At 45.0% G+C, this 109,183-nt stretch carries 87 protein-coding genes and 1 pseudogene (1 of these 88 running past the window's edge); 26 read left to right on the plus strand and 62 right to left on the minus strand.

The window, feature by feature from the left end; translation table 11 throughout:
* The 9 genes from BK120_RS16320 to BK120_RS16360 form a co-directional block, all read right to left on the minus strand.
* Positions 1–566 carry the 5' portion of a bifunctional cystathionine gamma-lyase/homocysteine desulfhydrase gene (locus tag BK120_RS16320; protein ID WP_076268643.1) on the minus strand. The gene continues 571 nt to the left of window position 1, outside the view, so 566 of the gene's 1,137 nt are visible here — the first part of the coding sequence; its start codon is at positions 564–566; the stop codon falls past the left edge of the window.
* A gap of 1 nt (position 567) precedes the next feature.
* Positions 568–1,491: a PLP-dependent cysteine synthase family protein gene (locus BK120_RS16325; RefSeq protein WP_076268543.1), complete on the minus strand. Its 924-nt coding sequence runs from the start codon at positions 1,489–1,491 to the stop codon at positions 568–570.
* Between the two features lie 287 nt (positions 1,492–1,778).
* The gene (locus BK120_RS16330; protein WP_076268544.1) at positions 1,779–3,833 is read right to left on the minus strand and encodes a hypothetical protein; all 2,055 of its coding nucleotides are present in this window, start codon (positions 3,831–3,833) and stop codon (positions 1,779–1,781) included.
* Positions 3,820–6,045, minus strand: a complete 2,226-nt coding sequence (locus BK120_RS16335; RefSeq protein ID WP_076268545.1) for a GH92 family glycosyl hydrolase — start codon at positions 6,043–6,045, stop codon at positions 3,820–3,822. The genes BK120_RS16330 and BK120_RS16335 overlap by 14 nt, the downstream gene beginning before the upstream one ends.
* A gap of 244 nt (positions 6,046–6,289) precedes the next feature.
* A complete protein-coding gene (locus tag BK120_RS16340; protein ID WP_076268546.1) occupies positions 6,290–10,918 on the minus strand; it encodes an S-layer homology domain-containing protein in 4,629 nt (1,542 codons plus the stop codon).
* 52 nt (positions 10,919–10,970) lie between these two features.
* Entirely contained in the window at positions 10,971–12,080 is a 1,110-nt protein-coding gene (locus tag BK120_RS16345; RefSeq protein ID WP_144376779.1) for a SurA N-terminal domain-containing protein, read from the minus strand.
* Between the two features lie 132 nt (positions 12,081–12,212).
* Entirely contained in the window at positions 12,213–13,676 is a 1,464-nt protein-coding gene (locus tag BK120_RS16350) for an ABC transporter substrate-binding protein (protein ID WP_076268548.1), read from the minus strand.
* 150 nt (positions 13,677–13,826) lie between these two features.
* Complete coding sequence (locus BK120_RS16355) at positions 13,827–14,711, minus strand: carbohydrate ABC transporter permease (RefSeq protein ID WP_076268549.1); 885 nt, start codon at positions 14,709–14,711, stop codon at positions 13,827–13,829.
* An 11-nt stretch (positions 14,712–14,722) separates the two neighbouring features.
* Positions 14,723–15,652 (minus strand): carbohydrate ABC transporter permease, encoded by a 930-nt coding sequence (locus BK120_RS16360; RefSeq protein WP_218639591.1) that lies wholly within the window; start codon positions 15,650–15,652, stop codon positions 14,723–14,725.
* A gap of 316 nt (positions 15,653–15,968) precedes the next feature.
* Here BK120_RS16360 and BK120_RS16365 point away from each other — a divergent pair, with 316 nt between their 5' ends.
* Complete coding sequence (locus tag BK120_RS16365) at positions 15,969–17,225, plus strand: response regulator transcription factor (RefSeq protein WP_076268550.1); 1,257 nt, start codon at positions 15,969–15,971, stop codon at positions 17,223–17,225.
* On the plus strand, positions 17,206–18,993 hold the full coding sequence (locus BK120_RS16370; RefSeq protein WP_076268551.1) for a sensor histidine kinase: 1,788 nt from the start codon (positions 17,206–17,208) through the stop codon (positions 18,991–18,993). Before BK120_RS16365 ends, BK120_RS16370 begins: the two co-directional genes overlap by 20 nt.
* Here BK120_RS16370 and BK120_RS16375 read toward each other — a convergent pair.
* The 5 genes from BK120_RS16375 to thrS all read right to left on the minus strand — a co-directional run bounded on the left by BK120_RS16375 (position 18,981) and on the right by thrS (position 24,993).
* The gene (locus BK120_RS16375) at positions 18,981–19,970 is read right to left on the minus strand and encodes a cache domain-containing protein (protein WP_076268552.1); all 990 of its coding nucleotides are present in this window, start codon (positions 19,968–19,970) and stop codon (positions 18,981–18,983) included. The genes BK120_RS16370 and BK120_RS16375 overlap by 13 nt on opposite strands.
* A 225-nt stretch (positions 19,971–20,195) precedes the next feature.
* Positions 20,196–20,870 carry a methionine ABC transporter permease gene (locus tag BK120_RS16380; RefSeq protein WP_076268553.1) on the minus strand — a complete coding sequence of 225 codons (675 nt, stop codon included), beginning with the start codon at positions 20,868–20,870 and terminating at the stop codon, positions 20,196–20,198.
* Positions 20,860–21,888 (minus strand): methionine ABC transporter ATP-binding protein, encoded by a 1,029-nt coding sequence (locus tag BK120_RS16385; RefSeq protein WP_076268554.1) that lies wholly within the window; start codon positions 21,886–21,888, stop codon positions 20,860–20,862. The genes BK120_RS16380 and BK120_RS16385 overlap by 11 nt, the downstream gene beginning before the upstream one ends.
* Positions 21,889–21,961: 73 nt before the next feature.
* Positions 21,962–22,786, minus strand: coding sequence for a MetQ/NlpA family ABC transporter substrate-binding protein (locus tag BK120_RS16390; RefSeq protein WP_076268555.1), 825 nt, complete (start codon positions 22,784–22,786; stop codon positions 21,962–21,964).
* Positions 22,787–23,079: 293 nt separating this feature from the next.
* Entirely contained in the window at positions 23,080–24,993 is a 1,914-nt protein-coding gene (gene thrS / locus BK120_RS16395; protein ID WP_076268556.1) for a threonine--tRNA ligase, read from the minus strand.
* Positions 24,994–25,497: 504 nt separating this feature from the next.
* Between thrS and BK120_RS16400 the strand changes: the two genes are divergently transcribed.
* On the plus strand, positions 25,498–25,902 hold the full coding sequence (locus tag BK120_RS16400) for a CBS domain-containing protein (RefSeq protein ID WP_076268557.1): 405 nt from the start codon (positions 25,498–25,500) through the stop codon (positions 25,900–25,902).
* A gap of 80 nt (positions 25,903–25,982) precedes the next feature.
* Here the strand turns inward: BK120_RS16400 and BK120_RS16405 are convergent, their stop codons facing one another.
* A complete protein-coding gene (locus tag BK120_RS16405) occupies positions 25,983–26,870 on the minus strand; it encodes a LysR family transcriptional regulator (protein WP_076268558.1) in 888 nt (295 codons plus the stop codon).
* A gap of 113 nt (positions 26,871–26,983) precedes the next feature.
* Here BK120_RS16405 and BK120_RS16410 point away from each other — a divergent pair, with 113 nt between their 5' ends.
* Positions 26,984–28,369: an MFS transporter gene (locus BK120_RS16410; RefSeq protein WP_076268559.1), complete on the plus strand. Its 1,386-nt coding sequence runs from the start codon at positions 26,984–26,986 to the stop codon at positions 28,367–28,369.
* Here BK120_RS16410 and BK120_RS16415 read toward each other — a convergent pair.
* Both BK120_RS16415 and BK120_RS16420 read right to left on the minus strand, forming a co-directional pair.
* Complete coding sequence (locus BK120_RS16415; RefSeq protein ID WP_076268560.1) at positions 28,349–28,978, minus strand: type 1 glutamine amidotransferase family protein; 630 nt, start codon at positions 28,976–28,978, stop codon at positions 28,349–28,351. The two genes, BK120_RS16410 and BK120_RS16415, sit on opposite strands and share 21 nt — an antisense overlap.
* 119 nt (positions 28,979–29,097) lie before the next feature.
* On the minus strand, positions 29,098–29,880 hold the full coding sequence (locus BK120_RS16420; protein ID WP_076268561.1) for an AraC family transcriptional regulator: 783 nt from the start codon (positions 29,878–29,880) through the stop codon (positions 29,098–29,100).
* Between the two features lie 105 nt (positions 29,881–29,985).
* Between BK120_RS16420 and pyk the strand changes: the two genes are divergently transcribed.
* The 3 genes from pyk to BK120_RS16435 all read left to right on the plus strand — a co-directional run bounded on the left by pyk (position 29,986) and on the right by BK120_RS16435 (position 32,521).
* A complete protein-coding gene (gene pyk / locus BK120_RS16425) occupies positions 29,986–31,401 on the plus strand; it encodes a pyruvate kinase (protein ID WP_076268562.1) in 1,416 nt (471 codons plus the stop codon).
* Between the two features lie 206 nt (positions 31,402–31,607).
* Positions 31,608–31,904 (plus strand): hypothetical protein, encoded by a 297-nt coding sequence (locus BK120_RS16430; protein WP_076268563.1) that lies wholly within the window; start codon positions 31,608–31,610, stop codon positions 31,902–31,904.
* Positions 31,905–32,146: 242 nt separating this feature from the next.
* The gene (locus tag BK120_RS16435; RefSeq protein WP_076268564.1) at positions 32,147–32,521 is read left to right on the plus strand and encodes a hypothetical protein; all 375 of its coding nucleotides are present in this window, start codon (positions 32,147–32,149) and stop codon (positions 32,519–32,521) included.
* Between the two features lie 42 nt (positions 32,522–32,563).
* Here the strand turns inward: BK120_RS16435 and BK120_RS16440 are convergent, their stop codons facing one another.
* The 3 genes from BK120_RS16440 to BK120_RS16450 form a co-directional block, all read right to left on the minus strand.
* Positions 32,564–33,976, minus strand: coding sequence for an MDR family MFS transporter (locus tag BK120_RS16440; RefSeq protein ID WP_256710917.1), 1,413 nt, complete (start codon positions 33,974–33,976; stop codon positions 32,564–32,566).
* Positions 33,977–33,986: 10 nt separating this feature from the next.
* Entirely contained in the window at positions 33,987–34,412 is a 426-nt protein-coding gene (locus tag BK120_RS16445) for a MerR family transcriptional regulator (RefSeq protein ID WP_076268565.1), read from the minus strand.
* A gap of 176 nt (positions 34,413–34,588) precedes the next feature.
* Positions 34,589–35,533 (minus strand): acetamidase/formamidase family protein, encoded by a 945-nt coding sequence (locus BK120_RS16450; RefSeq protein ID WP_076268566.1) that lies wholly within the window; start codon positions 35,531–35,533, stop codon positions 34,589–34,591.
* Positions 35,534–35,898: 365 nt separating this feature from the next.
* On the opposite strand from BK120_RS16450, the pseudogene BK120_RS35965 reads away from it, so the two are divergent.
* From BK120_RS35965 to BK120_RS16480, 7 genes and pseudogenes are all read left to right on the plus strand, one after another.
* A pseudogene (locus tag BK120_RS35965) lies at positions 35,899–36,078 on the plus strand (family 4 glycosyl hydrolase); the annotation flags it as partial.
* 42 nt (positions 36,079–36,120) lie between these two features.
* A complete protein-coding gene (locus BK120_RS16455) occupies positions 36,121–37,014 on the plus strand; it encodes a hypothetical protein (protein ID WP_076268567.1) in 894 nt (297 codons plus the stop codon).
* 85 nt (positions 37,015–37,099) lie between these two features.
* Positions 37,100–38,326 carry an ROK family protein gene (locus tag BK120_RS16460; RefSeq protein ID WP_076268568.1) on the plus strand — a complete coding sequence of 409 codons (1,227 nt, stop codon included), beginning with the start codon at positions 37,100–37,102 and terminating at the stop codon, positions 38,324–38,326.
* Between the two features lie 129 nt (positions 38,327–38,455).
* Complete coding sequence (locus BK120_RS16465; RefSeq protein ID WP_076268569.1) at positions 38,456–39,730, plus strand: ABC transporter substrate-binding protein; 1,275 nt, start codon at positions 38,456–38,458, stop codon at positions 39,728–39,730.
* A gap of 96 nt (positions 39,731–39,826) precedes the next feature.
* Positions 39,827–40,696 (plus strand): carbohydrate ABC transporter permease, encoded by an 870-nt coding sequence (locus tag BK120_RS16470; RefSeq protein ID WP_256710918.1) that lies wholly within the window; start codon positions 39,827–39,829, stop codon positions 40,694–40,696.
* Between the two features lie 42 nt (positions 40,697–40,738).
* Entirely contained in the window at positions 40,739–41,584 is an 846-nt protein-coding gene (locus BK120_RS16475) for a carbohydrate ABC transporter permease (protein ID WP_076268571.1), read from the plus strand.
* A gap of 36 nt (positions 41,585–41,620) precedes the next feature.
* Positions 41,621–42,454 carry a PIG-L deacetylase family protein gene (locus tag BK120_RS16480; RefSeq protein WP_076268572.1) on the plus strand — a complete coding sequence of 278 codons (834 nt, stop codon included), beginning with the start codon at positions 41,621–41,623 and terminating at the stop codon, positions 42,452–42,454.
* A 136-nt stretch (positions 42,455–42,590) separates the two neighbouring features.
* Here the strand turns inward: BK120_RS16480 and BK120_RS16485 are convergent, their stop codons facing one another.
* The 10 genes from BK120_RS16485 to BK120_RS16530 all read right to left on the minus strand — a co-directional run bounded on the left by BK120_RS16485 (position 42,591) and on the right by BK120_RS16530 (position 49,650).
* Positions 42,591–43,577, minus strand: coding sequence for a cation diffusion facilitator family transporter (locus BK120_RS16485; RefSeq protein WP_076268573.1), 987 nt, complete (start codon positions 43,575–43,577; stop codon positions 42,591–42,593).
* A 165-nt stretch (positions 43,578–43,742) separates the two neighbouring features.
* A complete protein-coding gene (locus BK120_RS16490; protein ID WP_076268574.1) occupies positions 43,743–44,510 on the minus strand; it encodes a hypothetical protein in 768 nt (255 codons plus the stop codon).
* 75 nt (positions 44,511–44,585) lie between these two features.
* Positions 44,586–45,146: a nucleotidyltransferase family protein gene (locus tag BK120_RS16495; RefSeq protein WP_076268575.1), complete on the minus strand. Its 561-nt coding sequence runs from the start codon at positions 45,144–45,146 to the stop codon at positions 44,586–44,588.
* Positions 45,130–45,858 (minus strand): metal-dependent hydrolase, encoded by a 729-nt coding sequence (locus tag BK120_RS16500; protein ID WP_076268576.1) that lies wholly within the window; start codon positions 45,856–45,858, stop codon positions 45,130–45,132. The genes BK120_RS16495 and BK120_RS16500 overlap by 17 nt, the downstream gene beginning before the upstream one ends.
* A gap of 54 nt (positions 45,859–45,912) precedes the next feature.
* Positions 45,913–46,953 (minus strand): serine hydrolase domain-containing protein, encoded by a 1,041-nt coding sequence (locus tag BK120_RS16505; protein ID WP_179089815.1) that lies wholly within the window; start codon positions 46,951–46,953, stop codon positions 45,913–45,915.
* Positions 46,954–47,089: 136 nt separating this feature from the next.
* Positions 47,090–47,479, minus strand: a complete 390-nt coding sequence (locus BK120_RS16510; protein ID WP_076268577.1) for a hypothetical protein — start codon at positions 47,477–47,479, stop codon at positions 47,090–47,092.
* Between the two features lie 193 nt (positions 47,480–47,672).
* Positions 47,673–48,326 carry a polysaccharide deacetylase family protein gene (locus BK120_RS16515; protein ID WP_076268578.1) on the minus strand — a complete coding sequence of 218 codons (654 nt, stop codon included), beginning with the start codon at positions 48,324–48,326 and terminating at the stop codon, positions 47,673–47,675.
* Between the two features lie 200 nt (positions 48,327–48,526).
* The gene (locus BK120_RS16520) at positions 48,527–48,706 is read right to left on the minus strand and encodes a hypothetical protein (protein ID WP_076268579.1); all 180 of its coding nucleotides are present in this window, start codon (positions 48,704–48,706) and stop codon (positions 48,527–48,529) included.
* A 250-nt stretch (positions 48,707–48,956) separates the two neighbouring features.
* On the minus strand, positions 48,957–49,187 hold the full coding sequence (locus BK120_RS16525; RefSeq protein WP_053373130.1) for a hypothetical protein: 231 nt from the start codon (positions 49,185–49,187) through the stop codon (positions 48,957–48,959).
* 145 nt (positions 49,188–49,332) lie between these two features.
* Positions 49,333–49,650: a thioredoxin family protein gene (locus BK120_RS16530; RefSeq protein ID WP_083682069.1), complete on the minus strand. Its 318-nt coding sequence runs from the start codon at positions 49,648–49,650 to the stop codon at positions 49,333–49,335.
* Between the two features lie 194 nt (positions 49,651–49,844).
* Here BK120_RS16530 and BK120_RS16535 point away from each other — a divergent pair, with 194 nt between their 5' ends.
* From BK120_RS16535 to hflX, 3 genes are all read left to right on the plus strand, one after another.
* Positions 49,845–51,056 carry a hypothetical protein gene (locus BK120_RS16535; protein WP_076268580.1) on the plus strand — a complete coding sequence of 404 codons (1,212 nt, stop codon included), beginning with the start codon at positions 49,845–49,847 and terminating at the stop codon, positions 51,054–51,056.
* Positions 51,053–54,010, plus strand: coding sequence for a DEAD/DEAH box helicase (locus BK120_RS16540; protein WP_076268581.1), 2,958 nt, complete (start codon positions 51,053–51,055; stop codon positions 54,008–54,010). Before BK120_RS16535 ends, BK120_RS16540 begins: the two co-directional genes overlap by 4 nt.
* A 431-nt stretch (positions 54,011–54,441) precedes the next feature.
* Entirely contained in the window at positions 54,442–55,707 is a 1,266-nt protein-coding gene (gene hflX / locus BK120_RS16545) for a GTPase HflX (protein ID WP_076268582.1), read from the plus strand.
* A 66-nt stretch (positions 55,708–55,773) separates the two neighbouring features.
* Here hflX and BK120_RS16550 read toward each other — a convergent pair whose 3' ends face one another.
* Positions 55,774–56,694, minus strand: coding sequence for an aldo/keto reductase (locus BK120_RS16550; protein ID WP_076268583.1), 921 nt, complete (start codon positions 56,692–56,694; stop codon positions 55,774–55,776).
* A gap of 145 nt (positions 56,695–56,839) precedes the next feature.
* Between BK120_RS16550 and udk the strand changes: the two genes are divergently transcribed.
* Positions 56,840–57,475, plus strand: a complete 636-nt coding sequence (udk, locus tag BK120_RS16555) for a uridine kinase (RefSeq protein ID WP_076268584.1) — start codon at positions 56,840–56,842, stop codon at positions 57,473–57,475.
* Positions 57,476–57,751: 276 nt separating this feature from the next.
* Here udk and BK120_RS16560 read toward each other — a convergent pair whose 3' ends face one another.
* From BK120_RS16560 to BK120_RS16645, 18 genes are all read right to left on the minus strand, one after another.
* Entirely contained in the window at positions 57,752–58,903 is a 1,152-nt protein-coding gene (locus BK120_RS16560; RefSeq protein WP_076268585.1) for an MFS transporter, read from the minus strand.
* Positions 58,904–58,921: 18 nt separating this feature from the next.
* Positions 58,922–60,019: a polysaccharide deacetylase family protein gene (locus tag BK120_RS16565; protein WP_076268586.1), complete on the minus strand. Its 1,098-nt coding sequence runs from the start codon at positions 60,017–60,019 to the stop codon at positions 58,922–58,924.
* Between the two features lie 155 nt (positions 60,020–60,174).
* On the minus strand, positions 60,175–61,251 hold the full coding sequence (locus tag BK120_RS16570) for a copper resistance D family protein (protein WP_076268587.1): 1,077 nt from the start codon (positions 61,249–61,251) through the stop codon (positions 60,175–60,177).
* A 195-nt stretch (positions 61,252–61,446) separates the two neighbouring features.
* Positions 61,447–62,292 (minus strand): carbohydrate ABC transporter permease, encoded by an 846-nt coding sequence (locus BK120_RS16575; protein ID WP_076268588.1) that lies wholly within the window; start codon positions 62,290–62,292, stop codon positions 61,447–61,449.
* A gap of 13 nt (positions 62,293–62,305) precedes the next feature.
* The gene (locus tag BK120_RS16580; RefSeq protein ID WP_054026051.1) at positions 62,306–63,208 is read right to left on the minus strand and encodes a carbohydrate ABC transporter permease; all 903 of its coding nucleotides are present in this window, start codon (positions 63,206–63,208) and stop codon (positions 62,306–62,308) included.
* An 87-nt stretch (positions 63,209–63,295) separates the two neighbouring features.
* Positions 63,296–64,663, minus strand: coding sequence for an ABC transporter substrate-binding protein (locus tag BK120_RS16585; RefSeq protein ID WP_083682071.1), 1,368 nt, complete (start codon positions 64,661–64,663; stop codon positions 63,296–63,298).
* A 189-nt stretch (positions 64,664–64,852) separates the two neighbouring features.
* The gene (locus BK120_RS16590) at positions 64,853–66,136 is read right to left on the minus strand and encodes an extracellular solute-binding protein (RefSeq protein WP_083682073.1); all 1,284 of its coding nucleotides are present in this window, start codon (positions 66,134–66,136) and stop codon (positions 64,853–64,855) included.
* A gap of 29 nt (positions 66,137–66,165) precedes the next feature.
* Positions 66,166–67,152 carry a substrate-binding domain-containing protein gene (locus tag BK120_RS16595; RefSeq protein WP_076268590.1) on the minus strand — a complete coding sequence of 329 codons (987 nt, stop codon included), beginning with the start codon at positions 67,150–67,152 and terminating at the stop codon, positions 66,166–66,168.
* A gap of 15 nt (positions 67,153–67,167) precedes the next feature.
* A complete protein-coding gene (locus BK120_RS16600; RefSeq protein WP_076268591.1) occupies positions 67,168–68,952 on the minus strand; it encodes a cache domain-containing sensor histidine kinase in 1,785 nt (594 codons plus the stop codon).
* A 1-nt stretch (position 68,953) separates the two neighbouring features.
* The gene (locus BK120_RS16605) at positions 68,954–70,579 is read right to left on the minus strand and encodes a response regulator transcription factor (protein WP_076268649.1); all 1,626 of its coding nucleotides are present in this window, start codon (positions 70,577–70,579) and stop codon (positions 68,954–68,956) included.
* 197 nt (positions 70,580–70,776) lie between these two features.
* Positions 70,777–71,358 (minus strand): ABC transporter permease, encoded by a 582-nt coding sequence (locus tag BK120_RS16610; protein WP_256710919.1) that lies wholly within the window; start codon positions 71,356–71,358, stop codon positions 70,777–70,779.
* Between the two features lie 124 nt (positions 71,359–71,482).
* The gene (locus BK120_RS16615) at positions 71,483–72,331 is read right to left on the minus strand and encodes an ABC transporter ATP-binding protein (RefSeq protein WP_076268592.1); all 849 of its coding nucleotides are present in this window, start codon (positions 72,329–72,331) and stop codon (positions 71,483–71,485) included.
* Between the two features lie 173 nt (positions 72,332–72,504).
* Positions 72,505–73,602, minus strand: coding sequence for a LytTR family transcriptional regulator DNA-binding domain-containing protein (locus tag BK120_RS16620; RefSeq protein WP_076268593.1), 1,098 nt, complete (start codon positions 73,600–73,602; stop codon positions 72,505–72,507).
* A 123-nt stretch (positions 73,603–73,725) separates the two neighbouring features.
* Positions 73,726–74,838 carry a Ger(x)C family spore germination protein gene (locus tag BK120_RS16625; RefSeq protein ID WP_076268594.1) on the minus strand — a complete coding sequence of 371 codons (1,113 nt, stop codon included), beginning with the start codon at positions 74,836–74,838 and terminating at the stop codon, positions 73,726–73,728.
* Positions 74,835–75,935 (minus strand): GerAB/ArcD/ProY family transporter, encoded by a 1,101-nt coding sequence (locus BK120_RS16630; protein WP_076268595.1) that lies wholly within the window; start codon positions 75,933–75,935, stop codon positions 74,835–74,837. The genes BK120_RS16625 and BK120_RS16630 overlap by 4 nt, the downstream gene beginning before the upstream one ends.
* Complete coding sequence (locus tag BK120_RS16635; protein ID WP_076268650.1) at positions 75,932–77,464, minus strand: spore germination protein; 1,533 nt, start codon at positions 77,462–77,464, stop codon at positions 75,932–75,934. The genes BK120_RS16630 and BK120_RS16635 overlap by 4 nt, the downstream gene beginning before the upstream one ends.
* Before the next feature lie 180 nt (positions 77,465–77,644).
* Positions 77,645–78,997: a sensor histidine kinase gene (locus BK120_RS16640; protein ID WP_076268596.1), complete on the minus strand. Its 1,353-nt coding sequence runs from the start codon at positions 78,995–78,997 to the stop codon at positions 77,645–77,647.
* Between the two features lies 1 nt (position 78,998).
* Positions 78,999–79,715: a response regulator transcription factor gene (locus BK120_RS16645; RefSeq protein ID WP_083682075.1), complete on the minus strand. Its 717-nt coding sequence runs from the start codon at positions 79,713–79,715 to the stop codon at positions 78,999–79,001.
* 155 nt (positions 79,716–79,870) lie between these two features.
* On the opposite strand from BK120_RS16645, the gene BK120_RS16650 reads away from it, so the two are divergent.
* Together BK120_RS16650 and BK120_RS16655 are read left to right on the plus strand one after the other, a co-directional pair.
* The gene (locus BK120_RS16650; RefSeq protein WP_076268598.1) at positions 79,871–80,533 is read left to right on the plus strand and encodes a hypothetical protein; all 663 of its coding nucleotides are present in this window, start codon (positions 79,871–79,873) and stop codon (positions 80,531–80,533) included.
* Positions 80,534–80,686: 153 nt separating this feature from the next.
* Positions 80,687–82,453, plus strand: a complete 1,767-nt coding sequence (locus tag BK120_RS16655) for a sulfatase family protein (protein WP_076268599.1) — start codon at positions 80,687–80,689, stop codon at positions 82,451–82,453.
* 9 nt (positions 82,454–82,462) lie between these two features.
* Here the strand turns inward: BK120_RS16655 and BK120_RS16660 are convergent, their stop codons facing one another.
* The 3 genes from BK120_RS16660 to BK120_RS16670 form a co-directional block, all read right to left on the minus strand.
* Positions 82,463–83,116 carry a response regulator transcription factor gene (locus tag BK120_RS16660; protein WP_076268600.1) on the minus strand — a complete coding sequence of 218 codons (654 nt, stop codon included), beginning with the start codon at positions 83,114–83,116 and terminating at the stop codon, positions 82,463–82,465.
* On the minus strand, positions 83,113–88,191 hold the full coding sequence (locus tag BK120_RS16665; protein WP_076268601.1) for an AAA family ATPase: 5,079 nt from the start codon (positions 88,189–88,191) through the stop codon (positions 83,113–83,115). Before BK120_RS16665 ends, BK120_RS16660 begins: the two co-directional genes overlap by 4 nt.
* 569 nt (positions 88,192–88,760) lie before the next feature.
* Positions 88,761–89,549 (minus strand): arylamine N-acetyltransferase family protein, encoded by a 789-nt coding sequence (locus tag BK120_RS16670; RefSeq protein WP_076268602.1) that lies wholly within the window; start codon positions 89,547–89,549, stop codon positions 88,761–88,763.
* 146 nt (positions 89,550–89,695) lie between these two features.
* Here BK120_RS16670 and BK120_RS16675 point away from each other — a divergent pair, with 146 nt between their 5' ends.
* The 4 genes from BK120_RS16675 (at position 89,696) to BK120_RS16690 (ending at position 93,255) form a co-directional block, all read left to right on the plus strand.
* The gene (locus BK120_RS16675; RefSeq protein ID WP_076268603.1) at positions 89,696–90,451 is read left to right on the plus strand and encodes a class I SAM-dependent methyltransferase; all 756 of its coding nucleotides are present in this window, start codon (positions 89,696–89,698) and stop codon (positions 90,449–90,451) included.
* Between the two features lie 464 nt (positions 90,452–90,915).
* Complete coding sequence (locus BK120_RS16680; protein WP_076268651.1) at positions 90,916–91,968, plus strand: LLM class flavin-dependent oxidoreductase; 1,053 nt, start codon at positions 90,916–90,918, stop codon at positions 91,966–91,968.
* Between the two features lie 144 nt (positions 91,969–92,112).
* The gene (locus tag BK120_RS16685) at positions 92,113–92,790 is read left to right on the plus strand and encodes a Crp/Fnr family transcriptional regulator (protein ID WP_076268604.1); all 678 of its coding nucleotides are present in this window, start codon (positions 92,113–92,115) and stop codon (positions 92,788–92,790) included.
* Positions 92,791–92,862: 72 nt separating this feature from the next.
* Complete coding sequence (locus BK120_RS16690; protein WP_256710921.1) at positions 92,863–93,255, plus strand: carboxymuconolactone decarboxylase family protein; 393 nt, start codon at positions 92,863–92,865, stop codon at positions 93,253–93,255.
* A 66-nt stretch (positions 93,256–93,321) separates the two neighbouring features.
* On the opposite strand, the gene BK120_RS16695 is transcribed toward BK120_RS16690, so the two are convergent.
* From BK120_RS16695 to BK120_RS16720, 6 genes are all read right to left on the minus strand, one after another.
* Entirely contained in the window at positions 93,322–94,647 is a 1,326-nt protein-coding gene (locus BK120_RS16695) for a family 43 glycosylhydrolase (RefSeq protein ID WP_076268606.1), read from the minus strand.
* Positions 94,648–94,860: 213 nt separating this feature from the next.
* The gene (locus tag BK120_RS16700; protein ID WP_076268607.1) at positions 94,861–95,832 is read right to left on the minus strand and encodes an N-acetylglucosamine kinase; all 972 of its coding nucleotides are present in this window, start codon (positions 95,830–95,832) and stop codon (positions 94,861–94,863) included.
* A gap of 28 nt (positions 95,833–95,860) precedes the next feature.
* Positions 95,861–96,853 (minus strand): LacI family DNA-binding transcriptional regulator, encoded by a 993-nt coding sequence (locus tag BK120_RS16705; RefSeq protein ID WP_076268608.1) that lies wholly within the window; start codon positions 96,851–96,853, stop codon positions 95,861–95,863.
* 84 nt (positions 96,854–96,937) lie between these two features.
* Positions 96,938–98,278: an ABC transporter substrate-binding protein gene (locus BK120_RS16710; RefSeq protein WP_179089816.1), complete on the minus strand. Its 1,341-nt coding sequence runs from the start codon at positions 98,276–98,278 to the stop codon at positions 96,938–96,940.
* A 59-nt stretch (positions 98,279–98,337) separates the two neighbouring features.
* Positions 98,338–99,219, minus strand: a complete 882-nt coding sequence (locus BK120_RS16715; protein WP_076268609.1) for a carbohydrate ABC transporter permease — start codon at positions 99,217–99,219, stop codon at positions 98,338–98,340.
* Positions 99,216–100,112 (minus strand): carbohydrate ABC transporter permease, encoded by an 897-nt coding sequence (locus BK120_RS16720; RefSeq protein WP_076268610.1) that lies wholly within the window; start codon positions 100,110–100,112, stop codon positions 99,216–99,218. The genes BK120_RS16715 and BK120_RS16720 overlap by 4 nt, the downstream gene beginning before the upstream one ends.
* A 551-nt stretch (positions 100,113–100,663) precedes the next feature.
* Here BK120_RS16720 and BK120_RS16725 point away from each other — a divergent pair.
* Complete coding sequence (locus tag BK120_RS16725) at positions 100,664–101,206, plus strand: NADPH-dependent FMN reductase (RefSeq protein WP_076268611.1); 543 nt, start codon at positions 100,664–100,666, stop codon at positions 101,204–101,206.
* 96 nt (positions 101,207–101,302) lie between these two features.
* On the opposite strand, the gene BK120_RS16730 is transcribed toward BK120_RS16725, so the two are convergent.
* The 4 genes from BK120_RS16730 to BK120_RS16745 form a co-directional block, all read right to left on the minus strand.
* Positions 101,303–102,301: a LacI family DNA-binding transcriptional regulator gene (locus tag BK120_RS16730; RefSeq protein ID WP_076268612.1), complete on the minus strand. Its 999-nt coding sequence runs from the start codon at positions 102,299–102,301 to the stop codon at positions 101,303–101,305.
* 258 nt (positions 102,302–102,559) lie between these two features.
* The gene (locus tag BK120_RS16735; protein WP_076268613.1) at positions 102,560–104,833 is read right to left on the minus strand and encodes a glycoside hydrolase family 3 C-terminal domain-containing protein; all 2,274 of its coding nucleotides are present in this window, start codon (positions 104,831–104,833) and stop codon (positions 102,560–102,562) included.
* 49 nt (positions 104,834–104,882) lie between these two features.
* Positions 104,883–105,785, minus strand: a complete 903-nt coding sequence (locus BK120_RS16740; RefSeq protein ID WP_076268614.1) for a phosphatase PAP2 family protein — start codon at positions 105,783–105,785, stop codon at positions 104,883–104,885.
* A 276-nt stretch (positions 105,786–106,061) separates the two neighbouring features.
* The gene (locus BK120_RS16745) at positions 106,062–106,538 is read right to left on the minus strand and encodes a CcdC family protein (protein ID WP_076268615.1); all 477 of its coding nucleotides are present in this window, start codon (positions 106,536–106,538) and stop codon (positions 106,062–106,064) included.
* A 420-nt stretch (positions 106,539–106,958) separates the two neighbouring features.
* Between BK120_RS16745 and BK120_RS16750 the strand changes: the two genes are divergently transcribed.
* Entirely contained in the window at positions 106,959–109,052 is a 2,094-nt protein-coding gene (locus tag BK120_RS16750; RefSeq protein WP_076268616.1) for a GxGYxYP domain-containing protein, read from the plus strand.
* Positions 109,053–109,183 lie beyond the last annotated feature (131 nt).

A 109,183-nucleotide genomic window follows, 5' to 3' on the forward strand; every position in this document is an offset into this window, starting at 1 on the left:
ACGATATCAGCGCCTAGTGTTATCGGGGTTTGCCAATATGGCGTGCTGAACGTATTGTCCACAATGAATAGCAGCTGCCTCGCTTTGGCCCAAGCGGCTACACCTGCAATGTCCGTGACTTTAAGCAGCGGATTTGTCGGTGTTTCCACAAACAATGCTTTTGTATTCGGCTGAAGCGCCTTCTCCATATCTTCTAGGCTCGTCGTATCCGCAAAGGTCGCTTCAATCCCCAGTCGGCTCAGCACCTTCGTCACAATGCGATACGTTCCCCCATACACATCATCCGTCAAAATAATATGATCGCCAGCGCTCAGTAGCGAAAATACAGCGTTAATCGCTGCCATGCCTGAGCTAAAAGCAAAACCTCTTGCACCTTCCTCTAAATCAGCAATATACTGCTCCAGTGCATGGCGCGTTGGATTGCCCGTACGTGAATATTCATACCCTTTATGAACGCCGATGTCGTCCTGTTTATAGGTGCTCACTTGGTAAATGGGAACGCTGACCGCACCTGTAAAAGGGTCAAAAGGGCTGCCTCCATGAATGAGCTTTGTTTTTCGCCTCAGCTTAAGCACCTCCGTTGTAAATCTGTTTGCTTAAGTACCGCTCACTGCTATCTGGAAAAATAGTAACGATTCGGCTGCCGGGCGCAGCTGCTTCCGCTTCAAGCAACGCCGCATGCAGTGCGGCGCCCGATGAGCTGCCGACAAGCATTCCTTCGAGCTGCGCCAGCTCCTTCACCCTTGTAAAAGCATCCTCATCCTTTATCGTATGAATGGCATCGAAATAGCTGCTATCCATAAATGGAGCCAGCATCTCCACGCCAATTCCCTCTATCCTGTGCGGCCCTTGTGCTCCGCCGCCAAGTATGGAGCCTTCCGGCTCAACAATAACCGTCTTCACCTTTGGGCTCTGCTCCTTCAAATACTGCGCTGTTCCCATGAAGGTGCCCCCCGTTCCCGCTCCGGCAACAAAAACGTCAACCGCACCATTCAAGTCTTGCCATATCTCGGGTCCTAACGTTTTGTAATAGGTTAACGGATTTGCTGCATTAGAAAATTGCCTTGGCGAATAGGAACCGGGGATTTCCTTCATCAGCTCTTCCGCCTTCTGCACCGCGCCTGCTATGCCAAGCTCTGTTGGCGTATTTACAATTTGTGCGCCAAGCGCCCTCATCAATTGCTGCTTCTCTATGCTGAATTTATGGGGGACAACAAAGATCGTCGATACTCCCCGTCCGATCGCCGCCAATGCCAGACCTATTCCCGTATTGCCTGCTGTCGCTTCGATAACGGTTCCTCCGGGCTTCAGCTGTCCGTTTGCGAACGCAGCATTCAGCAGCTCGACGCCAAGCCGATCCTTGACGCTTCCTCCCGGATTTTTATACTCAAGCTTCGCATAAAGCGTTACACCTTCTGGCAGCGCAAAACCTGTAAGCTCAACTAGCGGCGTATTGCCAATTAGTGCGTGGATATTGTGATACAACGCCATTTGCATTCCCTCCCACGACTCCTATTTCCTCCTACGCGCATCCTTTACTCAGGCTATACTCTTCATCATATGAAGCTGCATCTCTTTGTGTTTATGTCCCGTATGCCTACTTTTAGGCGTTATTCAAGCCTACAAGCAAAAACGCCTTCAGCGTCCTCTGGATGCTGAAGCAGCTTTGACGGAGAAATATAAACCCTATATTAGCTAAAAAACTTATAAATTCTTATATTTTAAAAAAGGGATGCTCCTCAAGTAGAAAAGTCTACTTAAGGAGCATCCCCTTATTATTAAGCCTCGCTTAGTCCCCAACCAATTGCATGTTTTGTCGTCTGTTCAAGCCACTCATTGCTTGCGAAGTTCGGAATGTCCTTTGTTACCGTAAGCGTCGCCTGTCCTTCAAAGCCGGGATGTGGGCAATATACAGCCGTGTTCTCCCACTTCTCCGAACCATTTCTTCTAAAAAGCAAACGGTAATCATACAACCCCGGCTTAATCTGCTCTGACACGATCTGAACGGTTTTTTCAAAGGAAAATGTCGTGCGATAGCCTTCCAACTGGCTCATCGTACCTGCCATGAGAACAACAGGTTTCGCCCGTTCCACCTCGCTCGAAGGATGCAAAATCAACTCGTATTCCATGCCCGGCTCGCCATAGACGATAAGAAGAATAGGCAGTCCCACAACAGCAATTTTAGGCGCTTCCACAAATACCGGCTGATGTGTCGGCTCGAATTGCTCCGATCGCTCCCACTCTTCCTGCACTTCGCTAGCCCTGCGATAATGCCATGTCCCCTCTACTGGCAAATCCACTTGATTCAGAAGAGCTGTTAAGCAGGTTTTTGCGCTTTGGAATGGATCTGTACAATTGTTATGTCCGTAACGGTAGCCGATTTCATGCCTAACGTCCACGCCATGCCTGCGGGCGCGATCTGCCCACTCAAAGGACAGCCAGCTCGAGGTATACGCGTCATGCGTTCCGTGCGTCAGCCAAACCTTAGTCCCTTTGGACTTCAAGGCATGTATGATTTGATTCGACGCTGGGCTTCGCTCGCTCGCAATAAGCTCCATATTATCAGTACCAAGCAGCGTTGTGAAAAATAGATCAACTGCGCGGCGGCCGTCCCCATCCTGCCAGCCAGGCTGCCACGCGTATTTATAACCCGTATCCTCGCAAACCGCGCGCCAGCATACCGGACAGGTAGGATTAAGCATTTCCTTAAAAGGTTCTCCAAAAGCGAGCGGCACATTATAGCAGATGGCATAACGAACGGAGTACACACTGCTATTCGGATTACCCGCCGCAATTAAGCTTGTTATGCCTCCGCGTGAGCCGCCAACCGTCACAATGGCATTCCCATCCACGGCGAACTGTTCTATAGCGGTTAGGAACAGATCGTCCAAGTTCTCATACAAAGAGCCGTGCATCGTTCTCGTACCGAACGAACCCCCGCCGTTCCATATGATGCCGACTGCACCTTTCCCTGTGTCCAATAACGTCTGGCCAAGCACGTTTAGAAGAGCTGGCCCAACGTTTGCAAACACATTTTCATTCTGATCATAAAACCCGCTGAATAAAGCAGGATACCGTGCTTCAGGTGTACGAGACCACTCCGGAGGAAGGATGTAGCTAACCATACTGCGATGCTCGCCTTGACCCGCAATACGTCCATGTACAAGCTGAAAGGCAGGTACTCCTTCTAGCTCGTCAAGTGCCGTCCCCGGATTGCGGAAAATGACAGGATAACCCGTAAGTTTCATCACTTCATCCGATAGCTTCAAAGCTGCTTCATCTGTCACGCGAACCACGCTATACGTCTCGCCAATATACCGTTCATAGGCTGGCGTCCTTTGATGCTCGCCGTCCTTTTCCGCTGCGAACAAAGCATAAGCATCCGTCCGGTAATAATAAGGACTGGCGATATCATTGTCCTGCAGCGGCAGTTCGACTTTACATTCGCCCGTTTCCTCATGCAGTCGAAGAACGCCGATTCCATCGGTGCCGCCTGCCTGTGAACCGCCTCTGCCGCCATTTAATGCGGCATTCCAATTTGTCACAATCGGAAAATCATTATGCAGCTTCTCTGTGACAATGGTATAAATACCCGCTGTCACTGATGGTATGCGAACAATTCCACGATTCATATCCACATGCTCTACTTCCAAATAATCAACCTTTTTATTCGTATAACGAGCCGCTTTAATCGTTGCTTCGCTTTCCGTAAGAGCTGCTAAAAGCTTCGGGTGCACCTTTATATCTGCGAACGACGAGGTACCGTCAAGACTAGCAAATGGGCTAATAGGGACATAACGGCCAGGAGTAAAAATCAAATTATTCGGGCGCATAAGCAGCCTCATTTTTCATCGAGTATGGCAAAGCATTACTCAGTGTTACTCTTCCAGAAGGCGCGTTCACCATATGGAATTGAAGCTCCGCTCCAGCCGCCAGCTGATCATGACTGATCGACAGCTTATGCCACGGTTCGCCGTTTACACTTAGTTTATCCCAATATACATTTTCAGCACCGTTGTTCTCCGCCTCAATGACAAGCTCCTTGCCGTTCTCCAATTGAATGGTCACTTTGCGGAACAAGGGGCTGCCCATGACATATTCCGGAGTTCCGGGACAGAATGGATACATGCCAAGCGCACTCCATATATACCAAGAGCTCAGGCTCCCATTGTCCTCATCGCCAGGCAGTCCATCAAGCCTGCTGCTGAACAGTTCCTTCATCGCTTTTCTCACCCAATATTGCGTTCGGGACGGCTTGCCGATTACGGTATAAATATAGGGAATATGGAAGCTAGGCTGATTGCTAATGGCAAATTGGCCAAAATTTATCGCAGCCATTTCCGACATTTCATGAATTTCCGTGCCGTACGTGCCTGTTTTGAACAGAGGTGGCATCGTCATCAGTTCATCGAGCTTTTTCGCAAAAGCATCATTTCCGCCCATCAGCTCTGCTAACCCAGCTATATCATGCGGTACGGACCAGCTGCACTGCCAAGCTCCGCCTTCGCAAAACGGATTGCCCCACTGCAATGGATCGAAGTGCTCCTGCCACTGCCCTTGCTCATTGCGGCCTTTCATGAAACCTTCGCCAGCGTCAAACAGCTTGTTATAGTTCGCCGCTCTCTCCATAAAGAAACGATAATCCTCTTCTTTGCCGAGGCCTTTCGCCATCTGAGCAATGCAGAAGTCACCGTAATAATAATCCAAGGCGTTGCTTACGCTTTCGTGGAAAAGATTATCCGGCAAATAGCCATATTCGATGTAGGCTGCCAATCCTTTTCGTCCATGCTTCCCATCACTTGAAGCGAGTGTGGCATGCTTGCGCAGCCCTTCGTATGCCGCTTGCACATCAAACCCTTGAATGCCTTTCACATAAGCATCCGCTATTGCAGCATCGATTAATGTACCCGGCATGGCACTTCGTTCCGCAGGCGAAATCCACTTGGGCATCCAGCCGCTTTCCTTATAAATATGAACCCATGCTTCTGTCATTTCACCCAGCAGCGTGGGAAATAAAAGGCTGTACAGCGGAAGGCTCGTACGATAGATATCCCAAAAACCAATATCCATATACATAGGGCCTTTATGAACGTTACCGTCATAAGCACTAAAATGTACTTGTTCCCCATTAGGGCTGTATTCATGCCATGTACGAGGAAAAAGACAGGTGCGATATAAGCATGTATAGAAGGTGCTCATCTCATCCTCATCTTCACTTTCCACCTTTATTGTGCTCAGCCGTTGTTCCCAATCCTGTGCAGCTTGTTCCTGCAATTGCGCAAAGCTTAAATCGCCCAGCTCCTGCTGCATATTCCAAACCGCCTGCTCATGGCTGATGAAGGAAGTGCCCAAGCGAACATTGACGATCCCAGACGCAGGGACAGCAAGTCCAGCGAAAGCACCTACTCGTTCTCCCGCTCCTGCCAGCTGCTCGCGCACAGTAAAATCCCCATTAAATGTACCGCTTTGCTCATCCTGCAAATCACAATCAAAGTCCATAACAAAGTACATTGCAAAATTCTCATGTACTTCCCCGTGATGAGCACGAGTAAAGCCCGTCACGCGGCGATTGGCGCTATCAATTAAAATTGAGGACTCCCCTTCAAAAGGAGATACGATAACTCTGCAGTCCTCTCTCCTGTCGAAAGTAAATGTAAGGCGCGCACTCCTCATTCCCGGAACCAGCTCCAGCGATGCTTCGTAACGAGGAAGCCGAATTCGAAAATAATGCGGCTGCACGACCATTTCATCTGATCTATAGGAGGAAGCACGGGAATCCGCATCTAAATAAATAGGTCCGCTCTGCGGCATGACAACAAGATGCCCGTAATCCCTTATCCACGGGCTAGGCTGATGCGTTAGCCGCAGGCCTTGAAATCTGCGGTGGGAGGGATGGTAAAACCATCCCGCTCCGTCCTCATGGGATTGCGGACTCCATGAAGCAGTACCCCAAGGTCTTGAAACGAGCGGGAGCGTATTTCCGTTCGAGAACGTATACACAGAATCCGTTCCTTGCAGCGGATTAACATAAGACAAACAGTTCATGAAAACGACCTCCGAGTAGTTGGCTAATGTTGATTTGGCCTGCCATTTTCATTTTATGATAGCGCTTTATATCGTAGGATAATATCCGACAACCCTGCGAAATGGTTAAGTAGGCTTCCTTTTTTGCTTAATTTCCTTCAAAATCCTTGTTCTCCTTGCAAATTTCCAGCAATCAGCCGATTTTACTATAGAAAAAAAGACCGCCCTCCTGTTTTTCAACAAGAGTGCAGTCCTTTCAACAAACCTATAACCCCATCAACCGGTAAATAACTGCTGCTGCTTCCGCGCGGGTAGAAAAGCCTTTTGGTTTGTATGATCCATCCTCGTACCCTTTGATGAATCCCGCCTGCTGCAAAGCAATAATTCCCTCCAAAGCGTAACCGCTTATTTGGCTCTGGTCCTTAAAAATATCCGATTCGCCAGCTGCTTTTGGCAGCTTCACAACCGCCTCTATTGCGCGGAAAGCAATGACAGCCATTTCCTCACGTGTAATGACATCCGATACGCCGAACGAGCCGTCTCCTTTTCCGTTTACAATACCCAGCGCCTGGACCGTGGAAACCGCAGCATAATACCATGCTTCCTTACGGACATCCGGAAAGCTGCTAGACCCAGCAGCAGCAGCAGGTGCCAAATCGAGGGCATTGACGAGAAGCTGAACAAACTCGCCGCGGGTAATGGAACGGTTAGGCTCAAACCTGTTCACCCCCACACCTTTCACAATTTCACGAGCTGCTAAAGCTTCAATAATCGTCCGCGATGCAGCTTTGACGTCTGTAAAATGTACATTTGCATAGGCAGCTGCGTAACGGCTAGAAAGATTAGTCTGGAAAGTTACTGTCCCCGTAACGGAATCGTATTTTACTTGTTTCACCGCTTCTACACGGCCATCTTCTAGAATCGTATATACAACAACCTGATGAGCCTGCTCTTCTGGCTTCAGCTCGTATTTCATTGCCGCCTTTATCGGCGACTTCGAATCAAACTTGCCAACCGCCGCTCCATCAGCCTTAACGAAGAAATCGTAAATCGGATTGCCTTTCCATTTTTGCTGTAAGCTTTGCGGAAGCGAAGCGTCTCCTTGCTGGACAATCGTGATCTCCACCTGCTTCGATCCAGCTGGCAGGCGGCTTAAGAGAGCTTCTACTGGAATGGAAAGCGATGCGCCATTTGCGGTGACGATCAATTCTTTTGCCCCGGCTTTCCCATCCTTTAACGCTGCTGCGGAAATGTGAATGGAAGCACCCTTAGCATCTGCTCCAGACGGTACCACATTAATGACCAATTGCCCGTCTTTCGCCCCTTCGAGTGCTTTGTTAAGCTCCTCGTTGGAAATATTGATTTGAGCAATCCCCTTGTCGATACTAGCTCCTTTTGCTGTAATGATGCCCTTGTTAATCGTGTTCAAGCTGCCATTGTTGCCGTTGCCGCCTGTGCTTCCATCTGGTGTCGGTGGAGTGACCGTTGCTTTAGCCAGCAGCTGGAAGGTACGGAATAGCGCCGGGTCCTTCACTCCGCCAATACCCGAGCCCCACTCGATATATCCTTTGCGGCCTGCGCCATCATTATCGTTGACCAGCATCGAGAAGCTTAATGCTTGATTCGCAGCGGCTTGGATCGGATAAAGCTCGCTCCAAGGAAGCTTCAGCTCATAGGAAGTTATCTTCGTCTCTTCATTTCGCGTTACGTTAAGCGTTCCATTCGTTACTGAACCTGTTGCTTTGCCTTGCATCGTAAGCCAGCGATAAATTTGCGGCCCGTCCGGCGTCTGCGAAATGCCGTATTCATACCAGGACTGGCTCTCGCCGGGAACACCAGGCGCTACGCTGAACTGAATACCATCGTTTTGCCAAATCGAGCTGCTTGAGGCTGCATGGTTAAACACATCATCTTTTATGCTTGCTGAGAGATAGAAAAAGCCTTCATCCCAGCGCAGCTTGGCTGTACCGCTTAAGTCATCGTCGCCTTGAAAACCTGTGATCACATTGCTGCCTTTTGCCAAATCAATCGTTATAGGATGGCGGCTGTCCGTTTCATGCAATATGCGGTTAAAATCAATCTCTCTTGTCATATGAATGTTCTCATATCCGGCAATTTCAACCTTCAAATCAAGCGGATATTTAACCCCTTCAGCCAAGCCCGGCAAAGGAATGACATACGTCGATTGCCCGCTTGGCGCGACGACAGGGACTTTCGTATCCGTGCCGCTGATTGTGCCAAAGCCCGAACCTTTACCAACCTCCCAAGCAATTTTTCCAACCCTTAAGCTGTCTTTTTCAGAGCTATTTACGAACTGAAGACGGAGCGACTTGCTGCCGCCATCGTCGTCGGTAATACTCGGTATGACCTTCAAGCCTTGGAAATACAATCTCAAATCATCGACAGGCGGCTCCGGCAGCGTCGCCGGATCTAAGCCTGCTCCATTATAAGCGCCAATATTCGGAGATTCCGTGCTGGATACCGGATTACCCCAATAATCAAGACCGCCATTGTCAGCAATGAGCGTACCAGCACCCAAAGCAGGAGAGCCGGCTCTTAGCTTGTAACCATCAACTGTGTTCCAGCCTTTGCTGCCGCCGCCTTGATAAACGAGCATCGGGTTACCCGTAACTTTGTTCAGGTCAGCAGGCTCATTGATCGGATGGTTGCCATAAAACAAGTTATGGTCAAAAACGCCATTCATGCCCGGCACATGATAATCACCTGTTCCAAGATTATAAATGAGATTGTTTTTGAATGAAAAAGCAGCCTGCAGGTCCCCTGCTTCATTCCACTCATGATCCATAATTTTTGTATTTTGACCTGTTCCGATATAAATGCTGTTGTTGTAAATTTGCGTATTAGGCGAAACTCCGCCCGCAAAGTTAAACGTATGAGTCAGGTCGTTTTGGCTGATGTTGTACCTAACCACATTGTTTGAAGAGCCGACCAGCACGCCCGGAGTTAAGCGCGCATCTACAAAGAGAATAAAGCCGCCTTTATTGTCATGGCTGTAGTTGTATTGAACGACGCTGTTGTTCGTATCAATATCTAAATTGAAGCCTTGGCCGTCGCCTTCCGGCTTATTCGTATTAAAGGATTCATTAAACTGCACCACATTGTTTTTGCCACGAGTCGGCCAAATCGCAGCTGAACCGTTAAACTCACCGACCTCAGAGTAATTGCCGCCGCCTTCCGCCACATTATGTTCAATTAACGCGCCATCGACGCCGAAAGTAAGAATGCCGTCGCTGTCGGCTTGCTTCACATAGTTTTGACGGATTTTCACGCCAGTTGAAGCGAAATCCTGTCCATTCCAGCGCTGATCCCATACGACAATGCCCGTTCGTCCAATACGCTCCACCGTATTTCCTTGAATGAGTACTTGATCGAACTTATCCGTTGCGGTAGTGCCGCCTACATATACGGAAATTCCCCCAAAGGCATGGGGTCCGCCCTCTGCTCCTGATTCGGTCGGATATCTGAAGCTGCTTGATACGTCATGCACGTAGTTATCCAAAATCTGAATGTTTGTCAGCGTACCCGCGTTTGCATTTTCAACAAGAATGCCCTCTCGGTATGTCGTTCCGCGTTCAGCGGCGTAGTTGGTTACTTCCAAACTTTGAATAACAACGTTCGAAGAATTGCGAAGATATACAGCGCCCCCGGCCATGCCGCCGCCGTTAATGATTGGCTTACTGCCGCTGCCGTAAGACGTAATCGTTATCGGCGCTTCCGCTGTCCCGCTGCCCTTGGGATACAACCGCTCGTTCCATACGCTGCCTTTTTTGAGCAAAATGCGGTCACCCGCTGCAAAAGTCGTATTATTGACGTTCGCAAACGATTTCCATGCCGTGTTTTGCGATTTGCCGTCATTGCTGTCGCTGCCAGCCGCGGCATCTACGAAATAATCGCCATCGCCTCCTGTACCACCGCCGTTTCCAGGCACCACATTCGCAAGCGTTACAGAGCCCAGCTGCATGAGCCAATTCGCCAGATCGCCAGATAATTCTACTTTTAAATAATTAATGTCTGCGGGCAGCGGATCAGCCGGCGTATATGTAGCTCCTGACCAAGCCCCGTCCCCGGTCGATTCAGGCGTATCATGTACAGCAGCAAGCTCTGTCCACACCGCGCCATCCGGCGAGCCATAAAACGTAATAACGCCCGTTGAACCTGTGAAGGAGTGAAGCCTTGCTGCAAAATGCTTAATGCCATGCAGATGATAAACGACTGACTCATCCGACACGGCCGTTCTCACAATTCTAGAAGCATCCCCGCCAAAAAAAGCCGGATTCGTGTTGTCTATTGACCAATTAGCCGTAAACGAAGCAAGCTTGGAAATGTCATCAAGCTTATCGTCAATCGTCTGAGGTGCCGTTGACAGATTGGAAACCGTAATCGATCCAAGCTGCATAAGCCAAGTATCGATGTCTCCGCTCACTTCAATTTTCAAATAATCGATTCCGCTTGGCAGGGCTCCCGAAGAGCTGTATTCCGTTCCATACCAGCCGGAGCCTGTTCCTACAGGATCTGAATATTGAGAAGGAATTTCTGTCCAAGCAGAACCGTCCGCTGAGCCATAAAACGTAATGACCGCAGTTGATCCGGAGAAATAATAAGCTTGCAACGCAAAGGACTGAATGCCATTCAGCTCATATACAGCATGCTCCGTCGTCGTTGACGTTCTAACCGCCCTAGATTCATCGCCTCCAAAAAAATGCGGATTCGTATTGTCAAATGTCCAGTTTGGCGAACTCGCAAACATCTTGGAGTTATCCGTTAACGCATCTTCAATCGATACTGCATCATGCGCAGATACGCTCGCAGCTGGCAATGCCAGCATGCTGAGCAGCGTGAGGACCAGCATCGCATTCATCCACTTCTTCAACATTTTTCATGGCTCCTTCTTAAAAAAGAATAAAAATTCATTTATTAATGAAAAGCTATAATTTCGTTACGCCTAACCAGCTTCGTGCAAGGCGTTCTGCACGCTCGCTATCCCATTCAACCGTCGCTAGTCTTGGTTCCTGCTGAGCGATTTCGCGAAATTGTTCAGACAACAACTGGCTTGCGATCGCGTCTTTCACTTTCTCATAGGATTGGAGAATGGGCTCTCCTTTAGAAATGCAATACAGTAGATGCAGCTCCCCGTTCTCTTCGAAAATATCGCTCAATTGATCCTCCTGGATACGCTCTGCTTGCTGCACCGCTATTGGACTCTCTAGAGCCGCGGTACGACGAGTTGCACTCGTTAAGCTTGCATCCATCACCTCTATCGCAAGCTGCTTGGCAGAATCGATGAAGCTTGCTTGGTCTACAGCTGCTTTTTTCAACTGTTCCATAACGCGGAGAGCCTCGTTCTTATTAATCAAAGCGGCTCCTTTTCCATAGGGCAGCACCGCCCATTTAAGCTTTACATGCCCCGAGAGCGAATACTTCGTCTGCTTATCCGTTTCATATGCCTGTTTTACTTTGTCATCTGGAACAGAGAGCTTGCCGCTTTTTTGCATTGCTTCAAGTGTCGCGCTTTCCAAATTGCTCATGTAATAGCTGTAATAAGCTTCAATTTCGAAGGAAGTGGGTCCATATACGATTTCACCGTCTGCTGCAGCCTTGCTGCGCCTGCTATTCTCAGCTTCCATCCCGCTAAGAAACGATACGTAGCTGCCATCCACAGCAATTCCACTCTTTTTCGCCAGCTGCTGCAAAGCTATCGTTTTCGTCAGCTCCGCTTTAGCTTCATCAATTAACCTCTGCAAAGGCATTTCGCCAGAGTAGGAAGTCGTCCAGAACTGATCTGTATATTCAGCTCCGTAGGTTTGCTTGAAATAATCAGCTACGAGCGCTTTTTTCAACCCTAAATACATTCCGAATTGTTCTGCTGAAGCTGCATGGCCGTTAACGATTAAGGGTTCAGAAGCAATGCTCGATCGTTTTTGCGAAGCGCCGACCAAGAAGAAAACTGCTGTAAGCGTTATCAATAAAAACAAAATGAAAAACTGCTTTTGTTTCGCACGCAGCCCCTTTATAGTTTGATCCTTCTGCTTCCTCACGACATCCATTCTCCTTCCACACCACCTGTTGTCCTTTGCCATTCGCAGAGGCTCCGCCGCTGCCCTATTGATTGTAAATCCCCAAGGCTGACTGCCCTTGGGGATTTAGAGTTCACCGAAAACTTCCGATGCTTATTGCACTTTATCGAGATAGTCCTTTTGGAAATCGGCAGCTGCTTTCTCAAGCAGTGCTTTCGGATCTGCATTCTTGTTCGTTAATACAGCTTGGATGGCCACATCAAGCGTTTTGTAAAGCTCTTGCGCATTGACTGGCACCTCGGGGCGAAGACCAACCGAACCATTCGTCATGTAATCATTGAACATATCCATATTTACATTGGTGTATTTATCAAGAATTGCTTGCTCTGCTTTAATACGATCCTCGTTCACCCATACGCGAAGTCCGTGCGGGCCCACGATTAAACCTTGCTCGTTAGCTGTTTTGGATTGCGTTTCAAGTCCAAGCAGCGACTCTTCACTCGTTTGCGGCGAGAAGCCCTTCACATCCAGCCATTTGAAGGCTGAATCCAATTGTTCTGGCGTCGCATCCGGCGCAAACATGTATAGTCCTCCGCCTAGAAGCGTCGCATTTCCTTTTGGTCCTGTCGGCAGTGCAGACATAGCCAGGTTATCCTTTGGCATTTTCATATTTTGAACGATCGCATTACCCCAATCGGATATGCCAAAGCTCATCGCCACTTGCTCTGTTCCGAACATTTGGAATAAATCAGTACCGACATCAACTAGATTGTTTGCAGGGAGCACGTCATATTTCCATTTCAAATCCTTTACGTATTGAAGCGCTTCAGCAGCCTCTGGGGAATTAAATACAGCTTTCCATTTGCCATCTACCTGCTGTTCAAAATCAGCGCCATATGCCCATGCGATATTCATGAACATCCAGCCGCCTTGATTGTTTTTGGTTGGGAAGAAAAAGCCGGACTTTCCTGTTTTCTCTTTGATCGTTTTAGCGGTTTGCGCAAGCTCCTCATAGGTTTTCGGGAAATTCGGCACCCCTTTGTCATCTACAAGGCCTGCTTGCTTGAACAGGTTTACGTTGTACATAAGGCCCATCACGTATCCGTCTTTTGGAATGCCGTAATATTTGCCATCTTTTTGCACCAGCTTCAGCAAATCTGGGTTAAGCGCTTTGTCGAACTCATTTTTAGTCATAATATCCGTAATATCAGCGGCATAATTAGCCTTGATAATTTTGTCTGCTTCAGTAAAAAAGGTTTCATACACGGTAGGAAGCTCACCGCTTGCCGCCTTTGGAAGGAACGAGCTTACATCATAGCCCCATTCATCCTTATCCACTGTAATAAGAGGATATTTCTCTTTCATTTTGGCAACATAATCGGTGTAAATTTTGACCTGAGCTTCCTCATTCGGCTTCGGCCAGTTGCTGACTTTGATCGTTGTAGGCTTCGCTTCGGAAGGCGCTTCCGTCGCTGGATTATTTTCACCGCTATTGCTGCTTGCCGTCGGCTCCACAGCATTATTGCCGCTATTTTTGCCGCAGCCTGCGATAACGAGAACAAACACGCACAACATTATAAACGTAAGCTGCCAAGTATTTCTTTTTTTCAAATTCATTTGTAATCCCCCAGCCTTCTATTTGGAATGATGACATTACGAGCTTTTAAAGCGCTTTCTTATTTTGCCGGCAACTAAATGCTATCACACTCATTATCGCATTCAGTAGGGCACAAATCTGCGAAACCGTTTAATATTCTGCGCGCTTCCTTAACCTTTGATGCTTCCGGCAATCGAATAGCCCTGCATAATATAGCGCTGGAAGACTAGAAATAGTAGAACCGGCGGAACGATGGCAAACGTTAAGCCAAGGAACTGGATATCTGCAGGCAGCGTAGCTTTTAAGTTAAAAATAGCAACGATGACTGTCCACTGCGACTGGTCTTTCAGAATCATATACGGCCAGAAAAAGTCATTCCATACGCCGTTGATCGTTAAGATCGAGATCGTGATGAGCACGGGTCCACTCAAAGGCAAAATAATTCGCAGAAAAATACTTAGCTTGGAAGCTCCGTCAATATGGGCAGATTCGACCAAGGAAGCTGGAATCGTGTCGAAAAAGTTTTTGAAAATAAGAATGACTACGGGATTGACCGCCGCCAGAAACCATAATGGCCAATACGTATTCGTAAAGTTAATATGGAACAGTGGAAAATCGACAATATTGCCGAACAAAGGAACAATTCCGACTGTACTCGGCAGCAGCACTGTCCAAAGAATGAGCAAAAAGAAAAAGGCGCTTCCTTTTGGCTTCAGCTTAGAGAAAAAGTAACCTGCCAATCCATTAAACAACACCGTAAATACAAGCGTTCCGATTGTCACATAGGACGTATTCACATAATAACGCATAAACTTGAACTCATTCCATGTGTCCCAAAGCTTCTCGATGTGAAACGACCGTGGAATAATGGTAGGCGGAATTTCGTAAAACTCCTTCACATCCTTGAAGCTGGACAAAATAACCCAGACAGGAGGCAGAAGACATACGAGTGAAATGATCGTCATGATAGCAAAAAATAGCCAATACATAATTTTAACCTTAGGTGTTTTATATTCCAGATCCCCAATAATTCCTGATGACTTAGCCGTTTTCATTTACTCACTCCTTACTCCTTGTCCCATTTTTTCTGCAATTTGAAATAGTAGACGGTCATAACCATCAAAATCATAAAGGTAATGACGCCAAGTGCCACCGAATGGCCCGCCTCGAAATATCGGAAGGCATAGAAGTAGCTTTGCAGCTGCAGAGTCATAGACGAATTATTAGGGCCGCCCTCTGTCAAAACGAGAGGCTCATTGAAAATTTGGAAAACGCCGCTAATTTGCAAAATCAGCGTTAAGCCGATTAAAGGTGAAATTTGCGGTAGCGTAATGTTCCAAAATTTTCGCCAAATGCCTGCGCCATCAATTGAAGCCGCCTCATACAGCTCATTATTCACACCCTGTAAACTGGCTAGAAATAGCAGCGTTGTTGCCCCGAAGCTTCTCCATGTGATCGTGAGCACGATTGTAATAATCGTCAAGCTTGGGTCCTGCAGCCACCCCTGCGGATGAATGCCGACCATGCCTATTATTTTATTGACCAAACCGTTCTCGCTCGGCTCAAAGAGGAACATCCACAGCATCGATGCTGCAATTCCCGGAATCATGCTTGGGAAGAAAGCCGAAAACCGGAAAAAAGAGCTCCAATGCCGCATTTCATTAATCATGACAGCAACGACGATCGGAATGACAAATCCAATAACAAGAGACCAAAAAACGTACATAAACGTATTGATTAAGGTTTGCTGGAATACCGAATTGGTAATGACATCGATATAATTTTGCAGCCCGATAAATGACTCCGCTTTAAATCCCTTTGTCTTAAAAAAAGATAACCAAATGCCTGACAATAACGGCTGCCATGAAAAGAAAAAGAAAAAAAGCAGCGTGGGAATAATTAAAAGCCACGAGGACCATTCCTTCATCCAATACATAAAAAAAGTCGATTTTTTCTGCTTAGGAGTATACGTGGGTGTACCGGCGTTTACGCTCATGTTGGCTTCCTTTCCTAAATGATGTATTTAATTAAAATGATAACGCTTCCTTGCGAAGAGCGACATCCTTCAACCCTGCGAAATGGTTTGACATGGTATGAAATATAAGCGCCGATTGCTGCTAACGTTGTTCCCCTTCTTCATGACAATCGCTGCTTTAGCTCATGGTAGCATAGTAAAAAGATTTGCCAGTAGGTTGTTATCCTGCGAAAGGGTGGATTATTCTGTCGGAACCTTCCATGGCACTGACGAAATAAGGACGATAGATTATAATAAAATGGATCGACAACAATGGGTTATGGGGGAGTCGGACACCATGTTGAAAGCGCTTATCGTCGACGACGAATATTTAGTTCGCACAGGAATCCGCGAGACCATCGATTGGGCCGAATATGGGGTAGAGATTATTGGAGATGCAAGCAATGGCGTGGAAGGTCTGGAGCTCGCACTGCTTCATCAGCCCGATGTCATTGTGACTGATGTGCGTATGCCTTATATGAACGGGCTGGAGTTTTTGGAGAAAATAAAAGAGCATAATCTGCATTGCGGCGTTATTGTGCTCAGTGGATACGATGAATTTCAATACGCCCAGGAGGCGCTTCGCCATGGCGCAGCCAGTTATCTGCTTAAGCCGGTAAATATTGATGAGCTGGCAGAAACGGTCCAGCAAATTGGGCGGCAAACGATTGAAAAACGAGCAAATCGCATGCAATTTCAAAAATATAAAAAAGAAGAGAGCGCCATCTCCTCGCAATTTTGGCTTGATTTATTTTACGGGCGACTCTCTGACACCACATTGATTCAGGAGAAATATGATTGGCTGAGTATCGCAATTGCGCCTGAGGATAAGCTGATTACTGCTGTCATCTCTATCATTCCAGACACCGTTACAGCGATAGATTTTGTTGATCAATCCAAATGGTCGGCAATTGAACAGCAAATTCGCCAGATCTTAAACAGCCATTCAGTGAGTACTATAGCGCTCTTGCAAAGTGCACCGACAGAATGGACAGTCATCGCGGCTTCGAGCCTGCCAATTACCGATTTTGCATCCACCATGTACACTTTTGGTTACGCTATCATTAAAGAAATAAAAGATTCTGCCGGCTTCCAATTGACGGTAGGCTTCACTGAAGCTGCTGACCATTATGCGGGTATAAACACTGCGTTTGTGAAAGCGCGCGAGGCGGCACGAAAATCCATCTCTGGATTAGGCGGCGTTTTATTCGAATCAGAAAATGAACGTTCAGGCTCAAGACGCGAGGTTCGGGACGCGCTCGCCTATATTAGACTTCATTATGCAGATAACATTACAGCCGACATGGTTGCCGAGAAGGTTCATGTCAGCCCAACTCATCTGATGCATTTGTTTAGGAAGGATCTGAACAAAACGTTTTATGAGTGCCTGACGGAATATCGCATCGATGAGGCTAAGCGTTTGCTGCGCTACTCCTCCTACCGCGTTTATGAGGTCGGTCTGCATGTTGGCTTCGGCGATTCCAAATATTTCAGCCAAATTTTCCGCAAAATGACCGGGATGTCTCCTAGCGAATATGCCAAATATCAACAATAAGCAGGATCGCAGCGACAAGTCGTCCTCTATTTTGCGTAAAATGAACATTAGAACCCGAATCGTCTTTGTCATCATCGCCGGATTGACGCTGCATCTCACTTTGATGCTGGGTGTGTTCAACATTTACGCGCACACGTATCTCAAAAACAATTTGTACAATCACATTGGCAATATTCAAAAAGAGATCGGACTCAGCTTAGAGCTGATCGTCGATGATATCCAAATGCTTTCGCTCCGTTTCCTCGTCAATACAGACATTTACCGCCTGATCGGCGACTTGTCCATTGCAGAGGATGAGAAAAAAACGCGTATTCGTTCGCTGATGGAAGGCATCGTCGCCAAGAACGAGCTGATCGGCGACGTGGTGATCATTACAAATGAAGGCACCCGTTACCGATATGTCGCCGATACAGAAATTTTTGAAGATCCGGATGACCTGCTGCTATCCAAAATCGAGGAGTCTATTTTACCTGTTATCGGTAAGGTGAAGCATAACGCTAAAGGTGACGCCTATATCGTTTTCGGACAAAAATATCGCAATTTCAATACAGGCCAAAACATTGGAACAATACTCGTCTATGTGAAGGAATCTTCGCTGTTTAATCTTTATAAGCCAGCGTTTGAGGGGTTAGGCTATTCCTATATCGCCTCGGTCACTAATGAAGTGATTTCACATCCCGATAAACGGGTGGTCGGCAATACTCTTCTAGAATCGGATTCGTTCCATCCCGGCGAAACGGCAGGTTATCGAAACGTATCATCGGGGCATGAAAACTATGTTTTGAGCACGTATCCGCTGAGCGACCGCCTGAACCGATTCGGCGTCAGCTGGAAGCTTGTTTCCGTTGTATCGCGGCCACAATTGTTTGCAGCGATTACGGAAGGAAACCGCAATGCGCTGTATTTCGCTTTGCTCGTTTTTGTTGGTCTCTTAGCTCTATCTTTTTATTTGGCGTCCAAAATTACGGAGCCTGTCTTCAATTTGACAAAGAAGCTGGGTGCGATAGGAAAGTCCGGGCTGCAGCTCATGAATGATCGAAACAAACCGAGCGATGAAATCAGTGAGCTCGAAAACAGCTATTACACGATGATTGATCGAATCAACAACCTCATTCACGAAAACAATGAGGAAAAGGAAAAGCAGCGAGTGATGGAGCTAACCGCGTTACAATCGCAAATCAATCCGCATTTTTTGTACAATACGCTCGATGCGATCACTTGGACGGCCAGGCTGAAAAAACAACCTGAAATCGAGAGAATGATTTCTGCGTTAGCAACCTTCTTCCGAATCAGCCTGCATAAAGGGGACAAGCATATTCCCGTTGAGGAAGAGATTCGCTTAGTAAAAAGCTTTGTAACCGTTGAGCTGATGCGTTTTCCAGACAAATATGATGTCACCTATGATATCCCGGAGCCGCTTCGGAAAATTCGCATCTTGAAGCTTATTCTTCAGCCATTAGTGGAAAACGCCATTAAACATGGCATGAGTGAGAAACAAGGAAAAGGATTAGTCGAGGTTAAAAGCTGGCGAGACGAGACCTATCTTTATTTTGAAATTAAGGACGACGGGGTAGGGTTTAAAAGCAAATCCAACATTCAAAGCACCGACAAAAATGTGTTGTTTCAAAGCGGTTACGGCCTGAGAAACGTTGACGAGAGAATTAAGCTCGAATACGGCAAGGAATCGGGACTCACGATAACGAGCGAACCCGGAAAAGGAACGACTGCCCTTATTCGGATTCGCCTCAGCCTAGATCAAATCTCATGATGTCTGCGCATTTTTTTGTACAAATCCTTTAATGGATCTAGAATGCTGCGAGACAGCCGCTTAATCAGTATAAAAAATAGTGCCAAAATAAAAGCGCCAACTCCGATCAGCGTATTTCTTAGCAGTCGGAGTTCGCTTTTGATCGGCTCGCCTGAGATTAGAATCGCGATTCGATCATCGGAATGATACAAGCGATATAACAAAACAATGCCCTCTTCCGTCTGATTGATCGTCATTTCCTCATTCGCTTCTTCTTGTGTATCCTCCTGCAGCGTTTCCCAAATCACATCGTTAGGCTCTTCCTGCAAGCCATTTGCATTCAAAATCGCATGATCATGCGTAATAATATAGGTAGGATGACGGCCATACAATTCAGGATCGTCGGCATGATAGAAGCTGCTCATCTTTTTCAAATCCACATTCATGAGAAGCAGGCCCGTTATCTTCTCATTTGTATCGATGATTTTGGCCACATAAACCAGCTTTCTGCGTGGATCTGTGTTCTTGTACACGAGCGAGCTCGAAGCTTGAACAATCCATTCGGACGTTAAATCCGAGCTTAAAAACTTCGTATATTCGGGAAGCTTCTGGGTCTCCTGGAACGAGCGTATCGCTGATACGTTGCTTGATGCGTACACGCTGCCGCTATTCCCGTACATCACCATATCTAAAATATAGAGGTTGGATGAAATCATGCCGTCCAATATCGGCGGAATGGTATTGTCATATTCGCTGCTTGTGAGGGAAGCATGAACGGCTGTATTGTTTGTCACCAAACTAGCCATCTCCTCCATCCATTTCATAAAAAGCTGGGCGTTTTTGTGCTGCTGGCCTGTATATTGAAGGGAAAGCTGACGCTGCATTTCCGAGCTTTTGTTCTCCATGGTCCGAAATACGAGCATGCTGGACAAGATTACATATAAAACAATGACCGATAGCAAAATAATTTTCATTTTCTTATCAAGCGATCTGAACACCGTATCCCCTCGTTCCCAGTTGTCCTTATTTCTATTTTAACGCAAGCTATAATGAAGCGCTTTCTTTTGTTGCCCATCGATAGTACCATACAAGCTGCTTATAAAAAAGCCATTAAAGCTGCGAAATGGTTTGCAACCGCAGGATCGAAGGATAAACGAAAAAAAACTCCCGATTATATCAGGAGTTCATTCGCAGAAGGTGGGCAGGCCGATATAACGTTTCAACTAGTGCTTGCGCAGCTTCTTCGATATGCGGTTGCCCGCCGACTGCATCAGCTGTACGAGTAAAATAAGAATAATGACACAAACGTACATCACGTCGGGCTCCCAGCGCTGGTAGCCGTACCTAATCGCCACATCGCCTAAACCGCCTGCGCCAAGTACACCTGCCATCGCTGTTGCGCCGATTAATCCAATCGTTGCGATGGTTAAACCAAGCACGATCCCAGGTCTTGCTTCCTTCAAAATAACCCGCCAAATAATTTGCCGGCGCGAAGCTCCCATCGCTTGAAATGCTTCAATAACACCGGGATTCACCTCCAGCAAAGCCGATTCAATAAGCCTCGCAATATAAGGCGCAGTATAAAAGACAAGCGGAACGATTGCTCCTTTCACCCCGATTGTCGTATGCACAATCCATTTCGTAATGGGAATGATCGCTATTAAAATAATGATGAACGGGACAGACCGCAGCACATTGATGACTGCGTTTAACAGATGGTAAAGCACCTTGTTCTCATAAATATGATTTGGGCGCAATACGACTAGGCAAATGCCCAGAAACAAGCCAATAATAGTGGAGAAAAACAAGGAATAGACAACCATCGCCGCCGTTTCCCCTAGCGCTTCTGTGTATAGATCATGGTTCTCGGCGAGGCTTCTGAAGAAGCTATCCAGCATGCTTAAGCACCTCCACCTGCATTCCGTTTTGTACCATGTATGCAATTCCTTCTTCTATGGCAGTCGATTCGCCCGGCAAACTAATTAAGAGAAAACCAAAAACGGTATCTTTAATTTTCGTTATATTCCCGTACAAAATGCTTGGCCGAAGCTGATAGCGCAGCGTCAAGTCTGCGAGTATAGGCTCGCTTACCGTTTCGCCAATGAAGGAAATGCGAAGTAGATGTTTTGGCTCTGCAGGGTGGTTGGCTTTGTAAAGCAGCTCCTGCGGCAAATCCGCATCAAACACGCTTTTCGTAAATTTTTTGGTCGTATCCGTTTGCGGTTTCGTAAACAGCTCCAAAATAGAGCCCTGCTCTACAATGATACCGTTCTCCATTACGGCTGCTCGATCACATATCTTTTTCAACACATACATCTCATGGGTGATCAACACAATCGTAATTCCATAGGAACGATGAATGTCGAGCAGCAAATGCAAGATCGAATCGGTCGTCTGCGGATCAAGTGCCGATGTCGCTTCATCGCATAACAAGATTTCCGGCTCGTTGGCAAGCGCCCTTGCAATCGCCACACGCTGCTTCTGTCCTCCAGACAATTGAGCGGGGTAGCTGTCACGTTTATCCGCAAGATCCACAAGCTTCAGCAGCTCGTTTACCCTTACTTCAATTTGTTTCTTTGGAGCACCTGCAAGCACGAGCGGAGAAGCTATATTCTCATAGACGGTACTCGACATAAGCAAGTTGAAGTTTTGAAAAATCATCCCGATTTTCCGCCGCATAATGCGCAGCTCCTGCTCGCTAAGCGATGACAGATCCGTGTTGTTTATGCGTATACTGCCAGCAGTCGGCCGCTCCAAATAGTTGATGCAGCGCAGAAGCGTGCTTTTGCCTGCTCCGCTGTAGCCGATAATGCCGAAAATTTCCCCTTTACGAATATGCAGATTCGCGTCCTTAATTGCATGGATGTTCTGTTTGCCCTGTTGATACGTTTTGCTGACATTTTCGATCCAGATCACTGTACAACCCCGCCTCTGCTAAAATGTTAAAAAGGTCTCTTCATCTAAGAAGAGACCAAGGTCTATTTTCGAGTTACCAAGATGCGACAATGTACGTGCCGTATTTTTCTTCTACGAATTTCTTGACTTGGTCGGAATGATAAGCCTTAATCAATCTTTGGAATACCGGCTTATCCTTGTCCTCGGTTCTTACTGCAATAATATTTACCCAAGGAGAATCCTTTGGCTCAATAAAAATGGCATCCTTCGTTGGCACAAAACCCGCTTCTACCGCATAGTTGGTGTTGATTACTGCCGCCGTCAGATCGCCAAGCGCTTTCGGAATGAATGCTGCATCCAGCTCCTCAAATTTCAATTTGAGCTTGTTTTCTGCGATGTCGCGAACAGTCGCTTTAATGCCAACGCCTTCTTTAAGCTTAATCAGTCCAGCGTTTTCAAATAGAATCAACGCGCGTGCACCATTCGTCGGATCATTAGGCAGGCCGATAACATCGCCTTCCTTTATTTCAGAAACGTCTTTGATTTTTTTGGAGTAGAAGCCGATTGGAAAATTAAGCGTGTTCGCGATCTTCACCAAATCAAGGTTGTTATCCTTCTTGAATTGATCGAGATACGGCTCATGCTGGAATGCATTGGCATCAAGCTCCCCTTCCGCCAGCACTTTATTCGGCTGTACATAGTCATTGAATACAACAAGCTCAATATCGAGGTTATCCTTAGCCGCAACTTCCTGCACCTGCTTCCAAATCTCTTCCTCAACGCCTGCCGAAATGCCTACCTTAAGCTTTGCTTTCTCTCCTTCTCCCTCTGCACCACTCAATTCTGATTTGTTGCCGCACGCGGCAAGCACAGCGGTTAATACCAGTGTCAGCATAATCAATACGAGCTTTTGTTTCATATGATCTCCCCTGCTTCCTATTTGTTTTTCAAGCTGATTACATGTCTAGAAAAACAGAAAAGCTCTTATTCCACGATGCCGGCTGCTTGCGCCGTTCCGTGAAATAAGAGCTTTTAGTCGTCTAATCAGCTCAATATCTTATAATTCCGATGAGCTTACTATAGATTATATTCATTGCTTCTGTCAACGATTTTATTTGTCATTCAAGCGCTAGCTCTTCCATGGATGACCAATTCCAACGTGGAACGGCTGCCGCTCGGTTATTGCACCACGCTGCAGCCGCGCTAGCCATCTTACGATTTTGCCAGCACCTCATCCTTAATCCGCTGCACAGCCTCAGCAATCGCTAGTGATCCGAGATCACCTTCGCCTCTTTTCCTGATGGCAACGCTGCCTGCGTTTTTCTCGCTCTCACCGAGTACCAATGTGTAAGGCACCTTTTCAAGGCCAGCCTCGCGAATTTTATAACCCAGCTTCTCATTCCGTGTATCCACTTTAGTACGAATGCCCGCTTCAGCGAGTGCTTCCTTCACCTGCAAGGCATAATCGATATATTTCTCCGAGACAGGCAGCAGCTTAACCTGAACAGGTGCGAGCCATAATGGGAATGCTCCTGAATAATGCTCTGTCAATATACCGATAAAACGATCAATCGATCCATATACCGCACGATGAATAACGACAGGGCGATGCTTCTGGTTGTCTTCGCCAATATAGGACAAATCAAATTTCTCAGGCATTTGGAAATCAAGCTGAATCGTGCCGCATTGCCAGCTCCGCTTCAAAGCATCGAGGATATGAAAGTCGATTTTTGGCCCATAAAATGCACCGTCGCCCTCATTTACACGGTATTGAATATTGCGGCTGTCCAGTACGCTGCGCAGCGATTGCTCCGCTTGATCCCAGAGCTCTTCAGAACCCATTGAGTCCTCAGGTCTAGTCGACAGCTCAATTTTGAAATCAAAACCGAATACCCCGTAGATATGGTCGATCAATGCGATCGCATGGCTGATCTCTGCTTCAATCTGATCAGGCCGCACGAATATATGAGCATCATCCTGGCAAAACGTACGTACCCGCATCATGCCGTTCAGAGCACCCGAGTACTCATGGCGATGAACCTGACCAAATTCCGACATCCGAATCGGCAGCTCTCTGTACGAGTGCAGACTGTTTTTGAAAATCAGCATATGCCCCGGGCAGTTCATCGGTTTAAGCGCATAAGCCGTATCATCCACATTTGTAAAATACATATTGTCCTTATAATGATCCCAGTGACCCGATTGCTCCCACATCCGCTGGTTCATCATAAATGGCGTGCGAACTTCCTCATAATCCCGCTGCCGCTGCTTCTCGCGAATCAGGCTCTCCAGCTCCGTACGAATCGTCATGCCATTCGGCAGGTAGAACGGCATGCCCGGCGCCTCTTCTGAGAACATGAACAGCTCCAATTCCTTGCCAAGCTTGCGGTGATCACGCTTCTTCGCTTCCTCCAGCAGGTGCAAATGCTCATCAAGCTGCGCTTTTTTCGGGAAGGACGTGCCATATATGCGCTGCAGCATTTTGTTGTCCGAATTGCCACGCCAGTAAGCGCCTGCTACACTTAGCAGCTTGAACGCCTTGATGCGTCCTGTGGAAGGTAAATGAGGACCGCGGCAAAGGTCAACAAACTCGCCTTGCTCATACAGCGAAATAATGGAATCGTCCGGCAAATCACGAATTAACTCCAGCTTGAGCGGCTCTTCCTCCTGTGCGAATAAAGCTGTCGCTTCCTCGCGACTCACTTCACGGCGCGTAATCGGCAGGTTTTCTTGAATAACCTTGCTCATCTCTGCTTCTATCGCAGCAAGATCATCTGTAGACAACGGCTTCTCGATATCAATGTCATAGTAGAAGCCATCCTCAATAACAGGACCAATCCCGAGCTTCACGGCCTTTTCCCCATAGATACGCTTTATGGCTTGAGCCATCACATGCGCTGTACTGTGACGGTAAATCGCTAAACCATCAGCACCATCAAGCGTTATAATTTCAACGCTGCTGCTTGCTTGAATGGGCTCGTTCAGATCGACAAGCCTGCCATCGACTTTTCCCGCGACTGCATTTTTGCCAAGTCCAGTACTGATTGATTCCGCCAATTGCGCGGCGGTTGTCCCCCGTGGATACTCCTTAACTGTTCCATCCGGTAATGTAATTGCAATACTCATCATGCAGCCTCCGATCGAATGTAGTTGAACGCAAAAAAAACACATCTCTCCCACCAAGGGACGAGTGCGTTCAGCTCGTGGTTCCACCCTCATTCGATCTGCTGCTTTATATGACTGGCTATTCGCCAGACTTAAAGTTACAGCAAGATCCTTATTGAGCACCCGGTAACGAGGATGAATCGGTGTTATTTACAATCGCTTTATGGAAACAGCGGGTTCAATAACACGGCTGCAAAGGGGTAATTACACATTCGGTTGCTGGAGAAGCTCTCAGCCTTAGCTTCTCTCTCTGGACAGCTCGTATAAGGTAATCATGTCTTTGGTCAAAGCCTATTTATGGGTAAATTGTAATTCGAATATTCCAATAAGTCAACTGCAGCCAAGTATTCATGGAAATAAGCATAATTTTTAGCATTTTTATTCGATCATTTTAGACGTGCCCAGTCACTTCCACATGCACCATCGGACAAAATATGCTTTAATATACCAAAGGAGCGTGATTCAATGGACATCAAATCGTTTCTATTTCCAAAAAACGAGGTCTCATACCTCATGACATCCTCTAATATGAAAGAAGCCATAGATAAATTAGAGGCTAGCCACTATACCGCCATTCCGATCTTGGACGACAATGGCTTATATTTCGGAACACTTTCCGAAGGGGATTTATTATGGAAGTTGAAAGCCACACCCGGTCTCACCTTCGATACGATGCACGAAATTCCTGTCGTCTCCATCAAAAAACGGATGAAAGTCGAATGTGTCGCGATCAACGCCGATTTGGACGATATGCTGGCGCTGGCGGCCGATCAGAACTTCGTTCCCGTTGTAGACACCGATCGCGTCTTTCTTGGTATTATTCGCCGCAAAGATATCATCGAATACTATACCCGAAATATTTCTGATTAGCTTGGAAAAGCCAGATCATGCATTTCAAGAAGGCTGCCGTCGCCGGCAGCCTTTTATGATGAATTAGTGGTAGAGCGTGCTTAAATGCTTTGTTTGGATAACGCTTCAAAATACGCTGCAACGACCTCACGAAATTCCAGAGCAGCTCGCGAAATATACCGATTCCTATGCCATAATAGCGCTATCTCCCTTACTAATTCGTGATTCTCTATCTGAAGATAATGGATTTGTTCCCGCGAATTCCTTGCCGTGCTGGGTATGAAGGCTATACCTATTTCGGCCTCCACAAGCATGCTAAGCCTTGCAGGTTCATCCCCCTCATATACATATTTTGGTACAAATCCAATCGATTCGCATAAAGAGTCAACTAAATCGCGCGTGCCGTAGCCTCTTTTCACTCCAACAAACCATTCATCCCTTAGCTCTGCCAAAGATACGCTGCTTCGATCTGCCAGACGATGCCCCTTTGGAACAGCTACAAGGATCGGGTCGATAAACACGATTTGACATTCGATATCATCCCCTTCTATAGGAGGTGAGGACAAGCAAAAATCCACTTCTCCTCTATCCAGAAGCGTAACCATTTCCTGTGTGGCGAGCATTTGCACATGAAATTGAATGTCAGGACGTTTTTTCCGAAACTCACGAAGGATATTGGGCAATTTGCTTGCAGTGGTCACTGCTAATTTGAGCGTGCTATGTTCCAGGCTGGATAAATCGCTAAGCTCCTGCTTCCCCTGCTCCAATTCAAACAATGCCCTTTCTGCACGGCGGAGGAATAGGCTGCCATACTCATTCAATCGCAAATTTCTCCCTATTCGATCGAATAAGGGAACCCCTAAATCCTCCTCCAAGCGCCCAATCGTCTTGCTTAGTGAAGACTGAGTAACGTGCAGATTGCGTGCAGCTTCGGTCATATGCTCCAAACGAGCTACCGTGAGAAAATATTGCAGTTGAAGAAGTTCCATTTTGCGCCCCCATTCATTCCCTCAAGTCAATGAGATTATAGCATCAAATGCGTTGGAATGAATAAATGATTTCAAGTACGATGACCTTAATACGTTTTGGGGGCGATTCAAAAATGAGTGTTCGCAGCAGGTGGTTAATGATCTCCGTTGGTCTAGGGATACTATTGAACCCATTAAATTCTTCGATGGTTTCAGTTGCTATTCCTCGTCTGCAGCATGTATTCCAACTTGATTTTACTAGTGTTTCTTGGATTATTTTTTCCTTTTACATTGCAAGCAGCATCGCTCAGCCTATTATGGGAAAGGCCAGCGATTTATTCGGGCGCAGGAAGATCTTTCTTGCCGGTCTTATTGTAGCCTTCGTTGCGTCATTACTAGCTCCGTTGTCACCAAACTTCGGATGGCTCATAGTGTTCCGCATTGTGCAAGCCATTGGAACAAGCATGATGGTTGCCGTTGGAATGGCCATTGTACGCATTCATATTACGGAGAAACAAGCGACTGCGCTGTCTGTTTTGTCCATCTTTCTATCCGGAGCGGCAGCCATTGGCCCCTTTATTGGCGGGGTCTTGATTCATTCGTGGGATTGGACGGCTATCTTTTTTGTCAATATTCCATTTGCAGTGGCTAGCTTTCTATTAGCTTGGAGAACTATTCCTAAGGATGAACCTCGAATGCACACTCCAAAGGGCATGTCTTTTCGTATGTGGTTTGACTTGATAGATGCGCCAGGAATCCTGCTCTTTACAGTAGGTCTGGTTACCCTGCTCGCTTCATTGCTCTCAGTCAAATCATCTGGACATCTCTCATTCGGAAATGTTATTTTTTTGCTGATCGGCCTTGCTGCGCTGGGGGCATTTGTACGACATGAGTTAAAAGCGGCGTCACCCTTTATTCCACTACGCACATTCGCCAAATATCCTGCGATGACTTGGGTTAATGTAGAATTCATGCTCGTTAACATACTATATTACTCGCTCTTTTTTGGGCTACCATCCTACTTGCAAATGGTACGCCATGTCAGTGAGTTCCAAACTGGGATTCTCATGCTAAGCTTAGGCTTATGCTCGCTAGTTACTTCTCCAATCGCAGGACGATGGATCGATAAATCAGGACCAAGACCAGCATTGCTGGTATCTGCCATTCTGATGACACTTGGGTCAGTGTGGCTCGTCACATTGAATCAAAGTTCACCAGTTATCAGCGTATGTTTGGCCTTGGCTGCATTCGGTATTAGCAACGGACTGAACAATGTAGGGATGCAAGCATCCTTGTTCCAAAGCTCTCCAAAAGAAATAATCGGTGTAGCATCCGGATTATTTAATACATCCAGATACTTTGGAACCATCCTCTCCTCATTGTTGATAGGTATCGTTATGGGCGATACGTTCAGCTTCGAGGGATTTCACGTGCTTGGAATTATCCTCACGGTTATTGCGTTGTCTTTGGTATTCCTAAACCGGCGGCGCCGGGATTCATTACGATACAGAATCCATTAATTCGAAGAAATATTTTGATTCATGAGTCTGATAAAGCTTAAACCAAGCCTGTAATGTATTTGGCGCAAAAACATCCAGCAGCTGCAGTACATGCATCGTGAACTCCAGCGGGGCTATACCAGATGCAGTAACTAAGTTTCCATCTGTTACTGCAGGCTCCGTTTCATAATATTTTTCTCCCGTATAATTAGGACAAATCATTTTCAAATATTCAAGATCGTTGCTTGTATGTCTTCTTAAGTCGAGCGCTCCCATCTTTGCAAGTCCCATTGTAGCGCCACAAATCGCTGCAACTACTTTTCCTTCTTCTAATGCTTTTGATGCTTTTTTCAATATAGACTCGTGAATGGGTTCCATCCAAGTATCTCCGCCTGGAAGAACGAGAACATCCGAACTTTCCAAACTACACTCTTCAACAGAAATAGCAGGCAATATTTTCAATCCGCCCATTGTAGTAGCAGGATTTTTATCCACGCCGACTGTAATAACTTCTAAAGGTGCTGCCTCTTTTTTAAAATACCTCCCCGAGTTAAGCTCAGCAGTTAAATAACCTACTTCCCAATCTGCCATCGTATCAAAAACATAAAGATATACTTTTTTTGTCTGCATAATAAACACTCCTTTTGTAATATCTGAATACCCCTATTATAAAAAAACTTCACTGACATCCTCCGTCAGTGAAGTTTTTTAAACTTGATAAAAATCAATTAAACCATGCAGAACTTCAATTAAACGGTTGAAGAGCGCTCATGCAAGAAATCAGATGGAGAGCTGCCAACAATGCGCTTGAATATGCGGTAAAAATACGAAACATCGTTATAACCTAAATAGTCGGCGATTTCACTAATCATCAGCTGCGATTCGGTCAGCATGTAGATCGCCGTTTTCATCCGCTGATTGTGTACATATTCGCTGATCGTCTGGTTCGTAACCGCCTTAAACAAAGTAGCCGCATAATTCGGTGTCGTATTAATGACATCCCCCAGCTCCTCCTTCGTCACCCTCTCGCGATAATGCGTCGAAATATATTGCTTCATGCTGTCCACACGCCGATGCTTCTCCGAGGAAATCATTCCGCGATCCTTCTCTTGATTGAGATAGACCAGCGCTTCCGTAAGCAGCGCCTCTGCCATAAGTTCATAGTAAGGCGGTTTCTCCTTGTATTGTGTCCAAACTCCCCGCAGCCTCTCCTGTATCACTTCAAAGCGCCCGAGCCGTTGCTTTAACGGCTCTTCCAGCTGAAGCAGAGGAAGGCTGCACTCGGTAGCGATTTTGCAAAAATTGACCACATACTTCGTGTGGACGACCGTTGGAATGCTTTTCCCATAGTATGGAATATGCCCCGGTATAAGGAGCAAATCTCCTTTTTCCAAAATCACCTTCTCCTCGTTCACCCAATATACACATTTCCCATAAGTCACTAACGAGAGATGAAAGGATAACATGCGCCCCTCACCTTCCTCGTACCAATCCGCTCCGTTGTCCTGATGCACATCCATAATTGCCAGCATAATGAACGCTCCTTAGAACCGTACTATTGTACATTCATTGTACTATAGTTCTTATCTCCTTTCGACTTTTCACGTTACAATGAAAAAAATAAGGAGGCCTACAACATGCTAAAAACAAAAATTATTTGTACAATGGGGCCCGCTTGCGACTCCGTTTCGACGATTAAAGAAATGATCCAAGCAGGGATGACCGTTGGTAGACTGAATATGGCTCACGGCGAATTAGAAGATCACGTTATGCGAATGAACAATATACGGCAGGCTGCACGCGAGCTGAACACTTTTGTTCCCATTATGATGGATATTAAAGGTCCTGAGGTGCGGATCGGCAAGCTGAAGGAAGCGTCTTGCGAGCTGGTTATCGGTGAAGAATTGATTCTCACGACGGAGGATGTACTCGGCGATGCAACTCGACTTCCTGTAAACTATTCCGAGCTTCCGCTTGTCGTAAAAACAGGTGACCGGATTCTCATTGATGATGGACTTGTTGATCTGACGGTAATGTCGGTTGAAGGTAACGATATTCGTTGCAAAATCGTGAGCGGCGGCATATTGAAACCTCGCAAAGGCGTTAACCTGCCAGGCATCAAAACGACGCTGCCAGGCGTAACGGAGCGCGATGTGGTGCATATTCATTTTGGCATCAAACATAATGTTGAGATCATTGCTGCTTCCTTCGTAAGAAAAGCAGAGGACATCTTGGAAATCCGCAACATTCTTGAAGAAGCAAATGCAAGCCATGTACAAATCATTTCCAAAATCGAAAACGCTGAGGGCATGCAAAACCTTGATGCAATTATCGAAGCATCCGATGGCATTATGGTTGCGCGTGGCGATCTAGGCGTTGAGGTGCCGATCGAAGACGTGCCGATGATGCAGCGTGAGATGATCAACAAATGCAATCTTGTAGGCAAGCCGGTTATCGTTGCTACACATATGCTCGAATCGATGCAGGTTAACCCGCGTCCAACTCGGGCTGAAGTGAGCGACGTAGCCAATGCAGTTATTCAAGGCGCTGACGTCGTGATGCTCTCCGGCGAGACAGCTGCTGGAAAATACCCTATCCCATCCGTACGGACAATGGCTTCCATCGCTAGAAAAGCCGAATCCATGATCGATTATAAAGAGCAATTCGATAAAAAGAGATCACAGCAAAGCACGAACATTACGGAGGTAATTAGCCAAGGTGTCGTTAGCTCCTCGCTTGAGCTGAGCGCCAAAGCAATCCTTACTTCAACGGAAAGCGGCTTTACAGCTCGCATGGTATCCAAGTACCGTCCGATGTCACCAATTATCGCAATTACGCAGCATGATCATGTGCTTCCAAAAATTTGCTTGCTCTCCGGCGTTATTCCGGTTAAAGGCGATGCAGTAACAACAACAGACGAAATGTTCGAGTCCGCTATCCGCAATGCCAAGCTGACTGGGCTTATTGATACAGGCGATATTATCGTGCTTTCCGCTGGCGTGCCAATCGGCCAAGCCGGGGCAACCAATCTTATCAAAGTAGCACAAGTATAAGTAAGTATTTCGCCAAAAATGGCATGATATCAAAAAGCTGCGCCGTCCAAGGACGATGCAGCTTTTTACACATCTAAATGCAGCCCGAACGACTCAACATAACGATACTTTCATGAAGCTTTCACAAATGACATGCTTTCCTATGCCTTTTGGAGCATATTATAATAATAACAACACATCGTTTCTACACTTAGGAGGGAATGGGTATGAAAAAAGAACATACCGTTCATTTCAAAATTATGCATGGCTCGGCAACCAAGACGCTAACCGGACTCATGTACCTAGAAGAAAACACAAAACCAACTGTTCAAGATTATCAAGAAGTCCTGAAACAATGCGGACATGATGTACATATCGAGAATGAAGAGCAGTTTATTTTCCGCTCCAACAACCCAGCAGACGACTATTTGATCGACGTTCTTGAAAACTATAAGAAAAACGACAAAGATCTACATGCTGACCATCTCGCACAAAGCTTTGTAAAAAAGACGCCATTCCTATAGCAATATTACTAGAATAGGAGCAGAAAGGCTGTTTCGGGTCAAATGACCTCATGAAACAGCCTTTTTTTATCGTACAAAATAAACTGTTTACCACTTTGACAGCTGCTAAAGTACCTATTCCTTAATAAGGCTTTGGAAATATTTTCATGTTGAATTGGTTGTGTTATGCTTCTTCTAGGATTATAAAAGCTTAGAGTCAGCATGAAGCTATACCGTTCATGATCCATGAAAGTTGGTGATTCGTGAGTACAAATGAAAGTATCACCTTAGTTGTCATTACCCTCATTTCCGTGCCGCTTTTCCTGCTTGCCTTCATCGTCATTCGGCAATCGTTTAAGGATACTCGGGAAACTAAATTTATTTTGAAACATGGCGAATCCTTTGACGCGACTGTGAGCTCCATACAAAAAACCAATACGGAGATTAACGGTCATCCTGAGGTTTTTATCGGATTAACGATTCCAAGAGAGCATGCAGATCCCTATCGCGCCATCATTAAAACCGCCATTTATATGGTTAATATTCCTCAGTATCAGCCTGGCCGCAAAGTAAAGGTGAAGGTGCTGGAGACTAACGGCAAAATTAAGGTCGCCTTGGAAGGCGCACATGTATTTTAACTTCCATGAAATAAGAAAGAGCGCCGCAATCGGCGCTCTTTCTTATTGTACTGCAGCTGCCTTTCGTTTCCGCAGCAATAGTGTAAGTGGGATAGAACAGATAATAATAATCGTCCCCAGATGGAAAACATCCTGAACGCTAAGCGACAGCGCAATGGTTTTGGACGATACACCGTCCTCCAAGTGAGCAATCGTCTGTGCTGAGAGGATCGTGCTGAACAAACTAATCGATAGCGCGGATGTCCCCTGCCTGATCCAGTTCATCACCGCAGAGGCATGACCTGAATTCACGCTTGGTACAGCAGACATCGCAGCGTTCGTCACGGGCATGTTGCTGAAGCCAATCCCCATATAACGAATGGCCACCCATACCGTAATAAATGCCGCGCTTGTCGCCACATTTGCATGGCTAAGCTCCCATGTAGCTAATCCCATTAGCAGCAAACCAATGAAGATTAGCCTCGATGGTCCTATTTTGCCATAAAGCCTGCCTACTGCAAGCGAGATTAATACCATCGCAAGCGTACCTGGAAGCATGACCATACCGGTAGTAAAGCTCGACTCCCCTTTAATATTTTGCATGAAGATTGGAACGAGTAACGTGCCTGCATATAAGGAAATCGTTATACAGCAGTTTAGGATGACTCCGTAAGTAAACCTCGGTATCTTCAGTACTCGCAAATTTAATAAAGGATTGCTGACTCGCAGTGTCCGCACCACAAAATAAGCAAGCACGACTATACCAGCCGCGATCATTCCGAGTGTTTGCCATCCTGCCCAGCCCCAATTATGCGCCTCGCTAAATGCGACCAGCAGCGCGCTTGTTCCGATGAGAACCGCGCCAAACCCGATCCAATCCAGCTTAATCCCGGTGCTTAATCGGTAATTAGGAATGTACTTGGCGGCAATAAGCACAGCAATAATGCCAATCGGAATGTTCATTAGAAATAATGATTTCCAGCCGTAAATTTCAGCAAGCCATCCGCCTATCGTCGGCCCAAGCGCAGGAGCAAGCATCGCTGATACGCTCCAGAAGCTGACGGCAACAGCCTGTTTTGATTTCTCGATGGTCTGGTAAATGATTGTCATCGTAGTGGGCATAATAATTCCGCTGAAGAATCCTTGCAAAATCCGAAACGCGATGAGAGATTCAATGCTCCATGCGAAGGTACAAAGCGCAGACGTTAAAGTAAAACCTGCTAACGCGATCACATATAATTTTTTATAGCTCCATTTATCACCCATAAAACCAATAATCGGAGCAATAATACCTGTTGCCATCATAAAACCGGATAACATCCATTGCACCGTGTTTAAACTGGCATGGAAATCATCCATAAAGATAGGCAACGCCACATTTATCGTAGTTGTACTCAAAGAGGCCATGAAGTTACCGAAAAAAACGGCAATCATAATGGTCCAAAATGACGAAGCTGCTTTTTGCGAGGTATCCACATTTATGCTCCTATTCCTGTAATTGATCTAAAGCTTTCTGTACACGCTTCTCTGTTTCGGTAAGTTCTTCTTTAAACTGCTCCATACGTTTAATTTTCATGTCGATCATCATTTTTTCCTTATGGAGCACCTGTGATATTTCGAAAAGCTTCAATTTTCGCGCTTCGCGATCCTCACTCGTACGATACTCACTTTTCTGCTGCTCAATGAGCGATTGAAACTCCATATACTGCTGAAGCTCTGCAAGCGAGAAGCCGAGCACCTCTTTTACGAGCAGTATTTTGTTGATTTTCTCTATATTTTCCTCTGAATATAACCGAATACCGCCTTGCGTCCGCTCCGGTGCAGAGATTAAGCCAAAATCCTCATAATACCGAATGGCGCGTTTCGTTAATCCAGTTCGCTTGGCTACTTCTTCAATTTTTAGCAAATCCAATGTCGAGCACCTCCGAATTTTCTACAATAAGCATACTCTTAGTGACAGTTAACGTCAACGTTAACTTTTGGAGTGCAATAGTGATGGAGCAGCAGCTGTGCAAATAACTTGCCATTCATAAGCAAAAAAACAATCTGAAACATAGCTACATGTTCCAAACTGTTTTTTGATCTCAGTTATATCAATGACTTGAAAACGCCATGAGGCAAGCAAGCGTGAACGCCTTTAATGCCATTCACAATTTGAGTAATCTTTAAGTCAACAACCGAGCTTCCTAGTGCGATCGCTTCCACTCGGTTTAAACCATATAATTCACCCATAAGATCAAGCATCCCATCCAGAGCCTCTACGGTGGCTTCATTTAAGTCTTCATGAAAGCCAAACGTAATCCAGCCTGAAGGTGTATTCGCTCTAGGATTCGTCAAAACGATGTCTTCCTTCACCGTTATCGTTACGTCAACCAAATCCATTGGAGACTCAATCGCCTGACAACTAATCTCCCCATCGCCTTGACGAGCGTGGCCATCTCCTATGGATAAATAACCTCCGTCTACAGAGATCGGCAAATATAATGTGCTTCCTTTGACAAGCTCCTTGCAATCGATATTGCCGCCGCAGGCGCGAGGAGGAAAAGTGGAATGAATACCTAGACTATCAGGGGGCATCCCAATCACGCCCATAAAGGGTTGTAGCTCTACCGTAAACGATTTGTCATTAATGAGACAGGTTCCCCTCATACATTCCTTGTCTAATTTCCAATCGAGCGAAATCTCTTTATATTCGGTTAGCTTTAGCTTTTGATTTTGCCAATTTGGATATTGGCCTGCTGCTGTAAAGCCGTATGATCCTGGAATGATATCATTAAATCTAATCTCAAGGGTCATTCCTTTTTTTGCTTCTTTGATAAATAAGGGGCCAATTAAAGCATGACCACTATCGATATCCTGTCTTCTTGAAAAAGGTTTATAGCGATCTTGATTGCTTGTACCCGTACCCCATCCAGCATCCAGCGTTTGAAAACGAATGGAATCACCTGATTCGATCGTGAGCAGCGGAGTCACTTCTGTTGTAAACGAGCCAATTAGGGAGCCTTGCGCCAATTCAATTTCGTGAACGGTCATGAATGATCCCTCCAAAAAAGCTAAATTATCTTTCAAATGTATATTACCATAATTGGAAAATTAATAGTTATATTAAGAGAGTCCATCTCAATTTAGTGCATTGTTTGTCCAAACGGTTGGAACCTCCCCCCTGCACTACATACAGTAAGATAGTATTATAAAATCGTTCTTTATCATAAGAAGAACGATTTTTTTTATTTTACAATAGAAGTAAGGCTAAGCGGGATGAAGATCACGCGCTTGCCAATATCTTTTTGATTTGAATAGGAGTGTGAACCAAAAAACAGATATAGATTAGTGATGTGTATGTTTTAGTGTTACAACCATTTAGGAAGTCCAAACCATGACGGAGCAGAAAAAAAGGGTTGAAAATAGCGGTTATTGGAGGCGGTTCCTCATACATTCTTGAGATTATTGAGGTTTTTATAAATAAATATGATGAAATGCTCATACGTGGGCTGTGACTGTTTAATAGTGAAGAAGGCAGCCATAAGCTGGAGATTGTTGGTGAACTAGCCAAAAGAATGGCCAAAAAATCAGGTTTAGGTTACCGCTGCATGGTAGATGAATAAAAAGGATGGAATCTATTGAATATATTGTTGGCCTTTTGCGCTGTTCTGATGTTCATTATTCAGACGCTAGCTTTGAAACAAATGAGAAGCACGAATAACAATGAGGGATTATCGTCCTTTTTCAAACGAAGTTCGGCTTATACGGCGATAATTGCTATTGGCTTTTTTGTATCATGGCTCATGTCAGATTTGAATGGCATCCATACCGCTACGCTTGTGCTTGGAGTGTTTTATGGGCTTGTTTTTGTACTTACTGTTTTGTTTTATTCCTGCGCTATGAATACGGGACCGTTATCTTACTCTGCTTTTTATTTCTCAGCAAGCCTGCTTCTGCCTGTTGTTGCAAGTGTAGTACTTTGGAATGAACCGATGACCGGCATGAAATTTATGGGTATTGCTCTTTTTATCCTATCCTTCTATTTCATCAATGTGTTTGGAAGCAAAGGGCAAGAAGCAGCAGGAATGAAATGGTTAGTTTATTGTCTTCTTGCCTTTATTTTAAATGGTACCTTGCCAATCATCATGAAATGGCAGCAGACGTTACTTGAGGGGCATGAGCTGATTCCCTTTATGTGTGTAGGATTTGGATCGGCGTTCTTATTTTCACTTATCGGTATTCTTTTCACTGGGGGATTCCAAAGACAAAGCAAGGCAATTCCTACTGCACGAGAGCTTCGTATTTTGACACTGTACATTGTAGCCATAGCAGGATCAACCGGTACTGGAAATGCGATAATAACGTATTTGTCAGGACGAATGTCAGGCCTTCATTTGTTTCCGCTCGTCAATGGAAGTATGATTGTGCTTCTAACGATCCTCTCCGCTGTTTTATTTAAAGAAAAAATGTCTCGTGGCGGCATCATCGGAATAGGCATTGGCTTGCTCGCCATTGTGTTTGTGAATATGTAAATAAAAGTTATTGACAATCATAATGGCAAATCTTATTATTTAATTAAGTTTATTTATTAATAAATTTTAGAAGAGAGGTTGTCGTTTGTCCAAAGTATCAGCAAAGCAGAAACATGTAAGAATCATGAATCAAAATTTAATCATAGATGCGATTAGAAGAGATGAAAGCGCTACAAGAAGTGAGCTGTCAAAGCTGTTGAAGCTGAGTGTACCTAGCGTTTGTACGAACGCAGATCAATTGGTTAGGTTAGGCATTCTAAGGGAAACAGAGGACGGCTTCACAGGTGTGGGAAGAAAAGCAAGCCGTTTGCGGTTGAATGATAACTTTGGCTATATCATCTCCGTTGATCTAAGCAATCCTTGTATTACGGTGGGCATTTCAAATCTAAATCCAATCATTATTCAAGAAGTGAAATTCGATATTGAACAATATGATATCAACCAGTTAATGGAGCTAATCATAAGCAAGATTGATGAACTTCTTGTTAAGAGCAGTGTATTAGTAAATCAATTGCTTGCTATATCTATCTCTATACCGGGTCAAGTGGATAATGATTTAGGTATCGTAAAGTGTGGATCGTATCTGGAGCGACTCGGCACTGTGAATTTCAGAGAACCGCTTCTAAATAAATTTGGTGTTCGAGTACTGGTACAAAAGGATATTAATTCTGCTGTTCTAGGTGAGATAAAATTTGGAGCTGCACAGGGACACGCAAATGCTGTGTTTGTAAGCGTTGACGTGGGTGTGGGTCTTGGTATTGTGCTTGGAGGATCGTTGTATCCGGGGAAATTTCATCTTGCAGGTGAAATAGAAAATTACATCGTGAACGTAGAGGCAGAGAATACGGAACGACAAGATGGGATATTTGAGAGCTCTCGGTTGCGCGATTTGGTTACAATAGAAGCTTTGGTCAGATCGGTTAGAGCAGAGCTGGAGGCTGGGGGCGAAAGCAGACTGCTTAAAGCTGTGAATGGTGACATTGCTAAGGTCGATTTTAATGACATTATAAAGGCGACATTAGAAGGAGATGCCCTAAGCGTTAAGCATGTGAAGCGTTGTGCAAAGATTATGGCTGCCTTCATAGCAAACATGCTATTTTTACTTGATTTGGATACCGTTATATTGGGTGGTGGGTTCGTCACCCTCGGTTCGGCTTACACCGATACAATACGGGATGAAGTTAGGCGATTAGGGCTAGGAAATACGGCTATCGCGGATACGGCGCTCAAGACGAAAGCTGTTTTGATTGGCGGGATTGCCATTGGATTGGAGACTATGTTCAGTGAACTGCTGGAGGAGCAGGAGGCATAAAGCCTCCTATCCCTTCAATTAGTTAATTAAGTTTATTAATCAATGATAAATTAGATTGTTCCTTGGACGTTTAAAATGAACGCGTTCAAGTTTCAATATATGAATTCATTTTAAAAGGAGAGTTGAGTAATGAAGAAAAAGGTGGCAAGCAAGGCAACAGCACTAGTACTTATCTTCGTAGTATTTGCAGCACTGATGGCAGCATGCGGGGGATCCAAACAAGAAGAGAATGGAGCATCCGAGAGTAAAACAAAAGAGATAACGCTTCGGGTAGCGACATCATTCGCTGGATCTGATCCATGGGTTCCAGCTTGGACGGAAGCTATTAAACAGTTCCAAGAGGAAAACAAGGGCATCAAAATTACGGATGAGTCAACGCCGGTCAATCAAGAAGCATTGCGTACGAAAGTGAAAGCGGATGCAGCAACTGGCAATCTAGCCGATGTGATGTTTTATTTCAATGGCAGCGAGACAGCTATTCTAACCGAATCGAAAGAAATTGTTTCCTGGGAAGATGAATTTGCTAAAGATCCAGATTGGGCGAAGCAATTCAATAGCGGGATCATCGAGAAGGTCAAGTATGAAGGCAAACTCTATTCTCTCCCCTATATCGGCTTCTATGAAGGCTTGTTCTGGAATAAAGAGTTATTCGACCAGTATCAACTCGAAGCTCCAACAACCTATGATGCTTTTATAAAAGCGATAGATACGTTTGCAGCTAATAATATTGTACCATTCGCTACATCGCTCACAACTCCATATCTGCAAGAAGCTTTGGTTCTTTCACAGGTTGGGCCAGAGGGACAACAAAAGGCTTACGATCCATCATGGGCGCCAGCTCTAACGATCTTCAAAGAGTTGAATGATAAGAAAGCGTTTCCTAAAGACGCACTCACGCTGGATGATGAAAAAGCGCAATCTTTATTTGCAGGCGGGAAAGCGGGAATGATGTTCAACGGTTCATGGACAGCTGCTGGTCTGAGTACCAATCCTGCTTTTCAAATTACACCATTTCCACTCGTACCGGGTGGTAAGGGTGAGAATATGATTGTATCTGGATTTGGTTCTGGTTGGTATATGAAGAAAAATACCGATCAAGCCAAATATGATGCGGCTCTAGCTTTTGTGAAATTCATGACATCTCCTGAAACGGCTGGAAAATTTGCAGCAATAGGCGGAACTTATGCAGTCGATACACAACAATCCAGCAGCACCGCACAGCTTCTGATTGACGGCAACAAGATGGTGAGTGAGGCAAAGGATTTCGTTATGCCCATCGATTCTTACGTTTCTAGGGAATCGTATACCGAGTTCTTAAAAGGTATTGCTTATGTGTCAGCAGGAAGAAAAACAGCCGTGGAAATTCTAGATGAAGCCACAAAATTAAACAACAGAAACAAGTAGTTCTTTCAACATGCCCCGGGATATCGGATCACCGGCTCCCGGGCAAATGGCAGTATGTAATCCAAGCTATTGCTTATGAAGAGGAGGCGTTCAGTTGTGATATTCAGGGACAAGAGATACATTGTGCTTTTCCTGGCGCCAACGATGCTATTATTATTCACCTTTCTTTTATATCCACTCGTACAATCCGTTTATTATAGCTTCACCGAATGGTATAACTTCTCAAATACGAAGAAGTTCATAGGATTTGGCAATTACAACCAGCTCATTCACGACCCCGTTGTTTGGATAGCGCTAAAAAACACGTTTATATTGGTAATCGGTGCCGTATTCCTGCAGGCTGGAGGAGGTTTGGTCCTCGCGTTGCTAACCGACAGCATCAAACGAGGATTTAAGTTTTTTAGAACGGTCTTTTTCTTTCCAATTGTTATCTCAGGTACGGCGATTGGCCTCATGTTCTCGCTCATTTACAACTACGACTATGGACTCTTAAATGCCATTATGAGAGGGCTCGGTCTGTCTGAGCAAATATGGCTGACGGAGAAAAGCGCTATCTATTTGGTACTCATACCGATTCTATGGCAGTATGTTGGATTTTATTTTGTTATATTCCTGACCGGGATGTCAAAGATTCCAGAGGATATTTATGAATCAGCTATGCTGGACGGTATTACAGGAATAAGAAAATCCATCTATATTACACTTCCATTATTACGTGATGTCATTGCTTCTTGCCTTACGCTCGCCACGGCAGGAGCATTGAAAGTATTTGATGTCGTATATATCGTGACCAAGGGTGGTCCATTGAATTCCAGTGAGCTGCTCAGTACTTACATGTACACGAAGGCATTTAATGGGCAAAACGCAGGCTATGCCAGCACAATCGTCATTGCGATGATGATACTCGGTATTGTCATAACCGTTGTGTTAAATAAATTAGTTAAAAAAGAGGCTGTCAGCTACTGATGATAAACTACAAACAGCCCAATTGAGAAGGTGATATTTTAGATGGTTAACAGACTAGTAAAGCCTGGTGCGGTCAAGTTCGGCGTATATGCACTCCTGCTTTTATGGGCATGCACAACGATCATCCCGCTATTATGGGTGCTGCTCAATAGCTTCAAAACGTCCGAAGAAATTTTAACGCAATCATTCGCTCTCCCACAAAGCTACTCTTTATTTAACTTTTTGAAGTTGAACGAGTATGGCAATATTAACGTCGTTAAAGGCTTTATGAACAGTATGATCATTTCGGGATCCGTTGTATTAGGTGTTTCCCTTTTTGGCGGGTTGGCTTCTTTTGTACTAGCGAGATTTCAATTTGCATTTAAAGGGTATTTCACGTCTATATTTGTTATTTGCATGCTGCTGCCGCAGTTCGCTGTTATTATTCCGAATTTCGTTATCATCGAGAAGCTGGGTTTGAATGGAACCTATTTATCCGTTATTCTCCCACAAGTAGCTGGCAATTTGAGCTTTGCTATTCTAATGATAACAGGCTTCATGGCTTCTTTGCCTGGAGAACTAGAGGAAGCGGCGGTCATGGATGGGGCAACCATTTGGAAAATATATTATAAAATAACGCTGCCGCTTTGCTTCCCTATTTTTGCAACGGTGTCTATTATGGTCTTTCTTTGGTCATACAACGAGCTTTTGCTACCACTCGTCTACCTGCCAATAAGAGAGATGCAGCCTATATCTGTCCTCTTGTCGCTCGTATCGAATGCGTATGGTACAGATTATGGCGCTATGATGGCAGCCATCACGATTTCAATCGTACCACTGCTTGTTTTGTACATGTTCTCACAAGAAACGGTTATTAAAGGGCTGACAGCAGGTGCAGTAAAGGGATAATGGTTTTGGGTTACCATACAGGAGGAGAGAAAAAAGATGTCTACACAACAACAAAAAAATATAATTGTCATTGCTGCACATCCGGATGAACCGGAAATTTATGCGGGAGGAACCTCTGCTTTATTCGCAGAAATGGGACACCGAGTGAAATTCGTTTCCTTAACCAATGGAGATTGCGGACACTACTCAATTAGCGGACAAGAGCTCGTGGATAGAAGAACGCAGGAGGCGTATGAGGCTGCTAGACGATTGGGTGTTCTTGACTATAGCATATTGAATATATCTGATGGCCGTCTGACGAATAGCTTTGAAGTGAGAGAAGAAGTTATTCGCCAAATTCGCAATTGGAAGGCCGATGTCGTCATTACCTTCCATCCTGAAGGTGCAGGACATGTAGATAATCGCAATGCAGGAAGAATTGTGAGAGATGCTGCGGATTTTATAGCGAAGGTACCTAATTCTGTGCCAGATGCCCCATATTTAGAGCAATCCCCTCTTTTCTTGCTTATGCCGGACTACGGAAAGAGGCATGCTTACTCACCCGATCTGGTCGTCGATATTGGTTCTGTTATTGAGAAGAAGCTGCTTGGCTGTGATGCGCACGCTTCCCAATTCTATGAGTTTGCGCCATGGCAGCGTAATCTGCTAGATCAGGTTCCACAGACGTGGGATGCTAGGAAGGATTATATTTTGCAATATTGGAGCAGCTTTATTGAGGTTTCATCGGAGATGCTTCCGACGCTGGATCGACTATACGAAGATGGGAAGTCAGAAAAAACAAAATATGCAGAGCCATTCGAGATTGCAGATTATGGCAGAAGACCGAGTGATACGGAGCTGAAGCAGTTGTTTCCCATGCTGAGTCAATAAGAGGAAATACCTTGATATACTTCGTGAACGGATCGTTGTTGCAGGGCAGCTGCAATGCATGTAAATAGCAAAAGCCAGCTCCTATGAACTGCACCTCCATTGTTAGACACCATCTAACTTTGGAGGTGCAACTTTTCTATTTGGATTCAATAGGATTCCAGCTTCTTTTGCCGTCATCCTCTAAAATCCCTAACGTCACATCTGCAATATCCTTGTCCTCAAGCAGCTTGGCGCGAACGAGAAACTTAATATCATCGGCTACCGCAAGCGTTAAACCAGGTTGCAGCTCCAAGTACGCCTCAACGTGGTAATAGCGGCCCTCTTGTAGAATGCGCATTTGATAAATATCGGTTACGCTCTGTTCGGAAAAAATAATACGGGACACCTTGTCTGCTACTTCCTTCGGGGCAGAAACACCAATGAGTCCGATCATATTGTCGTATCCCACACGATAAGCAACACCAACCATTAACAGACCAATCAACAGGGTTGCAACACCATCAACCGTTTTAAACGAGGTAAATGCAGCAATAATGACCGCGATCATCGCCAAGGCGGCTCCCGAAACAGCGACAAGATCCTCATAGAAAACTAATCGTGTAGCAGGAGCGGAACGCCCTACATTTTTGAAGGCAGCTGAGAAAATACCGAGACCTTTCCCCTCCGCTCCCGCTTCGTGTATAATTTCCTTCATTGCTTTGACTAATATAAGCCCGTCGATAACTAAATTAACAACCAGAACCCCAATGTTTAGCCAAAAACCTTCACTTGCAACTGGATGCAAAATGAGATGCCAGCCTTCACGAATCGTTTCATAAGCCATAATGGTAACGACGATAACGGCAATCATACAAAAAATATTGATGACACGCCCAAAGCCGGTTGGAAACCTCGGCGTCGGTTTTTTCTCGGCAAGAATGCTTCCGGCAAAAACAAACCCTTGGTTTATCGCATCTGCCAATGAATGCATGGCGGAAGCAAACATCGCGCCGCTGCCGCTGAAGGCCGCTGCGAACCCTTTTATGGCGGCGATAAACGCATTGCCGATCATCGCTACAGCGGAAGATTTATTCCCTTTCTTTATAAGCTGCATAAAACTTTGACGTTCTGCTTTAGGCTCCATTTTCTCCCCCGCAACATTTTATTTACCATTACCATTCCACTATTGCCTGCTTTCAATCCCAGCACTGCTATTTTATGCTTACCCACACAGGCAATAGGATAAACGGAAAAAAGCTTTTTATTATGTCAGAGACAACTTACTCCTTCGTTTTTGAAGTCCTTAGCATCATGCTCTACCCATCAAAGTCGCATGATTCTGGTCTTTCTGAGACTTATTTACAAACGACTCCTCCGTCTCCGCTTGCACAGCATCTAGCTGAAATTGCACAGCACTCTTTGCTGTTAGGTTCGTGAACCTGACAACAAATCGTTGCGAGTCACTCCAATATATGTCATACTTCGGCTGCTCATTCGCTGCCATCCCGCTGAATGCAAGCGTATTTGCAATCGCATCGCGGACGGTTTCACGCTTCATATTGCGATTCGATAACACAATAACGCTACTGCTGTCCTCATTCGCACTAATGGACAGGATCGGCTCCTCAAGATCAACAGCATTTAAACCGAGCAGCAACCGAATCCATTCACTCGGAAGCGTCCATGCATGGCTTTGACCGTCGTTGTCCTTTGTATAGATTTTTACACCCGTATCAAGCGAGTCAGTTGTTCGCAGATCATTGACGGTATAGGTTTGAGTTTGCTTGTCACTCTTCATTTCTACCTCATACATTAGACCAGATGGTTCCGGATCATCAATATAAGACGGGTGGGCATCCATCATGCCCTGCAGCAAAAGGGCTATATCCGCCTGTTGTTCAAGCCGAGAAAGCCCTTCTGAGAAACCATTGATACTTGTAACGGTAACCGATTGAACCTGATTGAGAATAGGGAGAATAGGTTTTGGTTCATTTGCTTGCTGAACACTATTCTCGCAGCCAACCGCAAGCCATAACATGATTACGATGATCAATATCCATCCATTTGCCGGTTTCACAGCGTTCTCCTCCTAACATTTAGGTAGAGCTGCTTTTGATGGAGTATCCTCCTCTTTGCAAATAATACCGTGCTTTCATTGGCGTACTTTAGGCCAGCGCTCTTGAAACCTCTTTTGCTCAAGCCGCTTCTCATAAATGGCGATTCGATCCTCGTAATCCAAGTAAAAAGGTGATGGTCTAACAATCATTTCTAGAACATCCTCTATCCCACAAGGAGCAGTTAACACAAGTTTGTCATGCTGATCTACTTTCAATCCTAGAGCGGTTACGGTCTCTGGAAATTTGGAAATGGCATCTGTGGAGCTGGAATACGGAGGATTGTTATTGATTACATGCATTCGAGCTTGGTTCTTAACGGACCAAGGTACGTGAGGGTTCATCTGATTTAATGTGTTTTCCAGCTGTTTCTCTATCTGCTCGTCTATGTTGGAAGGATCGAAATAAACGACATCAACATCGGCCAGCGGCGTTCGTTCCGTAAATCCGTGAAGGGTATCCCAAATTTTGCTGCGAACGAAACCTGCACATACCCACCAATCTGGAAGCTCGAGCGTACTAACCTCTCGTAAGATGTTCATCATCCACTCATCTCTATATACAAGCTGCATAATATCCTCTTCACTGTTTATCAACATTGATCCACTCTCCTGATTTGTTCATTTCTTGTTCAATATGTATGTCCAAGCCTGCAATTGGCGAATAACCGTCGACACTTGTTTCATCCGTCCTCACCATGAATGACCACTTAAAGCCCTCTCTTGGAAAGGTGAGCATGACATAGATGTTTTCGTTCTTATACTTTTTTTCTAATGCATGCTGCAATTGCAGCTTCGAGAACGACAACCCTCCAAGATACAAAGCAACAAGGATTAGTCCTGATAAAAAAATACGCCTTCTTCTCCGAGTAGATGCCCCGATAATAAGAGCAGTGGTCAGCGTAATTAAAAGAACAGGGTCGTTTCTATTTACAATAAAGAAATCAGACTCCGTTTTAATAAAGGGATAAAAGGGAGCTACGCCATTGCCGATAAAATCTATAAATAAATGGCTAAAAACACATATAGACAATATCAGCCAAGCCTTCTTAAACGAAATTTTCTTCTGGAATGCATGATAACATGCAGCAAAAAACAAACCAATCACAGGTACGAGCCAAATGGAGTGGCCAAGCAGGTCTCCGTAAAGCTTCGAAATATCAGGAGAAATAGCAGCTGCACCGCCGAAAATCAAGAGAACCTTGCGATTCACAGTGGATGCAGCCGCTTTCCCGCAAAATAAATAGGCCAAGCTGGCGCCTACAACAAAATGTAAAAAGACGTGTATGATATGACCTGAAATATTCTCCATATTCACCTTTCAATCAAATTATAAAATTTGATATATGATTCTCGAAGAAGCAGCCTACACTATCGGCAGTTCATAATGCTTGCATAACTCCTGAATGACCTCACTGATCAACGACTCGTTTTGAGGTTTACCTGGCTCTGCATTCATCATTACTGCAATACCGCTTTCTTGGCGCGGGTATCCAGCCAGCTTGCTTTGAGAACCAACTCCCCAGCCTTGAGAAACGAAGCAGAGCTGCTCTCCAGCATCAGGAAGAAATACGCCTAAGCCTGCACCTTTATCGCTCGCATAACCCGTAAGCATTATTCTAGCCATCGCTGGCCGCAAAATACCATTAGGATCGCCATTCCAAGCTTTCACGACCTCGCGTGCCAATACTAGCAATTCAGAAGGCGTTGTCCATAAGCCGGCTCCGGATAAATTGGGATAGTGCGCTCTCTTCCCTTCAACCACCTGTCCCCGTTTATCATGACCCATGGATGTGTTCAGCGACTCGTTTGCAATACCATCCCAGAAAATAGTTCGTTTTAAGCCAAGCGGCTTCATAACAAGCCGCTCCATAGCAGCCGAAAAGGCTTCTCCTGACACATCCTCAAGAATTTGCTCCAAAACAGAATAACCTGCATCCGAGTAAGAGAATCGACTCTCTGGCAGGTGAGCAACCTCAACTGGTTTGGAATGATATTTCGTTGCTCCTAAGAGCAGCTCTCTAGGCGTAGGGAAAGGGTCTTGCTTCTGCAACGGTTCATAGCTCCCCCGTGCATCCACAATTCCCGATTGATGTGCCAGCAAACTGCGCAGCGTTACTTTCCTCTGCTGAGTGAACTGGTTTTCGGGCACCTGCCAGGAAACTAAGTAACGATTAACATCCTCCTCCAAGCTAAGCACGCCCTCCTGGACTAAACGAAGCACACCAATAGCCGTAACCATTTTGCTGATGGAGCAGGCAGGAAACAAAGTTTCCTCTGTCACCTTTTGCTGCATGCTCGCTTCAAGTACGCCATAGCTTCCTTGCCACACCATTTGTCCATGCTGAAGAACGGCAATTCCTAATCCCGGAACACCAGTCAACTTCATTTTTTCTTCTATTTCCAAACTTATCATTGCCTCTTGGCACATAAGATCAGCTCCGTCACCAAACAAATTAGAATAATTTTTACCTCATTATTCCATTTCACTCTGTATGACGGGAAAAAGCAACAGCCAGTTGCAACATTTTTATGGCAGCCTATTATTTCTTTGATAGCCGTCTAAAGAAATAAACACCTTCAACAATCAGCCCTGCCATAAAACCTCCTGCTACTGCTTCTAAAAATACGAGGAAACTAATTAGGTCCTCCCATCCAGTCAAACCTTTGGAATACATAGCCATCAGCATAAGACCAATTAGCATCCCAAGATTGGAGAACAGCCACAGCTTTCTCGCTCCAAGCCAGCCGATAAAACCGAATAAAAAAGATAATATGGCTGCGAGCAGCATAAATCGGAAAGCGTGCATGCCTGTGAAAGGCTGGCCTAATATAACAAAACGAATCAACCATAATAACAGGCTAACAAGCAAGGTGGATGCTCCAGCTAGTAGCCACCACCTGCCGCTTCTGTCAGCGGGAATCCAGTGCATCAACCATTGCCCCCTCTTGAATAAATGTTCTTTTTTACTTAAACGCATGAAGCGCTTACTTTGTTTCGTTCATTCTGGTTTACCTAGCATGAATTCAGCAATAACTGCTCGCAGCAAAAAAGGAGTACCGTTCGCCGCTGCTATGAAATCATAGAGACGAGCTGTACTCCTTTTTGATTATGCGATTTGCTTGCTAAATGGCTGCGATTTGAAGAGCCGTTTCCTTAGGAAGCTGAAAAACTACATTTTTTGCAAGCAGCTTATCCATTAATGCTTGAAAAGGAGCAACCGAGATCCAGTCGTGTATCATAATAATTTGTCCGCTTGTTGCTTGTAAATCATGATGCTGGTCCATAACGTCCGCCGGCTCAAAATCGAACGTATCCCATGTACAATCCACATGCAGTCCGCTTTTTGGGGTACCATTCTCGAAGGACGGCTGCTGATAGCCCAGCTCATCCAGTACACGCTGAATACCTTCGAAATGATCATCCTTCATTTCGTCTAACAACTGCTGCATAAATGGAAAACGAAACAGCTTGGAAGGCCTGATCGTTTCTGCTTTATTGTACAGCTCATCTATAATACGGTCGGTTCGCTCGATCTGTCCTCTTACGTCTTGTAAGCCGATAACAGAGAAATCTGCATGATCATAACCGCGATTCCCAATGATATGGCCTGCTTTAATCGCAGCTATCGCTTCCTCAGAGCAGCTTTCCAATGCTTCACCCATACAAAACCAAATCGCCCGAATCTCTTTTGCGTTCAGAAAATTGACCTTTTGCATAAAATCTTCAGCAGGACCTTCATCTATCGTGAGGTACACCGCTTTTTCAACCGCCAACATAGCAAGAAACCCCCGTTTAATTATTGCTGCCAACCTTTATCATCTATGTAGTATACCATAAGCATTCCTTTTCATTTACTCTTCATTCCTAAAAGAACTTCATTTGTAGCTATATACAAAAATTACACACAGCAAACCGAATGTCAGAATGACACCCGGCTTTTTTTGCAAGTCATGTAATTTCAATAATTACCTATCAACTAAGAATGTTTTCTAGCTGAATTCAATTCATTGGCATTCTGATGCCATTCCTTGAGCATGCTTTGGTAAAAATGACTTTCCTGCGTGCTGAGTCCCTGCTTGTTGTCTTTAATAATTAAATTGCCGATATTCCGCTTCAAAATGATGCTCCGACGTCCTAACATGTCCATATAAGTCAAGTAAAATCACCCTCCAGATAATGTTTTCCAATCGGTCGTTTTAAGTATAACGAATACGACTCCTATTGAAAAACAGCAACCAGTGGCGTTATTTCTAATAATGCTGACTAAGGCGGACTGAGCGGAAACGAGCAGCAGTCATTCGAAAACATCCTGCCATATCCTCCATATAACGTCCACACCTCCTCAGATGGGATGTAAACACAACAAAAAACCACAGCCCATATTTGGCTGTGGTTTATCGCAATTATTAGGCTTTACCTAGGATCTCATCTATTTCGCTTTTCAGTAATAGATATCTGTGGACGCTGCGATTGATCGCAACCTTAGTGAGGTTATGCTTAAGCACATAAACCTTCATCTGGTCCTTAGTCAGGCCTAACAGGTCACCGGCCTCGGTAACGGTTAATACAACCTGCTTGCTCGTTGCGTTAAATGTTTTTTTTACTTTTTGATCCCAGTCTTCAAATACTACCTGCATATTTCCGACTCCTTTATCATAGTCAATGGTCTTTATTGACTGCACCTCTCAATTATAACACGAACAGCACTATAATCTTCGCCTGATAAAAATTTTATAGTAAATAAAAATATATTTCGGCCGTTCTACGGAGAAATCCTCCCCATTAATCCATGTTCTTCATAAGTTTATACAAATAATCAACTGAACGCATCGCATATTCAAACTGATAAGGCTCTCCGTTCTTCAATAAAACAAGGCAAGGCACACTCGTAATTTTCCAAGCATTTCGCAGCTGGGGGGCGTAATTTATATTTATTTTATACAAGGTCGTTGGAACCTCAGCAGCTTCCACAATTTCCAGCATCCGCTCGGCTACCTTACAGGTTCCGCAAAATGGTGAAGAAAAAAGCAGCGCATCCTTACCATTCCCTATCCGATTAAGCTTTAGCCAGTCTTCTTCTTGGATTTCTTGAATTGCCATCTGTCATCTTTCCTTTCTTCCGATTAAAGACAGTCGTTCATTTGTTGCCGTATTTATATTGTAAAATGTTTTGGTGCTTTAGGAAAGACAAACTGAAGCGTACATGCACTTTATACTCCAAGCTATAAACGAAATAAATGGTATAATTAGCTGATTCGTAAAATGATTTTATTCGTTAGGGAGACCACTTCGTCATGAAACCAATTGAACAAATGAACGTCGCAGAGTGGCACGCACTGTTTAAATCTCGTACCGAGTCTCTGTCTGACCTTACTCGAAATGCCGCATATGTACATAGTGCAATTACAGCAATTAATCAGATAAAGCCTACGCTTTCTTCTGCACAAAATAATCTATTCGAGCTGCATGCTCATCTTCATATTCTGATGCTGCTGCTTAATCTTATTCCCGATCAAAAGGGACATTCCGGCTCCTTTATCGGCTTCCATACACATGCTGCTATTGCTGATGTACAGCTTGCTATTGCTGAGCTCATGCAAAAAAAATCCGATCCTGCCGATGGGCCCGGCTATTGGCAGTGCCTAGAAGAAACATTAGCCTTTTTGCGCAGGCTCATGCTGGTGGAATCAGGATCAAAGACGTATTTCTCCGATCCTTATTTTTGGTTATGGCAATACTGGATTATCCCTAACCAGAACGATATGAGCCTATGTCTAGAAGAGCTGCAGCAATTGAATGCCGCATCTTTAAAGCCCGGCTCAGCGCTCTCCCGCTACCCTTTTCTGCTTGCCGAGGTGTGGATGAACTTCTTCTTACAACGCGACGAAGAGGCGTGTAGCAAACTAAAGGAAATAAGCAGCGGTAACGAGCTTCGTCCAAGTGACTTATTCCATGTCTTAACCATAATGACTGAAAAAGAGCAATGGCAGCGGTTATCGAATTGGTTAGTGGAAACGAAGCCGTATATAGAGAAAAGCCGAATTAACGCCTTGGAAATCTTTTATAGCTACTGGGACGATGTAATTGAACATATTCCAGATGCGGAGCAGCTGATGTGGGCGCCTCTCATTCAATCGCTTCCCTACGCTAGTTCTATTTACGAAGGAAAACTGCTCCGTCATGCCAAATGGCAGCAATGGATTGATTATCAGCTCAGCACGGGAACCGAGCCGCTTGACTATCGCGTTGGAGTGTTCGCCCCTATTGAGAAACATGCGCCGGAGCTGCTGCTGCCCTTTTATCATCAGGCTGTGGAAAGATATGTGCTGCTCAAAAATAGGCCTGGCTACAAAACTGCTGTGAAGCTGCTCAAACGGCTGGCTAAGCTGTACAAGAAAAGGAAAGACGAGGAGCGCTGGGAAACGTTTATTACAGCGTTCGCTTCTAACCATAGCCGCCTTCGTGCGCTTCAGGAAGAGCTTCGGAAAGGAAAACTTATACCATGAGCAAGTTTACAAAAACAATTACGGTATACGCTAGTTTAACGACTCATGGTGATGCTCTCCTATACGGAATGAGCGGCATGAGTGACTTCCTGCCCGGCGTCAGCTTGAAGCACAGCTTGTTCGCCTGGCATACGCCTTCCTTTTACGGCACAGAACTCGAAGTACAGCAGGTTGAAGGACTAGAGCTTGTTTTGCTTCCAGCCGAGCAGGTTATTCCTTTTTTTGCGGAAAACACGGTGCTTGAGCATGTGGAATGGATATGGGAAGAGCAAGCCGGAATGCTTGTTGCGCTCGCCCCCTTGTTAGCAGCTGAAATAACTGCGCATCGCTTTATACCAAGCTTCTCAGCATTCCGTACAGGAAAGCTCCAATGGAGCTGGGATAATGCTGCAATAAACGAACAAATTCAGAGCATGATCAGAAAAACGCAAACAGACGATAGCTTTAAGACGGGATTGCTTGCTGCTTTTTCTGCTGCTGTATTTGACGCTTATTATGGCACAGAAACGACTGCTGCTGATTTGCGCAGGGAATACCCGCTCCTCTTTGCCAAGGATGGCATAACCGCCGGACTTGATGCACAGGCATGGCTGATCGCCATTGGCTGGAAAGCCGATCAAGCTCCATTTCGGCCAATGCTTCAGCTTGTCGAGCCCGTTGCTGTGGATGACCCGTGGCAGCTTAAGCTTATTTTGCAGGACAAGCTCGATCAAGCGGTTATTGTACCCGTTAAATTGTCTGATACAGGCGAAGCTTACGGCTCGTGGCCTGCTTCTTGGTCGCCTTCTATTCGTGAGCGTTCCTCAGGCTGGTTGGAGCGTCTGCGTGCTTGCCTGCCAACAAACCTGCTAGCGGGCAATCGTGACAATATTTTAAACGTCCCCTTGAAAAATGATGCCGCTTGGCGGTTCCTTGCCGTAGATAGCCCCCGTTTATTAGACGCGGGCTGGCAGGTACTGCTTCCCGCTTGGTGGGAAACCGCCAGCCGTAAGAAACCACGCCTTCGCGCTAAGGTCAGCACGAGTAAACGAGAAGAGGGCTCCGGTGAATCATTATTTGGACTGGATACACTAATCGAATTCGATTGGCGCATTGCCATTGGAGACACTGACCTGACTGAATCCGAGTTTAATGAGCTTGTTGCCCGGAATGAGCGGCTCGTTCGCTTCCGAGGACAGTGGGTTTCGCTTGATCCCGCCTTGCTTGCGCAAATTCGCAAAGCGATGTCGGGCATTGACCGCGCCGAAGGTTTATCATTTCAAGATGTTCTTCAGCTGCATCTTTTGGGAAGCGGCAACGAGCATGGGGAAGATCAGCCTGAGCAAGAAAACGAAGCAGAGCAAGAGCATCGTATTCAACTGGAAGTTGAGCTGAACGAGCATTTGATGACGCTGGTCAGCCAGCTAAATCAACGAACCGAATGGCCTATGCTTGCTGTTCCTGCCGGGCTGCGTGCCGAGCTTCGACCTTATCAGCAGGAAGGTTACGCTTGGTTGTCCTTTTTACGACGATTCGGACTTGGCGCATGCTTGGCCGACGACATGGGTCTTGGCAAGACGGTTCAGCTTATCGCCTATTTGCTCAATCTCAAGGAGAGCGCAGCAGAGTCGGAGCAACACATGCCATCGCTCATCATTTGCCCAACCTCTGTTCTGGGCAACTGGCAGAAGGAGATAAGCCGCTTTGCACCCTCACTGCGCGTCATGCTTCATTACGGAAGCAGGCGCCTCGTAGGAGAACATTTCCTTGAGGAAATGCGGAACGCTGATGTCATACTAACTTCATTCGCCACCGCTACACTTGATCAGGACATGCTGAAGGATATTACCTTTGCAGCGATTTGCTTGGATGAGGCACAAAATATAAAGAACGCACAAACGAAACAATCCGCAGCCGTTCGCAGCTTTACTGCGAAGCATCGTATCGCTTTGACGGGCACGCCGATCGAGAATCGTTTATCGGAGCTGTGGTCCATCTATGATTTCATGAATCCGGGGTTTCTGGGGAGTGCACATGGTTTCCAGCACCGCTTCAGCAATCCTATTGAAAAGGAACGCAATGTTCAGCGCACCGCAGACTTGCAGAAGCTAGTTAAGCCATTCATGCTGCGGCGCAAGAAGAAGGACCCCGCGATCCAGCTTGATTTGCCGGACAAAAACGAAATGAAAACGTATATTCATCTCACAGCCGAGCAAGGCGCGCTTTATAATCAAACCGTTAATCAGCTTATGGATCGCATGCAAAAGCTTGAAGGCATCGAACGTAAAGGCGCCATTTTATCGTCCATTATGCAGCTGAAGCAGCTATGCGATCATCCGATGCTGCTAACCAAAGAACCTTTGGTGGACAGCTCTGCGCCCGCTGGCGAGCAAATGGATACAGAGCGGATCATAAGCCGATCAGCTAAGCTTGAGCGGCTGCTCGCCATGGTGAGAGAACTGAGAGATGAAGGCGAACGCTGCCTTATTTTCACGCAATACCTCGGTATGGGGGAAATGCTTCAAAGCGTGCTGCAGCAGGAGCTGCAGGAGCCGATATTATATTTGAATGGCAGCACCTCCAAGCTGGCGCGGGACCGCATGATTGAGCGGTTCCAATCGCAACAATTGCCGCCGGAAGAGCAGCCTAATGTGTTCATTCTGTCGATTAAGGCTGGCGGCGTCGGGCTTAACCTGACCGCTGCTAATCATGTATTCCATTTTGACCGTTGGTGGAATCCTGCTGTGGAGAACCAAGCAACCGACCGCGCGTACCGCATGGGTCAAACGCGTGACGTTCAGGTTCATAAATTTATCTCGCTTGGCACGTTGGAGGAACGCATCGATGAGATGCTCGAAAATAAGCAGCAGCTCAGCGAAAATGTCATCTCCAGCTCTGAGGGCTGGATCACGGAGCTGTCAACCGATGAGCTGAAGGAGCTCTTCACTTTGCGTCAGGATTGGAGCGATTCATAAGGGATTCTTTTCCTTTTGACTTGCCGTGAAATAGCCCTTTGTGCTACACTGATGCTAATTTAAATGAACGGAGGGTTACGTGTGATAGACTATATCCGAGTTAGGTCTTTGCGCAGCTGCTAATTGAATAGCGCCAAAGCTCTGCCTGTGTGCAGGGGACTCAGGATAGGTCTGCCCATTTTGAAGGTAACCCATATAAACAGAATACGTCGACTATTGTAGGGAGCATCCCAACTCGCGTATTCGCCTTTAGAGCGGAATTTCCATACGTTTATTTCAGCGTATATGGAAGGCCATCAATCCATATTGATAAGGGATACTCGATTCCTTATGGATATTTTTACTGATACCCTCTTACCTATAACGGTGAACACAGGCAGAGCTGCCTGTGTTTTTTATTTTTTAAATAACCGTTAAAAGGATGATGAATAATGGAACAACCAAAACAAAAGGCGATTATCGTCGGAGTTCAGCTTCAAAATCAAACCGACTTTGAATACTCCATGGAGGAGCTTCGCAATCTAGCTTCCGCTTGTTATATCGAGGTCGTTGATGAACTAAGCCAAAAGGCAGCACGCATTAACCCATCTCACTATATTGGGACTGGAAAGATCCAAGAGCTGCTGGCCCTGCTCGAAGCGCATGACGCGCATGTCGTTATTTTCAACGATGAGCTCTCCCACTCTCAAATTCGTAATTTGGAAGCCGCTTTGGAGCGGACGGTCATTGACCGAACGATACTCATTCTGGATATTTTTGCGGAGCGCGCCAAAACAAGAGAAGCCCAGCTGCAAGTCGAAGTTGCTCGGCTTCAATATATGCTTCCTAGGCTTGTCGGACTTCGCGCATCCTTGGGGCGGCAAGGCGGTGGAGCTGGACTCAAGAACAGAGGCGCTGGTGAAACGAAGCTTGAGCTGGATCGCAGACGCATCGAAGAGCGCATCACCGCTTTGCAAGCCGAGCTTGAGAAGCTGGTAGCTCGCCGTCAAATTCAGCGGAAGCAGCGGCAGAAGAACGAGGTGCCTGTCGTCTGTCTCGTCGGTTATACGAATACGGGGAAATCCAGCTTGATGAATGCTTTGCTTGAGAAATACAATCCAGAAACAACGAAGCAGGTATTTGCCAAGGATATGCTTTTTGCGACGCTGGAGACCTCGGTTCGCAGTATTGATTTGCCTGACAACAAATCATTCCTGCTCACAGATACGGTCGGCTTCGTAAGCCAGCTTCCCCATCACCTGGTGAAGGCCTTCCGCTCAACTTTAGAGGAAGTAACTGAAGCTGATTTGCTCGTACATGTCGTCGACTACGCCCATGACGATTATGAGCAGCTTGTTGCGGTTACGAATGAGACGTTAAAGGAGCTGGGGGCTTACAATCTCCCAACGATTTATGCTTACAATAAATGTGATCTGACGGAGCATCCTTATCCAGAAGTACGTGATAACAACGTCTACCTATCCGCCAAAAAGAATATTGGACTAAATGAGCTTATTCAGCTTATTCGCGATCATGTCTTTGACGACTATATGGAATGCGAGCTGTTGATTCCGTTCAACCAAGGGCGCTTGGTTGCTTACTTTAACGAGCATGCGCATGTGCATGCAACGGAATACGAAGCAGAAGGTACTCGGATGAAGCTGGAATGCCGGGTATCTGATTTTGAAAGGTACCGGAATGAAGTAACAGTGCTTTAAGAAAAAAGGAGGCTGTCCAAAAGGGTAATAACCTTTTGCGACAGCCTCTTCTTACGTCGAAAATATCTAGTTGCTGCGATCCTGCGGGTGAGGCTCGACTGCAAGCATTGCCGCCTTTGCGTTCGCTTCAACCTGAGCCGGGTCCTTGCAGCCCGGAATGACAGCCGTTACGGCAGGATGCTTCAAGCACCAAGCAAGCGCCCAGCTCGCCATATCGACACCTTGCGGCACCTCTTCACGCTGAATGTGTTCTACTTCCAGCAGCTTAAGCCGCGTGTTCTCTTTATCATGCCTGTGGCGTACATCGGTATCACCGAATACGGCCCCCGGCTTATATTTGCCGCTCAAATAGCCGCTCGCCAGCGGAACACGTGCAAGCACGCCCAAATCCTGCTGCTCGCATGCTGGAAATACTCTTTCCTCCGGTTGACGGTCGAGTCGATTATATACGACCTGAATGACGCGAGAGTTCACCTTTGTTGATGCTTCTGTCTGATGCAGATTGTCATTGCTGCCGATAGACGTCCCAAGAAAACGGATTTTCCCGGCTGCAATTTGCTTATCCAGAGTGGTCCACAGCACATCATTATCAAATGCTTGGTCTGGTCCTGAGTGGAACTGGTACAGGTCAATATAGTCCGTCTTTAGCGCCTTCAGTGAAGCATCAAGCTGAGCTACAACACCTTCGGCGTCAAATACGTCGGTACGCGTGAAGCGCTCGTGGAAATGATGGCCAAACTTTGTTGCTATGATCCAATCCTCGCGGTTGCGGCGGCTGATATAATCTCCAATGAGTGACTCTGAGAGGTGATCACCGTAACATTCAGCGGTATCAATCAGATTGATGCCAAGCTCACTCCCTTTATCGAGAATCAAATCGACTTCGTTCTGCGAATACTCCCGTCCCCATTCTCCTCCAAACTGCCAGGTTCCGATGCCGATTACCGACACATTTAGTTCTGTGCTTCCGAGTCTTCTATACTTCAAGATCAACACTCCTTCTAAATGATGTAGCCTGTCCTTTTCATTTTAACATTTTAAACCATGAGTAAGAAATAGCATGCTTCCGTATTCTGTGCTACAATACTGAAATTGCTATGGCAATTTTATTAGGGAGGTTTACTGAATCACCATGCTTATTATTGGTATCGCTGGCGGCACCGGTTCGGGAAAAACTACGGTTGCACGCTCTGTCATTGAACGTCTTGGATCGGAAAAAGTAACTTTCATATCTCAGGATAACTACTATAAAACCTATTCGCATCTCAGCATGGCTGAACGTGAATTGATCAATTATGATCACCCTCTCTCTTTCGATATCGAGCTGCTCGCTCAAGATCTGCTGCTTCTAAAAGAAGGGAAAACCGTTTACGCGCCAGTCTATGACTTCGCCGCTTATGCTCCATCCACAACAGAAACGGTAGAGCTTAAGCCGAATAATATCGTAATATTGGAAGGACTTCATGTGCTCGCTGAAGAAAGCATTCGGAAGCTGCTCGACATCAAAGTATTCGTCGATACGGACCCCGATGTGCGTATTCTCCGTCGTGTGCTTCGGGATATTGAGGAGCGCGGCCGGACGATCCAGTCCGTTCATGACCAGTACTTGAAGACGGTTAAGCCAATGCACGAGGCTTTTATCGAACCATCCAAAAAATATGCCGATCTAATCATTCCCGAAGGCGGACACAATGAGGTCGGTATCCAGTTGCTGTCCATACTGACTGAAAAATATATGACAGATCACGAGCCGCCGATTCTCGGTTAATTGCGCTCTAAACATAGGAAAAGGGCAGTCCCTCCGGTCATTTCAGACCATGAGGGACTGCCCCTTTTTTAGCAAATGTAAGTTTAAAGTGCCATCCGGTCGCTTCTCAGCAGCAATAAGACTACTTTCTAGTTCTATTTCAGCAAAATGAGCTCATCCGATGATAATAAGACTAGTTTCTAGTGCTATTTTCACGTAAAACACGCATACAGTGCTATTTGGCAGCTTCTCAGCAACAATAAGACTACTTTCTAGATCTATTTCGGCAAAATGAGCTCAAACAATAGAGTTTGTTTGGCTTCCGCGCTCATGATGCTTGTTTGCGAAAAACAGCACAGAAGCTGTCAGACATAAACAGAACAGAATCAAATAAAGAAATGGCGCTCCAAAGTAATCGACCACCGCGCCGCCCATCGCATTGCCGACAATGCCTCCGAGTCCCCATGTTACAGCCGCATATACCGTTTGCAGAGTCGCTTTCGTGCCCTCAGTCGCATAGCTTTGTACGATTTCAACAGCTGTGCCCGCGACAAAAGCGAACGCGATCCCATTTAGCAGTTGAACCGCCAGCGTCAATGAAACGTTATCGAAGAAAAACATCGCGAAATATTGGATGCCATAGATCAAAGCCGCGACGCACAGCAGCTGGTATCTGCCTATTCGCTTGCTTAGCTTCGTCGCCACCCAGAACATCGGCACCTCAATAATAGCGGCTATCGCAAAAGCACTGCCGATCCAGCTCTTATCAAAGCCCATTTCCTTAAAGTATAATGGCAAAAAATTCATATTAATCGATGCAGACATCATCATCAGCATGCTTGTAGCGACAAAGATCATAAACGGCTTATTGCGAACAACCTCGCCCATTTGGCCGAATAACGTCACATTTCTACGAGTAACCTTCGTTGCTGGAAGCAGCATGAGCGCCAAGCAGACGGTTAAACTCACAATAAGATAATAAATAAAGATATCGTTGTAGCCGTATTTTTCGTATAAAATGCCTGTAGCAAAGGTACCTATCGCATAACTTAAAGCTCCCCATAATCTGACGCTGCCAAAGGAAAAACCTTTTTTGCTGGCAATTTCTACAGACATCGCGTCACCTATCGGTCCGCCAGAGGATTGAAACCATGCAAAGAAAATAGACAAGAAGAGAATCCCCGCAAGTCCCTCCATAAGCTGAAATCCAAGCCCGAGTATCGGAGCAATGATAACGCAGATCATGATAATTTTGCGCGGATTGTTAATTCGGTCATTAATCATGCCCATCACGGGCTGGGCAATGACGCTGACCAATGCCCATAAGGACAGGATGAGACCAACCGTTGTATGGCTAAAGCCGCGATCACTGAAATATAGACTCGTGTAAGGCATAACGACAGAAATGGCTAAATACCATAAAAAATAATAGGTTGCTAATGACTTCACCGGGTACGTACCTTCTCTCTACAGCTCTTCCTTAATCTCCGATTGCCAGCTGAGCTGCCTGCACATCTCATGCATATTGCGAATATCCCGCCTTGCTTCAATGCGGGTTAACCCTAATTCCTTCGCAGTCTTAGCAGCCCACCGAAGCAAATACACGAGCGTATCCGCTTGCGCTTCCTTAGCCGCAAAGTCGAGTAGTACAAGCGTATCTTCTACGACGCCGGCGCGTACGAAACCCCAATAGGAGCCTTCAAACTGCCATATATGGAACAGCTCGCGATTCTCCATAACACCGAATTCATGAATTGGATTCTCCAAATGCTCAAGCCATTCCAGCTCGGAATTGAATTGAAGCGTATATTGTGGAACGTTCCATGCTATGGTCTGAGCAGCTAGCGCAGACAGCTCCTCTTTATTTGCCAAGGGAGCCCAGCCCTCCGAAGGATAATCCAGCTCAGACGGAACCTCAACCGTTATTTTCCAAGGTTTGTAGCCTACTTCTAACCCTGCTGACTCGAGCATTTCGGGAATACCGACGCATCGTAGTCCTCTTTGCTTAGCGGTTTGGATAAGTGCTCTTAAAGCCTCCGGAGTGCCTGTCGCAATATCATTGCTATGCATGACGACAATCGTCCCTTTATCTAGAACCGGTTCGACCTTTGCAATGATATCTTCCGAAGAAACGCCCCGCCAATCTCCTGAATCGACGCCTTCAATGTCCCGGTAGCCGCCCCATTCATCCAGCCAATCCAAGTTTTCTTCGCGGAAAGAACAATAAGGAAAACGCATAAAAGTTGGGCAAGCAAGGCCTGTCGCATCCTGATAAGCCAGCTCGGTCAGCTTAAGCTGCTCCAAAAATACAACCTTAGGCACCTCTGCCATTCGGCGATGATGATACGTATGCGGGGCGAGCACATGACCGCGTGAAAGTATTTCTCTAGCTTTATCTGGATATCTATCTATCCACTCGCCCGTAAAAAAGAAGGTGCCAATCGCTTCTTCTTCCTCTAGAACAGAAAGCCAAAGTTCAAGTGGTAGATGTGAAGGCCCGTCATCAAACGTAAATGCACATATCGGCTGGTCGTTATTTCCCTTCCAAAACGCTTCAATTGTCATGTGATAACCCCTATTCTCTCGTTAGTTTCCTGTATTATAGTTGAGAATAAAAAAATGTTCCAATACTCTCCTCTCCTTATCTAATACAATCCTACTGTCTTACAAAAAAAACTCGTCCTGCTTAAAAAGCAAAAACGAGTTTCCTTCTATCTGCTCTATTGAACAGATAAAAGTATGCCAAAAAACGGGAATAAGACAGCTATGCAAGCAAAGGCAGCAAACATGCTGCGTTTCTCTTTTTTATAGCTGGGAAATAATAAGGCCAGTGCTGCAATTCCAATAACAATCATGCTGATATATACCAAATTCCAGTTCCACTGCAGCGACACGTCTTGCAAATCGCCATGCAAAAAAGTAAATAACGGAGATGGAGAAGGCTGTTCGAACTCCCCTTCATGAGGCGGCTCCTGTACACCCATGTAGGCGGTTGTGATGAGGATGACTAGTGCAAGTAACGTTTCCGCTCGAAGCCACCATTGCAATCTACTTTTATGCCGACCATTATCTGTAATTTTTGATAGAAACCCATTCATAAAGCCTAGAAGAACAAGCGGCAAGAAAACAAGATGCTTAAGTAGAAGCGCTTGTCCATAATTGATTCCCCATGAGTTGATATAACCATCGACTAGGAGAAACATCATCACAATACCAGCCGCTACAATAAGGACGATGCTGCTGATCGACATTGGCGTAAACCATCGTACAAACGCCTTCCAGTTCCATTCCCCATTTGTAAACCAAGCAACAATAAGAAGCGTGCCAAGCCAAAGAGAAACTGCAGCGACATGAACGGATTGTGAAAGTACGCCCCAGAAAGGCGAGAAGCCTGCCGGATGGCTGGCCCAGCCATGAGCTAGAATACTGGCACACCATAAGAGTGCTAGAACCCATTTGGTCATTTTACCCTGCATGCCTTTAAACTGTGTGATCATGTACATCACGGTACATATAATGAGATTCCAAACCCATGCATTGCCGTACGAATAATCTTTTACAACAATTAATAAAACCTGAATAAAGGGCATGTCCTGCGCAAAATCGCGTAAAACAAGCGCTGATCGAAGAATCGACATAAATGAAAACAGCGGGATTGCCAATAAAGCATATTGAAATAAATCAGTGATGTTCTTTAATTGCGGTTTGGACTTCTCTGGAATGAATTGAAGCAATAGATAACCGCCGGTCAAAGCAAAGGACAAATAAAGCAGCGTTTCAAACAAATAAATGTACAATATGATCAACTCCAAGCACAGGGTTCAACTCAAAAGTCATCATATCATAAATAAAAACAAATGAATGCATGCTCATATGATATTTGTTTGAAAAATAGGAATGCCCACACTTGAGCACGTATTCCATAAACAAACAGCTCCTTCCTCGGAAGAGAAAAGAGCTGCCAGCTGCTATTGGATTATTCAAATATTAGCTTATTTAACCGCCCCAGCTGTAATCCCGCTTGCGATTTGCCTTTGAAAAATAATATAAATAATTAGAACCGGAATAATGGTGATCAACAGCGCTGCGAACAACGGGCCCCACTCTGTACGATACTGCATCTCGGCTTGCATAACGCCAATTTCCACCGGCAGCGTATACTGGGTCGGATCATTAATAAGTATCGTACCCACGATATATTCGTTCCAGATGTTCAGGATGTTGACGATGCCAACCGTGATCAAACCTGGCTGCGCCAGCGGAAGCATAACTCGGAAAAATGTCCCGTAATAAGAAGCGCCATCCACAATCGCTGCTTCCTCCAGCTCCTTCGGCAGCGACTTAAAAAACCCGACGAGCACAAAGATGCCGAAGGCCAGCAAGCTGGACGTATAAACAAATATCAATCCAAGCTTCGTATTAATTAAGCCGAGCGAATTCATCAAGAAAAACAACGGAATGAGCGCTAGTACAAACGGTACCATCATTGAGGAAATATAAAGCAGAAACAACGCATTGCTTCCTCTAAATTTATATCTCGCCAGCACATACGCTGTCGTTGCGGATAGGAGCAGCGCCAATATCGTCGATCCTGTCGTAATGACAAGGGAATTCACGAAATAAGTATCAAAGTGGTATTTGCTCCACACATACGAGAAGTTGGACCAAATAAGCGGAATCTCAGGCAAAGCCCACGGTGCATTCAAGAAAAATTGTTCATTATTTTTTAGAGAATCAAGCAAGGTCCAAATGAGCGGGTACAATACCGATATGCCCCATAGGATCAAAATGGCATAGATGATTAGCTTGGCGATTGGATTTTTAATCTGTATATTCATCTCTTTATCCCCCTTAGCTCATCTCAACGGGATCATGACGCATAAGCCGTTGAAGTACGATTGTCGTAATTAAGGACAGGACCAGGATGATAAACCCTATCGAAGCACCATACCCAAAGTGGAATTGCCGGAATGCCATTTGATACAAGTAGGAGCCCATAACCTGTGTGCTGTTATCCGGTCCGCCTTCTGTCATAATCCATACGATTACGAAGGAACCGTTAAGCGTAGTCATCATGATGTTAAGAATGGACACTTTCATCTGCTCCCAAACGAGCGGAAGCGTGATGCTCCAAAACTGTTTCCATTCCCCTGCGCCCTCAATGCTTGCCGCTTCAAAATAGGAAGCAGGAATGCTTTGAATAGCTGCAATGAGAAGAATCATATAAAAGCCGATACCCGCCCAAATAGCCGGAGGCAGAAGCATCCATATGGTATGATCGGAAAAACCGAGCCACGTTATCGATACTTTTTCACTCGTGAATAACGACAAAAATGCATTCAGGAAGCCAATTTGCGGATTATATATGAAATTCCACAATACGCCAATAACAACGACGGAAATTACATTCGGAATGAAGAAAATCGACCGAAAAAATCCAGCCAGCTTAAAGCCAAACCTAGTGAGCGCTACTGCAAAAAACGTCGCGAGAAGCATAATTCCGATTACTTTGCCAGCAACAAGAAAATAGTCGTTGCCGATCGCTCTCCACACAATGGGATCATGGAACATCTCTTTGAAATTATCAAAGCCAACAAACGTTTTTGTCTCCGACATGCCGGACCAGTCAAAAAATGAATAATACAAGCTTTGCACTACCGGATAGATTGTAAATACGCCGAAAAATAAAAGAGTTGGGATGATGAATGATGCGATAAATATATTTCTCTGCCATTTTACTGTCCCTGAGTTCATACCTTCCATCCCTCCGAGTAAATTCACAGAAAGTGATCGAGGCGTTATGCCTCGATCAATCTCTGCCGTCAATCTTTTGAAGGCTTATTATTTGCTAACCTTTTTCACCACGTCAGTTACCCGCTTAACCCACTCTTCAGGCGTAATTTTGCTAATCGTCAGTGCATCTGTTGCATCCATCATCGCTTTATCAACGTCAGCGTTGTAAGTGATTGTTGGGATTACAACCGTGTTAGGATCTGTCAAATATTTAGCAGCATCTTTAACATGGCTTGGCGCATTGGAGCTGCTGATGTCGCCTTTAATGTTGGAAGGCGCGCCGCTTAGCTCAGCCCATTGTGAAGCTTGATCTTTTGAGAAAATGAATTGCAGGAACGCTTTAGCTGCTTCTTTGTTTTTCGCTTTTTTCGCGATGGCAACAGTAGCTGTGGATGTATTCGCAACCACTTTACCGCCTGCTTCTTGCGTAATGGAAGGAATGAAACCAAAGTCAAAGCCAGCAGGAACGTCTTTAGCCATTTCATTAGGCAGCCAAAGGCCATTCACAATGAAAGCATCTTTGTTTTGCAGGAACAGCATTTGTGAATCCGTGTGATTGATTTGGATAGAAGCTTTGTCGATGTAATCCTTATCGCGCATTTCTACGATTTTGTTCAATGCAGCAAGAACAGCAGGGCTTTCAAAAGCTTCTACTTTGTTAGCTGCCATATCTTGAAGAATAGAGAAATCGTTGTTGTTTGCTGATACGATAGCTGGATACAGGAACGAGCCATTGATATAGTACGGGTATTTACCTGTGTGAATGAACGGCGTAATGCCGTCTGCTTTGATTTTTTCGCTTACAGCAAGGAACGATGGGAAGTCAGTTGGCTCAGCCCAGCCTTTTTCCTTGAAGAGCGCTTTGTTCCAGAAAACACCCCATGAGTTGAGTACGAGTGGAATGTTGTATACTTTACCGTCAAATTGTTGAGCAGGTTGAGCCAAAATGTCGCTGATTAGATCACCGTCAACGTTTTTGGCATCTTTCAGCCAATCCGTCAAATCCTCCAGCTGGCCGTCTTCAACCATTTGGCGATCGTTCAATACCGGACCATCGATGTATACGAAATCTGGCGGGTTGCCGCCGATCCAGCGCGGTCTATTTTGATCGTTAATTTTAGGTCCTGCGGATTCTTTAATGTTAAGCTCCGGATTTGCAGCTTGGAAATCAGCAATAACTTTTTTCCACCATTTATCGCCATACCCGCCCACAAAATATTGAATTTCGAAATCGCCTGTCAGCTTAACCGTCGTGTCGGTTGCAGCAGGTGCGTCCGTCGCTTCAGCAGCCGGCTCCTTTGTAGGTGCATTAGTAGCTGCTCCACCATTATTGCTATTCGAGCCACATCCAACTAACGATACGGCAGCCAAAATAACGGCGATACCAAGCGCTGCAATCTTTTTCTTCATAATCATTAAAGCAAACCCTCCCAAAAATGATGTTTTTTACACTGTACCTAGGGGCTCATCTTGCTGCTCCATCGTGTAATTTCATCATAAATTGGGAGGGCTATAATCTCTATTGAATATCTTCCATATATTCTTTATTATCTTCTCTTCCGTGCATATAAAGCTATTTTTCGAGTAATTTCGCTAAGATAGCGCTTATTTTTGCTGATTGCTCTTATTTTCTGCAAAAGACTGCAATTCATCTAATGCCGCTTTTGGCGTCATTTGCTCATATAGAACAGCTTCACCTAGCTTACGGGTATAATCAAGCACCGCTTGCCAAGCAGGCTCCTTCGCCGGATAAAACCTCGCTTTGCTTAACGCTTCCAAATCGCTTTTGATCACTTCGCTTTTCTCCGACAGCTTGGTGCCCACCGTCGTCGTAACGGGAAGAAACCCTTCGCGTTTAATCATTTCTTCATAAGCTCGATCTTCATAAAGGAAGTCAAGAAACTTGGACAACGCTTCTTTATTGGTATGATCAGTTTTGAAGGACACGAGCAGATCATGTACACCAAACGTAATTGGCGATGTACCATCCTTTACTGGAATCGGACCCTTTCCCCATTCCAGCTCCGGAAACTCTTTGGGGACGACTGCCGAGAAATAATTGCCAGATATCATCATAGCAAGATGGCCTCCGCCCATAATTCGCTGCTTCTCGTCGCGAGTCGTTATGTTCGGCTCTGGCTCAGTCAAGCCTTTATCAAACAGCTCTTTAAAAAAAGTCAATCCTTCCACATTGGTCGGTGAATTAATGGCCCATTTCCCATCTTTAATCCAATCTCCACCCGAGCCAAAAAATATATAAGACAAAGTCGCCTGTGTCTCATTGTCCGACAGGTCAATTCCGAAGCCGTCTGCTGCGCCAAGTGCTTTAATTTTCATTGCGGCCTGCTCTAGCTCCGACCACGTTGTCGGAGGGGCAGCAATGCCCGCTTTGCGGAACAGCTCCTTGTTATAGTATAAATTCCGTGTAGTAGCAACGTATGGAATTGCGTATTGCACCCCGTCTATCTGATCCATATCTACTAAGTTCGGATACAGCCGATTCGCTAGTTCAGGCGATATAATATCATCCATATTATTTAACAAGCCATCCTTGGCGTAATGGGCATACACATTCGTATTCAGAAGATCGGGAGGCTGGTTTTTGCTAATCATAGTCGTATAGATTCCATCAAGTATATCCCAGTTGGCTACTTGCAGCTCTACATCAATGAGAGGGTTTTTCCTCTCAAACTCTTTTACCAGCTTTTCAAGCAGCGGCTTCGTTTCCGTACTGTATTCGGAGGCGACAAACCGAATCAACGCCCGCTCCTCCTTCGGAGTAGCAACTGGCTCTGGGTTCTCGTTCATGCACGAAGAGGAAACTACTGTAATTAACAAAAGGCTGATAGCAACCATAAGAGGTTTAATTCCATACCGTTTTCGCTGCATAAAGTTATATTATCCTTCCGAATAGGGATCTACTTACTCGTTATAAATGGGAATAGCAGCTTCTGATTTTCCGTTGTGTACATATTTTCTTTCGTAATGACATTGGATTCGATATAGGTGATAGGCTCGGTTTTTTCTCCATCAATTAGCTTTAGCGCCGCTTTCACGCCAAGATAACCCATATTAAATGGCTTTTGTACAATAGAAGCTGTCATAATGCCCGACTCCAGCAACTGAACCTCATCACTGGTGCTATCAAATCCAATAAGATTAATAGCACCTGTCTTGTTATACTCCTTCAGCAGCCTTGCAACCCCTTGTGACGCGGATTGATTGAGCGTAATAAATGTATTAATGCCGGAATCACTTCGAAGCAGCCGCTTGGCAATTTCATAGGCTTGATCCTCGGAATCATCTGCATAATAGGTTTCCATTGCACTCGCTTTGTAGCCCTTTAATGCAAGGCGCATTCCCTCCAGCCTCTCTTGCGAAATAACCGAGCTCGCGTAATCACTAATAACGGCAATATTCGGATCGCCGTCCGTTTCCTGAATGGAGGTTTGTCCTGCTAGTTGTCCTGCTTCTTTATGGTTGCTTGAAACAACGATAGGAGAGGGCTTCATACTCGGAGAATGATTAATAATGACCAGCTTGATGCCTGCAGCGCGCGCCTTGGCAAGAATAGCTGGCATTCGATTATCCATTACCATATCTATGACAATCGCTTGCGGCTTCCGTGCGATCGCATCCTCCAAGATTTGAATCTGAGCATTGGAATCGCCTTCAATAAGCGGACCTTCTACACTTAGGTTTAGCCCCGTCTCTTTGGCTGCTGCTTCCGCACCCTGATTGACTGCCTGCCAGAAATCAAGTCGAATATTTAAGGATTTCAAAATGACCGTAACATTTTTCTCCTCATGGTTAACGCCAAAAAGCAGATTAAAGTTGAATACAAAATAGATGGCAATCATCGCAATTGCCACGACTAGCAGCAGCGTAAATCGATGCTTTCGCATTATTTTGCTTCCCCCTTAATCGAGCTTCGGTATTACGATCGTAATACAGGTGCCCTCTTCAATTTCGCTGCGAATTTGGATGCCATACTCATGTCCAAAATAGAGCTTAATCCGCTCGTTTACATTGCGTATCCCGATGCCCTGGTTGGCGTTATCCTCCAAGTTGCTGTAGAGAAGCTTCCCTAGCTGTTCCGCTGACATCCCTTGGCCGTTATCCTCTACTTCAAAAATAATTTGATCGCCAGACTGCCTTCCACGTATCGTAATTAATCCATCATCCATGCCATACATGTTCCGGATGCCATGATATATCGCATTTTCTACAAAAGGCTGCAGCAATATTTTTAACGTTTTATAGTCGAGAATTGATTCTTCCATATCAATGACATAATTAAGCTCATCGTTATAGCGCATTTTCTGTATAAGCAAGTAGTTCGTAATATGCTCAATTTCCACTCGAATTGGAACGAGCTCTTTTTCCTTCGTAATGCTGGCGCGGAACAGCTTAGCTAAAGCGGATGTCATCAGAACGACCTCCTCATGCTGCTTCTGCTCGGCCATCCACACAATCGAATCGAGAGTGTTGTATAGAAAATGGGGATTGATTTGCGATTGAAGCAGCAGAAGCTCGCTTTTTCGCTTATTTTCCTGATTTAAAATCGTTTCCTCCATTAGAAACTTGGTTCGGCTGACCATTAAGTTAAAAGATCGACCCAGCTGTCCAATTTCATTCATTTGGCCAATTTCCGTCTGAATATTAAAGTTGCCCTTCTCTACTTGCTTCATGTCGGATTGCAATACTTTAATAGGCTTGGATAAGCGATGTGACAATCCTATGGAAATCAGCAGCGTAACAGCTAAGCCGCATAAGGAATAAAAAATAATGGAATTACGCAGACCCTCTTTGTTTGCAATCAAATCATCTGAATAAGCCACTCCGGCAATTCTCCATCCAAAGTTTGTGTCCTGCACGGAGTAAATACGTTTGTCTCCACCCTCGTTCACGACGAAGGATTGACCGCTTGGAGCCTGCAAAACTTCTGCAATACGCTCTGTACGCAGTTTGCTATCGATGAGCTGCTGCTGCGGATGATAAACGATATGGCCTTCGTTATCCACGATGAAGAGATAACCTTTTTTGCCGAGGTTAATATTTTCGCAAATGTCATTAATGACACTTAAGTTTAGATCAACGAGGAGTACGCCATCCGCCTTAATCCCATCTGTGCTCTTAAGCTCTCGACTCAGAGAAACAACCCAGCGGTATTCGTTTTCAATTAAGCTTTGTACATGAGGTGCAGAAACGACGGACCTGCCGCCTGCCGCTTTTGCCAGCTGATACCACTCTTGATCCTCTATCTTCGTATTTGGATTTAAGGTAGTTATTCGGCGGTCAGAAACAAATCGACCATTGTATCCAAACACCATAATGGATGCAATGTCCTTGCGCGTATACAAAATCGCCTGAAACAAGTCGGAAATTTGCTTCTCATACGTGCGGCGGTTCTCTGCGCTGATAAAGTTATTGTCCGATATGTAATACTTGACGTCCTTATTCGTTAAAGCGAGCAGTGATATATTTTCCATATTGTCGACATACGATTGAATATTTAAATTGACTTGCTTAATGATTTCCTCAATGTAGCCCTTCGAATTCCGCTCAACCGCCGCGACGGAAACCTGATAGCTTACTAGAGTTGTTAATACAATTGCAGCCAAAATCAGCATAGAAAACGCCAAAGATATATTGGATTGAATGCTTTTTAGCGGAAACAAAGGAAAGAACCGATCTTTGAGCATGTTAGGCTCCGCTCCCCTTTATTTGTTTCTCTCTATAATCCTTTGGCGTTATACCTGTGTGCTTCTTAAATAAAATGCTAAAATAATTCGGGTCCTTGTAGCCCACCTGCTCCGCAATTTCATACAGCTTCATCGCCGAATTGTGAAGCAGCTCCTTCGCCTTAGCCACCCTTACGCTGGTCAAATATTCGATAAACGTCTCTCCTGTATGCTGTTTGAACACGAGACTGAAATAGCTTGAGCTCATGAGCACATGACGGCATAAGTCCTGCAACGACATCTTTTCATTCGCGTAATTCGTATCAATATACTCCACCGCGCGATGAATTTGCATGTTGGTCAAATAATTACGGTTATCCGCTATAGTAGAAATAACGGAGCTTACCATGTCCTTTAGCCAAATCTCAACCTCGTCCAGCGTCTTGAACTTGAATATGTTCATCAGCTTCATTTGCTGCTCAAACGGTGATTCCTGCTCTCGAACAGCTAGCTCCTGCACAGAGTTCATCAGCGAGAGAACAACCTTTTGCATTTGCAGCATACAAGCTTCCACTGGAACAAGAGAGGTTTTCAGCTCCGCTACCCCTTGTTCAATCAATTGGTAGGCTTCTTGAATGGCGCCTGTCTTCACAGCAGCAGCCAGCTTGCGGTCGAGGTCATGACTCAGCGGCATGTATCCGGAAGGTTTTCCTTCTATATCAATAATGCTCAGCACTCTATTCTTTCCTAGCAGGAAACGATAGTCCAGCACCGACAATGCGCTCTTGTAAGATAACGGCAGCTGTTCAGCGAGCGTACATGTTCGTCCAATTCCTATCGTCACTGTAAACTTCAAATATTTCTCAATATGATAGCGGACCTCCTCAGCAAGCGAAAATCCTTGTTCATATAGCAGGCTTTCACTGTCATGTCCAAAAATGATGGCAACCATCCGTTCCTCACGGGTTCGGAAGGTCAGCACATGCTCTCGGTCCAGCGTTTCATTAAAAATATCATAAGCAGCGAATCGCAAAAATTCGACATCATGCTCATAGGAGGACAGTTCTCGGTCGCCAAAATCGTCGATATCTACGACCATGACCAAATATAGCGGTGATATCGGCGGCAGGTTGAAATAAGCAAAACGTTCTGCGATTTCCCCTTTTCCTAAACCAACCGCAACTAAACGCTCTAGAAATCGCTCTTTAAGCAGCGGAAGACTGTGCTCCAGCTGGTTGTTTAGCCTGCCCAGATCTTCACGACGCTGCTTCTCTTCATCCATCTCTGCTTTAATTCGATCCAGGAGCTGACGTATTTCTTGCGCTGTAATCGGTTTCAGAATGAAATCAGAAATTTTAAGCCGAATCGCCTGCTGCGCATACTCAAATTCGTCATAGCCCGTTAATATAATCATTTTTATATACGGAAATTGAGCGGAAATTAAACCAGCCAGCTCTAATCCGTCCATGAACGGCATACTGATGTCTGAAATAACGAGCTCCGGCCTATCCAATTCTACGGCATCCCACGCTTCTCGACCGTTAGCGTAATCACCAATCAATTCGAAGCCATGCTCATTCCAATTGATTGTATTTTTTAATCCGATTCGGACAACCGCTTCATCATCGACAATAATTACTTTATACATCGAAGCCTCTCCAGTCTGTAAATGCCAATATACGAGCAGTAACAATATACTCCAATTATGCATGAGAATACACCAGCTTACAATTCCTTGATTCAGGAAAATGTCGAAAAACCCGGCCGCTAGCGACTCGGGTTCTCTTGGCTTGAGCGGCAGCAAAATCATGCTGCTCCATCCACCATTTCATATACTACTTTGCTTTATTCATCCACCATACGTTTCTTGTATACATACAAACATACAGCATACATCGCAATAATCCATACAAAAATAATAGCTAAGTGGGACAATACATCTGCCAGCCCCGCACCAGCCTCTACTTGCTTCGCTAGTTCAATCAGCTGCAGGTTTGGCATGTAATTGGCAATCGTCAGGATTGGATACTGATCCATCAACGGTGTAATCAATGACCCAAAAGCAAAAATGACAAAAGCCGGCATGATCGCAACGGAGGCTTCCATCACCGATTTAGTTAACAAACCGATGAACGTGCCTAAACCCAAATAAAAAACGGATGATAAAAATATAGCGATGATAATGACCAATAGGTTCTTCGGATGATAATTAGAAAGTAAAGCAGAGAAAACAATAATGACCGTGCCCGCAATAAAGCTTAGCAAGCTTTTGCCGCAAAAAATCTCGAAAATACTCGCCGGTGACAGCATGAGTCCGCGCAGTGTATTTTTTTCTTTCTCTTCAGCTACCAAGGCCGACTGCACATACGTAGCTACTAAAATTAAAGCCATATTGATGACCAGATATTGTACATCAATGGTATTCACACCTATGCGCCCATATAAAGCAGCCAGGATTAAAGGAAGGATCAATGTCGTGGTTATATACATGTTTCGAGATACGTCTTATAGTCTTTTTGTAAAATAGCCATTACTCGCTTCATTGAAAATGTCATGATAGTTTCCTCCCAGTCACTTCTACAAAAATATCGCCTAATGTTGGAAAGTTCGATTGAATGGATGCGATTTGGTTTTTGCTCATATAGTCAAATACCTTCTGCGCCCCATCAGATCCCTTTGGTACAATAATCGTTGACCCATCGGTTAGCTCTACTGTAATGGTTGCATCGCTATGCTGCTCTCGCAGCTTCTTTGGTTCATCGAGCAATTGAATCGTTCCATTGTTTAGGAAAGCAACGCGGTCACATAAAGTTTCGGCTTCGTTCATATCATGCGTCGTTAAAAAAATGGTTGTACCCTTTGCTTTCAATTGTAACAAGCCTTCATAAATATGCTTCGTATTCACAGGGTCAAGCGCTGAAGTGGGCTCATCCAGAAACAAGAGCTCTGGTTCATGCAGGAAAGCCCGAGCGAGAATGACCCGTTGAAGCATGCCCTTGGATAATTTAGATACCATCTTCTTGCTCTCTTGCTCCAAATTCACCATCTGCAGCACGACATGAATCCGGCCTTCGGGCACATCGTATAAATCACAAAAAAACTTCAAATTATCGTAAACAGACAAGCGAGCATACAAAGACGTATTGTCGGTAATGATCCCCATTTTTTTGCGATACTTCTCTTCTCGCAATTTACTCGTGGGTACTCCAAATACATAGGCACTCCCCGAGGTTGGCTTCGACTGCGCTGTTAATATTTTGATGGTTGTTGTTTTGCCCGATCCGCTTGGTCCTAGAAAACCGAAAATCTCACCCTTCCTTACGTTAAAGGAAACGTCCTTTAACGCCCTCGAATTCGAAAATGATTTCTCTAATGAAGTCACTTCAATTATATTTTGCATGCCGCTCTCAACCTCCGTTGTTTTATCTGGTCTACCTTCATCTTAGGTGAGAGGAGGAAGAGGCGCATTATAATCGCATTGAATGGAGCATACAAAGGGGTGAATGATGCGTATTTCGGGCTGAATAGCGCAATAATCACGTGGTTTGGAGCAGCGGTTTCGGTGAATGGCGCTTATTTAAGCCCGATCATTTCCTTTAACTCAGCCATTTTTGTTTTTGACAACGGTACGTTAGTCTTTAAATGATCATCAAGCACCAAGCTATAGCTATTGCGAGTGAAGGTGATGACTTCTCTTACCTTTTGCAGATTAACGATGTAAGAACGATGGCAACGAAAGAAACCATACGTCTGCAGTCTTTCTTCCAGCTCATTAATTTTGAAGGAGGTTGGATACATCTCCCCTTTAATATAGAGATTCGTTTGTCCTTCACTGCTTTCGATATAATCAATTTCCGGAGGATTAAACAATATAATTTTGTCATTCATTCGTGTCGGAATTTTCTCGAATTTGACGTGCTGAACGATAGGTTCATCATCTTCAAGGCCCTCATCACTCTCTGCATGCGAAGGCATAGGTTCTTCCTTTTTATCCGCATCTTCTGGAGATACGGATTTCGGTTCCTCTTCTGTATCTTGAACATCAAAAGCTTTGAGTCCCTTCTCATCCAGTCTATAGACCCGGCTTGTCACACTAAGCGCTGTTTCCATATTCCCCGTGAGCACGAGAATCGCTTTGCCGCTTTCCCCGAGCGTATGAACCATTTTATGAAAAACAAGCTTTGTTTCGAGGTCAACGTTCTGATCTGGCTCCTCAAAAATGTAAAGAGCAGGATCTTGAAATAATAAGCGTGCAAACTGAACCCGCCTTTTCTCTGACAGACTCAGCTTCGTTAGGCGCTTATTGGCTTTCAGATCAAGATTGACGATTCGGACAGCTTCATCGACGGATAGGCTTGAACCGTATAGCTGTTTAAAGAAGCTAAAGTTTTCTTTGACAGTCAACCGTTCATAAGAACCTTCTTCCAACAGCAAAAGACCTATCTGACTAAGAAAACCTTTCCTGTTATTTGCAAATGACAGATCATTTAACTTAATTTCTCCACTGGAAATCGGCAGTTTTCCTGTCAGCATCGCTAATAACGTATTTCGGACATTCATGCTCGAATAAAGCGCGACCACTTCATGACGTGCAATTTCGATATGAAAGGCAGGAAATACGAGTACGTTTTCGGTATATCTCTCTAACTCATTGATGGTAAGAACTGCCATATGATCACCTAGCTTATCTATAGTTTAAAAGCCATATTTTTCATTTAACTTGTTTATTATACATGACCTAATCACTGCAATGAATGTAAAAAATCCACAACCAGGTGAGGTTGTGGATTGCGTTTAACGATTGGAGCCCATATCTTGAATTTTAATTTTTATTTTTACATTTACATCCGCTTCCGCTAAAGCTTCACCCCAGTTATCCTTCACTTTCTTCCAGTGATTATATTCGTGGCCTCTTGCATATAACCCGTACCCCATCGGATCAATTTTTGCTTTTTGTATTTTCTTAATTAACTGCTGCATTTGCCTTTGTATCTCATCTGCGATTTGTTTCTCCAAGAGAGGCGCATTTTTCTCCACGTCAAATTTAAAAAGACGCTCCGTCATTACAATTCCCATCTTCACTGCAGTATGAAAGACGAATTGGTTATCAGCGAAGTCAACCTTCGTCTTTACCTGGAGAGTGGTAGGATAAAAGCTTAATTTATTTTTTTGAGCCAATCCCTTCTCCGGCTGTTCCGGTAGGCTAAGCGTAAATGAAAATATGCCGCCTGTTTCTCCTTGTAAAATTTTTAACAGCTTCGATTGTTTAATATCGAGCGTGAATTTATATTTACCGGAATGATCCAAGAGTGCCGTACCCGTTACTTTGACTTGATCATCCTTATGCATCTCTGTCAAACTCGGCGTCATTCCTTTTTCTGTAAACTGACGATGGAGCTCTTGAATCGTCGTTTTAACTGAAAGATTCTGCTCGCTTGTCGTATCGACTAGCTTCACTAAATACATAGGAAGGCGCGGTTTATCCTTGGGCGTGAACATTGCTATGTCTGAGACGGGGCCATCCACCATGACCACCCGAGACATCGTCGTGTTTTTCCCATCCCTGTACACCGTGTCCAAAATATTAAACCAGTCTTTATGCTGTAAAACACGCTTGCCGATCAATATGACCTGCACCTTTCCTCTTCGGGACAAGGCGGTAACAGTGGCATCAAATTGTTCTCTTGATTCACGAAGTGTATTCGATATAACGATGGTATTCTCTTCCTTATCTTTGGCTTCCTCATAAAAGACAGGACTAGAAGATGTAACAACAAGGTTCTCATCCTCATTCAAATCGATGCCTATTAATAAGCCGAGCGATACATCTTCAATATTGATCGTATCCATACAGCCCGGGAGCACCGTAAGCGACATCAATAGACAAAAAAAGAATACCGCTCTCATTGGCTGCCACTCCGTTGAAATCGACTATATATACTCACGTATAGAAATAGGAATACAGGAAAAACATAAGCGACCCCAATGCCTGTTTTACTTATAAACTCTATCCATTGTCCCGTTTGATTCCATGATGGATGAAGAAAAGCGGTGATTATAACAATGGATATGAGAAGAATCGAATCGAATGGCGCCTTTTTCTTCGTTCCCAGCAGATGGCTTGTGCTATAGACTGCTCCATAAAGATACGGAAGCCATGCAGTTGAAATAACAAACAAGTACAGCGCCAAAAAAACCATGTCAAACCGCTCCAAAAAGTGCAGCTCGATCATTTTCAATAAATTAAAGAGAGGCTCATTATAATCTGTAATCCCGTCCGGACTAAAGTAGGCGTAGCAAATCAAGGTAACCCCAAGGTAGAGAATAAAAGTGATGGTGTTGGCAATGACAACTCCGCGTACCGCCAACTGCTTTGTTTTCAAAAACGGATATAGGACCAATACAATCTCAAAACCGAGAAATGAAAAGATAGCCGATCCTACTCCGTTAAAAATAGGCATCCACCCCTCTTTAATCAGAGGCAGCAGGTGAACCCAGTGGCTGTCTTTCAAAGGAATAATCAGCAGTAAATACATCCAGATTGTCATATAAAAAACAAGCTCTGAATATCGGCCCAAAATATACAGCCCTTTCCCAATAATGAAAAAGCCCGGGACGACAAGCAGAATCATCAAGACATAATCGGGGGTCATTTGCAAAAACCACTGCTTAATAAATAACATCGTGATCGAAAGAATCGTCCAGCCAAAAAAAGCGAAATAACAAATAATAGGGATGGTTAAGATTTTCCCTACAACCTTGCCAAAGAGGCGGATGAACAAATCTAATATCGTATCATCAGGATATTTTTCAAACATTTTTACGATGAGGACACAAACAGTCAGGTTAATACACCAGCCGAGCAATAATGATATCCAGCCGTCTGTCCCCGCTTTCTCCGCAAGCGTTCTAGGGAGCGAAAATATCCCCGTTCCGACTTGGCAGCTATGGATAATAAATATAAACTGCGTGATAGAAATCTGATTTCGCTCTTGTACCTTCACGTTTGATCACCATCCCGATGATCTCTTTGTCTAATAGATTGAACAGGCATCGCGCTCTTGGGCCGCTTAAGCACTGCCCATACAGGAAAACGAACAAATACATCCTTCATTTGGCTAAACTTAAAGGGTGCTAATGGGCTTCCATATGGGGCACCCATCGATTCGATAGAAACAAAATGAGCAACTAAAGCCATGGCTCCAATAACAATGCCCACAATGCCAAACATAGAAGCCAGTATCATGATAGGGAATCGAAGCAGTCGAATAGCAGCGCCCATATCATAGTTGGGAATAATAAATGAAGCAATCGCAGTAGAAGAGACGACAATAACCATAATATTGCTCACGATCCCGGCTTGAACAGCTGCCTGACCGATAATAATACCTCCTACAATACCGATGGTTTGACCGATCATGGCAGGCAAACGAAGTCCTGCTTCTCTCATCATTTCGAGCATAATTTCCATCAAAATCGCTTCAATAATCGGCGGAAAGGGTACACGGGACCTCGTCTCCGCAATCGATAGAATGAACTGTACCGGAATAACCTCGTAATTAAACGAAATGAACGCAATATACGCAGAAGGTAAAAACAAAGCAATAAACATAGCAAAAAAACGAAGAAGCCGTATAAAAGAAGAGATGAGCCAGCGGCTGCTGTAATCATCCACGCTTTGAAAGAAGGCGATAAAATTGACGGGAGCAATCATCACGGTCGGAGACCGATCCACAACAACTGCATATCTTCCTTGAAGAATATGCGATGCGGTTGTATCTGGTTTCTCTGTCAAAATAACTTGCGGGAACGGAGAAAATGGATTATCCTCGAGGAATTCAGCAAGCTCCCCTGTATTCATAATCGCATCAATATCGATATGGTTTATCCGTGTTTCGAGCTCCTTAAGAATTTCCGGATTAGCCACGTCAGCCAAGTACAAGATTGATAGTTTCAACTTTCCGCGCTGGCCTACAATCATCTCCTTGATTTTTAATTCACGATCGGGAATATATCTGCGAATCAAGGCAATATTTTGGCTTCCTGTCTCCACGAAGCTTTGATGCGCTCCTCGAAGGGAGGCTTCGATACGAGAGTCATCAACTGCTCTTTGCGGCCAACCTTTTGTATCATAGACGTAGACATTAGCTTGACCCTCGACAAAGAGCACACTATCCCCTTGTAAAATGGCATTTTCAATTTGTATCCAGGTCGATTCCACCCGGATTGTTCCTATGCTTACTTCAGGCAATCGGAAATATTGGCCAGAGTCGCCGTTAATTAAAGCATGCAAAATATTATTGTGAATGTATTCCTTATTGACTAACCCCTCCAAATAGACAAGAGTTGCTGCATTTTCGTCTTGATTCGTTTGGATCTGTCTGATAATCAAATCTGGCGTCAATGTGAACAGCTGTTTGAGGTAACCAATATTAGTTGACATATTTTTGCTAATAGGAGGATCTTGAAGAGATGAGGCACTATTAGTCGGTATCCGATATTTTGATTTTCGGTTTCCTCTAAAAAATTTCATGTATGAAAACACAAGGAATCATCCTATCTCGTTTCTGTCTATGGATTTAAAATAGTCATTCCAAGGATCGACAAAAAGCGACTAAAAGATACTCCGCGTGTCTTACTGGATATAAAAAGAAGCCCTCAATCCCACTCCTATTGTGGTTTTGAAAGCTTCTTCCTTATGGCTTACTCCTACTCATGCGGCTAATGGAAATCCAAGAGAAAATATAGCACCGCCGCCCTTGTTGTTGCCTGCTGTAATGAGGCCCCCGCATCGTTCCACAATCGCTCGCGATATAGCTAGGCCGAGGCCAGACTCCCCGTCCTTGCCTTTCACAAAACGATGAAATAAATAAGGAAGAAGCTCATCCGGAATGCCGCCGCCATCATCGGACACCGATATTTCTATGCGGCCTTTCTTAGCCGAAGCATGAATATAAATATTTTTATCCGCATGTCGAATCGCGTTAGTTACAACGTTAAGCATCGCTTGCAGAAGCTTGTCTTGGTCTGCTCGTACAATCAGCTGTTCATGCTCATCATAGCTTGGATGCAGTGTAATTCCTTTTTTGACGAGCATAGGGTTTACACGTTCAATCGTCTCAGCGAGCAAATCCTTTAAACACACCAACGAGGGCTGATAAATATCCTCCTCGCTGTCCAGCTTCGCTAACAACGTCATTTCGGTAACCAAATTTTTTAGTCTGTCACTTTCACTTAAAATAATGTCCAAGCCTTTATAAACACTTTCACCTTCAAAAACACCGTCTCTAATGCCTTCCGCATAACCCGCAATGGACATTAAAGGTGATTTCAGCTCATGTGAAGCATTTTGAAAAAACTGCTTTTGCGCACGGTTAAAGCGATTAAGCTCGTCAGCCATTTCAAAAACGACCTGTGCAACAGAACCAATCTCCCCCCCTGCCTTTACGCGTTTCACCTTGGAAAACTGGCGGCTCTTCACCTTTGTCAATTCTTCTTTTAATTTCATGAGCGGCTTGATTAGCTTCCTCGTGATCAAATGGCTGAGCACCAGCATCAGCATTCCGCCCAAACCGAATACAAGAAGCAAACGTTTCAGCAGCGCCTGTTCAATTTCTTTGATTTTGCTGACTGGCGTAAAGAGCGTCAAGGTACCCTGCGGAATGGCGTTCACTTCAACAAGAAACCCTTTATCCGTACCATCTACTACCTTACCAACGCTCGTAATGGCTGCTGTCTCCGTGCTCGACGCTTTACCGGCCTGCAAGGTTTGCATCGGCAATACCTCTTGCATAATATTTCCTTGGGTATCCGTAACGACGGCTTTAATGGATGGGTTAATTGACAATGCACTGGCAGATAGAGTCACCCGGCTATCTTCCGCTGATTGGGTCACCATTTCCGTCTTCATAGTAGCGGACAGCGTTGCGCTTGCCATCTTCAATTCTTCCTTCTGCGCAACCATAAAATGATCCAATAATACATAATGAATTAATAGCGCAGTGATCGATAACACAAGCACAAGCGCGATGCCAAAAGCGAGATTAATTTGATGAACGAGCTTCATATTAATACACACCCCGATCTGTTCTCATTCGATAGCCATGACCCCATACCGACTCTATCGGTAAATGCTCTATTTTTTTTCGTATACGTTTAATAAGGTGATCGACTGCACGATCGCTGCCGAAATAATCGTCGCCCCAGACGAGTGTGAGCAGATCAGCTCTAGCAAAAGCACGATTCGGCTGCTCAATAAACACCTTGAGCATCGTGAATTCCTTGCTCGTCATGTCCACTTCCTCGCCTTGCCAGAATACACGTCTTTCCTCCAGCATCAATTGAAGCTCACCGAGCTCCAGCCGTGACAATGGCGTTGCAGCATTCGCCGTGTTTTCTTCGGCTTGGTTCATTTTATACCAGCGTTGGAGCTGCCGCTTTATGCGCGCCATCAGCTCGCGAGGACTAAACGGCTTAACTAAATAATCGTCGCTCCCAAGCTCCAAGCCTAATATTTTATCAACCTCTGTATCTTTGGCTGAAATCATAATAATGGGCACTTCTGCCTCATTCCGAATTCGCCTGCATAGCTCATAGCCATCCATTCCCGGCAGCATAATATCGAGCACCCACAGATCGGGAGGATTGGTTTGCCAAAGCTCCCATGCGTCCTCTGCATTTTCCAAACCGACTGTCTGGTAATTTTCCTTCTGCAAATAAATCTCGACTAAATTACGTATATGAAAGTCATCATCCACAACGGCGATGCGATAATTGCTGTTCACCTTCACTAACCCCCTGAACATTTCTTCTATAAGTATACCAAGCCCACAATCGCAATGGGGTCGTGCCATCGTTTTTCCACAAATACACCAATGTTCTGACACAGCCTTCTTGTAGAGTAAGACGAGTAAGACAAACCCATTAGGAGCGTGAAACCATGAACCATAAGTTGATTATTTCCAGAGTTGTCCTTTCATCTGCTTTATTAATGTCCGCTGTTGCAGGCCCTGCCATCTCGAATGCAGCGTCTAAAGCGCCAGCACCTGAAAAATTCTCAATGCTGCAAAACGTAACAGCAAGCACTTCCATCTCCGCAGATGCAACGACTGGTGTAGCTGTGGTCAACAGCTTTACTAATCCGCTCGACTTAGCCAAAAAGTATGCACCTGACACACTAGCGGACTGGCAGGATACATTAGACCAATATGAGAAAACGATCGGCAGCACGATGAAAAACCTCATTTCATCTGTTGAAGCAATACCAGCAATTTCAGCTGGCAAGGAAACGATCTCTATTTCTAAATCGGAGAATGTCGGAACTTTATCAATGAGCACTGCTGCAGTGAAAATCTCAGATTCCACTAAACTAAATATTGCAACAGCTGATGTCGTTCAGCTTGATAAGAATACAGGAACGGCAGTTCAAATGACTGAGGCGACTATTAGCGAAGCCGACAGCGCTGACATGGCGTTTATTAGAGCAGAGATTAAGCTGGCGCAAGCGGTTCAAGCTGAAGATGCTGCTGCTATAAAGCAATCACTGAGCGAGCTTCTTGTACAATACAAACAGCAAATCGCTGATTGGAAAGCAGAGAAGTAAAACCTATAGAAAAGGAAACAAGCTCACCTCCTTGTTGAGGTGAGCTTGTTTTTTTTTTCGCATTTGCTTACGCATCTAACGGTGGAAAATTACTGTTTCTAAGCTTTGCAGCATAATTTAAAGTGAAGTCTTAGCCAAGGATGTGTGTATGCCATGAAACGTAATCAGCAAGCCTCACGAAAGCTCGATAAGCCTAATTTTCTTGTCATCCTGGTGGATGAGGAACGTTATCCCCCTGTATATGAGAACGCCGAAATAAAAAAATGGCGCAAAAAAAATCTAATCGCACAGGAGCTGTTGAAAGAAAACTCTATGGAGTTCCATAGGCACTACATTGGGAGCTCCGCATGCTGCCCAAGCCGGGCAACCTTGTTTACCGGACATTACCCATCGCTCCACGGCGTCAGCCAAACGGTCGGAATCGCCAAAGAGTCTTTCGATTCCGATGTGCATTGGCTGGATAAAAACACCGTTCCTACGATGGGCGACTATTTCCGCGAAGCCGGCTATCAGACGCACTACAAAGGAAAATGGCATATAACCAATGCAGATATTATCGTTCCTGGCACCCACAACAGCATTCCAAGCTTTGATCCTTTGACAGGCGTACCAGACAGAGAGCGAACCGACTTATATTACCAAGCTAATCGCCTGAATGACTTCGGCTTCTCTGACTGGATTGGTCCGGAGCCAAATGGAAAAAATCCGCGTAATTCCGCCTCCTCTGCAGGTTTCGGAATAAGCGGACGCGATGTCGTCTATGGTGAGGAAACTGTAATGCTGCTTGAAACCCTTGATCGTCAAAAAAGCAATGACAAAAATGCCAAGCCATGGTTAGTCATTGCTTCCTTCGTTAACCCGCACGATATTGTTTTGTACGGTGCGCTCACCGCGCATCTGCCCGCCTTCCGTTTCGAAGTGGAGCCTACCGTACCATCCGTTTCCCCGTCGCCAACGATGAACGAATCGCTGCTTACGAAACCACGCTGCCAAGCAAGCTATCGCGATACTTACCCTAAAGCACTGCAGCCGATCATCGACAATCCATTTTACCGTCAGCTTTATTACCAGCTGCAAAAAAATGCCGATCAGCAAATGTTAAAAGTATACGAGGCGCTTGCTCGCTCATCATTTTATGACAATACGATCGTTATTTTCACCTCAGACCATGGAGATTTGCTCGGATCTCACGGAAATCTTCATCAGAAATGGTACTGTGCCTATGAAGAGTTTCTGCATGTGCCTTTCCTTATTCATAATAAACATCTTTTTCCGCGTAATAAAAATGTGGATACCCTTACAAGCCATGTTGATTTGCTGCCTACTATGCTTGGACTTGCGAATGTGGACATCCATACCATTCAATGCTGCTTGCAAAAGAGATTCAGCGAAGCCCGCCCTTTTGTTGGGCGCGACCTCACTCCTATTATTTTGGAACAAAAACCGGCGGTAACCGACGATAGTCCTGTATATTTCATGACCGATGACGACGTGACACGAGGCCAGCACCAAGTCAATCCACTTGGGGAGCCCTATTCATCCGTTGTTCAGCCTAATCATATTGAGTCTGTCCTCATGACGATCATTACCGATGGCAAGAAACAATTGTGGAAATACTCCCGTTACTATGACAACGTGCAATTTTGGAGCCAACCAGGCGTACAGGATGTAACCTTTTTGCAAGCTGATGCTCCAAAAGGTGAACCTTACCCGCTGTGGGCGACACAAGTGAAAACGGAGCCGGCTCCAGAGGAATTTGAGCTGTACAACTTAACCGAGGATCCGCTAGAAGCTCGCAACCTTGCGAATCCAGCCTATGCCACGCAGCATACGAAAGAAATTGAAACATGGATGATGGAGCTGCTGAATGAGCAGCGCATGCAAAAACGACTTGTCCCAGCGGATACGGGCATCACTTAAAGCCATGAATCAAATCAAGCCTTGCAGGCGAATAATCGCCTGTGCACGATCGACGACTTCCAGTTTGCTATAGAGATTGCTGATGTAGTTGCGAGCTGTACCTTCGGCTATGAACAATGCATCAGCAATTTCTCGATTGTTCAGTCCGCGTATAATAAGCTGTGCCAATTTTTTCTCGCGATCGGTCAGCTGGATGTGGCGCCGGCTCGGTTTTTGCCATTGCTCGTGATCTTCTGTAAACCGGTTCATCCTCTCAGCCAGTTTGGCTGCAACCGCGGCTGGAAGAATGAACTGCCCGGATATCGTATCCCGAATCGCGGCAATCATTTTATCGATATCCATATCCTTCAGCATATAGCCGCTTGCCCCATGCGCCATGCCCTCTACAATATAATCCGCATCTATGAATGTCGTTAAAAACAAAATAAAAATGTTGGGCGAGTTCTGCTTAATCCGTTTTAAAGCGGTGATTCCATCCATAATCGGCATTTGAATATCCAGCAGCATAAGGTGTGGCTGAAGCGTCTCTGCCATTTCACACGCCTCTTCCCCATTTTTAGCTACGCCAACGATCTCGAAATCATCTTCCAAGTCCAATATGGTTCGAAGCCCTTCCCGTGTCAGCATCTGATCATCGGCAATTACTATCGTTATCTTATTCATTCCCTCTCTCCATTCAAACGTATCTTGTAGGGCAAATCGATCTTTAACAGACAGCCTTGATTTGGCCATGATTCAATAGAGAGGCTTCCGCCGAGCTGTTCCACTCGCTCCTTCATCGCCTTTAACCCAAATCCGAGCGCAATCTCAGGGGCTCCAATTCCGCAATCTTCGAGCCTGAACTGCAAATAGGTGCCGACGGTTTGCAAGCTAAAGCGGAATTCCTTGCTCCCCCCATGCCGGATACCATTGGTTAAGCCTTCTTGGAGCGCATGATAGATCGCCTTCTTATGCGCTGTCGACAGCTTCGGCAAAGGCTGAATCGCTGCATGAACTTCCACTTCCATATTGCGCTCTGTATCTTGAATGAGCCGGTTCAGCATTTGTCCGAGGTCAGCGAACTTGTCCTCCTTCAACATATGGACAGAACCGCGGATCTCATTCAGGCTATGCCTTGCTAGATCCTGCGCTTCTTTCAACCGCTGCATGCCGCCCTCCATGTCCTTGTGCAGCAGACGCTTTCCAGCTTCAATCTGAAGGATCGTCGAGGTAAGCGAATGGCCGACAATATCATGAATATCATGGGCAATGCGGCTCCGTTCCTCATAAACAGAAGCTTCGGCAAGCGCAGCAGACGTCTCTTGCATGGACCTCTCAAGACTGCGAGTCCGCTCCACGACTTGTGCCTCTAAGTTATTTTTGAGATATTGTATCCCCGAATAAAGCTTAGCGTTTTCTATGGAAATGGCGCACTGGGAGCCGAGCAGCTTCAGAACATCAAGCCGCTGCGGTGTGAAGACGCTCGTCGATAACTTATTCTCCATATAAAGCAAGCAAATCAGCTTATTCTGATGCATGATAGGGAGACATAAAACCGACTTTAATCCATTATTTTTAACATACGGATTTCGGACGAACATCCCTTCATGGGCTGCATCATGCAGGACAACTTCCTCTTTCGTTCGTGCTGCATAGCCAATAATCGCCGCTGAGGCGATTTCCGATTCTTCCGCAAGGGGCACGGTTTCAATGTGAAGCTCCTCTGCTGTTCCATACGCCTCAACAACCCAATTGTCTTCGTGACCAAAAATAAGCACACCATATTCCGCGCCAGCGTTATGAAGCATGATACGCATCAGCGTATCGAGCAAACGATTCATTTCCATTTCGCCCGATAATGCTTGCGCGGACATGACTGCTGAGAGATAATCCACACTTTCAAGGCCCGACTCCCGTCTAATGTGGAGCAGATGCCCATATTTTTGTTCCAGATCAGCCGCTTTCGCAGCCGCCCCCCATTCAATATAAGCTTCATACGCTTCCGTCATATAGATTTTCGCGAGCTGCTGCCTGCCTTGACGAAGGGCAAATTTCGCAAGACATTCCGCTGCTATTGCAAGATCATGTATATATTCATAAGCACGCGCTGCCTCAATCGACTGCTCAAACAGTTCCTCCGCTTGACGGCTCTTTCGTGTAATTCGCGCCATTTCAGCTTTAATGAGCAAATATTTATGCTTATAGTTTTCTGGACAACGCGAAGTGAGCACTTTCATTCTTTTCATATGTTTCTTAATCGTTGTCAAAAATTCCTTTTGCTCCTGTACGGAAGCATCCTCATAAAGCTGTGCCAGCACTAACGATTCATAAAAATATTGTACGGTGCTCTCGTAGTTATCATTACGCGAAGAAATAATTGCGGCTGCTTTCTTCAAAGCCTCATTTGCTTCCTGATACTGACCAAATAAATAGCCAGGCAAATAATGAAGCGTGCAAACCAGCTCTTGAATCGTATTAAATTGGTCTCCGTGCACCGCCCCGGCGAAATCCTCGCTAAAAATATCCGTTTCCATAAATGGATCATTCGGCGCGCGATATCCCGTTAAACGGACAAGGAGAGTAGCAAGCAAAACGGCTTGCTTCCAATGAAGCGTATTATTATGGCGCAAAAAATCGCCTGAATGCGCAATTAACCGGTTATAAATATCACCAAGCGGATGACCATATTGCAGCAGAGTCGCACAATTGATCAATACACTTTGATTGCTGTGCCACAGATCTCCTGATTCCAATCCTACTTTCCCAGCATGCTCGGTAAAGGTCTTCAGCATCATCGGATCAAATTTGCGCCAGCTGTCGTAACAAAGGGTGAATGAAGTAAGCGTCTTAACATGCAGTATAGGGTACGGCTTTGATAATTCACAGGCGAGCATCCCCCATTCAAATGCCTCTTTATAATGCCGAAACTGAAAATTCAGGAACATGGCATAACCGACAAAACCGATTGAAGACTCCGGGGCCATGCCGTAATCCAGTGTCATTTCGACCATGGTAAACGTAGTAGCAAGCCAGCCTTTTTGATTTACAAAAAAACTGGCATTGCTCGTATAGACCATCGCGGTCATAGCCGCTTTCCGTACTTCATCTGTCATTGGCGGCAGTTGCTGCAGCGATGCTATCGAATGTTTCTTAATTTTCCTTCTGAGCTTTAACCACTGCACAGTCAATTCCAATGTGCTTGGCTCAAAACGAGGGTGAATATCCAATAGCTCCAGCGTTTGACGGCCTAAAGATAGGACCTCGTCGTAATTGTCATTCGTTGCCTCCAATTGAATCTTCATTGTGCAAACGAGCGCTTTATCTAAATTAGTTTCCGCTTTGCTGATCAACAAATTAAATAAATCATGTGCTTTCGCAAAATGACCGCATAAATATTCCGCCTCGGCGCGTTCTCTGAATATTGGGAAGGCAAGCGAGTAGCTGTTTTTCCAACATTCCTCTTCGATAAGGGCAGCAGCATGACGCAAATAGCCTAGTGAAGTCTCATATGCGGTCGACTGTTTCGCTTTCAAGGCCGCCTTTAAGTTCAGCTCGGCCAGGAACAGCTTCTGCTCTAGACGTTCTATTTGTTTCGATGCCTGATTGAAATGATTGACGGCTTCGAATATATTCGCATCTTCGGTGAATGCTATCCGGTCCGCAAGCAGCGATCCGATTCTCCAATGCAGTGCGGGAAGCTCATCCTCGGATACAAGATGATAGGCAGCCTGCTGAATGCGATCATGCTGAAATTGATAAATGTTTCCGTTCCCGAGCTTAACTGGCTGCAATAATTGTTCACGCTCGGCTTTCTCCAGCACTTCTTCAAGCTCCTGCAAGGGTAGATTCGTAATGGAAACAAGCATATCTACATCAAAGCTGGTGCCAAGAACAGCTGCCCGCCCAAGCACATAAACCATTTGATCCGGGAAAAGCTTCATCTTACCCGATATATAATCAGCCGTATTGGCCGGAACGTTTCTTTCAGCAATAAGCTGCAAATCCCACTGCCAGCGCCTGCTCGATTCATCAAACATAACTTGCTCATCATCAACCAAATCCTGAATAAATTGCTTTAGAAAAAAAGGATTGCCTTCCGTCTTATGGAGCAATACAGCAGCCAGCTCATCGGTTTCAGCGGCTTCGCAGCCCATGGTGTCGCTTAGAAGGCAGGTTAAATCAGCGGCTTCCAAAGCCTCCAGATGAATACGGCTGTTCTTTGTGTTGTGCTCTTTAAAATAATTCTCCAAACGGCTCAGCGGATGCTGCGGCGTGATTTCCCCGTCCCGATAAGCCAAAATGACGAGTAAATGATTGATGTCCCTATCCTCTAGAAGATAAGCAAGATATTGAAGCGATTCTTCATCCGCCCATTGAAGATCATCAAAGAACAAAACCAACGGGCAGTCCCGGTGAAGGAATAAATGAATAAAACGGCTCAAAATAAGGTGAAAACGGCGCTGTGCTTCCACTGGCGGCAATGAAAGTACAGCTGGCTGCTCTCCAATCAGCAGCTCGAGCTTTGGAACCAATTCAATCAACAGCTGTCCATACCCATTTAAAGCATCTATAATGCGCAGCTTCCAAACCTCTGCCTGCAGCTTGCTCTCCATGAGCATAAGGCTAACCAATTCATCAATAGCTTGAATCCATACGTCGTAGGGTTTTGCCGTTTGTTGCGGATTGAATTTGCCCGAAACAAAATAAACTTCAAGCGGCATCGATTTTCTAAGCGTTTCATTCACAAAGGACGTTTTTCCTATTCCTCCGTTGCCGCAAACCCAGATAACCTCCGCAGCGCTTAACGACGCTCGCTGCAGTGCATCTTGCAAGCATTGCTGCTCGGAGCTTCTGCCATAATACTGGCTTGAAGTCTTCCAAAGATCGGAAATATCACGGCTTGCCAGTGCAAAGGCTTCTACTTCTCCTGATAACTGGAATTGATTAAGACATTCTGCCAAGTCCGACTTCAATCCGAATGCACTGATATACCTCGCATCAGGCATCTTCTCCATACACTTGCTTACAATAGCAGATACCATCTCGGGTATAGAAGGATACCTCTTATGCAGAGGTTCAGGCGTGCTAGCAATATGCCGATATATAACATCCATTACATCTTGTGATTCAAAAGGAAGGCTTCCCGACATCCATTCGTATAAGGTGACGCCGAGCGAATAGAAATCTGAGCGATAATCAGGGATCATTCCCGTTCTGCCCGTCTGTTCTGGAGAGATATAAGACAAAATGAAGTCAGGCCTGCCTGTTGTTAATGGAAGCGGACTCTTGTTAAGTTCAGTTGAACACATTCGAATATCAATAAACTTCACTTCATAGGTATCGGGATTAGCGATGAGATGAAAGGGGGTTATTTCATTGAGTATTATTTTTTCACGATGTATTTGCATCAGGCTATCTGCTGCCGATACTGCGATGGCCAGCAGCGCTTCATGCATAAAAGGGTTATCGCGCGTGCGCAATACCCGATCTAGTGTACTGCCTCCGATATCCTGCAAAATCAGAACAGGTCTGTCTGCTAACATCTCCAGACTGTATGCTTCTAACGTTCCTCGTCCGCCGAGCTTAACGAGCAGCTCATACTCATGCTGAAATGCAGCAACCACGTTCGGTCCTGGATAGATGCCACATGTGGTTTTGGCGATAACAGGAATGTTATCTTGGCGAATCATTCTATATAGGTTTATATCATCATAACTGCCTATTTCATCGATCATTTGATAACCTGATATCTCAATCAAGAAGCCGCACTCCCCAGTTGCTAGATATGGAAAGAATTCGTTATTTAAATATAGGTAATTATTAAAGGAAGCTCAGAAGAAATTTAACTTCATTATAGCATTGGCTCTTCTACTATGAATACCGCGTTCGTGCTCGGAATAAAAAAACAGACCATCCGATGGAAAGTCTGCTCGTTACATTCACTTAAACATTCGTTTTCGATGATTGCCCCCAATTTTATACCAATATTTAGTATGTTCATCCTTAAACAGTCGAATGCCTACCAATCGGAAAGGCGTCCAAATCTCTCGAAACATGATATACTCAGCCATTGTTTTCACCTCAAAAATAATTCCTATTATCTATTTACCTTTAGCATTTCTATCATTTACATGATACTAATTACCTATAAACAGTATAATCCAAATTATCCCTTTTATATAGTGAGAGTTGTCATTTTTTTGTCATATGACAACAATCTGTCAGCATATACGTAAAAAATGGGCTGTCCCAACCGTAGATTAATCTACTTTTGAGACAGCCCGCTAGTATGATAGAGATATAAAAGATGATCCGATTGCTTAGCAAGCTATACGGATATGACAATTCCAAAATATTTACGTAATGCTTCCGCATATTCCTCTTGTGTAGAAGGTGTGACTACCAGAACGCCCTCTGCCGTAAATATACGAAACTCTTCGCCTGCGATCGTATTTCTTCCTTCAGCTGTCCGAATGGCCGCCATCGGCGTGCTCACAAATATCGAATCTTGTGCATGCTCGCACCAGTAGGAAGTCATAATGAAATCCTGCGGCAGCTGCGGTTCCTCGGTAAAGGTATAAAGGCGGCTCCATTCCCCCTTCTTCCTCTCCAGCAGCACCCAGCCAAAAAAGGCATCCCGCTCCAGCTGATACGCTTCTTCCTTTTGCTCATGGACGACATTTTCAGCCAATAGAATCGGGTTTCGTGGTGCAATACCGCCTACTCCCACATCGCATAGATACGGCTTTCCTTCAGCTACTACCTGTAAAATATGATGTCTGCGTTTTGGCGGTGTCTGTGTTTCATCACGCCAGAACCGGGCAAAATAATTCGTCACGTTAAAGCCGAGCTCGGCTAGCAACCAACCAAACAGTGCATTCAACTCAAAGCAATAGCCACCGCGATGCTTTGTAACGATTTTATTGAACAGGTCGGGAATTTCCAATGATAGCGGAACAAGGTTTATAATATCTAAGTTTTCGTAGGGTACGGTATGTACATGGCAGTTCTGGAGCTCTGTGAGTGTTGCCAAACTGTTGTCGATCGGGCCCTTATAACCTATTCGTTCAAGATACGCCAATACTTCAGGTTTCCATTGCTTGTGGTCAACTACCATTTTATCTACCCCTCGCTGTTCGTAGACTTGTTATTTATTTCATCATATCTTCCTGCATCGACTAATGGCAAGACAAGCGCTACAATTAAAGAAAATCAGTAAAATTATTGTATTCAAAATAAATCATATACGGGAGGCTATTTATTTTGGGGACAAAAGATAACTTTACAGGCAAAGCCGCGATTTACTCCGAATACCGTTCCAATTATCCAATGACTTATATTAACTACCTTATTCAGAGCAATAGCCTATCACCGGATCATACTGTAGCTGATATTGGTTCCGGCACTGGAATACTTACGAAGCAGCTGCTGGATCAAGATTTAAAGGTCATTGCCATTGAACCTAATGAGGATATGAGATCCACCGCAGAAAAAGAATTAAATCATTATGCTAAGTTTACCTCTATAAATGGCGCTGCTGAGCATACGCCGCTGCAAGGCCAAAGTATTGATTTAATTACGGTTGCCCAAGCCTTTCATTGGTTTGACAAGGAGCAGTTTAAGCTCGAGTGCCAAAGAATACTAAAACCAGATGCTAACGTTGCCTTAGTGTGGAATAGCAGAGATGCTTCAAGCAAGCTCGTTATTGAAAACGCAGCGATCTGCCAAAAGTATTGCCCTGCATTTAAAGGATTTAGCGGCGGTATCGATAAGACTCCTGACGTGTATGAGCAGTTTTTCCGCAACGGCCGCTATGAATTTAAAGTATTTGAATACCATTTGGAGTTTGATTTAGACCATTTTATTGGACGTAATTTATCCGGCTCCTATGCGCCAAAAGAGACTGACGAACAGTATGAACCGTTTATTCAATCCCTCTCCGAGCTGTATGCAAAATACAGCAAAAACGATGTGCTTATCATGCCGAATCTAACACGCAGCTATATGGGTAACGTCTAAATCAAGTAATAACGTACTGCTATATATCTGTAAGGGGCTGTCCCAAAAGTAGAAATCTACATTTGGAACAGCCCTTGTTTTGTTTATGGAGGCTTAGACAAAGCGAATGCCAGAGTGAATCGCTTTTAACAAGGCGGTCCTTTGCCCGGAATTTGTATGGACCTATCGCTTACGAACCCAGTAGCTCTTATTTAAGCCATACGTAACGGAATAAAAATGTAACGAACTCCAGCGTCGCTATTTCGAGAAAAACAGCTCCTAACCCCTCACACAGCAACCTATAACGTTAATAAGGTTCGTTAAAACTTAAAAGATGCAGTCTTTGACCTAATAAGCATAATACGATTCGTTAGAGAAGTGATTAGCTGAAATTATCTGCTTACTAAATTTGAGAAACCATAAAAAATTGAGTAAACTATAGGTAATAAAGGAGGCGTATGCTTATGGCCGATTTGGCAGCAAATATGGAAATTGGAATCAGTACTTTTTTGGAAACGACACCGGACCCGGTGACAGGAGTAATCATGAGCCATGCTGAACGTCTGCGCAATGCGGTTGAGGAGATTGTGCTCGCAGATCAAGCTGGACTAGATGTTTATGGTATTGGGGAGCATCACCGTGCTGATTACGCGGGCACTGCGCCTGCGGTTGTACTGGCAGCAGCAGCTCCGATGACCAAAAACATTAGACTTACTAGCGCCGTTACCGTTCTGTCCTCAGACGACCCGGTTCGTGTATTTCAACAGTTTTCCACACTAGATGGCCTCTCGAACGGCAGAGCCGAAATTATGGCAGGACGGGGATCATTTATTGAATCCTTCCCGCTATTTGGGTACAGCTTAGAAGATTATGATGAATTGTTTGAAGAGAAGCTAGAGCTGCTTCTTGCTATCAGAGATTCCGAAAAGGTCAATTGGCGCGGTGGACATCGTCCTGCTATTCATAATCTACCTGTATACCCGCGGCCAGTTCAGAGCCCGCTTCCCGTTTGGATCGCAAGCGGCGGCAACGCACAATCTGCAATTCGCGCAGGCTTGCTCGGCCTTCCTATCGCCTTCGCTATTATTGGCGGGATGCCTGAAAATTTTGCACCGCTGGTCGATCTTTACAAGGAGGCAGCTGCAAAAGCTGGACATGATCCCAGCAAGCTGCAAATCGCCACACATTCCCACGGTTTTGTTGGCGAAACAACGGAGCAAGCAGCCGATTTATTTTTCCCGCCAACTCAGGCACAGATGAATGTCATTGGACGTGAACGCGGCTGGGGGCAGCATTACAGCCGTGCAGCTTATGACTCTGCCCGCAGCCTTCGAGGCGCTTTATATGTGGGTGATTCTGAATATGTTGCGGAGAAAATTCTTTTGCTGCGCAAAAATCTAGGGGTCACTCGATTCTTCCTGCATGTGAATGTAGGTACGATGCCGCACCGCGAGGTACTTCGAGCCATTGAACTGCTCGGCACCAAGGTCGCCCCCATTGTACGCAAGGAGCTTGCAAGAAGCGAAGGAAAGCAATAAGGAAGATAGCCATTATCTAAAAATAGAAGTGTGCGGGCCTGAGATGCCAGTGCACTTTTTTTAGGTTAGGTAAATCTTCTAATAAAAGGAAAAACGAAAAAGACAAAGAAATAGTACACAATCCGATACTTAAGGAGCTTGTGTATGAATCATCTTTCTCGCAAACAAATACAGCAAATTCAGCATATGTTTCCCACATTCGCCCATCTTCCAGCAGAGAGCTGGGAAGCTGCACAGCTATTATCCATTAATCCGGCTACCTCGCATTCCATTCGCGAAGGCCATATTTTGCAGCATGCTATGTTTATTGTCAGCGGTCAAATTCGAGTGTTTAAGCTGAGTCAAACAGGCAGAGAAATTACTTTATACCGGGTGCATAGCGGTCAGTGCTGCGTCCTTATGATGGCAAGCATATTGGGTGAGACTGAATATGAAGCATCGGTAGCCATAGAGGAGGAAACGGACGTGTTGCTGCTGCCCGTTTCCGTATTTCGAGAATGGATGAACACAATCAAACCCATTAGGCAATATATTTATAAACAATTTATTGATCGAATGACGAATGTGACAAAGCTGCTGGAAAATGTCGCTTTCCAGCCTCTCCCTTATCGCATTGCGGACTATTTAATTTCGGAATCTGTGAAGGGCGATTGCTTGCGGCTTACTCATGAACAACTAGCTATAGAAATTGGGACATCACGCGAGGTCATTACCCGCATTTTAAAAAGCTTCGCGGAGCAAGGAACGATTGCATTAAGCAGAGGAAAGATCACCATATTGGATCGCGGCATCTTAAACCGTATAATAGAACAGCATTTGTGACAATGTCACTGAGATTTGAATCGCTCTCCCCTACAATTAATAAGAGATCAATTTTGTTTAACGGGAGGGTATATGATGACTCATTATTATGATCGTTCGAATTTAAGCCGGATTCCAGAGCTGATTAAGCTCGTTCCGCAGGCTGCAGGTTCCTTTTTAGCTTTTGAAAAAGACGTTTATCATGCTTCTGATGCCATACCTGCAAAAATGAAAGAGCTCATTGCTGTAGCCGTTGCTCACGTGACAGGATGCCCCTATTGCATTGATGTGCATGTGAAGAAATGCAAGGAGCTAGGAGGCACGCGGGAGGAAATAGTAGAGGCCGTTTTGGTTGCAGCATCCACAAGAGCAGGCGCCATTCTCAGCCATGCGACCCATGCCTTAATCTCATTTGAAGAAGCCGATGACAAACGATCACGCAAGGAAGCAGACCAATCATCCTCAACACCGGACTGTTTCTGTTAAGTTTATTTCTTCAAAATAAAAAGCAGCAGCCCCCGCTTGTTATCGTGGGGGCTGCGTCATATTCTATTAATCCAGAAACGGGCCAACCGTTATGCTTTCGACACTAATCTCGCCATTGCCGCCTGTGAGTCTAATGATATTATCATCACCTGGCTCTAGCCGAACGGTAATGCTAGCAAGACCGCTATAGTCCAGCAGACTTCCTGTCGACAGTGCATTAAGCAAGGAATAATCATGACCATTCACGGTCAGGTTCAGTTTGGCGAGTCGCTCTGCTGTTGCATAACGAATATGAATGGCCGCTCTTCCGCCTTTTTCTCCGTCGATAGGTTGAAACTCACAATAAGAGCCCGCGGTATCCAAGCGATTAACAACACTTTCTCCTTGCTCGTTTGTTTCAACAACCGCTCCTCCGTCCACACGGCTGGCAGAGTAGGTTTTCTGATTTGTGTTAGGAGCCGGAGCATCACCTACAGGCTTGACGCCTTCTTTGGTTTGAACGACGGTCTGGATCGTTCCATCTTCATTAAAATACAAATAATCTATACACATGCTTCTTAAATTGCCTTGGCCCGAAATTTCCTGATTGTGATAAAACAAATACCACTGCCCCTTAAACTCCGCAACTGAACCGTGAGTAGTTGAGCAGCCAGTCGGCTCCAGAAAAATACCTCTATAGGTCCATGGTCCAAGCGGGTGCTTGCTGGTAGCATATCTCATGCGGTTGTTTCCATCTAAATTATCGGCGTAGGTCAGATAGTAGAGGTCAGCCCTTTTGAAAACCCAAGCTGCCTCATGAAAATCCTCCAGTCCTTCCATCTCGCGCATCTCGCCGTTAATGGACATCATATCGTCGTTCAGCTCGCCGCCCTCGCATCTGCTGCCCCCGCCGTAATACATATAAGCACGTCCATCATCATCAACGAGCACGCACGGATCAATGAGTGCAAATCCGCCCAGTCCCGAGATATAACCTTGATCCTTAAAACCGCTTCCTGGTTTTTGACTGGTTGCCACACCGATTTTCCATGTATTATTCCAATCTGATCCGCTGGGATGCGGGTAATAGAAATAATAGGTTCCGTTTCTGTAGGCACAATCGGGCGCCCACATGAAGCCGCCTTCCGGCCTGCCCCATGCTACATCGTCCGAACGAAGAATTTCACCCTCATCCAACCAGTTCACCATATCGGAAGAGGAGTACACATGGTATCGATCCATTAAATCACAGCCTCTTGCCGGATCCATATCATGTGAAGCATAAATATAAACCTTGCCGTCCTCCCAAACATGAGCAGAAGGGTCAGCCGTATATATTGTAGTTATTATCGGATTTTGAGATGTTAATTTCACACGTTCACGTTCTACTGGAATACCTTCATTTTTTATCATGTTCATATACTCCTCGCTCTCCAGCCTATATTTTATAAACTTAACCAAATGATTAGCTTACTCCAGCATAACTCGACTTACCTATACGTCACCATGAGACGATATTAAACAATCTAGTCGATTTGAATAGCATCTTCGTATCCCACGTTTATTACATTTGTTTTAAAAGGCCAAAAAAAAAAAGAGCACCATCAACGGTGCCCTCCAAAAAAATCAATAACTATATTCCGACACGGATCTTAAACGGTCGTAGACTTCACGCGGCAGCGTATTCCCTTCAGCTTCAAAAGCAAGCCACACCGCTCCGACAACCGGCTCAATCTCGAGCTTAACTAATGATGCATCTGGAGCACAGCTTTTGACAGCCTGTTCGATATACGGGTGAATAAAACTTGCCTCTCCCCTAGTAAGTACGCTGCCAGCAAGGACAACATCGAACTTGTCCGCCTCCATCCTCAGACGTTGAATGACAGCCCGCGCCGACTTGCCCAGTTCCTCCCCCTGCACTCGCAAAATCGTTAATGCAACCTTATCTCCCTGTTCTGCTGCTTGAAACAGCAGCTTTACCGTTCTAAGCGGAGGTGTTTTATCGTGATTCAAATAATCATTGAACATGCTCTCCACACTGTCGTAGCCTTGGTCCTGCAGCAGGAGGTTCGTCAATATAGTCGGCCGCTCGCGCCCATCCCAAGCCCGGATAACCGAGCGGAAAGCTTCAATGCCTAAGTCGCTGCCGCCGCCGAAATCTCCGAAAGCATAAGAGAAGCCTCCACACTGATAAAACTCATTCCGAGAGTTAACGCCCGCGCTGTTCGTTCCGGCACCACAAATCAGTACAACGCCATACGGCTGATCCGTTCCCGCTCGAAGAGCTATCGCTGTATCGCAATTCACTTCATGCTTCGCAAATCCCAGTTCTGCGATCATAGGTCTCAATATTTCATAATCCGCTTCCCTGTCAGCACCAGCTAAACCAAAATAAGCGAACTGAATGTCACTGTGTACTACATTTGCTTCGCGTAATGCCATCTCAACCGATTCGCGTATATTGCGTTTGGCCGCCTCATAATCAACCTGATGATTGCCGTTCCCGCTATTCCCTTTTCCTACAATTCTGCCCGACTCATCTGTAATTAGCGTGTACGTTTTGCTGCCGCCGCCATCTACACCCAAGTAATATTTCAACGGATACACTCCCTTGATTTCATGTTTGTTATTGCCTCAAAGAAGTTGTCTCCCGAATAACTAGCTCTGGGCTCAATTGAACAGTGACATTTCTTTTGGCTGCACCGCTTATGCTCTTCAGCAGCAGTTCAACCCCCATCCTTCCAATTTGCGCGGCCGGCTGGCGCATCGTCGTCAGCTTCGGGTGAAACTCCGTGGCAAGAATCTGATCATCAAACCCAATGATCGAAATTTGCTGAGGTATCCGAATTCCTTCAATTATAAAAGCATTCATAGCGCCGAGCGCCATATTATCATCGGACGCAAATACCGCAGTCGGCAGTCTGCCAGCGTCCATCCAGCTCCGAGCAATTCGATAGCCCGTAGATATTTCAAAATCTCCGCGCTCCACACAGAAGGGTGTTATGCCCGCTTCTTCCAATGCGGCATAGTATCCTCGTTCACGCTCTCGACTGCTCAGAAACAGCTCTGGACCACTAATATGCGCGATATCCCTGTGCCCCAAATCGATTAAATGTTTGGTTGCTTCATATCCACCATAAAAATTGTCTACGATGACAGAGGTAGCTGGCGAATTCATCTGTTGATTATCGAGCATGACAAATGGAATTCGGTTTCTCTTAAGCTCTAGTACGTACTCATCCTCACGTATGGGTGACAATAAGATGACGCCATCGACACGTCCTTCCTGAAATAATGATCGATGGATGTGATCGTCTTCTTCTGTTGAAATTGATAAAGCAAGAAAATAGCCATTTTCCGCAAGCCGATCATTAACCTCCTTCACGACCGCATCGAGAAATGAGTCATGCAAAGTTGTTAACGCTAGTCCGATTATGCCTGTTTTTCCTCGTGCAAGACTCCTTGCAGACGCATTAGGGTGATAATCAAGCTCCTTCATAGCCTGAAGAACCCGCTCCCGGTTGCTCTTTCTGACACTTGGCAAATTGTTTAATACCCTTGATACCGTCACAATGGATAATCCTGATTTTTTGGCAACGTCCACAATGCTTACCTTCATAAGAACGCCTTCCTCAGACTAGTAGTAATCATGCTTTGTATAAAATGGAGGGGAGCAGCCTCAATCGCCCCTCCCCTTAACCCATTACTTATTCACTCTTGCCAAAAGATCCTTCAGCTTCTGTTCAATGACTGGCAGCACATCCTCAACCTTCTGCTTTCCGTTCTCTACCCCTGAAAGTTCATTGATGAACAGCTCATTGATTTGAGAGTAATTGGAAATCAAATGATTGTACGATTCGAAGCCGTATTTATAAGCGCCTTCGAATACTTGCTTAATGCCTGCTGGATCAATGCCTTCAAAGTTGCTGTAATACTTTTCTGCAGCTGCTTGGTTGACCGGAGGATTGCCTCCGCTAAGCTCGATCGATTTCTCCTGAATTTCAGTTGTAACCAAGAACTTAATCCACTCCGCAGCTTCCTTCGGATGCTTCGAATCCTTAAGTACAAACAATGGATCAACGTAAAGCACGCTTCGCACATCGCCTTTTGGACTTACTGGAACCGCAGCAACACCTACTTTAAAGTTGAAATCTGCAGCGGCAGCAAGGCTCCAAGAACCAACGACAGACATCGCGATTTTACCCGATAGGAACGGATCGCCGAATTGCCCGGATACGGATTGGGAGAATGCTGGTGTTGGCGACACTTTCAAATCATGAATGAGACCATAAAGTGTTTTGTACGCATCGATAACATCAGGCTTAGTCAGATTAATTTCGGAAGGTTTGCCGCCATTTGTCCATGTATCGTCGGAGTAAACATTCGCACCGAAGTATTGAGGACGTTGGTCACGTTCACCAAATCCAAAGTCGACGCCATATTGAGCTTCCTCCAAATTTTCAGAGTCAACGGTCAGCTTCTTCGCATATTCGACCATTTTGTCGAAAGTCCAGCTTTTATCCTCGTAATCGGTTGGAGGGTAAGGAAGTCCCGCTTTATCAAAAAGATCCTTGTTGTAAAGCATGACAGTCACGTAGCTATTTAACGGAATACCATAGGTTTTACCATCAACCTTGTAGATGTTCATTACGTCTTCCGGAATATTGTAATCCGCTGCTTTGAAGTCTTCAAAATAAGGGGTCATATCCATCAGCATATCTTTATTGTAATATTCCATAAAACCGCCATAGCCCCAGTGAGAGGTTACGTCCGGGGCATTTTTCGCGGCAATAGACGATTGCAGCTTGGAATCAAACTGTTCATAAGGTGCTTTAGTCACTTTAACTTTGATGTTCGGATGTTTTGCTTCAAACTCAGGGATCAGCTTCTCTACAAACGTTCTGTCCGGCGAGTCAATCGTATAATGCGTGATCGTTACCTGCTTTTCTTTGCCGGAACCCTCGTTTCCGCCGTTTGAGCAAGCGGTTGCAAACATCGATAATGCGAGAATAGCGGTAATGGATAACCATTTCTTGTTCTTCATTCTAATTTCCCCCTTGATTTTATTAGATTCCATACAAGCAAGCTAAAACGCTTAACAAACTATTTAATGCCTGTAAGTACGATTCCCTCAACGAATCTCTTCTGTGCTACCGCAAACAACACGATAATTGGCAGTACGGAAAGAATCGAAGCGGCCATCAGTAAATTCCAAGGCGCTAAACGAAACTTCGATGACAGCATAGCAGCCATCCCTACTGGAAGCGTGAAGTTCTCCTGCGAATCTAAGTAAAGTACAGGGGTGAGCAGGTCATTCCAACTCCAAATGAATGAAAATATAGCAACCGTAGCGAGTGCTGGTCCTGCTAAAGGCAGCGTAATATTCCAGTACAGTCTGAACTCGCTGCAGCCGTCAATCCGGCCGGCGTTATAAAGCTCGTCAGGCAGCGTAGAGAAAAACTGTCGCAATAAAAAAATCATATAAGCTGACCCAAAGAAAGCGGGCAGAATCAGCGGCAATAACGAATCATGCAGTCCAAGATTCATAAATAATAGGAACTGCGGAATCATGATCGCTGGATAAGGAAGCATTAATGTGCTGAGCACTAGCATGAACATAAGCCCGCTGCCTTTTCCCTTATATCTAGCAAATCCAAAGGCAACGAATGATGAAGAAAGCACCGTTCCAATAACTGTGAATATGCCAACAATCAAGCTGTTCTTATATTGCTGTCCGAATTTAATTTCGGTATTGGTAAACAATTCACGGAAATTTTCCCACGCAAACACTTTTGGAATGATTGTGGGGGGAAACATAAGCATTTCTTTCGTCGTCTTCAAGGATGTCGAGAGCATAAACCAAACCGGTGAGAGCATCGTAATTGTTACCGCTAATAAAATAAGAAATCCGACAATTTGCGAAAGCTTTAGCTTTCTTTTGACAATAATCCGCTTTGAGCTCGCGTCATGGGTCACTTCACTCATTTACTGCCCCCTCCTTCGTAGTAAACGTAACGTTTCGACGTCCTCATGATAAAGTAGGTGACAACGAGTACTGCAACGAGTAGGATCCAGGCCATGGTAGACGCGTATCCGTAACGGAAATTTTTGAACGCATTGATGTAAATGTTGTACACGTAAAACCATGTAGAGTAGTTCGGTCCACCACGCGTGATGGTATAGGCCTGTGTAAACACTTGGAAGGATTCAATGACACCGATGATAAGCTGGAATAGAAAAACGGGCGAAATCATTGGAAAGGTTACATTCCAAAATGTTTTCCACCGACCAGCGCCGTCGAGCCTTGCTGCCTCCAGCAGATGAGCCGGCACACCTTGAAGACCCGCTAAGAAAATAAGCATGCCTGCGCCGAGTCCCCAGAACGACATAATGATGAGCGCCCACAAAGCGTAATTCTCATCCAGGAACCAGTGAATGGGGTCAATTCCGAAAAAAGATAATCCATAGTTGAACAATCCCGCCTGTGGATTAAATACCCAAAACCATAACAAGGCCATGGATACGCCTGAAATCATACTTGGAAAATACATCGCTGTTCGAAAAAAACCGTTAAAAGGAATCTTCTGATTAATCAAGATTGCAAACATAAGTGATAAAAACAACGTGATAGGAACACTAATAAGCGTGTACTTGAGCGTAACCATTATCGAATTATAAAACTGTTCATCCTGAAAGAGCTCTTTGAAATTGTTTAATCCCACGAAAACAGGCGGGTTAATAATATCGTAGTCTGTGAAGCTGTAGTACAATGATGCGCCTACTGGATATAAAGCAAATATGAGAAAACCAATAATCCATGGCGAAATAAATAAATAAAAGTGTTTGTTTTCCCGTCTCTGAAATTTGCTGTTCTTCAGTAAAACCGCCCCCTTCCATTTGGTTTCCTATTCCTCTTGGCCTTAAAAGAAGCAAATTTAAAAAACTCTTAATCGCTCTCTTGTATGTCCCCTTTTTTCCACCATTACTTTGCTTCTGCATTTCCTCGAAATTGCTTTTCAAATCACCTCTTTTTCTCTCTGTTATTGCTTTTCATTCACGAAAGTTAAACCGCTTTAATATTCAACATGAGTTTATACCGACATTCAAAATATGTCAATTAATATTTTTTTTGTTTATTATGGATTATAGATTCCCTTTACCTAGTACAAAAACGTACGGTTTCTGTTTTTGTCTTTACTTGTCTCTTAAAAGTATCAAACGTATATTTTGTCGTATATTTTGTTTAAACGTTTAAACTTTATTATGTGAAAGCGCTATTCAATTATCGGGTTTTAATTTAGTAAAGGCAGAAGTTATTTGAAAACTCGTGTTTAAATGAGATAATAAATATGAATGCGACTGTTTATCATAATACACGGCAACTCCATATCGAGGGCTTAATAGCATAGAAGAAATGAGATGAAGTGGGATGAATAAGGAAATAAAAATCTTGGCTATTTCGGGGAGTCTTCGTCAAAACTCCTCAAATACATCGCTAATGAAGGCTGTCATCGGATTAGCCCCCGAAAACATGAAATTTACTATCTATGGCGGGTTAGGCGACCTTCCGCATTTCAACCCTGACATGGATATAGATGAAGGACCGGTGCCTGTCAGAGAGCTGAGAGCACTTCTTGAGGAAACGGATGGCGTGCTTATATGTACACCCGAATATGGGAACGGTGTTCCTGGCGTTTTGAAAAACGCGCTGGACTGGCTTGTATCCACAACGGCGTTTATGAATAAACCTACAGCGGTAATTAGTGCCTCACCTACTCCAATGGGCGGGGACAAAGCTCATGCTTCACTTCTGCTTACTCTTAAAATGATTAATGCTGATATTGTCGAGGGCGGGACATTAATTATTCCACATATTACTTTGAAGCTAAATAAAGAAGGCATGATTACCGATTCCCCATTAAAGCAGGAGTTAATAACCGCGCTTCAATCACTTGAGCAGGCTTGCTATTAGACTTAATAGCGACGCAGCCAAAATAAATAGAAAGAGCCAACGCAATTACTATACAAATAGTAATTGCGTTGGCTCTTTTGCTCATTATTCTTAAACTTAACGCCCTCTAGGCGCTCCCGTCGATTTCCTCACCATTAACTCCGGATCAAACTCCATGATCGTATTTCTTTTTGGAGAATCCTTGATTAGCTTCAGCAAAATATCTACACCCTGCCGCCCTATTTTCTCAAATGGCAAACGGATGGTTGTCAGCGCAGGATGAAATTCTTCCGCATAGATCTGGTCATCGAAACCTACAACGGATACATCTTGAGGAATGCGAACCCCTTCATTTTTGAAAGCATCCATTACACCAAGTGCCATAAAGTCATCTGCTGCGAATACCGCTGTAGGCAGCTTGCCTGCATCGATCCAGCGCTTGGCAATGGCGTAGCCTGAAGGAATATCAAACGATCCTTGCTCCACTTCAAAAGGCTGCAAGCCTGCTTCTTCGAGCGCGAACATAAACCCTCTCTCACGCTCACGGCTGCTCAGAAACGGATCTGGTCCGCTAATATGAGCAATTTCGGTATGTCCAAGGTCAATGAGATGTTTGGTTGCATCATATCCGCCTTTGAAATTATTAACAATAACAGAAGGAACCGTCGGATTGCGCTGCTGATTATCAAGGATGACAAAAGGAATTTTCCGCTTCTTCAGCTCCATCACATATATATCTGCATTAATTGGCGAGAGCAAAATAACTCCATCTACACGGTCCTCTTGAAACATCGAACGATCAAATGAATCCTCGTCCCCCTGCGAGATGGAGAGTGCCAGGAAATAACCCTGCTCTGCCAAGCTATCATTAATTTCTTTGACTACAGCGTCAAGAACAGTATCATGCAATGTCGTCAAAGTTAGACCGATAATACCGGTTTTGCCGCTTGCAAGACTGCGGGCTGAGGCGTTCGGATGATAGTCCAGGTCCTTCATGGCCTGCAACACTTTTTCTTTATTTTTCTGGCGCACGGATGTCGACTTATTAAGAACTCGGGATACCGTTACAACCGACAATCCTGACTTCTTGGCAACATCGAATATACTAACCTTCATTGATGAACCGCTCCTGTTAAACGCAATTTACATAAACATACCACATTTACCACTAGATTTCACATAAGTTGAGACTTTATTAGAGTAAATTTATGTTTTATTCCATTGACAGGTCTATATTCTGGTTTTGACCGTAAAAGGCACCTCACATCCCTGCTCAATTGTGGATCGGCATATAAAAGCTTTGCATTAATTGAATAGAAAAAAAGAACCGTCACGCGGAAGGACGGTCCTTTTGTAAAATCTATTTCGCTCCTACTATGAATGGTTTAATTGGTGAAGCAAGCCGTTTAACATTTCGTCTGTGAACGCCCCTTGGCTGAAGGACACCAAGCTGCGAAGAGGCATAAATTTCATCATCGCGGCCATCATGTCTGCATTTTCGTTCTCCTCAGACATCAAGATTCCCATTCCTGCTTGAACCTGCTGCATAATGCCTTGCACGATTGGACCCTTCTCCGTATCGCTTATTAAGTCACCGAGAAGGCTATTGCGATGATACACAACTTTCAGAGGGACAGTGGATTGAACGCGCAGCGTCTCGCCTAGGACAATATCCTCCGATGAACGCCCAATAAGAACAGCAAAGTCTCCGCTCTCGACATGCCAGTCTTTTAGAGCAACATTGTAATAAGCGAAAGATCGTTTATCCAACGTAAACGTTATCTTCTTCTGCTCTCCAGGCTGCAGCTCTACCTTGGCAAATCCTTTAAGCTCTTTCTCCGGCCGAATCACGGTGCTCTCGACATCTTGAACGTACAGCTGAACGATTTCTTTGCCAGAGCGTGTTCCTGTGTTCTTAACCGTGACGTGAACGTTTACCGTTTCCGTATCCTTTATTTCCTTGCTGTCTATCAACAGATTTGTGTACTCGAATGTTGTATAGCTCAAACCATGCCCAAACGGGAACATCGGCTTAACGCTCTTCGAATCATAGTAACGATATCCGACAAAAATGCCTTCCCGATATTCCGCTCGATCCGCCTCGCCTGGATAAAACAGAAATGATGGATTGTCGCTTAGCTTAGCAGGAAATGTCTCTGCCAGCTTGCCGGATGGATTCGCTTCTCCGAACAGGACATCAGCAATCGCACCGCCAACCGCTTGCCCTCCTAAGTAAGCCTCCAAAATGGCTCCCACCTCGTCAGCCCAAGGCATCTCGATAGCCGAACCATTCATAAGGACAACAACGACGTTGCTTTGCACACTCGCTACAGCCTTAATCAACTGATTCTGATTACCCGGCATATTTAGATGTTTTCTATCGTACCCCTCAGATTCATAACGGTCGGGAAGACCCGCAAATACAACGGCCACATCGGCTTCGCTAGCGGCCTTCTTCGCTTCTTCCACGAGCGCATCATCAATATTATCGTTATCCAGCGAGTAACCCTCAGCATAAACAATGAATGACGAGTCTCCAGCCAGCTGCTTCATTTCATGCAGTGGATTATCGAGCGCAGTCGGCACGATATGCGAGCTGCCGCCGCCTTGAAATCTAGGTTTTTGAGCAAATGCGCCAATGACCGCCACTTTTTTTCCTTTGCTAAGCGGCAGCAGCTGTTGTTCATTTTTCAAAAGCACCATACATTCACTAGCAACCGTGCGAGCTAGCTGATGATGCTCTCCCACATTGTAGGAAGCGTTCTCTTTTTTCTGATCAACGCTCATAAAGATAATCCGAAGCAGTCTTGCAACAGCTTGATCGAGCAATTCTACGGATAGCTTGCCGCTTCGAACGGCCTCTATTATTTTTTTGTCGCCACTGCCGTTGCTGGAAGGCATTTCTAGCTCAAGTCCCGCTGCAAGCGCATCTACTCGCTCATCTACCGCACCCCAGTCGGAGACAACAAAACCTTCATGGCCCCATTCTTCCTTCAAAATATCCGTTAACAAAAATTCGTTTTCCGAAGCATACGTTCCGTTTACTTTGTTGTAGGCGCTCATGACCGTCCATGGCTTCCCTTTTTTCACCGCACCCTCAAAGCTTGCCAAATAAATTTCACGCATCGTCCGCTCGTCGACAACCGCATCGACTGACATCCGGCGGTGTTCTTGATTGTTGAGTGCAAAATGCTTGAGTGAAGTGCCAACACCCTGGCTTTGTACCCCTTGAATATGGCTTGCCGCCATTTCCGAGGATAGGAAAGGATCTTCAGAAAAGTATTCAAAGTTCCGTCCGCATAGCGGCGTCCGCTTGATGTTCGCGCCTGGCCCAAGTAAAACAGCCACATCCTCCGCTTGACATTCCTCGCCAAGAGCCACGCCTACCTTTCCAACTAATTCACGGTCCCAAGAGCCGGCAAGCCCCGCCGCTGATGGAAAACAGGTAGCAGGAACGCTATCAAAAATACCTACATGATCAGAAGAACCTTTTTGCTTACGCAGCCCATGAGGTCCATCCGTTACCATTACAGAAGGAATATGAAGTCGTTCAACACCCTTTAGATGCCAGAAATCGAGCCCCGAGCACATACCTGCTTTTTCTTCTAAAGTCATTTGGTCAATAAGCGCTTGAATATCCATTTTCATTTAAAATCCTCCTCTATTATGTTTCTCATTACACCTATGTTTAAACGCCTTAAGCTCTGAATACAGCATTAGGACTAATTCCTGATCGCTGCTGCAAGAAGGAAGCCGGATACAAATCAACTTTAAACAGCTTGCATATGAAGAGCATGCTAAAGATTGTAATAAACGCGCCAAACAACACATCCGTTGCAAAATGATCGCCCATAATAATTCGGCTGAATGAGGTACAGCCTCCCCATACAATCGCTATTGAGAGCATAATATTACGCCATTTGTTCGCAAACGGCATAAACAGCATCCATACCATCATCGTCCATCCATTCGCAGAGTGCCCTGAAGGAAATGATTTATAAACTTCAGATTTGACACCATTTTCTTGAACTCCCTGCGGCATAAACCAGCTTGTAAATTGCGAGTAGTCCCCGTCCATATTTCGGAACCTCATTCTGCCCCAAAATATTTTCAGCACATTTACGAGCATGATTTCAACAAAAATAATGACTATGCCTGCCCAAGCCGCACGATTGTACATCTTCAAGGTATGAGCTGGCACCAAATTCAATAACCGCTGAATAATTGCCGCAACTACGATTATGGCAAGCAAACAAATTAGCATCACACCGCCGCCGCTCAGCTCAAAGCCTCGTGACAACGCAATCGAAGTGGAAGCAAAACCGCCTAAGATGACAAACAAACCGCTCACAAAACGAATGAAGATTTTTTTGTCTGTTTTCTCATGCCTAGCCGTACTAAAGAGAATGCTGCCCGCGATAAATAGGACAATAAATGCCGGATGCTCGCCGAAGTTTTCAAAAAACTGTCCAAACAAGGAGTGTTCCTCGTTATATATCGCTTTGGACAAGCTCAAATCAGCAAAACTAAAAACGATCATGACTGCGACCCACAAGAGCGCAAATCCCCAAATAAAGAGACGCATTCCTTTTGATGTCATATCCATACCCCTTTTCGAAAAATGTACATTACAGCAAGCGCTTACATTTATTCAAAAAAGATAGAAGCTGCGACTACACCATTACTTCCAGCATGGTCATGCCTCTTTTTCAAATTCCCCCTCATCTTCATTGTTCCATCCCAATACGTTGATTATAAAATGCCAATTCCACAAAATATGGTATAAATTTCAGAAAAATAGTATTTTAATGAGGTGTCGTGAAAACAGAAAAAAAGGAGCTCCTTTAAAAGGGCTCCTTGAGTGGCAGAATAACGATTATACTTTTCGTACCGTTTGAAGCTGTACTAATCTCCGAAATTTAATATAAGAAACGACTCGCCATGGGATGACGTAGAAGAACGCTAAAATCATAAACAAAGCAGCCAGCGTTTGAGGTTCAATTGTGGACATGTAATGGTGAAGCTCGAAACGAATAGCAATGACAACAAGAAAAGCGACGATGAATCCCCAGTTCTTCTTGGCGTATATAAGATGATCATCACGAATTTCATAGTTTGTGGTCCATATTAGAGGAATCGAGAGGATAATACCGATAGCCGCAGCAATCAAAAATTCGTAAAACGGCGCATGGACGTTGGAATTAAATATCAACAGCAGGCCCGGCAGCATAAATAGAATCGGGTACAACAGCCTTTTGCCGTCTCCTCTTATGGGGCGGTAAAAGCTCCTTGTTCGTCTCCACAGCACGAGGGCAGCAATGGCAATGACAAACACATAAAATGAACGATCCATTTCAACACCGCTTTCTAAAAATTAAATATCAGATTTCCATAATTTATATTATACCTATTCGAATGAAATACCTGCAATACGATTCCTTTGGATATAAAGGGATCGCTATGTGAAGTATATGCTGCATGCCTATTTTCCGCCAATTATATATATTTAATATATAAAATTATTGTATGCATTTCTTATGATTCGACTATGTAAAAGGGACTATTGTCTATCTCTTTTGCGCTATAATCCTTTAGGTCTCGAGTTGTCTTCTGTTGGAACCTTTGTCGAAACGATTGTATTAAACATAAATATATTTAATATATAGTTTAGGTACTGCCGTATGCACATTAGCGAAGCCGCCTAAGAAGGAGGGAATGGAAAAGGCGCTATGACGATGGTATTACCCAATCAGATGAGACGAGGTGTAAGATCGTGATTCGAAAACTTACTGTCACATGTCTGGCTATCGTATGTACGCTGTCTTTAACGCTTGGCGCTTCAGCACCAGCTGCAGCAACTGCGGAATCCAAATCCGGCAAAAGCTCCATTAGCTGGCCAAATAAGCAAGCGCTTCCATCCTTTGCAACCCCAAAAAAACTAGATGTAGCTGATATTTATGATGCGCCAGGGGACATCAAGCTTCTGCTTGCAACGCTGCAGGGTATCGTTAACCGTGAGGAGCCTCGAATCTATCTGCTGGAAAACCAAGAAGAAGGCAAACTGACCTGGCTAAAAGATTTGAAGGTTCCCTACAATGTACATGCAGATTACTGGGATATCGTCAAAAAATATAAAAAAGAAGTAAAAGGCATCATTGTTTACGATCCGAAGGTTGCTGATACCGTCAATGTAGCGACTACTCTTGCTGGGTTAAAGGATGCCGTTGTCGCTAGCCCTGCTCTCGCCGCGCAGTTGAAAGCAGCACCTTTCAACCTAAAAGTGCTCGATGATTTACAAGGCAAATTCAAAGACCGTTTGGATGCTTACACATGGCAATATGAGAATCTATGGGCCAAATCGACACATCGGATGTTAGTCGGATTAAGCCCTGACACATCCGTTAGAATACCTCCCGGACTCCCTGAATCGTTCAAGACCATTGCAGAAGACATCACGCAGGAGCGCGATGGCAAAAATAAAAATACGTATGAGCTGGATTTGACGAGCAATTTGGGCAAAGAGTCCGTATTTCTTCGCTTCGAGGACGCTTTCCCTCAGGATGGCTGGGGATCCGCCGTTCATGAAGTAACCGTGAAGGCAGACGGGCAAACAATCGCGCAGTTCATTCCAGGTACGCCTGAGGAAGAAGCGTTTCTGTACGACCGCCAAAGCTCTCAAGTATCAACAGGCCAAGGCGGACACCGATTTGCAGACAATGGCCGATACTTCGTCTATAAGTTTACGCCGCCTGCAGGTACAAAGCAGTTAACTGCCTCCGTTCTTATGTGGAATCAATTTAAGGTATCGGCAGGCAATATCCAGCCGCCAACCTCAGACCAGAAGGAGCCTTACGGCTACCTCCGTGATTATGCAGTTGCGAACAAAGCGATGGTATTCTGGCTTGATTCCAACGTGCCGGAACAGAAAGCGCTTTTCGAAAAAATCTTATCAGGCGTCAAGCCAGGCACCCCTTACTTAGGCTGGTTCAATAATGACGTTGAAGGCGAATTCAGCTCCGTAGAAATTACATCCAATTATAGTGTCTACGTGCTTGCGGCCGACTGGTTCAGCAACTTAACGGTTTTCTCGGGTACAAAGGCAAAGGCAGTCAAAGCCAAAACACCTAAGGCGCCTAAGCTTGCAAATAAAATTTACGTCACATACACCTTCAGCGAAGGCGACAACTTCCAATACAATCAGCATAGAATGCGTATCCTATGGGATGATCCTGCTCGCGGAAAAGTACCGATCAACTGGACATCAAGCCCGCTTCTTTATGACGGCGCACCCGCTATTCTGAACTATTTCCAAAAGACAGCGACGGAAAATGACCTCATCATTGCTGGCCCTTCTGGATCAGGCTACTTCTATCCGGAAGCATGGCCGGAAGCCACATTCTCTGATTTCCTTAAGCAGTCTTATACGTATATGAAGCAAACAGGAATGACCGTTCCGTATGTGCTGAATCGTGTGAACAGCGAGAATGTTCCGCTCAGCGCATCAAAGGCAGCTGCCTACGAGAAGTTTTACAAGGCAAAAGGACTATTCCTAAGCTGGGAAGATCATTATGGCGTCGAAATTATAAACGGTACACTGCCCGTATCCACGATTCAAGGCATAAGTACCGTACAAGACGGGAAAAACATTTTGGCAGCAGCCAAAGCAAAATGGGATGGCAAATCACCATTGTTCGTATCACTCGGGCTGCTCGCATGGAGCATGACACCTTCTGATGTTGTGGCGATAACAGAATCGCTCGGACCGGAATATCAAGCTGTACGGGCTGACCACTACTTCTCACTTATCCGCGATTACAATAAACTGCCAGCCAAATCGCAGCTAGCGGAGGACGAAAACGAGGATTAGATTTAAAATGTACGTGGCTTTTGTTAAAAGTGGAACCAAAAAGGGGCTGTCCCATAAGCATCAAGCTCGCTGAGGAATAGCTCGCTTTGAACGGGAGTATTGGTAGCAGTACAGGAGAGCTATTCCTGTAC

This window comes from Paenibacillus sp. FSL A5-0031, from assembly GCF_001956295.1.
Taxonomy (GTDB): domain Bacteria; phylum Bacillota; class Bacilli; order Paenibacillales; family Paenibacillaceae; genus Pristimantibacillus.

Coding starts and splice junctions, on each gene's coding strand:
- BK120_RS16325 (WP_076268543.1), bottom strand. CDS start 1,491: ATGGCGTTGTATCACAATATCCACGCACTAATTGGCAATACGCCGCTA.
- BK120_RS16330 (WP_076268544.1), bottom strand. CDS start 3,833: ATGCGCCCGAATAATTTGATTTTTACTCCTGGCCGTTATGTCCCTATT.
- BK120_RS16335 (WP_076268545.1), bottom strand. CDS start 6,045: ATGAACTGTTTGTCTTATGTTAATCCGCTGCAAGGAACGGATTCTGTG.
- BK120_RS16340 (WP_076268546.1), bottom strand. CDS start 10,918: ATGTTGAAGAAGTGGATGAATGCGATGCTGGTCCTCACGCTGCTCAGC.
- BK120_RS16350 (WP_076268548.1), bottom strand. CDS start 13,676: ATGAATTTGAAAAAAAGAAATACTTGGCAGCTTACGTTTATAATGTTG.
- BK120_RS16355 (WP_076268549.1), bottom strand. CDS start 14,711: ATGAAAACGGCTAAGTCATCAGGAATTATTGGGGATCTGGAATATAAA.
- BK120_RS16360 (WP_218639591.1), bottom strand. CDS start 15,652: ATGAGCGTAAACGCCGGTACACCCACGTATACTCCTAAGCAGAAAAAA.
- BK120_RS16365 (WP_076268550.1), top strand. CDS start 15,969: ATGTTGAAAGCGCTTATCGTCGACGACGAATATTTAGTTCGCACAGGA.
- BK120_RS16370 (WP_076268551.1), top strand. CDS start 17,206: ATGCCAAATATCAACAATAAGCAGGATCGCAGCGACAAGTCGTCCTCT.
- BK120_RS16380 (WP_076268553.1), bottom strand. CDS start 20,870: ATGCTGGATAGCTTCTTCAGAAGCCTCGCCGAGAACCATGATCTATAC.
- BK120_RS16390 (WP_076268555.1), bottom strand. CDS start 22,786: ATGAAACAAAAGCTCGTATTGATTATGCTGACACTGGTATTAACCGCT.
- thrS (WP_076268556.1), bottom strand. CDS start 24,993: ATGAGTATTGCAATTACATTACCGGATGGAACAGTTAAGGAGTATCCA.
- BK120_RS16400 (WP_076268557.1), top strand. CDS start 25,498: ATGGACATCAAATCGTTTCTATTTCCAAAAAACGAGGTCTCATACCTC.
- BK120_RS16405 (WP_076268558.1), bottom strand. CDS start 26,870: ATGGAACTTCTTCAACTGCAATATTTTCTCACGGTAGCTCGTTTGGAG.
- BK120_RS16410 (WP_076268559.1), top strand. CDS start 26,984: ATGAGTGTTCGCAGCAGGTGGTTAATGATCTCCGTTGGTCTAGGGATA.
- BK120_RS16415 (WP_076268560.1), bottom strand. CDS start 28,978: ATGCAGACAAAAAAAGTATATCTTTATGTTTTTGATACGATGGCAGAT.
- BK120_RS16420 (WP_076268561.1), bottom strand. CDS start 29,880: ATGCTGGCAATTATGGATGTGCATCAGGACAACGGAGCGGATTGGTAC.
- pyk (WP_076268562.1), top strand. CDS start 29,986: ATGCTAAAAACAAAAATTATTTGTACAATGGGGCCCGCTTGCGACTCC.
- BK120_RS16430 (WP_076268563.1), top strand. CDS start 31,608: ATGAAAAAAGAACATACCGTTCATTTCAAAATTATGCATGGCTCGGCA.
- BK120_RS16450 (WP_076268566.1), bottom strand. CDS start 35,533: ATGACCGTTCACGAAATTGAATTGGCGCAAGGCTCCCTAATTGGCTCG.
- BK120_RS16465 (WP_076268569.1), top strand. CDS start 38,456: ATGAAGAAAAAGGTGGCAAGCAAGGCAACAGCACTAGTACTTATCTTC.
- BK120_RS16475 (WP_076268571.1), top strand. CDS start 40,739: ATGGTTAACAGACTAGTAAAGCCTGGTGCGGTCAAGTTCGGCGTATAT.
- BK120_RS16480 (WP_076268572.1), top strand. CDS start 41,621: ATGTCTACACAACAACAAAAAAATATAATTGTCATTGCTGCACATCCG.
- BK120_RS16485 (WP_076268573.1), bottom strand. CDS start 43,577: ATGGAGCCTAAAGCAGAACGTCAAAGTTTTATGCAGCTTATAAAGAAA.
- BK120_RS16495 (WP_076268575.1), bottom strand. CDS start 45,146: ATGTTGATAAACAGTGAAGAGGATATTATGCAGCTTGTATATAGAGAT.
- BK120_RS16500 (WP_076268576.1), bottom strand. CDS start 45,858: ATGGAGAATATTTCAGGTCATATCATACACGTCTTTTTACATTTTGTT.
- BK120_RS16510 (WP_076268577.1), bottom strand. CDS start 47,479: ATGCACTGGATTCCCGCTGACAGAAGCGGCAGGTGGTGGCTACTAGCT.
- BK120_RS16515 (WP_076268578.1), bottom strand. CDS start 48,326: ATGTTGGCGGTTGAAAAAGCGGTGTACCTCACGATAGATGAAGGTCCT.
- BK120_RS16525 (WP_053373130.1), bottom strand. CDS start 49,187: ATGCAGGTAGTATTTGAAGACTGGGATCAAAAAGTAAAAAAAACATTT.
- BK120_RS16530 (WP_083682069.1), bottom strand. CDS start 49,650: ATGGCAATTCAAGAAATCCAAGAAGAAGACTGGCTAAAGCTTAATCGG.
- BK120_RS16535 (WP_076268580.1), top strand. CDS start 49,845: ATGAAACCAATTGAACAAATGAACGTCGCAGAGTGGCACGCACTGTTT.
- BK120_RS16540 (WP_076268581.1), top strand. CDS start 51,053: ATGAGCAAGTTTACAAAAACAATTACGGTATACGCTAGTTTAACGACT.
- hflX (WP_076268582.1), top strand. CDS start 54,442: ATGGAACAACCAAAACAAAAGGCGATTATCGTCGGAGTTCAGCTTCAA.
- udk (WP_076268584.1), top strand. CDS start 56,840: ATGCTTATTATTGGTATCGCTGGCGGCACCGGTTCGGGAAAAACTACG.
- BK120_RS16565 (WP_076268586.1), bottom strand. CDS start 60,019: ATGACAATTGAAGCGTTTTGGAAGGGAAATAACGACCAGCCGATATGT.
- BK120_RS16575 (WP_076268588.1), bottom strand. CDS start 62,292: ATGAATATACAGATTAAAAATCCAATCGCCAAGCTAATCATCTATGCC.
- BK120_RS16580 (WP_054026051.1), bottom strand. CDS start 63,208: ATGAACTCAGGGACAGTAAAATGGCAGAGAAATATATTTATCGCATCA.
- BK120_RS16585 (WP_083682071.1), bottom strand. CDS start 64,663: ATGATTATGAAGAAAAAGATTGCAGCGCTTGGTATCGCCGTTATTTTG.
- BK120_RS16590 (WP_083682073.1), bottom strand. CDS start 66,136: ATGCAGCGAAAACGGTATGGAATTAAACCTCTTATGGTTGCTATCAGC.
- BK120_RS16595 (WP_076268590.1), bottom strand. CDS start 67,152: ATGCGAAAGCATCGATTTACGCTGCTGCTAGTCGTGGCAATTGCGATG.
- BK120_RS16600 (WP_076268591.1), bottom strand. CDS start 68,952: ATGCTCAAAGATCGGTTCTTTCCTTTGTTTCCGCTAAAAAGCATTCAA.
- BK120_RS16605 (WP_076268649.1), bottom strand. CDS start 70,579: ATGTATAAAGTAATTATTGTCGATGATGAAGCGGTTGTCCGAATCGGA.
- BK120_RS16615 (WP_076268592.1), bottom strand. CDS start 72,331: ATGCAAAATATAATTGAAGTGACTTCATTAGAGAAATCATTTTCGAAT.
- BK120_RS16620 (WP_076268593.1), bottom strand. CDS start 73,602: ATGGCAGTTCTTACCATCAATGAGTTAGAGAGATATACCGAAAACGTA.
- BK120_RS16625 (WP_076268594.1), bottom strand. CDS start 74,838: ATGAGAGCGGTATTCTTTTTTTGTCTATTGATGTCGCTTACGGTGCTC.
- BK120_RS16635 (WP_076268650.1), bottom strand. CDS start 77,464: ATGAAATTTTTTAGAGGAAACCGAAAATCAAAATATCGGATACCGACT.
- BK120_RS16640 (WP_076268596.1), bottom strand. CDS start 78,997: ATGAAGCTCGTTCATCAAATTAATCTCGCTTTTGGCATCGCGCTTGTG.
- BK120_RS16650 (WP_076268598.1), top strand. CDS start 79,871: ATGAACCATAAGTTGATTATTTCCAGAGTTGTCCTTTCATCTGCTTTA.
- BK120_RS16655 (WP_076268599.1), top strand. CDS start 80,687: ATGAAACGTAATCAGCAAGCCTCACGAAAGCTCGATAAGCCTAATTTT.
- BK120_RS16660 (WP_076268600.1), bottom strand. CDS start 83,116: ATGAATAAGATAACGATAGTAATTGCCGATGATCAGATGCTGACACGG.
- BK120_RS16670 (WP_076268602.1), bottom strand. CDS start 89,549: ATGGTAGTTGACCACAAGCAATGGAAACCTGAAGTATTGGCGTATCTT.
- BK120_RS16680 (WP_076268651.1), top strand. CDS start 90,916: ATGGAAATTGGAATCAGTACTTTTTTGGAAACGACACCGGACCCGGTG.
- BK120_RS16685 (WP_076268604.1), top strand. CDS start 92,113: ATGAATCATCTTTCTCGCAAACAAATACAGCAAATTCAGCATATGTTT.
- BK120_RS16690 (WP_256710921.1), top strand. CDS start 92,863: ATGATGACTCATTATTATGATCGTTCGAATTTAAGCCGGATTCCAGAG.
- BK120_RS16695 (WP_076268606.1), bottom strand. CDS start 94,647: ATGATAAAAAATGAAGGTATTCCAGTAGAACGTGAACGTGTGAAATTA.
- BK120_RS16705 (WP_076268608.1), bottom strand. CDS start 96,853: ATGAAGGTAAGCATTGTGGACGTTGCCAAAAAATCAGGATTATCCATT.
- BK120_RS16710 (WP_179089816.1), bottom strand. CDS start 98,278: ATGAAGAACAAGAAATGGTTATCCATTACCGCTATTCTCGCATTATCG.
- BK120_RS16715 (WP_076268609.1), bottom strand. CDS start 99,219: ATGAGTGAAGTGACCCATGACGCGAGCTCAAAGCGGATTATTGTCAAA.
- BK120_RS16725 (WP_076268611.1), top strand. CDS start 100,664: ATGAATAAGGAAATAAAAATCTTGGCTATTTCGGGGAGTCTTCGTCAA.
- BK120_RS16730 (WP_076268612.1), bottom strand. CDS start 102,301: ATGAAGGTTAGTATATTCGATGTTGCCAAGAAGTCAGGATTGTCGGTT.
- BK120_RS16735 (WP_076268613.1), bottom strand. CDS start 104,833: ATGAAAATGGATATTCAAGCGCTTATTGACCAAATGACTTTAGAAGAA.
- BK120_RS16740 (WP_076268614.1), bottom strand. CDS start 105,785: ATGACATCAAAAGGAATGCGTCTCTTTATTTGGGGATTTGCGCTCTTG.
- BK120_RS16745 (WP_076268615.1), bottom strand. CDS start 106,538: ATGGATCGTTCATTTTATGTGTTTGTCATTGCCATTGCTGCCCTCGTG.